The following is a 111,329-nucleotide window of genomic DNA, read 5'->3' on the forward strand; positions in this document are numbered from 1 at the left end:
TAGCGTCCTGGCTGAGAGATCTGCGGTTTTGACCACTTGGACGCCGTTCAGGGGCGCAAGGCTGGCAGCGCGCAGGCCTTGCTCAGTTTCATTCCCGGCATCAAACGGGATCAGCACCGCAGGCGTGCCGGCTTGCAGCAGGTCCAGAGCAGTGTTGTAGCCGCACATGCTGACCGAGGCCGCGGCATGGGAGAGCATTTGGCGGAAATCCTTGCGCGCTGGTTCCAGAAGGGCGGGGGAGCCTGCCTTGGCAAAATCCGCGATGCGCGCTGCAGCGTCTGATCCGCCAACCAGCAGCCGCCAAGGCGTGTCCGGCATCAGCTTTGCCGCGTCAAGTGCTGCCTGGTATAGCGGCGTGCCCACGCTGCCGCCGCCAGCACTGACCAGCACCTCGCCTGATCCTGCCTGTGACGGATGCGGGCCGGCAGCCGGAGGGGCAACGTAACCGGTATAGCGCAGCTTGCCCGCAAGCATTCGGGTGACCGGCCAGCTGGCCTCGAGCTTTGTTGCTGCGGGGTCGGAGTGGACCAGCACCGCGTCATAGAACCGGGCGATTACGGCATCGGCTTTGTCCGCTTTTTCGGGTTTGGAGGGCGGAGCGAGAATGTCACGAATAGAGGACAGGATCACCGGCCGCCGGGGCAACGCATGTGCGGCATCAAGCAGCGCCAGGAACTCCTTGCGCAGCGAGCGGCGGCCAAAGGGGTAAAGTTCGGTAATCAGCACATCAGGCTGCATGTCGTTCAGAGCGGCACAAAGAACGTCTTGGCGCCGGATCATGTAGGCCGCGTCCGTCAGCCTTCCGTCCTCTGCCAGCAAACGGGTGAAATCCACTCCATCGGAACGCAGCGGTGGCAGCTGGATCAGCCCGATCCCGTCCGTGTCGAGCTGCGGGGCAGGGAAGCCACCGGAAACCACCTGAACCTGATGGCTGGCAGCGGTGAAAGCGCGGGCCAATGTCAGTGCACGGGCCAGATGGCCGGTGCCAAGCAGATGGGTGACGGCGATCAGAACCTTCATGGCGCGGCCTTGCGGATCAGCCGGACCGGTTCGGGCCAAGGCATAAGGGCGGCGCCGCTGATTTCCACCACAAACAGCCGGTTGCGTTTGATGCGGAAGGGGGCGGGGCCATTGAAGTCCCAACCATGTGCACGTGCCAGGATCATCCGCATGATGCCGATGTGGCAGACCGCCACTGTATCCCGCGTCAGACCGCGCAGCCAGGGTTCAATGCGTGTCCATACCTCGGCAGGGGTTTCTCCGCCGGGCGGGCGGTAGTGCCAGCCCCAGTTCTCGATATCGCGGAAACCGCTGGCTGGGTCGGCCTTCAGGTCCTGCCCCTGCAACCCCTCCCAGTCGCCCCAGTTCATTTCGGTCAGTTCATGTGCAGTGCTGGGTGCGCGGCCTGTGATCAGTTCTGCGGTCTCCGCCGCGCGCATCAGCGGGCTGGACCATAGGTCTGCCAGCGGCCAGTCAGCGGGCAGGGCGTAGCCGCGCAGCTCTTCGCGGGCCTGATCATCCAGCGGGATGTCACTGCGGCCCTGGATGCGGCCGGCGCGGTTCCAGGCAGTGTGGCCATGACGCAAAAGGGCGAGGCGGATCATACGCGGGTCTCCATCAGCGGCAGAACGGTTGCCCAGAACTGCCGGGCAGCGGCGGGTGCAAGGTGGCGGGAAGAAATGAGGTCACGTGCATCCTTGCCAGCCTCAACGCGCAGTTCGGGCTTTGCAAGCAAGCCTGTGGTAAAACCTGCAAGAGCCTCGGCCCCCTGATCCGGAGCGGGATAGCCAGCGGGCAGCAGCACATCCCGCACGCCAGGCCGGTCCTGGGCTGCGATGGGCAGACCATGGGCCTGGGCTTCCAGATAAACCATGCCAAAAGCTTCGTTCACGCCCGGCCAAAGGAACAGGCTGGCGTTGCCATAGGCGGCTGCCAGCTCCTCGCGGGAAAGCAGGCCGAGGAAGCGCACTTTGTGTCCGTAAGGGGCCATCAGTGCTTCGACCTCGCTGCGGGCGGGGCCGTCGCCGGCAATGTCCAGCCGCCAATCGCCAGGCAGATGAGACAGCATTTCCGAGATGATTTGGTAAGAGGCCAGCTTGTCACCCTGACGCATCATGCCAGCCGTCAGCATCGGGCCGTCCAGCGACGAGGCTTCGGGCAGCTGATCCAGCGGCAGGAAGGGGGGCAGATGGGCCACAGCCTGTGCGCCGCAGCGGTCGCGGTTCAATGCGAAATGGTCCTGCTCGGTGAAGTAGAAGATCACCGCGGCAGCGTCGGCAGCGGCGTGAGCAGCTATGGCAAATCCGGCCCATCGCCCGGTCAGGCGTTTCTTGGCGCGGGTGGATTCGATCTGCACATAGGGAATGCCACGGGCGCGGGCGACGGCAGGGCCGATCAGATCTGGCGCCTTGTAATAGTTGTGATAGCTGACCCAGAGGTCCGCGTCGGGCATGCAACGGATCAGTCTTTCAGCCTCAGCCTCGGCCTGATTGCGCAGGCTGGACTGCAGCGCCGCGTCGCCGGTCTTGTCATAGATCCGCAAGTCTGAAACCAGCTGCACCGCCGCACCGCTGGCGGTGAGCAGCTCCATCAGGTTGCGGGCAATCTCGCGGTCGCCGGAGGGCACCGGGTGATGCGGCGGCTTCATCGGTGCGTAGAAGGCAACCCGCTTTCCGGCTCCCGGCTGCATGGCCGGTCAGCTTCCTTGCAGCATGGCACGCAACCGCCTGGACAGCTGGGCGATGCCGGGATCCATGCCGAAATCAGTGCGCAGGCGGGCCAGCGCTGCGCCGGCCATTTCTGCCAGCCGTTGCGGGTGCCGGGCAGCATACAGCAGGGTTTCGGCCAGCGCCTCGGGGCGGTCCTCGCTCAGCAGGCCATGGGTTCCCTGAGTGATGAACTCCGGGATCGCAGAAACCGGCGTCGACAGGATTGGCAGGGATTGCGAGGCGGCCTCCATCAGCACATTGGGCAGCCCGTCGCGGTCGCCGTCCGCAGCCACCCGGCTGGGCAGCACAAACAGATCCGAGCGGCGCATCGCCTCAATCACCTCGGGCTGGTCGCAGGCGCCGCGCCAGGTGATGCGGTTGGCAATGCCCGCATCCTCAGCCATGCCCTGCAGCAATTCGCCCAATCCGCCACCGCCGATATGGGTCCAGTGCCAGTCCAGCCCTGGGGGCAGCAGAGCCATGGCGGCGATCAGCCGGTCAAAGCCTTTTTTCTCGACCAGACGCCCCACTGACATGAACTGGATCGGATCCTGCGGCTGGCGCAGACTGCGTTCAGGGGGGGCGGGGAAGCGCGACAAATCCAGCCCGTGGTAAACCAGATCAATCCGGTCGGGCGTATCGGCCATCTGTTGCAGGTGTTTGGCGCCAAAGCCGGTGCAAGTGGCGCCGAAGGCCGCGCCGTGGTGGGTGGCGGAGAGCTTTTCCTTAAGCTCCCAATCGGGCGAGGTCCAAATGTCCTTGGCGTGGGCCGAAAAGCTCCAGGGCAGCCCGCGCATGATCGCGGCATAACGCGCAACGGAGGACGGCGTGTGCAGGAAGTGGGCGTAAAGCCCCAGCACTTCCGCGGGCATTTCTGCGGCCAGCACACAGGCCTGGCCAAAGCGGCGGATGCGGTTGGGTGTCAGATCACGGCGCAGATCGGCGCGCCAGATGCGGTAGGCCTCAGCATAGCCGGGCAGGTGTTGCGCCATCGTGCGCGCGCGCCAGACCCGCTCCGGCTCATCATGGAGGTATTCGGGAAGGTAGTTCACGCGCGCCTGCAGCTGCGCATGCAGCGGGTGCCGCTTGATGTCGGTGGGGTGGCGCAGCGACCAGATCTCAAACGCGTGGCCGGCGCCCTCCAGGGCAACCAGTTCCTGTGCAATGAAGGTTTCGGACAGCCGCGGCCAGCCCTTGACCACCACCGCAAGGGGCGGACGGGCAAGGGTCATTCAGCGGCCTCTTTCCGGGTGTCCTGCAGCAGCGCGGCAACCCGGCCGGTCACGTAGTCGAGCCCGTCCAGCAGCCCCTCAGACCCGGCGGCAGAGGGCGGCGGCTGGGTGGCCAGCGCGCGGATCGCCTTGGCCAGGGATGGGGGTGTCCAGCCGTCACGGGTTTCGTCCAGCATGGTGGTAAGGCCGATTTCCTCGGCCCGGCTGGCGCGGATCCATTGCTCCAGCCGCGGCGTGGTGCGGGGCACGATCACGGCGGGTTTGTCAAAGGACAAGACCTCGCAGAAGGTATTATAGCCGCCCATGCAGACCACCCCTTGGGCGCCGGCAAACAGGGTTTCGATCTGTGATTCAAAGCCAACTGCGGTAACCCTGCCATTCAGCCGGGCGACACGCTCCTCGAAGTCCTCGCGGGTTTCCCCGGACAGGAAAGGGCCATAGACAAGCACGGCGCGCGGGGAAAGCTCCGCGTCGGCTTCATAGGCCGACAGCACCAGGTCCACCATCATCTCGCCATCGCCGCCGCCGCCAGGGGTGACCAGCAGATAGGGCTGTTCGGGCGGCTCCCCCACCTGGCCAAGATCGCGGCGCAGGTAGCCGGTCCAATGCATCCGGGCCTGCATCTGCGGGGTGAAGGGCAGCCCCGCCGTCGGATCGTACACGGACCGCGGCCCGTAGACCCAAATTTCATCATAGAAATCGCGGGTGGCCTCAACCGCGTGCTTGCGCTCCCATTCGGCGGCCAGCACCTCGGGCTCGTCCAGCACATCGCGCAGGCCCAGCACCATCTTGCAGCGGCCCCGCGATTTCAGCAGGTCCAGCGCCGGCATCAGCTCACCGCGAAAGCCGGTGGGTTCCTTGTCGGCCACCAGCACATCAGGGTCGTATTGCTCCACTGTGGAGCGGATCAGCGCAGCGCGCAGATCAGCAGTTTCTTCGATGCTCATGCCCATGGTGCGCGAGGCATAAGAGCCGTCGGTACGCTTGATCACACCCGGCAGGCGGACATGATCGACCCGGGTCGGGAAGGAAAACCGCCCCGCAACCGGTGAACCCGTCAGGATCAGCGCCGAGGCGTCGGGGTTGGCAGAGGTGAGCGCACCTGCCAGCGCACGTGAACGGCGCAGATGCCCCAGTCCGAAAGTGTCGTGGCTGTAGAACATGATCCGCGGCCCGCGGGCGCCGGTGCCCGCCGCTGCCGGTGTGGTGCTTGCGGTCGTCATTGAATTGCCTGATCGGGTTGCCGGGCGGCGGATGGCTGAAATCCGGGACCGGCGGCGCAGAAACCAGGCCAGCCGGTTTTGCCGCTCGTCCCCGGGCGCGTGCTCGTGTGCTCCGCCATCTTCCGCCTCAGTTTGCGCGCCCCTGAAGCCGGTTGCGGCGGGGGCACGGTCAGTGTTTGCTTTTGCTGCCGCTCAAGCCCGGAGGGTGTTTGCCAGCCCAGGCTCTGCAGCAGTCCGCCCAAGGGGCGGGTATATGAATTGGTATAGCCCGGAGCCTGTGTGCATGCAATCATGCGCCTTTGATGCCTGCCGCACAGGAAATTGCGTCCGCGCCATTTGCGCAACGCTCTGCTGCGTGGTTAATTTGACGCAAGTTTCCAAAAGGATAGGCGGTCATGCTGCACGTTTTGTTCCGGGTTCTCATTTGCGGCCTGCTGAGTTTTGGCCTGGCCGCTCACGCCGGCGCGCAGGAAAGTGAAGCGAACGGAGCCGATACGTTGTCCCGTGCGATCGAACAGGCGGCGCAAAGCGGTGTCAGTGTGGTCGTGGTGGACAGCAGCGGCCAGTTGCTGAACGCGCCGCCGGACGAGGAGCAGGAAGCGGACCATCCTGCATCCGACACGATGGAGCAGCCCTCGGCGCTGATGAAAGCGCAATCCAGGGTTGCCGCCTTTCGGGCAGAGCTGAACAGCCGGCTTGAAGCGCTGCCCTATTCAATTTTTGAGATGCAGTACATTCTGCGCCAAACCAGCCCGGACGGCCGCATCATGACCTATGCCGAAGTGCTGGGCTGGAGCGTTTTGTTCCTGCTGATCGGGCGCTGGCTGTCGACAGAGATTTACGGCAAACGCATCGCCAAGCGTTTTGTGGTCGCCCGGATCCAGGCCAACCCGGAAGGCTATCAGGAAAAGATGCCATTCCTTGTGTACCGCTTCCTGATGGGAATCGGCGCCACTGTTTTTGCGATGGTTTTCGCGGCTCTTATTTCCTATCTGATCTTCGGCGCTTCGGGCGACCCTTCAATCGAATTTACGGCAACGGCTGTCTATACGGCGTTTTTCCTGGCCCGCACGGTGTCCGATCTGTGGCGGATGGTGCTGTCGCCGTTCCTGGCCCAGTACCGGATACCGGTGTTCTCAGACCGGGACGCAAAGCGGCTTTACATCTGGGCGTCCCTGCTGGCGACCTATGACATCTCCTCGACGCTGTTTGCCACCTGGGTCGGCGATTTCGGTCTGAACTATAATGTCTACGCGCTGGTTTACGGAGTTCTGGCGCTGGTGGGGATGCTGGGCAACCTGCTGATGGTGCTGGTCAACGGGCGTGCCATTTCCAACGCCATCCGCGCCGGCCGCGTGCCGGATAAATGTTCCTTGCTGGTGCGTGTTCTGGCAGTTGCCTGGGCGCCGGTTCTGATGGCTTACATGGCATTTGGCTGGCTTAAGCTGGCCTTTGACCTGGTGCTGGAAAAGGATATTTCGATCCCGTTGATGGCGGGCAGCTATTTTGTTCTGACCACGATCCTGATTGTCTATGGCGCGATCAACTACTTCATCGAACGCTATTTCAGCCGCACCCGGCGAATGCAGGCTGCTATGGCGGCAACCGGGCCGGAAGCAGCCGCCACGGAAGCGGAGGGTGTTTCTGAGCAACCGGGTGAAGAGGCTGTTCCGGATGAGGCGGAGACCGATGCGGAAGCCGCAGATGCACTGACTGCAAGACACCCGATTGGCACTTACCAGGATCTTGCCCGCAGAGTGGCAGGCATTCTGGCCTTTGTGGTCGGGGCCTATTCACTGGTGATCGTCTGGAACCCGGACGCCCAATGGACCGAAACCACTGCGGCTGAACGGGTGATCGATGTGACGGTGATCCTATTCATCGGCTATATCGTCTATCACCTGTTCCGGATCTGGATCGACAGCAAGATCGATGAGGAAACCGGCGATGTTTCGGAGGCTGAGCTGGGTGATGAAGGCGGTGCCGGGGGCGCCAGCCGTCTGGCCACTTTGCTGCCCTTGTTCCGGGGCACGATCCTGGCGGTTGTGCTGGTCTCGATCGTGCTGATCGTGCTGCTGGAACTGGGTATCAATGTCAGCCCGCTGTTCGCCGGTGCCGGTGTTGTCGGTCTTGCGGTTGGCTTTGGTTCGCAGACGCTGGTGCGGGATATTTTCTCTGGCGCCTTTTTCTTGATCGATGATGCCTTCCGCAAGGGCGAGTACATCGACATCGGCGACGTAAAGGGCACGGTCGAGAAGATCTCGGTGCGGTCTTTCCAGCTGCGCCATCACCTCGGTGCGCTGCACACGATTCCCTTTGGAGAGATCAAGGTTCTGACCAATTACTCGCGTGACTGGGTGATGATGAAGCTGCCGATGCGCGTCACCTATGACACTGACGTGGAGAAGGTTCGCAAGCTGATCAAGAAGCTTGGCCAGAAGCTGATGGATGACCCGGTCGTCGGACATACATTTATCCAGCCGCTGAAGTCCCAGGGTGTGATCGAGATGCAGGATTCAGCGATGATCATTCGCGTGAAATTCATGACCAAACCGGGGGATCAGTGGATTGTCCGCAAACGGGTGTACCAGGAGATCCGTGAATTGTTTGCCCGCGAGGGCATCAGATTTGCCCATCGTGAGGTCACTGTGCGGATGGCGCCGGACCAGGCCGAAGAGATGACGCCAAAACAGAAGGAGGCTGCCGCCGGGGCAGTGCAGGCGGCGATTGACGAAGATCTTCTGGACGAGATGGGCGGCCCGGGCGGCGATGACCGCTGAGCAGATACCTGACCGGCGGCCTCCCGCCCCCGCGCTGGACCGCTAGTGCGCTCCGCTTGGGGGTGGGCGTGGCGCCGCGCTGGCGCGCGCCGCTGCCTCCGGCGGGGATATTTCTCCCAGAAAGAAGCCGCCGCTGAGGGAACCGGTTTCGTTCTGGTTGAAAATATCCCGGGGTGAACTGGCTGCAAGCCAGAAGGGGCAGCGTCGCATTTTCATTGGCTATTCCGGCCAGCATGCCGGGGCGCTGCCGCAATGGGAGGCGGGCTGGCCCCAGCGCATTTTGCTGGTGTCCAGGGCAAGCGGCGCAGCAAGGCGGCGGCCCGGCCCCCAGCCGCTGTTTTCGATCTCCTGGGTGAAGTCGCTGTGAGCCGGTTTGGCGACATACGGTCCGTCGGCACATTTCTGCATTCCACCAAGCAGTTCTGCGGTGCGGGCAAGCGATAGATGCGCTGCGGGCACTGCCGCCCCTTGGGCAGCAGTTGCCAAGGCCGAGAGCACCGCTGCTGCCATCAAGTAGCCCGTGGCATGGTCCAGCGTTTGTACCGGTAAAGGCTGCGGATCGTCCGCCTTGGCCTGGACGCGGCCTGTATCGGCGATGCCTGCACTCATCTGCACGAGGCTGTCAAAACCGCGCCGCAGGGCCCAGGGGCCGGTCCAGCCATAGGCATCCAGAGAGGCTTCAACCGCATTGGGAGCGATCCGGCGGCGGGCGTCCGCGCCGTAGCCCAGACCATCCAGTGCACCGGGACGGTAGCCATGCACCAGCACATCGGCTTTGGACAGCAACGCCTCAAACCGCTGCCGGTCCGCCGTATTGCGCAGATCCAGGGAGGCCATGCGCTTACCCAGCGCAACATCGGTGATGACACCAGGCTCGTCCCAGCCGGGCGGGTCGATACGCAGCACATCTGCGCCAAATCCGGCCAGAGTGCGGGTGGAAACCGGACCGGCCAAAACCCGCGTGAGGTCCAGCACTCTCAGCCCGGCCAGCGGGCGTTCGGCCGTTGCCTTTGGCCGCTCACGCAGTTGGATAACACGGGGCGACCGCCATAGGATCAGCGGTTCCGCCGCCACAGAAAGACCTTGCGGATGCGACAGCCAAGCCGCTCGGCTGCGCATGGCGGCGGCCGCACCGCCTGCGTTTACGATTTCGTCTTCGAGATGGCTGGCCTGCCATTGTTTCATGGCAACTGCCACGGCTGCGCGGTCTCCCGCGCAGTCTAGTACTTTCAGGGCAGCTTGCCGGTGGTGCGGCAGGTTGGTGTGCAGGCGGATCCAGCCATCTGCGGTTTCATAATTGCCGGCCACCGGATCCCACAGGCTGGGAAGCTCCCAGCCCTCGGGGCGGAAACTGTAGCTGAACCAGAATGAAGCCAGGCGCTGGTCCACCGTGACGTCCGGTGCAACGGGCGCAAGGTTCAGCGCCTTTACCAGCCGCGCCAGTTCCAACCCAACGGCGGCGACTGAGGCATTGGCAAGTTCTGTCACCGCAAAGGCGCTGCGCCAGTGTCCTGTGCCGGTGAGGCGGTAGCTGCCTGGCGCCGGCAGGGCAGTGAGCAGGGTCATTGCTGGTAAGGATCCAGGCTGTCGCGCAACCCGTCACCGAGGAAATTGAATGCCAGAACAATAATCACAATCGGCAGCATCGGGATCGCGGTCCAGGGGTAGATTTCGATCGAGGCCAGGTTTTGCGCGTCATTCAGCATCACCCCCCAGCTGACCGCCGGCGCGCGCAGGCCAAGGCCGAGGAATGACAGCGCGGTCTCGCCCAGGATCATCGCCGGGATTGACAGGGTGGCCGAGGCGATCAGATGCGACATGAAGTTCGGCAGCAGATGTTTGCGGATGACGCGGCCGGAAGAGGCCCCCATCATTTCGGCAGCGCGCACGTATTCCTCTTCGCGCAGGGACAGGAATTTTGCCCTCACCGATCTTGCAAGCCCCGGCCAGTCGAGAATGCCAAGGATGATCGAGATGACAAAGAACACCGCAACCGGCGACCAGTTCGAGGGCACCGCGGCAGACAGCGCCAGCCACAAGGGCAGCTCGGGCAGGGACCGCAGGACTTCGATCACCCGGTTGATCAGCCAGTCGGTCTTGCCGCCGAAATACCCGGCCATTGAGCCAAAGAAGATGCCAAGGACGAAGGACACGGAAATGCCGATCAGCCCCACAGTAAGCGACAGCTGCGCGCCATAGGAAACACGGCTGAAGATGTCGCGGCCCAGCCGGTCGGACCCCAGGATAAAGATCGTCGCCTCTTCGGTTGCGCAGAACAGGTGGCGGTTGCTTTCGATGATACCGGCCAGTTTATAGGTTTGGCCCTCACAGAAGAATTCAAGCTTCAGCGGACGCGAGGTGTCGGGGCTGAACTCCCACTGGAAAGTTTCCAGGTTGGCCTCGGAGGTCATTGGATAAACGAAGGGTCCCACGAACGCGCCCTCGTGGAACAGCTTGATCGATTGCGGCGGGGAATACAGATGCTCTGAAAAGCGCTGGTTTGGTCCGTAGGGCGCAAGGAAGCCGGCGAACGGGATCATGAGGTAGGCGACCAATAGGAACAGGCCTGAAATCAGTCCCAGCTTGTGGGTCTTGAATTTGCGCCAGACCAGCAGCCAGTTCGGCGCGTCCAGGTCCTTGCGCTCCAGCTCCAGCAGCGAGGCCTGCGGGTCGAAAGGTTCATCATCGACATAACGTCCATCAGGCAGCCGGGTCATGCGCCGCGCCCCTCATACCGGATCCTCGGGTCAAGCAGCACCAGCAGAACATCTGAAACCATGGTGCCGATCAGCGTAAGCAAAGCAACGAACATCAGCACGAAGCCCGACAGGAACATGTCCTGGGTTTTAAGCGCCGTCAGCAGGGTCGGCCCGATGGTTTGCAATCCCAGCACCACCGACACCAGCACCGAGCCTGAGATCATTGCCGGCAGCAGGTTGCCGATGTCGGCGACAAAGGGGTTGAAGGCGACGCGCAGCGGATACTTGGCCAGCATCCGTGAGGGTTTCATGCCCTTGGCGATGGCAGTTTCCACATATGGCTTGCCAAGTTCGTCCAGCATGTTGGCGCGCAGGCGCTGCATCATCGCGGACGCTCCGGCAGTGCCGATCACGAAGGTTGGCACGATCAGGTGGACGAGAATGGACTTCACTTTGTCCCAGTTCATCGGCATGCCTTCGTATTCGGGGGCCATCAGCCCGCCGATCGGCAGGTCGAACCAGCGGTGGCCATAGTAGAACAGGATCAGTGCCAGCAGGAAGTTTGGCGTAGCGAGACCCAGGTAACCGATAAAGGCCGAGGTGTAATCAATCCAGGTGCGGGCCCGCGCGGCAGCCAGCACCCCCAGCGGCAGCGCCACTGCATAGACAAAAACCACGGCGGACAGGTTTACCAGAACTGTAAGCCACAGGCTGTCGCCGACGATATCGGCAACCGGGCTGTCGAACTCGAATGACCAGCCGAAATTTCCCTGGATCATGCCGGAGAACCCGTGCGGGCCGGGCATGAAGCCCATCCAGATCATGTATTGCTGCCACAGCGGTTTATCGAGCGCATATTCCTGCCGCAGGAATTCCGCCTTGGCGACGCCTGCGGACTGGCCGGTGGCCTGCAGCTCGGCAATCTGGTTGGACAGATAGTCGCCGGGCGGCAGGTTGATGATGGCAAAGACCAGCACCGACACCACCAGAAGCGTAAGCAGCATGGTGCCAAAGCGGTAAATGGCGTAACGCAGAATTTCCATCAGCCCTCGCCATCCTCAAAAAAGAACTCATCCGGACGGTAAAGGCCGAAATGGGCACCGGGGTCCCAGGCCCATATTGCCTGTTTGGGCACATTGCGCAGGCGGTTGCTGACCACGACGGGCTGCGGTGCGGCGGCCACAACCCCGATGGCATAAACCTGATCAGCGTGGATTTGCAGCATGGCGCGCCAGGCGGCGGCACGCTCGGCATCTGTGGTGGCCATGTTCCAGTCCTGCATCAGATCCATCAGCTGCTGTGCCGGAGCCATGTCTGGCGGCTCGCCTGCGTCGCCGCCGGTTTGATAGAACTGGCCCCACTTCGGCCAGGATAGGAACACCTGGTCTGTTGGCGCCAGATAGGCAGGCGAGGTGTAGACCTGCGGCAAGCCATTGTCCCAGCCGAACCAGGCAGAAGCCATGGTGCTGCCGGAAAACACCCGGTTGCGCAGGATGTCGCGATCCAGCGGGCGCATCACCAGTTTGACCCCGACATCACGCCAGTCGTCCGAGATTATCTGCAGTGCATTCTCGACTTCCTGACGCTCACCGGCTGTTTCCACGACCAGCTCCATCAGCCGCCCGTCGTCCAGATAGCGGATGCCATAGGCGTCTTTCTTTGTAAGGCCGGCCTCGTCCAGCAGGCGATTGGCCTGCTCCGGGTCGAAATCCGCCCAGGCAGCACGCAGGGCGGGGTCGAAAAACTCGCTCTGCTCCAGCACCGTCATGGCGCCGGACTTGGCCAGGTTGAAATAGAGCGCCCGGTTGATGGCCCGGCGGTTGATAGCCAAGGACAGCGCCCGGCGCACCCGGACATCGCGCAGCACCTCGCGCCAGACCGGATCCTTGGCATTCAGGTTCGGATAGATTGCAATCTGCGAGGCGGCACCGGAGCCCCAGAGATAAGTCTTGTAGTTTGCGCCGTCTTTCTCGCCTTTGCGCAGGATCGGAATATCCCGGAACCCCAATCCGCGGGCCTGCAGGTCGGCTTCCCCTGCGTTGGACTTGGCCGCTACCAGGCCGGCGGTCACGATTTCCATTTCCACGGTGTCGATATAGGGCAGCTGCACACCGCGGCTGTCGATCCGGTGGTAATAGGGGTTGCGCACAAACTGATGGCGGATCTTCTTGCCTGGCGAGGCGTTGATCCAGGGCTGCAGCGTCGGAAGTTCGTGGTTATCGAACTTGTACATGTTGTCGTATTTGTTGTGCAGCGCAGCCCAGCTTTTGACGCGGGCATAGTCGACTTCCTCTTCCAGCACTTCCGGGTCGGCGTAATCGGCGTGGAATTGTTTCAAGTATTCCGCCGGCCGGTAGATGAATGGCGGGCGCGCCTGGGCCAGCATGTGCAGGAAACTGGGGTTCGGGTCGTCCCATTCATAGATGATTGTGGTTTCGTCCGGGAAGCTTACGCGCGGCAGCTTGCCGTTCACACGCAGGAAATCCGGCGGACCGGCCGGGCTGAGCAGCTTATGGTTGGCGACATCTTCCCACCAGTAGCGGAAATCGGCAGAGGTGAAGGGATCGCCGCTGGACCAGCGGTGGCCGCGCCGCAGTTTCAGGGTGTAACGCCGGTTCCCTTCGTTCTCATAGCCCAGCAGAATGTCAGGCTGCAGCCGGTAGCGTTCGTCATAGCCCGCCAGGCGGGCGTAGCCGTATACCACCATCTGGCGGATATCCTTGGAACGGGTCACCATGGTGTTCAGCGTGCCGCCCTCGATGCCAAAGTCCCGGCCCTTGGCCGCCAAGTCGACCACAAGCGGCACCTCTGGCAGGCGTTTGGCCACTGGGGGCAGATAGCCCGCCTTGACTTCGGAACTCCAGAACTTGCTTTCCTGAACCTCGGGGCCGCACAGGGCAGAAAGCGGGGCAAGGCAGAAGGCAGCCGTCAAAAGGGGTTTCAGGACATCAAGCATGGCAGCGCACCTTATGGCCGGGTTCCAGGTGTTTCAGGTTTACCAGTCGCGGGGCATCAGATCCGTTAAAGCGGAATTCCTCGGGCCAGCAGTCCGGCGCGCCTGCGCCCTGGGCCACCAGTTTCAAGTCGATAGGCCGGTCAATATCGGGTTCCGGCTGGGCTGCGATCAGCGCCTTGGTGTAGGGGTGCTGAGGATTATAGAACAAGGTTTCCGGCGGTGCCTGCTCGACAATCAACCCGCGCCGCATCACGGCGACCTCATCTGCGATACGGGCGACCACGGCCAAATCATGGCTGATGAACAGATACGACAGGTTCTGCCGGTCGCGGATTTCCTCGAGCAGCAGCAGGATCTGTTCTTGCACTGAAACATCCAGCGCCGAGGTCGGTTCGTCGCAGACGATCAGCGCCGGCTCCAGCATCAGGGCGCGCGCGATCGACAGCCGCTGGCGCTGACCGCCGGAAAACGCGTGCGGGTAGCGTTTCAGCATGTCCGGGGACAGGCCAACCAGCCGCAGCATGTCCGCCGCCTTGTCCCGGCGTTCGGCGCGGGAACCGATCCGGTGGATTTCCAGCGGCTCCACCAAAGTGTCCTGAATGCGCATCCGGGGCGACAGCGAGGAGTAAGGATCCTGGAACACCATCTGGGCCTGCCGCTGAAAGGCGGTGCGCGCGGTGCGGTCCATGCTGTGCACGGTGACCGCCGGCTGGTCAGGATCAGGGCGGAACAGCACCTCGCCGCCAGGATCCGGCAGCTCTGCCCCCAAGGCAATTCGTGCCGCCGTGGTCTTGCCCGAGCCGCTTTCGCCGACAACTGCCAGGGTTTTTCCGCGGGCCAACCGCAAATCAACCTCGCGGCAGGCGTGGATCAGGGTCGGAGCTTGCCAGCCCTTGCCGGCTCTTAATGTGTAGGTCTTGGAAACCGACTTCATTTCCATGATCAGGTCATCGCGTGACGGCGGGATGGCGACGACCGCTTCATCCGGGATTTCCGGGGCAGCGTTGAACAGGGCCTTAGTGTAGGGGTGGGCAGGGGTGCGCAGCATCGGTTCCGCACGGCCGGATTCCATTACCCGGCCCTTGTGCATCACCACCACTTGCTCTGCCATATTGGCGACCACGCCCAGGTCATGCGTGACCAGGATCATCGCCATACCGGTTTCGCGCTGCAGCTCTTTCATCAGCCCCAGAACCTGGGCCTGTGTGGTCACGTCCAGCGCCGTGGTCGGCTCATCCGCGATCAGCAGGTCCGGTTTGGCCACCATGGCCATGGCGATCATCGCCCGCTGGCGCATCCCGCCGGACAGTTCGAAGGGATAAGATCTGTAGGTGCGTTCCGGATCGGAGAACCCGACCCGCTCAAAGCATTCAAGGACCTCCTTGCGTGCCTTGCGTTCGGACTTGCGGCCATGCAGCCACAGCACTTCGGACACCTGATTTCCGATCCGGTGCAGCGGGGAAAGCGAGCGCATCGGCTCCTGAAAAATCATCGCGACGGTATTGCCGCGCACGTCGCGCATCTTGCGTTCGTCAAGCGTCGCAAGGTCAAGCTCACTGCCACGGGTGTTCAGCAAAATGCGCCCGGAGCGCAGCTGCGCCACCTTTGGCAGGATACGCAGCACCGCCCGGCAAGAGACCGTTTTGCCCGAGCCGCTTTCCCCGACCAAGGCGAGTGTTTCGCCTGGCTGCACAGCAAAGCTCACGTCCTTCACGACGGAGTCGCCCTTGCCAAACCCAATGCTGAGATTTTCAACGGAAAGCAGCGGGCGCATTCAGAATTGTCCGCCCGGCTGGTTCAAGGCACTCATGAGATCGTGTTTTCCCCTGTTTTTTGGCTTCACCTTCGCGCGCTGAAGGCTGCTTAGTCAAACCCCATTTGCCCAGATGCCCGTTGTGCAAGGAAAAATTGATGGGTTTTCCGGTTGCACTGTGCGCGCCGCCCAGTGCCGTCAGCCCGCAATCGCCCTGGATATCCGGTGTTTTCGGTCCGGTGTCCCAAGGAGGAATAACAGTTTCTCACATTAGCGTGCAGGCACGTGTTTTATGGTGCAATGCAAAATCCCGCCCTCCGGAGGCTGCGGACATGCTGTGGCCCCGGCGCCACTCGGTCCTTGCCGCAAATGGCTGCAGACAGGATTGCCTTGTTGGCGCCAGCAGTCAGCCCGGCATAGGATGTCAGGGAACGCACGCATTCCGAAAGGCCGCACATGGCGCAAAAAACTGTTCTGCACCGGGACGATCCGGAAGCCGAGCCGCTGGTCGGCAACATTAAGGTCACCCGCAACGACTGGCTGAATGTCGCGATGGACGTGCTGATCTCGGACGGGGTGGAGCAGGTGAAAGTGCTGGCGCTGGCCGAGCGGATGCAGGTTTCGCGCTCGTCGTTCTACTGGTATTTCAAATCACGCCAGGACTTGCTGGATGCGCTGCTCAAGACCTGGGAGCAGACCAATACCGCCGGCATGGTCCGCCAGGCCGAGGCGCCGGCCAAGGCCATTACCGGGGCAGTGCTGAATGTGTTCCAGTGCATCGCCAACCCTGATCTGTTCAACACTGCGCTGGACTTTGCCGTGCGTGACTGGTCGCGCCGTTCCGGCAAGGTGCGCAGCCTGCTGGACCGCTCGGACCGGCGCCGGGTCGAGGCGCTGACGGCGATGTTTGCCCGCTACGGCTATGCGGACCGGGAAGCAGTGACCCGGGCCAAGGTGCTGTACTACATGCAGCTCGGCTATGAGATGGCGGATCCGAATGAAAGCCACGCGCACCGGCTGGAGGTGACGCCTGAGTACCTAAAGGTCTTTACCGGGCGCGAGCCGTTGTCCGAAGAGATGTCGGACTTTACCGAATTCACCAAACAGCACTGGGACGTCTGAGGCACCAGCCGCGGCCGCGGGCGTGTGGTATTACAGGCTGCGGAGAATATCCTCAGCCTGCGCGCGCGCCTCCTCAGCCGCTTTCAGCCGGACCGGGCCATAGCCGCGGATATCCATTGGCGCTTTCAGTACCTTCAGGCAGGCCTCATGCGCATCGGCACTGTAACGGCTGGCGATGGTCTTCAGCGCGGCCTCAAACCAGGTCAGCAGATCGCGGTGCAGGCGGGCTTCCTCGTGGTAGCCGAAGATGTTGAAGGCCGAACCGCGCAACGTTTTGCCCTTGGCCAGCAAGTGCATCGCCGGTCGCAGCCAGGCCCCAAAGGCCCGTTTTACCGGGCGTCCGCGGGTGTCCTTTTTCCAGTTCAGCAAAGGCGGTGCGAGGTGGTACTTGACACTGAAATCCCCTTCGAACTCATCCTCTAGCTGGTGCTGGAAGGCGTCGCTGGTCAGGAGCCGGGCAACTTCATATTCGTCTTTGTAAGCCATCAATTTGAACAGCGCCCGCGCCGCGGCTGCGGTCAATTCTTCCTGCGCCTTCGCAGGCAATGCGTCGCGGAACCGGTTCAGGGCAGCGGTGTAACGCCCCGCATAAGCCATGTTCTGATAGCCGGTGAGGAAAGTGGCGCGGCGTTCGATCAGCGCGTCCAGAGTTTCCGTCTTTGCGGGCGTCTCCTCAAAATGGCTGGCGACCAGTTTCGGGTCCTCCGCCATGGCGCGGCCGATGGCAAAGGCGAGGCGGTTTCTTTCAATGGCAACGCCGTTCAGCTCAATCGCCTGGTCCAGCGCCCCGGCACTGACCGGCACCAGCCCTTGCTGCCAGGCAAAACCCAGCATCATGACATTTGCCAGCACAGCGTCGCCCAGCATTGTCTCGGCGGCCTCATTGGCGTTGAAACCGGACAGGTTTTGCTCTCCGACGGCCTCGGCAATGGTTTTCTCGCGCAGGCCTGCCATCAAATCAGCATCGCGGCGCAGCACCAGATCGCCAGTGGGCATTTCCGCCCGGTTCAGCACCACCTTGGTGCCTGCGCGGTAATGGGCCGAGGCCTTGGGCGCCGAGCTGACCACCACGTCGCAGCCGATAACCGCATCCGCGCCGCCCTGTTCGATGCGCACCTGGTTTAAGGTGCCGGGTTCTTTGGACAGCCGGATGTAGCTGAGGACAGTTCCGAACTTCTGCGCAAAGCCGGTGAAATCCAGCACGCTTGATCCTTTGCCTTCCAGATGCGCCGCCATGGTGATCAGAGCGCCGACCGTGACAACACCGGTGCCGCCGACTCCGGTGACCAGCAGGTCGAACGGCGTCTTGAGAGCGGGCAGTTCCGGCGCCGGCAGCTTGGCGGTCAATGCGGCGGCGTCCAGACCAGCGGGCTTCTTCTTCTTCCGGGTGCCCCCTTCGACAGTGACAAAAGAGGGGCAGAAGCCGTTCAGGCAGGAGAAATCCTTGTTGCAAGTGGACAGGTTGATCTTGCGCTTGCGGCCAAAGGGCGTTTCCTTCGGCTCGACGCTCAGGCAGTTGGATTCAACCGAACAATCGCCGCACCCCTCACACACCAGGTCGTTGATGAAGGCAAAGCGTTTCGGGTCCTCCATCTTGCCCCGCTTTCGGCGGCGGCGTTTTTCAGTGGCGCAGGTTTGTTCGTAGATCAGAACAGTGACGCCGGAGATGTCCCGCAATTCCCGCTGTACCGTGTCCAGCGCGCTGCGGTCATGGAAGGTGGTGCCGGCGGGGAAGTCGCTGCGGACAAACTTGCCGATGTCGTCCGAGACCAATGCAATCCGTTCCACCCCCTCGGCGCGGCAGGTCTGGGCGATACCATGCACCGAGACCGGCCCGTCCACCGGCTGGCCTCCCGTCATCGCCACCGCATCATTATACAGGATCTTGTACGTGATATTGGTGCCGGCCGCGACTGCCTGGCGGATCGCCAGCGAGCCGGAATGATACCAGGTGCCTTCGCCCAGGTTCTGGAACACATGCTTGTTTCCATTGAACTGCGAGGCCACGGTCCAGGGCACGCCTTCGCCGCCCATCTGCGCATAGCCGGCTGTATCGCGGTCCATCCAACTGGCCATCACATGGCAGCCGATGCCGGAAAACGCCTTGGATCCTTCGGGCAGCTTGGTGGAGCTGTTGTGGGGGCAGCCGGAGCAAAAATAGGGCGTGCGGGTGGCGCCAGGCACGTTCAACAGCTTCGGCGGTTCCGCGGTCAGCGCTGCCGCCTTGGCAGGCAGGTTTTCTTCCGGGAAAAAACTATCGAGCCGCGCGGCAACAATGGGGGCAAGCAGCAGCGGGCTCAGCTCCCCGGTCCAGGGGATCAGAGGTTCCCCTTGGCTGTCGTATTTGCCGACCATCTTTTCGGGTTTGCTGCCGGGCCAGTCATAGAAGTTTTCCTTGAACTGGCTTTCAATGATGCCGCGCTTTTCTTCGACAACCAGTACTTCCTGCTTGCCTTTGACGAACTTCAGCGCGTCGGTGCGGTCCAGCGGCCAGACCATGCCGACTTTGTAAATGTCGATTTTCAGGCGGCGGCAGGCGGCCTCATCCAGCCCCAGAAGACGTAGCGCTTCCATCAGATCCAGATGCCCTTTGCCAGTGGAAACAAAGCCAAAACGCGCGTCCTTGATGTCGTAAATCCGCTTGTCGATCGGGTTGGCCTCGGCAAAGGCACGAACTGCATCCAGCTTGGCGTGGATACGGGTTTCGATCTCGGGGGAGGGCAGGTCGGCGCGGCGGATATGCAAGCCGCCCGGGTAATCCGCCAGCTCCGGGTAGATGAATTCGCGGTCCGGCTGCAGGTCCACCGAGCGGGCGCTTTCCACGGTTTCCGACACCGCCTTGAAGCCGACCCAAGTGCCGGAGTAGCGCGACAGGGCAAAGCCGTATTCGCCGAAAGCCAGATACTCCGATACATCTGCGGGGTTCAGCACCGGCATGAACCAGGACATGAATGCCACATCCGACTGATGCGGCATCGAGGAGCTGACACAGCCGTGGTCGTCGCCAGCTACCACCAGCACACCGCCCTTTGCGGAGGAGCCATAGGCGTTGCCATGCTTCAGCGCATCGCCGGAGCGGTCGACGCCCGGCCCCTTGCCGTACCACATGGAAAACACACCCTCGACCTCGCAATGCGGGTCCAGCACGGCCTGCTGCGCACCCAGGACCGCTGTTGCGCCAAGGTCCTCGTTCACCGCAGGCATGAACTTGATCCGGTTTGCCTGCATCCGGTCCTTGGCGCGCCAGAATTCCAAATCGACCGCGCCCAAAGGCGAGCCGCGGTAACCAGAGACAAAGCCCGCGGTATTCAAGCCGGCCTCCTGATCGCGGCGCGCCTGATCGAGCATAATCCGGGCCAAGGCCTGGGTGCCGGTCAGGAAAACCCGGCCCTGGGTCATTTCGTACCGGTCGTCCAGCTTGTAGCTGCGGAAATCGTGGCTCAGCTTGGTCATCTCGGGGAGTCCTTGCGCGGAAAAGGTGCTTTCCGGAAAAGTAATCCACAGTGTCTGAAAAGATTTGCCCGAGTTGCTGTTTTTGCGGGAATTTATGGTTTAATTGACCGGACGGCAGTTAGTTGGTGAAGAAAGTGACCGGAATATGAAACTTGACGACCGCGATTCCCGTATCCTCACCTTGCTGCAGGAAGACTCCCGCATCTCCAACGCCGATCTGGCTGAGGCCGTGGGCATGTCGCCGTCGGCCCTGTGGCGCCGGGTGCGGGCGTTGGAGGAGGCGGGCATTATCGAACGTTACGGTGCGGTGGTGAATGCACCGGCAATGGGGCTGGGGTTCCAGGCTATCGTGCATGTGCATTTAACCCGCCACGACCCGGACAAACTGGTGGAATTCATTCGCGCGGTGGAGAGCAGCCCGCTGGTTCAGGAATGTTACGCAACAACTGGGCAGTCCGACTATCACCTGCGGGTTCTGGCTCCGGATCTGGATGCCTATAACCGGTTTCTGGAGGATTTCCTGTTCCGCCTGCCAGCAGTTGCCAGCGCCCAGACCAATGTGGTGCTGCGCACGATCAAACGGGACAGGCCGGTCGTGCCTTAGAAAATTCGCTTGCGGCGGGTGTACTAGCGCAAAGTCGAAGGCGGGGCTGTCATCCAGCTTCTTCTTTGCAAAAATACTCCGGGGGTCTGGGGGCTGGCCCCCAGCTTGCGGGTGCGGTTACATCGCCGCGTATTTCACCCAGGCCCAGGCCATGGCGATATAAGTCAGCTGGTGCAGTGCCTGATCTGATCCCATGGCCTGCCAGAACATCGCTTGCTGGGGGTTCAGCTTTTTGCGCTCAGAAAACCGAGCCTTGCCGAAGTCGATGTGAAAATGCACGACCCATTCCAGCGCCGCCAGCACCAGGATGAACGGCACAGGGGCGCTGAACAACGCGTAGACAATGGCCGAGCCGATCACGTGGACACCCGCATGCTGGGCACGCCCCGCATGGACATAGGCGCAGCGGCCGGACAGCATCTTGGGGGTTTGCAGAAAGAAGTCGGCAAACAGGTGCTTGACCTGCAACGCGCAGAGCAGCAGCAGAACGGATCCGACATATTCCGGCAAACCTATTGACCTCCAGCATGGATACCTCGCTGGAACCTTACGGATTTTTCGCCGTCTGGCAAATGCCGCGCCGGCAGGGTGCCGCAACGGGACAAGGCGGTGTTCTGCCCATTGCCTGTTCCTGCCAAACCGCGCTACCCATAAGGCAGACCACATCCGAAGCCGCCATTTATGGAGCTTTCCCCATCGAACGCTCTTTGTTCCGTTTCATCTGGAAGTACTCGAAACGCGACCAGCTGGTGCTGCTGCTGGTCACGGCCTGCCTATTCCCGCTTCTTTACCTGACGCTGGAGCTGCCGAAACGGATCATCAATGATGCAATCGGTGCTGAGACCTCCACCATAACCCTGATGGGGCAAAGCTTTGATCAGCTGACCTTCCTGTGGATTCTGTGCGGCGGCTTTCTGTTGGCGGTGCTGTGCCACGGCCTGCTGAAAATGCGCATCAACACCATGAAGGGGGTGCTGGCCGAGCGGATGCTGCGCCGCTTCCGTTATCAGCTGATCGCCCGGGTGCTGCGCTTTCCGCAACCTTACTTTGAACGGGTCAGCCAGGGCGAGCTAGTGTCGATGGTCACCTCCGAATCCGAGCCGATGGGCGGGCTGATGGGGGATGCGGTCAGCCAGCCGGTGCTGCAAGCCGGGCAGATGCTGACCATCCTGTTTTTCCTGTTCCTGCAGAATTTCTGGTTCGGAATGGCAGCCATCGCGCTCATCCCGCTGCAAGGCTGGCTGATCCCGATGCTGCAACGGCAGATCAACCTGCTGAACAAAAAACGCATCAAACAGGTGCGGGCGCTGGCCACTGAGATCGGCGAAAGCGCCGCGGGCGCCGCGACGCTGCGGATCAATGGCGGCTGGCGGTACCGGATGGCGATCATCACGGCGCGGCTGGGGCGGCTGTATGACATCCGCTTCGAGATCTACCAGAAAAAATTCTTCATGAAGTTTCTCAACAACTTCATCACTCAGCTGACGCCGTTTTTCTTTTATGCCGTCGGCGGCTTTCTGGTGCTGCAGGGCAAGGTCTCATTGGGCGCATTGGTGGCGGCGCTGGCAGCCTACAAGGATCTGGCATCGCCCTGGAAAGAATTACTGACCTATTACAACCAGACCCAGGACATGGGATTGCGCTGGGAGGTGATCCTGGAGCGCTTTGCGCCGCAGGGCATGGTGGATGAAAAACTGCTGGCCGGCGAGCCGGAGGAGCTGGAGCGCCTGCGCGGCGATGTGGTCCTGGATACGGTCAATGTGCGTGACACGGATGGTAATCCGGTGCTGGAGGAGCTGAGCGCAACCTTCCCCGCAGGGCAGGTCATCGGTATTGCGGCCCCCTCCGAAGAAGACCGCCGGGCCCTGGCGGAACTGCTGACGCGGGAAATTCTGCCCGCAACAGGGACGGTGACGGTGGCCGGGCAGAACCTCAGCGGGATGCACCAGGCAACGGTGGCAGCGCGGATCGGCTATGCCACCTCGCGGCCGGTTCTGTTTCAGGGATCTTTTGGCGACAACGTGATGATGCCAATGCGGCTGCGCCCGTTGGGCGCGGCCCACAACTTGCAGCAGCTGGAAATAGCCAAACGCGCTGGCAACAGCCCGGATCCCTTTGATGCGCCCTGGCTTGATCCCAAACTGGCTGGTTTCTCCAGCGAGGCGGAACTGCGGAGCTGGTGGCTGCAGCTGGTTGAGGGGATCGGATCCGATACCGCCCTGTTCCGCCGGGGTATCGAACAGTGTTTCGAGGCACCTGCCCACCCGGATCTGGCAGAGCGGCTGGTCGGATTGCGCCCTTCGGTGCGCAAGGCGATTCTGGACGCCGGTCTGGGTGTGCACGTGCATTTTCTGGAACCAGAAGCATACAACCCGGCGCTGCCGGTTGCGGAAAACCTGCTGTTTGCAGCCTCGCAGCAAGCCATGACCGGCGAGGTCTTGCATGGGCATGCGGAATTTCTCGACCAGCTCAAGCAGCTGGGGCTGGACGAAGGGCTGGTGGCGCTGACCCGTGATGTGGTGGAGATGCTGCGGCAGATTTTTGGTATGGATGGCACTGGCCACCCGCTGTTCCGCAAGCTGGGCCTGGATGTGGGCGCCTATGAAACAGCGCTGTCGCTGGCCGACCGGCCCGGAACCGTCAATGCGGCGGCGCTCAGCCGCGAGGAGCTGGCGCAGCTGCTGATCGTGCCTTTCACCATTTCGGCGGAACAGATCGGCCCGGCCTTTGAGGAGGAAATGAAAGAGCGGATCCTAGGCTTCCGCCGCAGCCACGGGCAAAGCCTGCTAAAGGCTTTGGGCGCCGGCTTTGTGCCGTTTGCAGAAGAGGCCATCGCCCCCACGCTGACGGTTCTGGAGAACGCTCTGTTCGGCAAAATATCGGATGCTGCCGGGGCCAAGGGCGATGAGGTTCGTAAACTGGTCTCGGAACTGATGGTGCGCGAAGGCTTGCGCGACCAGGTGGTGGAGCTGATCTTTGACATGCCGATTGCGGTGGGCGGGCAGGGGCTGGCCGCCAGTTTTGCCGAACCGCTGGCCTTTTGCCGGGCCACAATCAAGAAACCGGATATCCTGATCCTCGATTCCGCAATGGCAAGCTATGATCTGGAAACCCGCGTCGCGGTGCATAAGAACCTGCGAAAACTTTTGCCCGGCACCACGCTGATCTATCTTGCCCCCAGCTTTCAGAGCCCGGATGTGTTTGACGTCTTCTTTGAACTGCGCCAGGGCCGACTGGTCAGCGACGAGGCGCAGGCCGCGGCAGCGGGCGACGGGGCGGCCAGCCAGGACCTGGCCCGCAAGCTGAGGGCACTGGAGCAGACTGAACTGTTCTCCGGATTGAACCGCCGCCAGCTTCGTCTTCTGGCCTTTGGCGCCCGCTGGTATGATGCCAAGGCGGGCGAGGTGGTGTTCCTTAAAGATGATGAAGCGTCGGACGGGGCATATATGATCCTTGAAGGCGAGGCAGAGCTTTACTTGCCGCAGCCGGGCGGCGAGGACCGGCTGATTACCACAGTCGGCCCCGGGCGGCTGGTGGGGGAATTGGGTCTGATCCGCCATGAAGCCCGGGCGCTGAGCATGATCGCGGCGACGGACCTCAGCTGCCTGCGGATCGGCGAGGAAGAATTTCTGGCAGTGGTTGAAAATGACGCCTCCACGGCATTCAAGCTATTGCAGGTGGTGGCGGGCTACGTCTCCAATTGATCCAGGAATTGAGACAGGGAACCAGAACATGAAACTGCTGCGGTACCGCGCGGGCGGCGAAGTACGGCCGGGTCTTCTGGACAGCAGAGGCGCAGTCCGGGATCTATCGGCGCATGTGCCGGACATCACCGGTGCGGTGCTGGGGGACGAAACCTTGGGCCGGCTGGCAGCGCTGGACCCGGCGGAACTGCCGCTGGCGAAAGGGCATCCGGAGCTGGCGCCTTGTGCCGGGCAGACGGGGAAGTTCCTTGGCATCGGCCTCAACTACACCGATCACGCCGAGGAGATGGGCATGGCGCTGCCAGAGCATCCGATCCTGTTCCTCAAGGCGACCTCTTCCATTTGCGGACCGGACGATGACGTGATCCTGCCGCGCGGCTCAGTGGCGGCGGATTGGGAAGTCGAGCTGGGCGTGGTGATCGGCACCGCAGCCAAATATGTCTCCGAAGACGACGCGTTGAACCATGTGGCAGGGTATTGCGTGGTCAACGATGTGTCCGAGCGCGACTATCAGACCAAGCTGACCGGCCAATGGACCAAGGGCAAGAGCTGTGACACCTTCGGGCCGATCGGCCCCTGGCTGGTGACGCGGGACGAGGTGCCGGACCCGCAGAACCTGTGGCTGACCTGTGATGTGAACGGCGCGCGGCGGCAGACTGGAACCACGGCCACGATGGTGTTCACCGTGGCACAGATCATCTCGCATCTAAGCCAGCTGATGACCTTGCATCCGGGCGATGTGATCGCCACCGGCACCCCGCCGGGCGTCGGCATGGGGTGCAAACCGCAACCGGTCTATCTGCAGCCCGGCGACGTGATGCGGCTGGAGATCGAAGGATTGGGAGTGCAGACCCAAACGGTCCGGTCTGACGTTTAACGGCCCGCAGGCGGGGTCTCCCGCCCGTTCCGGCGCATTCGCAGAATGCGCCTTCCCGGTTGGGCGTGGCGCTGCGCCATGCGCAGCGCGGGCCTGAATTCTGGGGCCCTAAAGCAGAACATGCCGAAGCTGCCTGGCTGCACGCGGCCGCGAGCGTTCACGCGCCGCTGCAAAACTGCTTGTACAGCAAGGCTATCAATTCTTGTGTGTTGCCGTCGGTCAGGGAATAGAAAACCGTCTTGCCTTCCCGCCGCGTGGCAACCAGATCATCTTCACGCAGCCGGGCGAGCATTTGGCTGACTGCGGCCTGGCGCATATTTAACAGGGCTTCCAGCTCACCCACGGATTTCTCGCCGGTGCCAAGATGGCATAGGATCATCAGCCGCCCTTCATGGGCAAGCGTTTTGAGGAAAGCAGCCGCTGCTGCGGCGCGTTCCTGCATGTCGACTGGCGTTTCCGGGTCGATGAGGTCGTTGTTCTGGGCAGGCAATATGCGGCATCCTGGCTGGTCGTCTGCCGCATATTGCCTCTATTCTCCGGGCCAAGTCACCCAGGAATTACGGCCTCAGTCCACGATCGGCGGAGAGCCACTGGCAAAGGCGTTGCCATTGGCGTAATCACAAGGCGCTTCTTGCATATTGAGGTGCAAGTCAGTTCCGGTGAACGGATGGGCACGGGCAAGGTCTTCGTCCACTTCGATGCCCAGGCCCGGTGCCTCCGGCGGGGTGATAAATCCGTTCTCTACCCGGATAGATCCCTTGATCAGCTGATCGTGAAAGGGGGTTTCGATGGTTTCCAGCAGCAGAATGTTCGGGATCGAGGCTGCCAGGTGGATGTTGGCCGCCCATTCCACCGGTCCGGCATAAAGATGCGGCGCCATTTGTGCGTTGAACACTTCGGCAATGGCCGCGACCTTTTTCATTTCCCAGATCCCGCCGGCGCGGCCCAGGGCGGGCTGCAGAATCTCGGCGGCACCAGCCCGCAGCACTGCAGCGAATTCTGCCTTTGTGGTCAGTCGTTCACCGGTGGCCACAGGAATGCGCAGATTGCGGGCAACGCGGGCCATGTCTTCGATATTGTCAGGCGGCGTCGGCTCCTCAAACCAGAGCGGGGAATAGGGTTCTATTGCCTGGCCCAGGCGGATGGCGCCGGCGGTGCTGAACTGGCCATGGGTGCCGAACAGCAAGTCTGCCTTATCGCCCACGGCATCGCGGATCGCCTTGCAGAACGCCACCGACATCGAGATGTCCGACATTGCAGGCATATGCCCGCCGCGCATTGTATACGGGCCTGCGGGGTCGAATTTCACCGCCGTGTAGCCTTCGCGCGTCTTTTGTGCCGCGGCCTCGGCGGCCATTTCAGGCGAGGTCCAGAACTCCGTGATGTCCTGATGCGGCAGCGGGTAGAGATAGGTATAGGCGCGGATACGGTCATTCATCCGCCCGCCAAGCAAAGCATGAACTGGCCGCCCGCGGTCTTTGCCCAGGATGTCCCAGCAGGCGATTTCCAGGCCCGAGAAGGCCCCCATCACTGTGAGGTCCGGACGCTGGGTGAAACCCGAGGAATAGGCGCGGCGGAACATCAGTTCGATGTTTTCCGGGTTTTCGCCCTCCATGTGGCGCGCGAATACGTCGCGGATCACATGGGTCATCGCATCGGGGCCCACTGATGACGCGTAGCATTCCCCCCAGCCGGTGATGCCGGTGTCCGTGGTGACTTTCACCAGAATCCAATAACGCCCGCCCCAGCCAGGGGCAGGCGGGGCGGTTACGATGATATCCAGATCTTGAAGTTTCATAGTTTAGGTCTCCGAAGCCTCGGCAAAGGCTGCTAATTCCTTGTCGATCTCATCAATTGCGGCCCCTGTGCTGAAAAACGCCAAGTCAGGGGCCTCTGCATCGTCCATAAAAACCTCGATCTCGATCTGCACCCGCGACCCGTCAAAGGCGCCGTCAATCCGCCAGCGGCGGGTTTCGTTCAACGCCATGTGCTGGATCGCGCCGGTAACGGAAGCGGTGAAATCCGCAGGCAGGCCGAAACGGGGATTATTGGCCAGCCGGGTCAGGAAAGGGCCGACACTGCCTGCATCAAAGTTCATCGATGCCTCAGACGTGATCGGCGGCGGCTTGGGGGCCTCGGGTTTGAAGAGGTCGGTCAAAAATTTCAGCACGCCCTGCGCTCCGCCTTGAAAGTGTCAGCCGAAGACAATCACATTGCGTTTGGCTGAACCAGTCTTGGTGTCGGCAATCGCCTCGTTTATCTGTTCCAAGGACCAGCGGCCCGAGATCAGCTCGTCCAGTTTCAACCTGCCCTGCTGGTAGAGATCCACCATCCAGGGGATATCGCGCTGGATCACCACATCGCCCATTTTGGAGCCGATCAGCCCCTGGCCCATGGCTGCCAGAACCACCGGCTCATAAGCAGCCTTGGCGCCTGAATGCGGCATCCCGATCAGCACCGCCTTGCCGCCGCGCGCCAGGTAGCGGGGGGCCTGGTCATAGGCCGGGATGGCGCCAACGGTGATCAGCACCGCATCAGCGCCGCGGCCGCCAAGCGCCTTGTATGCGGCTTTCCATGGCTTTTCTTCGGTGGCGAGCACCCCGTGGGTGGCGCCGAATTCCTTGGCGATCTCCAGTTTCCCGGGGCTCATGTCGACCGCTACAATGCGGCGGGCGCCGGCGATGCGGGCGCCCTGTATAGCGTTGAGGCCGACGCCGCCCGCGCCGATCACCACCACATCCTGGCCCGCACGCAGCTGCGCCGCATTGACCACCGCGCCCACACCGGTGATCACCCCGCAGGAAACCAGCGCCGCGGCATCCTTACCCATGTCTTCCGGGATTTTCACGATCTGGCGCTGGTCCACCACAACCTTCTCGGCAAAGGCGCCGCAAGCCATGGCCTGATCCAGCGGTTTGCCGTCCGCGGTTTTCAGCGGGCCGCGCACGGTATCATGCGGCGTTTCGCAGATCACCGGCCTGCCGCCAGCACAGGAGGGGCAGGAACCGCAGCTGCGGATCAAGGTGACAACCACGGATTCACCTTTGGCAAAACCTTGGACACCAGTGCCGACTGTGGTGACCACCCCGGCGGCCTCATGCCCGTAAACTGCGGGCAGATGCCCGCCCCAGGCGCCCTCGGCATAAGAAATGTCGCTGTGGCAGATGGCAACCGCGTCCAGCGTGACCTCAACCTCGCCCATTTCAGGCGGCGCCAGCTGCACCTCCTCGATCACCAGCGGAGCGCCGAATTCATGGCAGACGGCGGCTTTGATGGTTTGCATGTTCTTTCTCCCCGTTTTCAGGCAGCGTGGCGCGGTGGGCGCCCCGCAAGCAAGCTGGAATGCGGCAGCGGCGCCGCTGAGCGGCGCTTTTACGCGACGGAAGTCTTGCTGCGCAGGAACACTACGCAGCCGATCGCCATCATCATCAGCGCCAGCAGGAACGGCGCGCCAGGCAGGTAGAGGCCGGCGCCTTCACCGGTGAAGCGGGCAAATACCGCCGTCATCATCAGCGGTGACAGGATCATCGCCAGCGCATTGACGGCGGTCACTACGCCTTGCAGTTCACCCTGCTGATTGTCCTCAACTGCCTGTGCCATCATCCCTTGCAGCGCGGGCTGGACAACTGCTCCCAGGGCCGAGACCGGGATCAGCAGCAATGCAAGGGTGCCGCTGGAAATAAACGCGAGAATGCCAAAGGCGATAAAGTCAAACAGCTGCCCCCAGATCACCGTCCGCCGCTCGCCGAACCAGATCACTGTATAGCGCAGCAGCCAGCCCTGCACCAAAGCCATCGAGATACCGTAGACCGCCAGCGACAGGCCGATCACCTGCGGCTGCCAGCCGAAACGTTCCAGCGTGAAATAGGCCCAGATCGCAGGGTAGACATAGATCGCAACAGAATAGAGGAAATAGACCCACAACAGCGGCTTGATGCCCGGTATGCGCCCGACTGCGCGGAAGGCGCCAAACGGGTTGGCGCGGCGCCAATCAAAGGGACGGCGGTTCTTGTCCTGCACCGTTTCGCCCATCACAAACCAGCCGAAAGCGAAATTCACCAGCACCAGAACCGCGGCGGCATAAAACGGCGCCCGCGTGCCCAATTCGCCCAGCAGCCCGCCCATCAGCGGCCCCAGCACAAATCCGGCACCAAAGGCCGCACCCAGCAGGCCGAAATTGGCGGCCTTCTTTTCCGGCGGCGAAATGTCGGCGATATAGGCGCCCGCTGTCGAATGCGTCGCGGCGGTGATCCCGCCCAGAATGCGGCCCAGAAGCAGCAGCCACATAGTGCCGGCAAGGGCCATGATCAGATAGTCCAGCGCCATCACAAACAGCGACACCAGCAGCACCGGCCTGCGCCCCACCGCGTCGGACAGGCTGCCGAGGACCGGACTGAACAGGAACTGCATCACTGCAAAGACAGTGCTGAGCACACCGCCCCAAACTGCTGCCTGCGCCAGCGAGCCGCCCTGCACCCCGGTGATCAGGCCGGGCATTACCGGCATGATCAGCCCGATGCCCATGGCATCAATCATCACGGTCGCCAGGACAAAGACGAGGGATAGGCGGCTATGGCGTTCAGCCCTGCCGCCCTCGTCCGTTTTTGCCGGCAGCACAGGCAATTCTGCTCTCCTTAGCGGCTTCTATTCGCCGCCCAGTTCTTCTGTCTTCTTGGCAAATTGCAAGGCTTCCCACGGGGCCCGGCCCATCTGCTGTGCCGGATCAAACAGGGCTGCCGCGTCCAGATCCGGGTACGCCAGCGCCACCAGCTCCTGCAGCGGGGTTCGTGTGGACTGCGCTTCCTGGCACAGCATCTTGACCGCCGCCTGCGCATCTGGCCGCGGCATCTTTGCGGCGAGGGCAAAACTCAACGCCTCGGCGTGGATCATGCCCAGCCCGTCCGACAACGCGGATGCCATGGCCGCCGCATTCGGCGCGAGGCCGGCGCAGAGCGCCCTTCCGGTCTTTGCCGCGCTGGCTGCACCCAGTACAATCTGGGGCAGGCACATCCATTCGGTGAACCAGGCCGCCCCGTCACGCTGATGCTGCTGGATTGAAGCGCCCTGCAGGACGGAAAGCAGACCGCTGCCCTGCCGCGCCAGCGCCGCCAGAACCGAAGGCGCCACCGGGTTCTGTTTCTGCGGCATGGTTGAGGACGCGCCGGCACCACCCAGCGAAATCTCCCCGATACCGCTTTGCACCAGCGCGGTGCCGTCCTCTCCCAGCTTGCCGAATGCCAGCGTCACGCGCGCCAGCCAGTCCGCAATCCGCAGGACCGGGGTGCGGTTGGTATGCCAGCTGTGTCCGGGATCGCCCAGCCCCAGCCCATTGGCCATGGCCGCACGTACCTCATCTGCTTTCGGTCCCAATGCAGATGAGGTTCCCGCAGCGCCCGACAAGGACACCAGCAGGCAGGAGCGGCGCAAGCCAGGCAGTTCCTCCAGCAACCCCAGCAGCGGCGCACCCCAGCCCGCCGCCACCGCACCGAAGCTGGTCGGGGTGGCGTGCTGGCCGTAGGTGCGGGCGGCCATCGGCAGCTCTGCATGTGTTTTGGACAATGTGCCAAGCGTTTTTACTGCTGCGGTCAAATCCGTTTCTATCAGCGCCAGCACCTGGCGCAGCCGCAGCATCAGCGCGCTGTCCATGATGTCTTGCGAGGTGGCGCCCCAATGCACGTACTGCGCGTGCTCTGGCGCTTTCATTTCTTCCCGGAAGGCCGCGACCAGCCCTGGCACCGGTACGCCGTTCTGCCCTGTGGGCCGCTTCAAAACACCGGGATCAATGGCGATTTCCACCACGGCCCGGCTGATTGCGGCGGCGCTCTCCTGCGGGATAACCCCGGCCGCGCCCTGCGCCTTGGCCAGCGCGCCTTCTACCAGCAGCATGGCGCGCACTTCGGCACTGTCGGAGAACAGGCGGCCGGCATCGCCGCTGCCAAAGAGATCACCGTAAACCTGGCTGTCAAAGACGGAACCTGCCATCAGAAGTCCTTTGCGATGCGCCCGATCAGATCGGCGAGCCCGTCGGGGTCCGCAAAGAAGGGCGAATGGGATGTTTGCATGTCGTAGACTCGCTGCGGTGGCAGCTGCGCTGCCATTTGCGTCTGGTATTCCGGCGGGATCACCCGATCGCCTAAGCAGCGGATATAGGCCTTGGGCACGCCTTCGAACCGTTCAGACAGCTGGACCGCTGTGTCCTGCGGTGGGATCGGTTGCAAGCAGAGGTTCTTCAGAGCAAAGCGAACAGTTTCCACCGGGCAATCGTGATAGAATAGGTCCGGCGCGGTATCGGGCAGGAACTTGTAGCCTGTGCCGGCCGGGTTCTTGGCAGTTGCACCCAGCAGCGTCTGCCGGGGTCCAGCCTTGCGCATATCGATCAGGGACATGCCGCTGACAGGGATGTAGGCGCAAAGATAGATCAATCCGCGCAGGTTTTCAGGTGCTGCCTCAGCCGCGGCGGAAATGGGAAAACCGCCCCAGGAATGCCCCAGCACGAGGGTGTCCGGAGTGGAGGCTGATGCGATGGCTTCAGCCGTTTCTGCCAAAGTGACGCTTGCCGGATCCCGGCCGTCGCCATGGCCGGGCAGGGTGATCGCACGGGCGCTGTGGCCGGTCGCTTCCAGCGCCGGGATCACATCGCGCCAGCACCAGGCGCCATGGCAGGATCCATGGATCAGAAGAACCTCAGCCAATGTGCCCGGTCTCCTGCAGAAAAGCGGTCAGGCGCGCTGCGTAATCTTCAGGTTGCTCGACGCAAGGTATATGGCCGGCACGGCGGATCAGGTGGAACCGGCTGCCGGGGATCAGATCGACCGTCTCGCGCACCAAATCGGGCGGTGTGGCGCCGTCCTCCGATCCCGCGATGCCCAGGCAGGGAAGCCGCAGACCGCTGGTCGGCGTATAGAAATCAGTGCCCGCAATTGCCGCGCAGCAGCCGGCATAGCCATCGCGGGACTGTTGAACCAGCATGTTGTGCCAAAGCTGCAGTTGAGGCGACGCGCGATAGCCGCGGGAAAACCAGCGCTCCATCACGGCATCGGCCAGTGCCCCGATACCCCGCGCTTGCACCATCTGCACGCGGTTCTTCCACATCTCGGCGGTGCCGATCTTGGCCGCAGTGTTCGACAGCACCAGCGCCCGGATCTGGTCCAGCCGCTTCACTGCCAGCCCTTGTGCAATCATGCCGCCGATTGACAGCCCTACGAAAACACAATCGCGCACCTCCAGAAAATCCAGCAACCGCTCTGCATCGCGCACCAGCGCGCCCATCGAATAGGGGGCTGGCGGGCAGGACGACAGCCCGTGGCCGCGCTTGTCATAACGGATAACGCGCAGGCCCGCAGGCAGCAGGTCTACTACCGCATCCCAGACCCTGAGGTCCGTGCCCAGCGAATTGGCAAAGACGATGGGCGCGCCATCCGCGTCGCCGTCAATGCGGTAGTGAAGCTGGACATCGCCCAGGTCTGCGATCTGCATGAAATGCCTCATTGTTGTTCCGCCGCAATCTACCTGCGCCGGGGCGGTGAGGTAAACCAGCCGCCTGCCACAGGCGGTGGAATTTTCTTGAGGAAGAAAATTGGCCGGAAAAATCTGATTTTTCCGGTGCTCCTCAGCTGTGCAGCTCCATATGGGCCATGATCTGCCCATGGTCTGATGCCAGCTTGTTATAGGGCGCCTCCGGGTGGCTGCCGTCGGTCAGATGATCGTTGAAGACACTGTAGTACTGCATCTCCCCCAGCGCGCCGCTCCAGGCAGGGTCGAAATGGCGCGACATGTAGATCTGGTCGATGCTCTCATGCACGCCGCCAAAAGCGGTGGTGTAGACCACGTCACGCAAGCTCTTCTTCAGGAACATTTTCTCAGCCGATCGCAACCGCACCCGGTCGATGGCTTCGTGGATCTGCCTGTCTTCTTCTTCGCTGTAGCGGTCACCGCCGTGCCGGGCATCATGGCGCAGCATCCAGGCGTAGTTCTTGAATGGTGCCTCGCCCGAAATGATTTCACTGCTGACCGCGTGTTCGCCGTCATTGAAATCCCCCAGCACCATCACCGGGCGGCCCTGTTCCAACTCGTCCAGCACCGCACGGCGCAGCACCCAGGCTTCTCCCATCCGCCGTAATGCCGCACGCAAGGAGCCCAGGGCACGGCCCGCGGCGTCATATGCTGTCAGCACGGATTCCGGGGCGTAATCCGCCCCTTGCGGTGTGATGTATTCACCCAGCTTCGATTTCAGATGGCAGTTGAAGACGGTGATGACCAGATCGCCAACCGGCACGCGCACTTTCAGAATCGGGCGCGACAGGCGGCGCAGGGTATAGAACCCAGCGTCGTCATCTTCGCCCAGGCAAGCCATCGGAATGTCCAGCGGTTGCGCCAGCTCCTGGATCACCTCTGCGTCGCCTTCAAATCCGAACCGCGAAAGGACCGCAAGACCTGGGCGCCGCTTTCCAGGCTCGCCCGTGTCATTAACATTCGGAGCGAATGCCAGCGCAGCCTCAGCATAAGACCCATAGGCCAGCTTCTGAAAAATCGCCTTGCGGTGATAGCGCTTGGAGGGGTCGGGGATGCTGGCTGCATTCGCCTCGGCCCCGCGCCGGTCCGCTTCGGTAATCACCTGGCGCAGCGGTGCCTCTTCAAAGATCTCTTGAAACCCAACGATATCCGCATTCAGCGTCAGTAGCTGGTCGGCCATCCAATCTGCTTTCCAAGCGTATTCCTCGGGCGTGTAGCTTTGAAAACGGTAGTATTCCCGCTCCGGTCCGATCAGATTTTTGACATTGAACGAGGCGATGGTGAAACGTGTCATGAACGGCCCCCTTGGCTGCCGGACGGATTCCCGTGCGGTCAGAGTTCAAGCATAACGCGACAGCGCCTCCTGGAACAGCGCTGCATCCACATTGCCGCCAGTGGCGACTGCAATCACGGCTTCGCCGCCGATCTTGTCAGGGTGGAACAGGGCCGCCGCCAGCGATGCAGCCCCACCGGGTTCCAGAACGATTTTCAGCCGCAAAAAGGCCTGCGCCATCGCCCGCATCGCTTCCTCTTCGGTAATGACCAGGCCCGGCCCGCACAAGCGGCTGAGGATGGGAAAGGTGATCTCACCCGGCTGCGGTGTCAGGATTGCGTCGCAAATAGAACCGGACGGGCTGGGGTTCTGCCGGATTTCACCAGCGGCCAGCGAGCGGGTCACATCGTCGAACCCTTCCGGTTCCACCGGGCGCACCCGCAGGTCCGGTGCGCGCGCCTCAAGTGCCAGAGCGATCCCCGACGACAATCCGCCGCCGCCGCAGTTGACCAGAATCTCTGCCCTGGCGACGCCTTCGTCAGCGGCCTGTTCCGCAATCTCCAGCCCGCAGGTGCCCTGACCGGCAATCACCAGCGGTTCGTCATAGGGTTTTATCAGCGTCAGCCCGCGCTCCCCAGCTTGCCGGGCGCCAACGGCTTCGCGGCTTTCCCCGCCGGCGCGGTCGTACAAAACAACCTCGGCGCCCAGATCACGGGTGTTCTGGATCTTCAGCCGAGGCGCATCGGCGGGCATCACGATAACAGCAGGCGTTTTGTGCGCTTTGGCTGCTGCGGCCACGCCTTGCGCATGATTGCCGCTGGAATAGGCAAGCACACCCCGTGCGCGGGCCTCTTCCGGCAGCGCCGAGACCGCCGACCAGCCGCCACGGAACTTGAAGGATCCGGTGTGCTGCAGGCATTCGGCCTTCACAAACAGACGCCGTCCGGAGATTTCGTCCAAGAAGGGCGAAGACAGCAGTGGAGTGACGCGGGCATGGCCTTTCAGCCGCGCTGCCGCAGCTTCGATCATGGCGATTGAGGTCATTTGATCTGGTCCAATAGGGAATGGATGAGGGCAAGCGCCTCTGGCTCGTCCAGAAAGGGCACATGGCCGCGGTTTGGAACTTCCACGGCTTGCAGCGCGGGCAGGCGATGCTGCATTTCCGCATAGGTTCCGGCGCTCAAAATGTCCGAATTTGCGCCGCGGATGATCCCGCAGGGCAGGCCGTCCAGGGTCATAAAAAGAGGCCAGAGATCCGGGGGAGGCCCCGCCTCCGCTTGCGCCAGCAGCGCGTCCCGCAGGCGCGGATCATAACGCAGGCTGAGCCCGCCGGCGCCTTCGTCATAGAATGCTTCGGCCTCCTCGCGCCAGCGTGCAGCCGGGACACCGGGAAAGGCCGGCGCCATCAGTGCAGCAAGCGCTTCTGCAGCCTGTGCATGTGTCTTTGCAGCCGGGCGCCGGCCAACGTAGTCCATGATCCGGGCAATGCCATCTGCAGGGATCTCTGGGCCGACATCATTCAGGATCACCGCTGCAAGCCGGTCTTTGGCGATGGCGGCCAGTGTCATCGCCACCAATCCGCCGCGCGAGGTGCCCAGAATGGCAGCGCGGCCCAATTCCAAATGATCCAGCAGCTCCAGCACATCCTGCGCCTCGCGCAGAACATTGTAGGTCATAAAGTCCGGATCATGATCCGACTGCCCCCGTCCGCGGGCGTCCAGGGTGATCATCCGGCAGCCTGAGGCATGAGGCGCAAAATAGCGAAAATCGCGGCTGTCCCGGGTCAGGCCCGCCAAGCACAGCAGCGGCACACCCTCTCCGGCATCGGAGTAATGCAGCTGCAACCCGTCTGAGGTTTCAAAAAACGGCATGTGTGAACGATTATCCCTTGGCCAGATCGGGAATTGTGGTGAGGTTCGGCAGGATATGCGCCGGCTTCCAGGGCAGCCTGTCAACAGGCTCGCCCGCCCGGTTGACCCAGGCGGTGACAAACCCGTAGCCCGATGCCCCCGCCGCGTCCCAGCCGTTGGAGGAGACAAACAGCACCTCCTCGCGGGCGCAATTGAACCGGGCGCCAACCAGATCGTAGACGCGGGCGTCGGGCTTGAAGATGCCGACGCTCTCCACCGACAGCACATCATCCAGCACATCGCCCAGCCCCGCGGATTGCACCGCGCCGTCCAGCATGGCAGGGGATCCATTGGACAGGATTGCGGTGTTCATGCCGGCGGACTTCAGCGTGTTCAGCATTGCGGGCACTTCCGGATAGGCCTGCAGCTGCCAGTAAAGATCCAGCAGCCGCTGGCGCAACGCGGCATCTGCTGCCAGCCCGGCCGCCTCCATCGCCCAATCAAGGCCGTCCTGCGTTACATCCCAGAAATCGGCATGGGCATTGGTGATCGCCCGCAGCCAGGTGTATTGCAGCTGCTTCAGCCGCCAGTTGCTGGCCAGCTCTGCCCAGCTGTCCTGCAGATGCGGAAATTCCGGCTCGCTGGCGGCCTGCCGCGCCGCAGCGGCCACATCGAACAAGGTGCCGTAGGCGTCGAAGATACAAGTTGTAATTGGCATGGGGCGCTCCCTTTGCCGGAGCGTTGCACGAAGCCCCGGGCGGGCAAAGCGGGAAATTGTATCCATACGGGTTTACATCACATTCGCGGACGCTAGGCTGCGCCCCTTTATCAACCCGCAACCGATTGGAGGTCATATGACCGGGGTAAAGAACGGCGACACCGTGCGCATCCATTACACAGGCAAGCTGACGGATGGCACCGTTTTCGACAGTTCCGAGGGCCGTGATCCGCTGGAATTCACCGTCGGTGCGGGGCATGTGATCGCGGGCATGGATGCAGGGCTTGAAGGCATGTCCGTGGGAGAGAGCAAGACGCTGGATATCCCCTGCGCCGAAGGATACGGCCCGATCAATCCCGCCGCGCGCCAGGAGATCCCCCGCGAGGGCATCCCCGAGGATATCCCGCTGGAACTGGGTACTCAGCTGCAGATGCAAAGCCCGGACGGCCAAGTGCTGCCGGTGACCGTGGTCGAGGTCGGCGACGAGACAGTCACCCTGGATGCCAACCATTTCCTGGCGGGCAAAGATCTGGTTTTCGATATCGCGCTGGTCTCGGTATCCTGATGTTCGGTCTGCGGGCAGGCGGCACTCCCGCGCCCGCAGGTCTTCCGGCTGTGCCGGAAAACGCTTGGCGGCCTTGGGCGTGGCACTGCGCCAGGCGCAGTGCCACGCCCAACGGAAGCGGGCTTTGCCAAAAGCCCGGCGACGGGCGGGAGTGCGCCGGATAAGAGGCAGGCGAACGCACTGCAAAGCTTCGGCGTCCTGAAACCACTGCTGGATAAGAAAAAAGGCGCCTCCAGGGGCGCCTTTCCAGATGTCAGCGGTTTCTACCTGCTTACAGATAATCCTGCTGCGGCATTCCCAGCACGTGGAAACCGCCATCGACCCGGATGATTTCACCGGTCGTGCAAGAGCCTGCATCAGACGCAAGGTATACTGCGGTGCCGCCGACCGCCTCCAGCGTGGCGTTGTCGCGCATTGGCGCATTCTGGGCTGTATGCTTGAAGGTCTTGCGCGCGCCGCCTATGGCAGCACCGGCCAGTGTCTTCATCGGGCCGGGCGAAATTGCATTCACCCGGATGCCCTCGGGGCCCAGGTCGTTGGCCAAGTAGCGGGTCGCGGATTCCAGCGCTGCCTTAGCCACGCCCATTACATTGTAGTTCGGCACCACCTGGTTTGATCCCTGATAGGTCAGCGTCAGCAGGGTGCCGCCGTTTTCCTTCATCAGCGGATGCGCACGGCGTGCCACTTCGATGAAGGAATAGGCAGAGATATCCAGCGAGTTCTTAAAATTCGCCCGGCTGGTGTCCAAGAACCGTCCGGTCAGCTCGGATTTGTCCGAATAGGCAATTGCATGGACCACGAAATCAATCGACGGCCAGCGGCTGCCAAGCTGTTCGAACGCCGTATCAAGCGAGGCGTCGTCGGTCACATCCACGTCGACCATAAAGTCCGAGCCGACGCTCTGTGCCAGCGGCTCCAGCCGCTTGCCAAAGGCTTCGCCCTGATAGGTGAAGGCCAGCTCGGCACCGGCTTCGGCCATGGCCTTGGCAATGCCCCAGGCGATGGAGCGGTCATTGGCAACGCCCATAATCAGGCCGCGTTTGCCGGTCAGCAGTCCCGCCATCGTCACTTATCCCTTGTATTTGCTCAGAACCATCGAGCCATTGGTGCCGCCAAAGCCGAAGCTGTTGGTCATCACCGAATCGAGGCCGGCGTTTTCCACCAGTGCGGTGGCAATCTCGCCCGGCTGAATGCCTTCGGCGAGGGTATCAACATTGATCGACGGCGTGATGAAATCATTGTCCAGCATCAGCAGGCAGAAGATCGCCTCTAGCGCGCCGGCAGCGCCCTGGGCGTGGCCGGTCATCGACTTGGTCGAGGAAATCGGCGGCACCTCGCCTTCGCCGAATACACGGCGCGCGGCCTCGACTTCGCCGACGTCGCCGACCGGGGTCGAGGTGCCATGTGCGTTGATATAGTCCACCTTGCGGCCTTCAGGCAGGGTCGACAGCGCCAGCCGCATTGCCCGCTCGCCGCCTTCACCAGAGGGCGCCACCATGTCGTGGCCGTCGGAGGTGGCGGCAAAGCCGGTCACTTCGGCGTAAATTCTGGCACCGCGGGCCAGCGCGTGGTCGAGGTCTTCCAGCACAACAATGCCGCCGCCGCCGGAGATCACGAACCCGTCGCGGTCCTGGTCAAAGGCCCGGCTGGCCGCGGTGGGGTCGTCGTTCTTCTTCGAAGACATTGCGCCCATAGCGTCGAACAAGCAGCTAAGGGTCCAGTCCAGCTCCTCGCCGCCGCCGGCAAACATCACGTCCTGTTTGCCCATCATGATCTGTTCAGCCGCGTTGCCGATGCAATGCAGCGAGGTCGAGCAGGCCGAGGTGATCGAATAGTTGACGCCCTTGATCTTGAACGCCGTCGCCAGGTTGGCGGAAATGGTCGAGGACATGCACTTTGGCACGGCAAAAGGGCCGATGCGTTTGGTGGCGCCTGTTTTGGCGACCACCTGGTGCGCTGCCAGCATGGCCGAGGTCGACGGGCCGCCGGAGCCTGCCACCAGGCCGGTGCGCTCATTCACAACCTGATCTTCCGAGAGACCTGCATCAGCAATTGCCTGGCTCATCGCGATATGGGCGTAAGCCGCACCTGGCCCCATGAACCGCAGGGTGCGCTTGTCCACATGCTGGGCAGTGTCGATTTTCAGCGTGCCGGCCACCTGGCTGCGAAAGCCGTGCTCAGCCATTTCGGGGCTGGCTTCGATGCCGGATTTACCGGCTTTCAGCGCGGCGGTGACCTCTTCAGCATTGTTCCCGATGGAGGAGACAATCCCCAAACCGGTGACGACGACGCGACGCATAGGCGTACTCCTTGGATTCGATCAAACGGATAGAGGTCAGCTTTCGTCTGCCAGCCCGACCTTCATGTCCTTGACTTGATAGATTTCTTCACCATCCGCCAGTACACGGCCATTGGCAACGCCAAGCTTAAGCTTGCGGTCAATGACACGGGTGAAATCCACGAAATAGGTGAGCATTTTACGGTCGGGTTTGACCATGCCTTTCAGCTTGACCTCGCCGACGCCCATGGCCATGCCCTTGCCGGTCATGCCGCGCCAGCCCAGATTAAAGCCGGTCAGCTGCCACAGCCCGTCCAGGCCCAGGCAGCCGGGCATGATCGGGTTGCCTGGGAAATGGCAGTCGAAGAACCACAGGTCCGGGGTGATGTCGAATTCCGCAACAACATGGCCTTTGCCGAACTCGCCGCCATCCGCACTGATGTCTGTAATGCGGTCCATCATCAGCATCGGCGGTGCCGGCAGCTGGGCGTTGCCCGGCCCAAACAGCTCGCCCCGCGCGCATTTCAGCAATTCGTCCTTGTCAAAGCTGCTCGGGTAATCGGCCATTCGGGCGTATCTCCTGCCTAGGGTCTGGTCTATAAGTATATCTGGCTTCGTGTAACACCCGGCCAAAGGGTCCTGCAAGGGGACCCCGCGTCACTTCCTGCGCTGAATGTGCCACACGCACACAAGAAACACCTGCCTAGCTGCGAATGAATTTCATTTGAAAAACCCTGGGTGTTGCACCTATATATACGGTCAGCAACGCGATGCAGGATCTGCTCATGACGCCAAACAGCGAAGACACAGCCACCCGCTGGCTGACAGAGGCCGGGCTAAGACCCACCCGGCAGCGGGTGGCGCTTGCCGAATTGCTGGTCGGCGACGGCAAACACCGCCATATCACCGCCGAAAGCCTGTTCGAGTCGGCCAAGAAGAAAGGCGCCGCCGTATCGCTGGCCACCGTCTATAATACTCTGCGCGCCTTTTGCGACGCCGGCGTGCTGCAAGAGATCCCGCTGGACGGCTCCAAAAGCTATTTCGACACCAACACCCACGATCATCCGCATTTCTTCTGGGAGGATGAAGGCCGCGTCAGCGACGCGCCCGCACAGGAACTGGTGATTCACAAACTGCCGGAAGCCCCCGAGGGGATGGAGATCGCCTCAGTCGATGTGGTGATCCGCCTGCGCAAGGTCTGACCTGCCGGCACTGAGCTCTGACCTGCGGGCACTGAGCACTGTGCGCAGAATGTCACGCGCCTTAAAGGCCGGCGAAGCGTCCGGCAATTGCCTATGCGCCGCCAGAATCACCGGCTCCTCTGCGGCTTGGTCTGTGATCCGAACAGCGCACAATGGCTTGCCATCATAACTCATCCCGCCGGGCGGCAGGCTGTAGCTGATGCCGACACCTTCGCCATTGGCGGCCAGGCTGCGCAGCAATTCCAGCGAATCCGCCCGGTGGGCAATCCGCGGCACCAGTCCCTGCGACTTGAACAGTCCCAGCATGTGCTGCACAGATAAGCCTTCCTGTGACAGCACCAGCGGATGCAGCACCACCTCTGCCAGGGTAAGGCCGCTGCGCGTTGCCAGCGGATGTTCAGGCGGCACCAGCGCGTGGGGTGAAAACCGGTCCAGTTCCGCCCGGCTGAACCCGGCATCCAAACCCAGGTCATAGGTGATAGCCAGATCCGCTTCGCCTTCGGTCAGCGCATGGATCAAAGGGTCGAACCCGCAGGCACGGTGGCGGACATCCACCTCTGGCAGCGCTTGGCGCAGGGCCTTCAGCGCCGGTGCCAGCAGGAACGGCGCAAGGTCCGAGAAACAGGCCAGCATTAGCCCTCTTTGCCCGGCACCTGAGCCTTTCGGGTCTTCCAGCCGCCGGGCATGATCCAGCAGTTCCTGCGCATGTGCCGCGAAATCCCGGCCCTGCGGTGTCAATGCCAGCGCCGCCCCGCGGCGGCGCAGGAACAGAGAATAACCAAGGTGGTCTTCGATCCGGCTGAGGGCTGCAGACAGGGCAGGCTGGCTTACATGCACCGCCTCGGCCGCTGCGGACAGGCTGCCATGCTGCACCACGGCGCAGATGTATTCATAATGGCGCAACGTAAGGTATAACATGAAGTTAAGTGTATAATAGAAAGATATGATTTGAAACTAAGCCCTTTGACCGGCAGGAATGACGCATCAGAATTGCATCATTCAGCAGCGGAGGCCGCTATGGTCCACCCCCTTATCACCCCTGAACACATCGAACAGTTTCAGCGCGACGGCGTTGTCCTTATCCGCGGGTTGTTTGCCGAACAGGTTGAGCTGCTGCGCGCCGGGGTGGCCGCCAATATGGAAAACCCGGGTCCATATGCGTCGAATAACGAAAAGGCCGGCCAGACCGGACGCTTCTTTGACGACTACTGCAACTGGACCCGGATCCCCGAATTCCAGCAGGCGATCAAGCAATCCCCGGCTGCAGAAGTCGCCGCTGACCTGATGAAATCCACTTCGGTGCAAATGTTCCACGATCATGTTCTGGTCAAGGAACCGGGCACATCAATGCCGACCCCGTGGCATCAGGACGGGCCATACTATTTTGTCGAGGGGCAGCAGACCATCAGTTTCTGGTCGCCGCTGGATGAGGTGAAGGAAGCCGCATTGCGCTGTGTGGCAGGCTCCCACAAATGGGAAAAGGAAGTGCTGCCGACCCGTTGGGTCTCTGAGGAGGATTTCTTTGCGGACGAAGGGCAGTATATGGCTGTTCCTGATCCTGATGCCGAAGGTATGACCGTGGTGGAATACTCGATGCAGCCGGGTGATGCGATCGCCTTTAACTATAAGACGCTGCACGGATCCCGTGGCAACACCTCAACTGCGCGCCGCCGTGCGTTTTCGCTGCGGCTGGTGGGCGATGATACACGCTACGTCGAGCGCCCCGGCCCCACATCGCCGCCATTCCCGGGGCATGGAATGCAGCCCGGCCAGCGGCTGCGCGAGGATTGGTTTCCGGTCCTGCTGCAGCGGTAGCAGGGGAGGGGGCTTTGCCCCCTCAGGCCAGGCGGCCTTCACCCCCAGGGTACTTTAACCAGAAAGAAGCAGAAGCGGGCAGCCTTGGCCGCGCGCTTATTTTTTCAGATCACGGCGGATGCCCATGTTTTCGGCGTTGGAAAACGAACAGGTTTTGCAGATGCCGAACTGTTTGAGAAAACCGCGCTTGCGGGCGCGGGCGGCCTTATCCGAACGGTAGGCGGCAAGGAAGCCGTCCTGCTCGACATTGGGCAGCTGGATCACCTGGTCATAGTCGATACAGCACAGGCCCAGATCGCCGTTCCAGAACACCACCGACTGAAACAGCGGCACCGTGCACATCGCATGGCTGGTGTGGCGCGGGTGGCGGCGCAGCTCTTTCTGACGCGGCAGGAAATGCGCAAATTCGCGTTTCTGATCGTCAGAGGTGTAGGAGCCGATCGAGAATGTCTTGAACCGCACCCGGTCAAAACCGGCGTTGCGCGCCCAGGCTTCCATTTCGTCCATCTGCGGTTCGGAATAGCTGGTCAGCAGTGTCTGCAGCACTGTGACCGGGGTCTTGAAGCCCAGGTCCTTTTTGATGTTCAGGAATTCTTCAATGCTGGCCTTGACCTTATCGAAGTCGGAATTGACCCGGTAAGTTTCCTGCGCCTGCTTTGAAAAGCCGTCCATGCACAGATTTACGCGGGCAAGTCCCGAGCGGATCAGCCGTTCGCTCATGTCCGGAGTGAGGCGGGTGGCATTGGTCGACAGATAGGTGTCATGGCCGTTTTCATGGGCGTAGGCGATGAAATCGGGCAGGTCTTTGTGCAGGGTCGGCTCACCCGAGAAGCTGAAATAGATCGCGGGCTTTTCCCGCTGGTCCTTGAAATCGTCGATGATCTTGCGGAACACGTTCGGCTTCATCATGCCGCGTTTGCGCTGCATGGCAAAGGTGACCGGGCACACCGGGCAGCGCAGGTTGCAGCTGTTGGTGGCGTCGATGATGATGATCTTTGGCGGCCGCCGGAAATACGCCAGCGGCAGCAGCCGGGCCAGCATATGCAGAGCCCGTTCATGCAGTGCCGGCGGTTTGGCGGGCAGGTCCGGCTGCGCTGTTTCCGGCTTCAGGTCCGGAACGGGGGCTAGATCTTTCATGCGTTGGCCTCAATATGCTGCGTACGGGATCCACCTTAAGGGCCGGGAGAGGCGAGGCAAGCCTTTGCGGGGTCACATTGCGTGAGCATTATGTGAGCGGCCAAACAGCAAAGCTGCAACTGGCCTGTTCGGAGAAGAAGCCCGCAGACAGCCAGTAAAAGCTGCATTGTGTGTGGAAACGGAAATTCAAAACAGCGGTCACCGCCGGGTTTGGGCGGAATCGCTGCCTTCAATTGGTGTCAGCTGTGCGCCGCAAAGGGCAGCAATATGCTGAATGCCAAGCGACGACTGGCGGCTGCAGGCCCGGCAATGTGGCCATACCCCGGCAGAAGAGGCATCTGCGACCCGATCCAAGACAGCGTCCGGGAGCCGATCCCAGGGCCTGCCACGGACATCGTCCAGCCGCATCAGCGAAACAAGAAAAACGCGGCAGGCGCCTGCCACGAGGGTCTGCGCGCCGAAGGAAGGACAATGCCGCGCACAGCCCCCTGCCTGCGGCTGAATACGCTGATGCAGGATCCGGGCCCGGAAAGGCATCGGAGCCTGCGCCGGAACTTGCGGATTGATCTTGAGCCTCGGGATCTGGGCCTCCGGCGGGGTTGGCTGGAGCGGCAGCCTTCCGGCGGTTACTTCGAGAAACTCATAGGCAGGTTGAAGCTGATTTGATTGATCTGCAGCTTTTTCGGCGCCGATGGGAACTTGCCGGCCCGGGCGACGGCCTGCAGGGCCGCCTGATCAAAGGCTGCGACGCCCGATGACCTGGCAATCCGGTGGCTCAGCAGCTGGCCCGACCGGGAGACGGTAAGGCGCACCACAACCTGGCCTTTGCCGCTGGCGCCGGCGGGGTAGCGTTTGCGCCGTTCCACACGGGCGCGGATCTTGGCGCCCCAGATACTGCGCAGCTTGGCCCGCCGTCCGGACTCTGCTGTTGCCGCCTGTGCCCCGCCTGATTGCCCGGCCTGAGCGCCGCCGCCCGATCCGGCGGACCGCTGTTCGGCCTGGCCGGCCGAGGCCTGTTCGGATTTACGGGCCTGCTGCGGTTGCGGCTTGGGCGCGGGTTTTTGCTGCGGTTCCGGCTTTGGCTCTGGTTTCTGCGGCTTTGGCGGTGACGGTGGCGCAGTGTCGATTTGCAGATTATCCGCCCTTGCCGGCGCGGGTATTGCAATCTGTGCTGCGGCCCGCGGCGCCTGGTCAAGTGCCAGTTGCGGCAGGGAAGGGACGTTGGCCGGCGGCAACGGGTCAACAGTTTGGGCCGCGATCTGCGGGGAAGTCTGCGGCGGCTTCTCCCAGGCCTCGGCCATTTCCGCTACAGCTTCAGGCGCCGCCTGGATTGACACCATCGCCGTGCCGCCCGCGCCGTTGGATTGCGCACCGGAACCAGGCACGCGGGCAAACAGCGCCACATGGATCAACACGGCAATGCCTGCAAAAACGGTGAATTCAGCGGCACGTTTCATGGCTGGCGGACCACCAGTTCGGCCTGGCTGAAGCCTGCTGCCGCCAGCTGGCGCAGGAGGCGGGCCAGGGCTTTTGCCTCCAGCCGGGCGTCGGCGCGCAATTGCAGAACCGGGGTGCCGCCGCTGACCGCAGCCAGCCGCGTGAGGGCTTCGCCGCCTTCGGCCCCATCGAAATGCATCCGGCCTTCGGCATTGATGTACAGCACAGGCCCGGCTCCGGGGTCTGCCTCAATTGCTGCGTCCGGCGGCGCTACCTCAAACGGGTCAGGTTGCGCCAGGCGGGAGGTCATCAGGAAAAAGATCAGCAGCAGGAACACCACATTGATCATCGGTACGATGGATTCAGTCCGCGGACGGCGGGGCGCCTCTGTCAGGTCCATGCGCGGCTCCTTATTCAACCAGCACAAAATTGCTGTAGCCTGCCTGCCGCAGCAGCCCGGTCACATCGGTGATACGCTGCAAGTCGGCGCCGTCGCGGCCGCGCAGGATCAGCATATCGGTGGGTTTTTCCATCAGCGGTGCCAGTGCCTGGGTCAAGTTGCTGTCTGCCACCGGCACGCCATTCACATCCAGATTTCCCGCACCGATTCCGACCAGCCGCGGCGGCCCCGAGTAGCTGCCGCCCTGGGCCGCCAGCGGCAGCTGCAGCACCGCATCGGTGCCAAAGCGCGACGCCAGCATGAAGAACACCAGAAGCAGAAACACCACGTCGATCATGGGCGTCAGGCTTGGCTTGCGCCGCGGTTTCAGGGTTTCGGTGAACTCCATGGCTCTATTCGGCCGCCAGTTTCAGCGGCTGCGGATCATGGGCGATAAAGATACGGGCGGCACTGTCCTCAAGGTCGCGGCGGATGCGGGTGATCACCGCTTCAAACCAGGTCAGCGCGGCAGAGGCTGGGATCGCCACTGCCATGCCTGCGGCAGTGGTCAGCAACGCCTCCCAGATGCCGCCTGCCAGCAGCGCAGGATCAGCCTTGGAGCCGGCCGCTTGCAACGCCTGGAAGGCGGCAATCATGCCCAGAACGGTGCCCAGCAGGCCCAGAAGCGGGGCGATGGTGGCAATCAGCTCCAGCGCGCCAAGACCGGTGGCCGCGCTGGCGAGATGCAGTTTGGCCACCCTGGCGGTTTCCTCGCGGGCGCGGTCCTCGGGCAGGGCAGCGGCGGCGGTCAGCGCGGCGCTGACGACTTTGGAGCGCACCCCGATCCGGTTTTTGACGATCGCTTGGGCCGCGGTGCGGTCCCCGCGTTCAAAGGCTTGCACGGCCAGTCCTGCCTTGCCGCGCGACCAGGCGCCGATCAGCGCCAGGCGCCAGATCTTCCACAGAATCAGGGCCATTGTAATCACCGACAAGACGGCGATCGCCCAGATTGAAGGGCCGCCATCGCGCAGGAATTTCAAGGCCTTGGATGAAGCGTCATGTGCCACCTGTGCCAGTTCATCCTGGCTGGCGGGCGGGACTGACGGGGACACCGGGCCGGCCTCGGCTGCTGTCACCGGTTTCCCGCTTCCCTCCGGCACTTCAGGCCCCGGCGCGCTGGCTGGAAGTTGAGGCACAGAGGCCCCGGGCGCGTCCAATGCAATCTCCGGCACCGGCGCGGCAGGGGTTTCCTGGGCTGCCGCCCAGGCCGCGGTCAGCATCAAAAATGCCGCCAGCGCTGCAGGGATACGAATGGTCATGTCTGGCTCCAATATGCTGCGATGTAACTGGTTTTAGGATTTGTCTGCTCTGCCTTGAGCGCTGCGCGCAGGTGCTGGGCTTCGGCCTTATCACAGGCAAACCAAAGGGAATACCCAAGGTACCGCCCCCGCTCCGCCAGTGCGCGCTCCGCCAGCAGGACGCGGCCATTGGCGGCCTCGGGCACTTGGAACCCCAACGCCTCCAGCAAGGGGCTGCGGATGCCGCGGCTGGTATAGGCTGTGGTCTGGCCCGCCCAGCACAGGGGCGCGCTGGCGCCGTCCCATTCGGGATGTTCCTCGCGGATGGCGGATACCCGGCTCTCGATCCGGGTGATGGCGGTCTTGGTGCGTCCGGAGGTTCCTGTGGTGGCGCCAAGCGTGTGCAGCACCTCCTGCCAGGGCGTGCCATAGGAGCCGAACTCAGCCCGTGGGGCGATGGCCGGCGCAATGCGCGACAAAAATGCGTCGTCGCGCCAGGTCATATCGGACCACCGGCCAACGATGAGCTCCGGCTCCAGCGCCGTGATCTTCTCGAAATTGATTTCGCCTTGATACACCGCCGGGCGGGCGTCTTCCAGCGCATCATGGCCCCAAGGCCACACGCCGGAGCAGTCCTTGCCATGCCATTTGCGCAAGGCGATTGGGGGCTGGCCCAAGGCCAGCAGAAAATTATGCCCGAAAAAGCTGACAGAGACGATGCGTTCGGGTTTGGCAGGCACGGTGGCCAAGCTGGACTGGTGTTGTATTTCTACCGGAAACGTATCCGTTGCGGCGGGCAGAGCGGTGGCCAGCAGCATGGCCGCCGTTTGTACCGTCATTCCAATTGTCCGGTGCAGCAGGCCACAGCAAATCGGCTGCGCGGGATTGGCACCCGGAGGTTTCAGCCACAGCCTCAGCGTCACAACATCTCTCCAGCCGGCTGCCTCAGGAGGTTCTGAAGGCCATGTTCTTTGGGGGTGGCTGGACTGACGGCGGAAAAATAATCCGCCAGCGTCTTGCTGAACTTGCGCCCGTATGGCGCGCGGGAATCCATAAGAAACCCTAGTTGTTTTGTCAAGAATATTTCGCGTGCCAGCAGGCAGGGCACGGTTTCAAGCTGGTGTTCGAGGAATGCCAACACGGTTTTGCGATTGGCCTTATCCACCGGCTGTGCCGCCGCGACTTTGCTGGCACGGTCAATGGCTGCAAAGAGATGGAGCTTTCAGCCGCTTCGCAACCGTCTTCGGGGTGATGCCAAGCTTCCGGTTCAGCTCCGCGATCGAAGCCTGCGTATCTTGGGGCATTGCAGCGCAACACCCCGCCGGGTGACAGGGTGCGGCGCGGCCATCACGACGTCTGTCCCATAGTGTTTCCGTCCACTCCTACGCAAGGATCACACCATCAAACTGCGGGATCAAATGGCCGGGGCGCGCTGGGCGCCCCGGTTGCGGTTTTATTCGCCGGGTACGGCCTGAAGCTCCGGCTCATCATGGTGGTGATGCTCTTTGACCGGGCGCATCAGCAGGTTGGCAAAGAAGGCCACCGCCAGCAGCGCTGCCATGCAATACATGGTGGTATTGTAGAGGCCGGGGGTCGGATCCAGAGTGCCTGCCGGGGCGATCTCCATCAGTTTGGCGATGGTCACGGTTTTGGCCGCAACCAGCTGATCCAGCTGCGCCACGGGGGCGCCGAACTTGGCCGCAAAGGCAGCCGGGTCGACTTTGGCTGCCAGATCCTGAACCGCGCTGGTCACCGACATCTGCCGCAGCGAGGTGATGGCCAGCGGCCCAAGAACCCCTGCTGTCGACCAGGCTGTCAGCAGCCGGCCGTGGATGCCGCCCACATGCATGGTGCCGAACATATCGGCCAGATAGGCCGGGATAGTGGCAAAACCGCCGCCGTACATCGAGAAGATCAGCATTGTCGCCAGGTAGAAGCCCGCCAGATAGATCAGCGACGGATTGGCTGCAGCGGCAGAGGCGAAATAGGGGATCGACAGATACAGCGCGGTGCCCAGAATGAAAAAGCACATGTAGGTGGCTTTGCGCCCGATATAGTCTGACGCAGAGGCCCAGAAAAACCGCCCGACCATGTTGAACACGGAAATCATCAGCACATAGGTTGATGCAAAGGCGGCGGTTGCCACCAGCGGCATCACCGAACCGAAGATCTCGGACATCATGGTCTTGGCAACCCCGATCACGCCGATGCCGGCGGTCACGTTGAAGCACAGCATCACCCACAGTTGCCAGAATTGCGGTGTCTTCAGTGCCTGGTCGATATGCACGTCGTTCTGTGTCACCAGCCCCGAGGCGGCGGGTTTCGGTGTCCAGCCTTCCGGCGTCCAATCCTTGGCCGGAACCCGGTACTGGAAGGCGGCCAGGATCATCACCACAAAATAGACGATGCCAAGCGTCATGAAGGTCTGCGCAGCGCCGGTGCTGCCGGTGCCCACCGCATAGGCGCCGGCTTCGCCGCCAAAGGCAGCTGCCTGGGTAGCGCTGGCAAGCACCACCTCGACCTGGCCCTGGGCTGTCTGGGCAAACACCCGGCCGTTTTCGACCACAGTCTGCACGGCGTCCTGGGTGCCGAGATAGGTGGGGGCGGTCTGGTACAGGCTCAGCAGCCAGCCTTTGACCGGTGCGGCGATCATCGCGCCGCCGCCAAAGCCCATGATGGCCATGCCGGTGGCCATGCCGCGGCGGTCGGGGAACCAACGGATCAGCGTCGAGACCGGCGAGACATAGCCCAGACCAAGCCCGCAGCCGCCGAGCACGCCGTAGCCGAGATAGACCAGCCACAGCTGATGGCTGGAAATGCCGAAAGAGCCGACAATGAAACCGCCGCCCCAGAGCAGCGCGGCCACCACGCCGACCATGCGGGGGCCGACCTCTTCCAGCCATTTGCCGGCAAAGGCTGCGGCCAGGCCAAGGCAGACGATGGCCACCGAGAAGATCCAGACCACCGAAGCCAGGCTCCAGTCATCGGCGCTGGAGGCGATCACCCCCAGTTCGCGGGTCAGCGGCGGATTGAAGACCGACCAGGCATAGACCGAGCCGATGCAGAGGTGGATTGCGATGGATGCCGGCGGCACGCGCCAGCGGTTAAAGCCGGGTCCGGCAGTGATATGGGCCTTGTGCAGGATCCCCAGCCCGCCGGGTGATCGGTTGCTCATGTGTTGTCCTCCCTTGTGCTGTTCCGGCTGCTGCAACCTCCTATTGCGGCGGTCCGGAATGGCGTTCGGCAATGTGCCGTGGCTTGACAAGGGCGGAGGATTGCCACAGCTGTCAATTAAATAATTTAGCAATAACAGCGTCTTATCGTGACAGTTTGTCCGTCGGGGTCAGGGCCGCAGGGCGGTGCCGGGACATTCTGTCCGCACCTGTACGGCGGTTGCGCCGGGATTTGCGCCAAATTGTCCGGATCAGGCATCAGCCGGGCAGGGCAGAAAAATCTCGAAGCGGCTGCCCTGTCCGGGTCGCGACTGGACAGTGATCCGCCCGCCTGCGCGACTCACCAGCTGGTGGCTGATCGACAGGCCCAGCCCGGTGCCCTGCGCCTGTTTGGTGGTGAAGAACGGATCAAAGATGCGGTTCTGCAGCTCGGGCGGAATGCCGGTGCCGGTATCTGCGGCAGTCAGCAGCACGCCCTCCGGGGCATCTTCAGCGGTCAGAGTCAGGCGGCCGCCACCGGGCATGGCTTGCACTGCGTTGAGGATCAGATTGACCAGCACCTGCTGCAATTCGGTGCGCGACATCCGCACCTCGCGGGTGCTGGTCAGACGGGTCTCTGCCTCGACCGAACAGGCGTCGAGCTGATGACGGGTCAGCACCAGGCAGTCCGACAGCACCTCACCCGGGGAGATCAGTCCGGAGGCGCCGGAGTATTCTTCGGGGCGGGCGAATTGCAGCAGTTTTGAGACGATCACGCCGATCCGGTAAACCTGATCGTCGATGAGGCGGAATTCCTCCTCGACCGGGGCGGCATGTTCGCCCAGTACCGAGCGGGCGAGGTCGAGATTGCCCTGGATCACCGCCACCGGGTTGTTGATCTCATGCGCGACGGAGGCGGTGATTTCACCAACCGCGGCGAGCTTTTCAGAGACAATCAAACGTTCGGTGGTCTGTTCCAGCCGCCGGTTCGCCTCGCGCAGGTCAGCGGTGCGTTCCCCGACCTTGGCTTCAAGGCTTTCGCCCCAGTGCCGCAATTGCCGGTCGCGCTCCTGGACCTGGTCCAGAAGGCTGTCGAAATGGGCGGCCACGCGGGCAATCTCACCACTGGCAGCCTGGGGGCGGTTGCGCGCGGTGAAGTCGCCGTGTTCAACCCGGGCGATGGTCTGGTTCATGCCCTCGAGGGGGCGGAAAATACGTCCGGCCCACCGCAGGAAGATCGGCACCGACAAGGCGGCGATCAGCAGGAAAGCGCCCCCCAGCGCCAGCACCGAGCTGCGCTTGGCCTGGCGGAACGGGGTTTCCAGAAAGCCGACATAAAGCATCCCGGCCCGGCTGCCGCGGCTGTCGAGGATCGGTTCATAGGCGGAAATGTACCAGTCATTCACCACAAAGGCGCGGTCGAGCCAGATGTCGCCGCGCCCCAGAACCTGGCCGCGCACTTCGGCCGAGACCCGGGTGCCAAGCGCGCGCACGTTTTCGAACAGCCGCACGTTCGTGGAGATCCGCACGTCCTCAAGAAACAGCGTGGCGGTGCCCTGGCTGCCCTCCGGCAGGCTTTGCTCGCGGTAGACCAGCGCGTTGATGGTGTCGATGAAACCGAGATTGCGGTTCAGCAGCCGCCCGCCGGCCAGAAGCGCGGGACGGCCATCCGGCAGGGTGACCGGGGCGGCCGAGTGAATGATCATGCCGCGGGTTTCGGCGCTGCGGCTGGTGGGAACCGCAGCTTCGGTTGCGACCAGCGGGATGGCGGCGCGGGCGGCGAGGCCGGGGGCCAGCGTATCAAGCTGGGCGGCGTTCAGAATGTCGACGGCGCTTTGCCATTGCCCGGCCAGGGCACCGCTCAGAACCGGCCAGTCGGCGGGCGTAAACCCGGGCTGGCCGCCGGGGCCTGTAAGATACAGGAAATCAAGGCCGAGCCGGGCCTTTTCCTGCGCCAGGAAATCCGCCGTGCTGCCCGCCGTCAGCGCGCTGCGGAGGCGGACCGATTGCGCCACCGCGTCCAGCTGCTCGCCCGAGGTGGCGGTCAGCCGGGCCAGATACTGGTCGGCAATGGTCAGATCGCCGGTCACCTTGCTGATCAGCAACCCGTCGATTTTGTCCGACCAGCGCCAGGTGGTGAAACCCAGCAGCAGCGGCATCAGCACCAGCATCGGCATCAGGGCAATCACCAGCAACCGGACCCGGACCGATTGCAGCAGCGGGCGCAGGCGGTTCATGGGCTTACAGTCCCCAGGCCGCGCATTTGCGGTCGATTGTCTTGCGCGAGACGCCCAGCTGCCGCGCCGCTTCGCTGCGGTTGCCGCCAACGGCCTCCAGTGCCTGCAGGATCTCGCGGCGTTCGACCTCCTCCAGTGGCAGGATACTGGCCGCGGGCCGGGCGGGCGCCAGCGTGTCCAGGGAGAAGCTGCCGAAGATCAGGGAGCGTTCAATGAAGTTCCTGAGCTCGCGGATATTGCCGGGCCAGTCATGCCGCAGCAAAGCCGATTTGACGCCGGCGGGCAGCGCCAGCGGCGGCAGCTGCAGCTGGGCGGCGATTTCAGTCAGGAACAGTTCGGCAAGGTCAATTATGTCGGAGCCGCGTTCGCGCAGGGGCGGCATCGCAATGTCGATCACGTTGATGCGGAACAGCAGATCGGCGCGGAAACTTCCGGCGTCCACAGCCTCGGCCAAAGCGCGGCTGGAACTCATCACAAAGCGCAGATCAAGCTGCACCGTGCGTTCGGTGCCGATCGGGCGGATGCGCCCGTCCTCCAGCACCCGCAGCAGCGTGCTTTGCGCCGAAGGGCTGAGCTCGCCGATTTCGTCAAAGAACACGGTGCCGCCCTGCGCCGAGGCCAGCAGCCCTTCGCGGCCCGCCGGGGCGCCGGGAAAGGCGCCGGGGGCATGGCCGAACAGCTCGTATTCGATCACATCAGCCGGGATGGCGCCGCATTGCACCGGCACAAAGGGCGCCCCGGCGCGATTGGAGCGCATATGCAGGTGGCGGGCGGCGACCTCCTTGCCGGTGCCGGAGGCGCCGCTGATCAGCACCGGTGTTGAAACCTGTGCGACCCGGTCCAGGGTGCTGCAGGCCCGTGCAATTGCGGGGGAGGTTCCGACCAGTTCGCGGCGGCGGCGGCGGCCGGCGCCGGTGGTTTCCAGCTCGCGGCGCAGCAGCATGTTTTCCCGCTTTAGGCGGGCGGTTTCCAGACAGCGGCGCAGGGCATTCAGAATCTGGTTCGAGCGGAATGGCTTAAGGATAAAGTCCGACGCACCGGCGCGCAGGGCGTCGATCGCGGTTTGCAGATCGGCATAGGCGGTGATCAGTATGGTGTCGGTAAAGCCGCCGTCACGGCGTTGCTCCGCCAGCCATTCGAGGCCTTTCTGGCCAGGCATGATGTTGTCGAGAATCATCACGTCATATTGCCGGGTGTTGAGCAGGGCGGCGGCAGCTTCGGTGTTTTCGGCTTCATCCACCAGCCGGCACAGAGGGCGCAGGGTTTTTACCAGGAAATTACGCATGCCCGGCTCATCGTCCACAATGAGTATGCTTGCCAGTTCAAGCGGGTCGGTCAGCGCTGCCAAATCTGTAATTGTCATACCTGCCGCTTTTCGGTGGGGGCGGGGATGGACTATTGTCGCTTTCCAGCGGTTTGTCGAGAGAACAGATCCATCAGCCGGGGCTGGGCTGATTTGCGTAGCTGGAATGAAGCAAAGAAGTTGCCAATGTGTCTCCGCAATGAGCAGCGTGTTTGCAGCAAGTCGTCAAAATACCAATGCCTAGCGCGGCTAGATGCGTCAGGGCGCCGTTGCAGAAATTTGCGCCCGTAAGATTCACATTTAGAAACCATGCAATCAGACGGGTTTCATGACAAGGCCAACGCCTGCCCGCTACCGCACGGCAAACTGCCCGCAGCGATCCTCAACACGCCTCGTTGGCACGTTGGGCAGCATTTCCACTTCACTCCAAGATCAAGGACCCCGCAACATGGGCGCTGAAAATACCGATACCGCAGGTGTTGTTGTCGAGCGCTTGGACGCCGCCCTGCGCCTGACATTACCGGTGCCGCAAAAAAGAACGCGATAGGCAGTGGCACGTATCTCAAGATGGGTGAGGCGCTTGATGAAGCTGCGGCGGATGCCTCAATCCGGGCCGTTTGGATCAGAGGTGCGGGTGGCGCGTTTACAAGCGGGAATGACATAGACGACTGTTCGCAAACAGGTTGACGGTGACGATTGGCCGGCGGCCCGGGTTATCAACGCACTTGTCACGTTTCCCAAACCGATTGTCGCGCGGGTGGAGGGTCTGGCGATCGGCATCGGAACAACCATGCTCCTGCACTGCGGTCTGATTTGCGCGTCCAATGACACGCAGTTCCAACTTCCGTTTGTAAATCTCGGCCTGGTACCTGAAGTCGGCGCATCCTATCTGCTTCCACGGTTAACCGGGCAGGCAAAGGCGGCCGAGTTGATATTGCTGGGCGGTATGTTCGGTGCCGAAGAGGCGGTCACTCTCGGCCTGGTCAACAACGCTCTGCCTGCAGATGAAGTCGCACAGGCAGCGGAACCAGCTGTCATGGCTCTCGTCAAACAGCCACCCAACGCTGTCATCAATTGTCATTGCTGCCGGCAAAGTCAAGGAACGAACGTTGATGATTAAAAGCAAGAAGCAGAAGCCAATTTAGTTCGAAAGCATTGAAAGAACACGAAAGTCACTCTTGCGATGGGCGTTGTTGGGCAACTCGAGCCTGAGGGAACGAGCAGGTTCAGCGGCCCGTCGGCACGGCGATATGGGATTTGAATGGCAAGGGTCTTATACTGGCGGCACGGCGTTGAGTAATCGGGAACGGGCCAGTCCAGCCTCGCCAGAGGTCTGCAACAACACCGTGCAGGCCATGGTAATAGGGCGGGGCCCGGCGCGACCTCGGCCTGCGTTGGAAAACCCTCCCAAGGTGGACGCCGCACGGGCCTGGGATCAGTCTAGGGAAAAGCGCGCCGATGGCTGGAGGCGGGGCTTGCGCAGGCGCAATGGTCTGTTGGATGCGGGCTGCTCCCTCGGTGGTGCGCGCGGCATCGGTTTTTGACCGCGCCGGAAGATATCGATGATGCGCATCGGGCCGCTGCAGCACGGACAGGGTGCGCGAAGGGCGTTTTGGCGTGAGCGGCCCATTTGGTCTTTCGGAACGGCGCGAGCCAAGCGGCGAACACCTTTGCGTCTGCCAGCACCATGTAATCGCCGATGAAGGCCAGTTGGCCAGTGCGGTGCAACTCCATCAGCCCTTCAAGGAAAAGGCGCCTGAACAGTCTGGGCAGGACACGCAGATACAGAAGGAAACCCGGTTTGCAGGCCACCCGCCGGGTGCTGTCCGGCGACAGGCCTCTATCGGGGGTGATCATGCGGACGCGGGGATGATGCGCCAGCGCTGATCCCCAAGTGTGGAGCACGCTGGTCATGCCGGCGCGGGCGCCGGGGCGCTTGGGGTCTGCGGCGAGGGTCATGACTGTTCCGGCCGAGACGCGGAACAGCAGGCCGCAGACCACATGGAAGTACTGCCAAGGGCAGCAGGTCTTCGGCCCGCGCTGCCAACCAGCCGCGCGCCGCCGGCCCCTGGCACTTCGGGTAGTACCGGTTCTTGCAAGAGCTATAGGCGATGTGATGGTGGCCGCACTTGGCGCATCGGTGTTCACCTCCAGCAGTCGGGTGGCGGAACTGTGCCGCAAACTATGCAGCGTGGCGGGTTTGGAAACACTTGCCGTGTGTTTGGCCGGGTTGAATGCGCGGTTCAGTTGCCGCGATGAGATCGGGTTGACCTTCGGCTTGCCAGGAAACAGCCAACCCTCCGGTCGGGCCTCCCGCCAATTGTCGCGCAGCAGATCCAGCATTCCCGGTGACTGCATGACCTTGCGATCTTTGCCACCCTTGCCTTGGCCGGCATGGATCAGCAACCGGTCGGTTTCGAGCTCGTTCGATGAATCCGCTGCGCTGCGAATGAACGGCGGCTCTGATGAAATCGCCTGGGCAAAAAGCGTTTCGATGGATGAGGTCTACACGCTTTTTGCCCAGGCTTGCATGGTGTGATGTGTTGACTGAAACAACACGGTAGGTATCTGTCATGTCCAACTGGTAGGCACGCAAATCCTCGGGCGTGGCAGTGCCCGGTGATCGCTGTAGAAACTTCGCAAAATCCTTGGTCGCCCGGATATGTGACTTCTGCGCCTGGTCGCCCATCCCCCGGATGCGCATGTCTTCCATCATCCGCGCACGCAGCGGGGTCATCTTCTCCACTGCCATGGAAACCTCCTGTCAATTGACTGAGAAAGTCCCAATCGTCAGACCGGTTAGGAAGATCGCAAAATGCGTAGCATCCCGGGATGGTTCATTACACCAGCCACAAACGCCATTGCCGCGAAGCGGCTTTGTCCTTGATTTCGGAGCGGCCCCTTACCACAGTCGGCCTTTCGCATATTCCGCATAGCCTTCGTCATAGGCTTCGGCTTCGAACCCGGCCTCCTGCTCCTTTAGAAACTGGCCCGCGGTGGGAAGTTCCGGGCGTTCACGGTCCTGATCCCACAGGCGCGAACGCATAATCGCCTTGGCGCATTGAAAATACAGCTCGTCTATGGTGATCACGGCCACCGTGGCCGGGCGCCGCCCCTTGCGTTCAAAGGTGGTGCAGGCGGTTTCGTCGGCGGTCAGGTATGCGGTTCCGTTCACCCGCACCACATTGTTTTCGCCCGGAACCATGAACATCAGGCTGACACGGCTGTCGCGCACGATGTTGCGCAGCGAGTCGAGCCGGTTATTGCCGCGCCAGTCCGGCAGCCACAGGGTGCAGGCGTCCGCGATATGCACCACCGGGCCATCATCGCCGCGCGGGCTTGCGTCGGTGCCCTCAGGGCCGATGGTAGACAGCACCAGGAACCAGGAGGCCTCGATCCAGCGCTGGTACAGCGGTGTCAGACGAGTGGCGACTTTGCTCAGCGACCGCGGCACCGGGGTGCCGTAGATGTGCTCAAGTGTTTCGATGCCGGTGATTTTCTGCATGCTCTGGCCTCCTTTTGGGTGCAATGTAGCTTACCCTTTTACGTGTTGGGGCCATTTTTTGCTCAAATGGGCAAAAAAGAAAACATCCGGCGGCGGGGCTGGCCCCCCTCCAATGCGGTGCAGTTGCTGCCGCATGGCGGGCGTCGTTTCCGCGCCGCTATGAGGGTGGTTGATGCCGACGGCACCAGCTGGGCGGTGTCTGCGATCTCTGGTCTGATCGTGCCTGCGGCCATGCTGCATGAACACCGGATGGTGGGAGGGGGGCAGCTGTAATCGTTGTGTATTTATTCGGCGGAAACCGGCACTGGCGCGATGACGGCTTGCCGTGCCGCGGAGGGATTAAGGCAGAAGCCGCCAGTTGCATCTATACAGCTTTTGCGGGATATGGGCGCGAGCGGCCTTTCCTGTGTGTGAAGTTGTACAAGTCATCCGCATACTGTTTTTCCAGATTAGGATCAGGACCAAGGCCGTCGAGCACGAAATCCGAGGAGTTACATCATGAAGAAGATTTTCCTTTTGTTGCCCTTGCTGGCCTTGGCTGCATGCGGTGACGAATTCAGCTACCCTTCGCAGCTGGAAAAGCAGTCGCAGGCGGCAGCACAGGCCGCAGCCACCCCGGTTGACCAGATCACCCTCGAGCGCGGCGCAAGCATCAATGGCGGCAACTTCCAGGTGCTGGGCCCGGTGAAGACGTCCGTGGGCAAACTGACTGCCTTCCACCCGGCGCCGACTGTTGCGGACGCAGAGAAGAAACTGCGCATTGAAGCAGCAAAGCTCGGGGCGGATGCGGTCATTAATGCAGAGATCGGCAACGTCGGCGTCTGCCCGCTCAGCTGGGGCTGCCGGGCTGCCAGCGGTACCGCGGTCAAGCTGAGCTATTGACGCTCAAGGCGGCGGCATCCGGGTGATGCTGCGCTGGCTTGGATATTGGGGAACCGCTGCTTGGAGGGGAAGCGGTTTTCCCTATTGAATTCCCTAATCGCACTGCGGGCGGCATTGTGGCAGGTTGCGCCGGAATTGAGGTGAGTGAGGCAGCCATGAAGTTCATCCGCGATGTGATTGCGCAGTTGGAAACCCCGCGCGAGGCGCGGCCTTTGGGCAGCGGCTGGCTGTCGGGAACCATGGCGCTGCTGGCGGCGCTCACCGGGCTGCTGCTGGTGCTGCTGCGCTGGTACCCCGAGACGTTCTCGTATCCGCAGCTCGGCTTTATCCATTCCAGCGGCTATGTCACCGCCTTTCTGCGCTTTGTGCTGCTGGCGGGCTATGCGCTGTCGCTGCTGAGCCTGATCCTGAGCCGCCAGAAGGCGCTGGGCTGGGCTGCCCTGGGCTTGTCTGTTGTGGCTTCTTTGATGGCGACGGCGCAGCCGCAGCACGCAGGCGGCACTCCGCAGAGCCTGTATTTCGGGCTGGATTACTTCATCGTTAACGTTCTGCTGGTCGGCTTTTTGTTTGTGCCGCTGGAACGGTTCTTTGCAGCGCGGCGCGAGCAGACGGTTTTCCGCACCGAATGGCGCGAGGACATGTTCTATTATCTGGTCAGCTCAATGCTGGTGCAGGTGCTGACTTTCCTGACGCTGGCGCCGGCGAACTATGTCAATGCAAACGCCGATCTGGAGGGCATCCGCGCCCATATCACCAATCTGCCGTTTGCGGTGCAGGTGCTGATCGTGATGGCGGCAACGGATTTCGTGCAGTACTGGGTGCACCGCGCCTTTCATACGTTTCCGGCGCTATGGCATTTCCATGCCATTCACCATTCGGCCAAGAAAATGGATTGGCTGGCGGGCGCGCGGATGCATTTCATCGAAATCGCGGTGCTGCGCGGGCTGACGGCGGTGCCGATGTTCACGCTGGGCTTCAAGCCAGAGGCGATCCAAGCCTATCTGCTGATCATCTATTTCTATTCCAGCTTCATCCACGCCAATATCGGCTGGAAGCTGGGATTTCTGGAGCGGTTCCTGGTCACGCCGCGCTATCACCACTGGCATCACGGCAGTGAGCGGGCGGCGATCGACATCAACTATGCCTCGCATTTTCCACTCTATGACTGGCTGTTCGGCACCCATTACTTACCAGAGGAAGCCTGGCCCTCAAAATACGGTGTGGCGGGGGACACCGTGCCGAACGGTTACTGGCGGCAGTTCCTGTACCCGTTCAACCGGAAGCGCTGGAAGAAACGGCAGGACGGCGACGGGCAGGGCTGAGTTTCAGAGGCTCTTGCCATCGAAAATCTCCGACGGCAGGTGCAGCGTGTTCAATCCGTCGATACATCCTAAGTTGACGCGGAAGGTGCCGGGCGACAGTCGCGGCTCGACAAAGGTGTGGATGCCGCAGGTGCCGCAGAAATGGTGCTGTGCGGCCATTGTGCCGAACCTATAGGTCTTTAACGCATCGCCAGCCGCGGTGATTTCCATGTCACCTTGCGCCACCTTGGCGGGGGTCAGATAGGCGGTCTTGCGGATGCAGATGGAGCAGTCGCATTGCATGGCGCAGGTGATTTCCGGCGCCCGGAAGGAGAAACGGACAGCGCCGCAATGGCAGCTGCCGGAGTAGGTGTTCATGGCTTGCCTGTGTTTGTTGAGGGAACAGAGCAAGCTTGGCAGGGCAGCCGCGTCCTGTGCAAGCGGTTTTGTGCGCTTTTGACGTGATCTGCCTCAGGCTGCAACCCCGTGCGGGCCGTGGCGGATGATGGCCCATTGGCCGTACGTATCCTCCAGATCCAGCGGGATGGCGGCAGTGGATTTGCTGGAGCCGCTGCCCACTTCGGCCAGGGTGAACTCAATCCCGCCGGGGATGTCGATGCGGACCCGGTGCTCGCCGCCGCCGTGCGGGGCCTGGATCGGGCGGCCGGTGGCGTGCAGCAGGCCCTTGACGTCCACTTTTGCGGTGCGGTTTTCGATGTCGGCCTCGTAGTCGATCCGCTGAACCAGCGTGTCATGCACGGTGTCGCACATGGCGCGGAACACCCACCAATGGGTGGCTTCCTCATCCGTTTCACCGCCAAGCATCACGGTGGAAAGCGCCTCGCGCTGGGCGTCGCTGGCACGGTCGTCGACAATCAGCTGCAATGCGCCCTTGCCCTCGAAGATCGGGCCTGGCCAAGCGTAAAGAACGGCGGCGCGGGTGCCGGCGAGGTCTATTTCGCCGAAGTGGCCTTGGTCGATATGGATCACCTCAAACCCGGTGCAATTGCCATGGGTGGGCAGATCCTCGAACTGGCAGGGACAGCCATAGTTGCAGTTGCAGTTCCCGAAGCTGCGGCCCTCGATGTACCAATCCACATGCGCCATGATTGTCTCCTCCGGTTCTGCTGCTGAAAAGATGCAGGGAAACTATACCATAAAGCAGCCGCAAATTCAGGAGGGCGCAGCCCGGGGCCGCCGCGGGGCCCGGGCCGGCAGCTTCAGCCTGCAGTAATGGCGCTGGTGCTGAGCACCGTGGCATAGGCAAAGCCAAGCGCCGACATATAGGCCTTGTGAGCATCTTCGGGCACGGTGACGGCATAACCATAGTCCGCAGCGGCGCGGGCGGCAGCGTTCCCGTGCGGTCTGCCGAGACGGTGGCTGAGAAGATCGTTGCCAGCCGCGCGGGCTTCCTGATCCAGAATGCTACGGGGGCGGCGTGATGGACAAGCTGACCACTTATTCCGTCCTGTCCCGCATTCGCCGCTCTGGCGACGTCTATGAGCCGGACGGTGAGCGTACTGAAGTTGAGTTGTCTGAGAAGGAAGCGGCACCGCTGAAGCTGCTGGGCCGCATCGGTGAACCGCGCGGCCAAATCCCGCGCCTTTGCTGATGCGGTCACGGACCTCATCACACCGTCTGGTTCTATGGATTTGGGCTGGTTTGAACTGGATGATCTGGCGTAAAACGCCGCACAATCCGTTAGAAATTCAAATTTCGTGTCTCAAAGCTGGTACCGGTTTGTGCCAAAGGTGTCGCCGCGCCACAGCAGCGCGGTGACACACCCGCCGGGCTTACGCCCTGGCCCTCTTGCTTTCGCCGGCCCTTGTGGTAGCAGGGCACAAGCAGAATTCGAGGGGCCGTGATGGACGATCTTAAAGCCAAGTATCTGGGTCAGATTGCCGATGCCGCGGATGAATCCGCGCTGGAAGCGATCCGCCTTGCCGCCGTGGGCAAAAAGGGCGAAGTGGCGCTGAAGATGCGCGAGCTGGGCAAGATGACCCCGGAAGAGCGCCAGGTCGCAGGCCCGGCGCTGAACGCGCTGAAGGATGAGATCAACTCGGCCCTGGCGGCCAAGAAGGCGGGCCTGGAAGATGCCGCCCTGGATGAGCGTCTGCGCACCGAATGGCTGGACGTGACCCTGCCGACCCGCGCCCGCCGCGTGGGCAGCCTGCATCCGATCAGCCAAGTGCAGGAAGAGATCACCGCGATCTTTGCCGAACTCGGATTTTCCGTTGCCGAAGGGCCGCGGATCGACACCGACTGGTACAACTTCGATGCGCTGAACATCCCCGGCCACCATCCGGCGCGGGCGGAGATGGACACGTTTTACATGCACCGCGCGGAAGGCGACGACCGCCCGCCGCATGTGCTGCGCACCCACACCAGCCCGGTGCAAATTCGTTCGATGGAGAAGATGGGCGCGCCGCTGCGCATCATCTGTCCGGGCGGTGTTTACCGCGCCGATTACGACCAGACCCACACGCCGATGTTCCACCAGGTCGAAGGCCTGGCGCTGGACAAGGACATCTCGATGGCGAACTTGAAGTGGGTGCTGGAGGAGTTTGTCAAATCCTTCTTTGAGGTGGACGACGTCGAGCTGCGCTTCCGCGCCTCGCATTTCCCCTTCACCGAGCCGTCTGCCGAAGTCGACATCCGCTGCTCTTGGGATAACGGCCAGCTGAAGATCGGCGAGGGCGACGACTGGATGGAGATCCTTGGCTCCGGCATGGTGCACCCCAAGGTGATCGCGGCCGGCGGTATTGATCCGGAGATTTATCAGGGCTTTGCATTTGGCATCGGCATCGACCGTCTGGCGATGCTGAAATACGGCATCCCCGACCTGCGCGCCTTCTTCGACAGCGACCTGCGCTGGCTGCGGCACTACGGCTTCCAGAGCCTGGACATGCCGGCGCTGCATGGCGGTTTGTCACGGTAAATGCCGTTCTTAGGTTTCTCCGTGTCTGGCTGTATGGAATGGCTCAAGGATTGCTCAAACAGGCTGAAGCTTTGGCATGCAGTTGGTCTGTTCCTGTTAGGTTTCTTTGGCTGGGTACTCTTGATCGAATACGCACCTGATTGGGTGCATATGGCCTACTCATATGCTGTGATGCTTCCGTTGCAGGTTTTCCTACTTCTTGCGATGTGGGGTTGGATCAAACGCAGAAAGTCGGAAGACCAGAGACGCAACCTCCTTTGGGACACCAAAGCGAAGCTCAAGGACTTGAGGCGTTAGTCAGTTACTGTTCGGTGAGGCGCAGCCCCGCATCGCGCCCACCGTCGGGTCCGGCGCGATGCTTCGTGTACCATGGAAATGATAGCGCCAAGAGACTGTGGGGTTCGAACACAGGCCTAAGGCGCGGAACCAAGGCCGAGAGGCCGCCGCGCCATCGCCTGACCGCCCGCACGGGCAGGCGATTTGGTGCCGCAAGCGCACCAGTTCGGCGTCGAACGGGCTTGGCCGGCATAAATTGCCAAACACTACCGGTGGATCGCCTCCCCGCGGTCAGGCGATGGCGCGGCTTGGCAACCCACAAACTTGTGACGTGACACTTGCCCCCCCTTGGCTAGGCTCAGCCAAATGATCCGAACAGCCCTTTCCTTCTCCGCCGTCCTCCTATGGGCTTCCGCCGCTGCCGCCATGGGGCCGTCGAAACCCTCTGACTGTCATGGCGAGACGGCTTGCCAGCTCGGGGACCGTTCCTATCATGTGATGGAGCCAGAGGGCTGGGACGGGGTCACGCCGCTGCCGGTGCTGCTGCATTTCCACGGCTGGGCGCGGACCGGGGTCAATGCGCAGCGCAGCGACCGGATCGGCGCCTCAACCAAACGGCGCGGTGTGCTGCTGGTGACGCCGAACGGGCGGCGCAAGACCTGGGACTTCTGGTCGCCGGAGACCGGGGATGTCGGTTTCACCAACCAAGTGCTGCGGGACGTGGCCAAGCGCTATCCTGTTGATGCGGGGCGTATCTATGTCTCGGGTTATTCCTATGGTTCGGCGATGGCCTGGCGGTATGTGTGCGAGAGCGGCAATCATGTGGCCGCTTTGCTGGGGATTGCCGGGGCGTTTCCGTCGGGGGAGACCTGCCCCGAGGCCCCGCGCGAGGTGCGCCATGTGCACGGGGTGAGCGATACTGTGATGCCCTTTCCCGACGACGGTCCCGGCGGGCAGGCGGTGCCATTGGGGCTGTGGCGCGCCAGGATGGACTGCGGCGCCGGGCAGGCGGCGGGCGACTGGCAGGTGGTGGATTTCCTGAAACTCAGCCGCACCGAATGGCGGAACTGTGCGAGCGGGCAGGTGGTGCTGGATACCCATCCGGGCGGCCATTTCATCCCGCATGGCTGGATCGGGCGGCAATTGGACGAGCTTTTGGGGCGCACTCCCAGCTATCCGTGACTGCAAGGACGCTCGCGCCCTTGAACCTTGGCGCATTCTTTGTCATTGCCTCTGGCAAACTGCATGTCTGCCAAGGGGTCCCCGACCGATGAAATTCACGCTTTCCTGGCTGAAAGACCACCTCGACACCGATGCCTCGGTGGACGAGATCACCGAGACTCTAACCGATCTGGGTCTTGAGGTTGAAGGGGTCGTTAATCCAGCCGACGCGCTGAAGGACTTTAAACTTGGCTATGTGACACATGCCGAAAAGCACCCCGACGCCGACAAGCTGCGGGTCTGCAAGGTGGACACCGACGAGGGCGAGCTGCAGATCATCTGCGGCGCGCCGAATGCGCGGACCGGCATCACCGTGGTGGTCTGCAAGCCGGGCATGTATATTCCGGGGCTGGATATCACCATCGGCGTCGGCAAGATCCGCGGTATCGAAAGCTTCGGCATGATGGCGTCCGAGCGCGAGCTGGAGCTGTCGGAAGAGCATGACGGCATCATCGAGCTGCCAACGGGCGCGGTCGGCGACAAATTCGTGGACTGGCTGGCGGAGAATGATCCGGCCAAGGTCGATCCAGTCATTGAAATCGCGATCACCCCGAACCGCCCCGATGCGCTGGGCGTCTACGGCATTGCCCGCGACCTGGCGGCGCGTGGCCTCGGCACGCTGAAAACCCGTGCCTTTGAGGCGATCCCCGGCGATTTCGACAGCCCCATCAAGGTGACCATCGACGAAGATACCCTGGACGGCTGCCCGCTGTTTGCGGGCCGGGTAATCAAGGGCGTGAAGAACGGTCCCAGCCCGCAGTGGCTGCAGGACCGGCTGAAGGCGATTGGCCTGCGCCCGATTTCGGCGCTGGTGGATGTGACCAACTTCTTCACCTTCGACCAGAACCGCCCGCTGCATGTGTTTGATGCGGCCAAGGTTGCTGGCGGCCTGCGGGTGCACCGCGCGGCTGGCGGCGAGACGCTGAAGGCGCTCGATGAGAAGGAATACACCTTTGGCGCGGGCCAGATGGTGATCTCGGACGCCAATGGTCCCGAAAGCATCGGTGGCATCATGGGCGGCGAGGAAACCGGCTGCACCGAGGAAACCGTGGATGTGTTCCTGGAGAGCGCGTTCTGGGATCACGTGCAGATCGCCATGGCGGGCCGGGCGCTCAAGATCAACTCCGACGCGCGCTACCGCTTTGAGCGCGGCGTCGACCCGGAATACACCATCGAGGGTCTGCACCGGGCGACCCAGATGATCCTGGATATCTGCGGCGGTGAGCCGTCCGAGGTGGTGATCGCCGGCGACGTGCCGGATCACGCGCGCGCCTATAAACTGGATTCCGGCCGGGTGCAGTCACTGGTGGGGATGGAAATCCCGGAAAGCGATCAGCGCCAGACCCTGACCCGCCTGGGCTTCCGCCTGGAGGGCAACATGGCGCATGTGCCCAGCTGGCGCCCGGATGTGCAGGGCGAGGCCGATCTGGTGGAAGAGGTGGCGCGGATTGCCTCTCTGACCAAGCTGCAGGGCAAACCGCTGCCGCGGCTGACCGACGGTATCCCAAAGCCGGTGATGACACCGCAGCAGCGCCGCCAGCAAATGGCGCGCCGCACCTGCGCCAGCCTCGGCTATAACGAGGTGGTGAGCTACACCTTCATCGACAAACCCTCGGCGGCACTGTTCGGCGGCGGCGGCGATGCCACCATGCTGGCGAACCCGATCTCAACCGAGATGTCGCATATGCGCCCGGCGCTGCTGCCGGGCCTGCTGCAGGCGGCGGCGCGTAACCAAGCGCGCGGCTATATGGATCTGGCCTTGTTTGAGGCGGGTCCCGCCTTCCACGGCGGTGAGCCGGGCGAGCAGCACAACCTGATTTCCGGCCTGCTGGTCGGCCGCACCGGTCCGAAGGACGTGCATGGCGCCTCGCGCGCTGTCGATCTTTACGATGCCAAGGCTGACATCGAGGCGGTTCTGGCCGCCATCGGCGCGCCGGCCAAGGTGCAGATCCTGCGCGGGGCGCAGTCCTGGTGGCATCCGGGCCGTCATGGCCGCATCTGCCTGGGTCCGAAGAAGACGCTTGGCGTGTTTGGCGAACTGCATCCCAAGGTGCTGAAAGAGATGGGGATCAAAGGCGCGGCTGTTGCCTTTACCATCTGGCCGGATGAGATTCCGATGCCGCGTAAATCCGGTGCCAGCCGCCCGGCGCTGGATATCAGCGACCTGCAAGCGGTGGAGCGGGACTTTGCCTTTGTTGTTGATGCAGAGGTCGAGGCGCTGACCCTGGTCAATGCGGCAGCCGGGGCTGACAAGGCGCTGATCGCAGATGTGCGCGTTTTTGACGAATTCATCGGCGGTTCCTTGGGGGAGGGCAAGAAGTCGCTGGCGATCACCGTGCGGCTGCAGCCCAGCGACAAGACGCTGCAGGAAAAGGACATTGAAGCGGTGAGCGGCAAAATCATCGCCAAAGTGACTAAGGCCACCGGCGGCACCCTGCGGGGCTAAGGCGGGACCAAGACTTTTGAAGAAAAGTCTTGGCAAAAGTTTTCTGTAAAACTTTTGGGCAGCGCACCCGTTGGGGCGCTGCCCTTTCTATGCGTCACCTCGCGGAGAAGAACTCCGCCAGCAGGTCGAACACCAGCCGGATCCGGCGGCTGGTGTGCAGCTCGCGGTGGGTGGTGAGCCAGACCGGGAAAACAATCGGTTCCATGCCAGGCAGAAGCCGCTCCACCTCCGGCGCGGCGGCTGCGACGCTGTCCATCATCGGACAGATGCCAAACCCTTGTTTCACCAGCTCCCACGTGGCCAGCCCGCTGGTGGACTTGATACGGAAATTGTCAGGTGTCAGGGGAATACCCAGCGGCGCCATGAACGCGATGGAGCGCTCCACATCGGCAAAGCCCACGAAATCATGATCTGCCAGCTCTGCCGCTGATGCAGGGCGACCGCGCCGTTCCAGATAGCTGGCGGCGGCATAGAAGTGGGCGGTGGCTTCCTGCACCAGACGGGCGATCAGCTCGGGCTGTTCGGGGCGGACGTGGCGGATGGCGATATCGGCTTCGCGCCGCATCAGGTCGCGGATATCATTGGCGGCCACCACGTCGATGGTGAGCCGGGGCGCGCGCTGGCGCAGCTGGTGCAGCACCGGCGGCAGCACATGGGCGGACATCACATCCGAGGCGGTGATCCGCACCGTGCCGTCGATAGATTGCGCCTGGCCGGTGGCGGCCAGACACAAGCCATCGGCTGCCGCTCCCATCTTGCGGCTGTGGGAGTGCAGCTCGTGCCCCGCCTCGGTCAGGGCCAGGGTGCGGCCCAGGCGTTCGAACAGCAGCACGCCCAGCTCGCCTTCAAGGGCTGCAACCTGGCGCGACAACGTAGGCTGGGTGAGGCCGAGCCGACGTGCTGCCGCCGACAGCGAGCCGGTTTCAGCGGTGGCGAGGAAGGCGCGAATGTGGTTCCAGTCAGGGCTGTTCATGCAAATATGTATAACGAACTTGCGAATTTCGGCAATTTATCTGTGGTTCCTGCATGGGTAGGGTTCCGGCAACCAAGGAGATCCGCGATGACAGCCGACGCCCGATTTTGGAACAAGGTCGCCCCGAAATACGCCAAATCAGCGATCCGCGACGAAGATGCTTACCGCTATGCGCTGGAACGGACCCGGTCTTATTTGAAACCGGAGGACAGCGTGCTTGAACTGGGCTGCGGCACCGGTTCCACCGCGATTGAGCTGGCGCGCAACGTCTCCAAAATCACTGCAACCGATCTGTCGGAAGCAATGCTGGAGGTGGGCCGCGAGCGCGCGTGGGACGCTGGCGCCAGCAATGTGGAGTTTCAATGCAGCAGCGCTGGCGAGGCGCCGGAGGGCCCGTTTGATGCGGTGCTGGCGCATAACCTGCTGCATCTGCTGCCGGATCTGGAGGCTGTTCTGAATGGTGTGGCAGCGCGGTTGGCACCCGGCGGGCTGTTCATCTCCAAAACCCCCTGCCTGGGAGAGATGCGGGGCAGCTGGAAGTACCGGATGTTTCAGGTGGCGATTCCGCTGATGCGGCTTGTGGGTTATGCGCCCAGCTATGTGGATTTCATCGACATCCGCACCCTGGAGGCCGCAGTGCAGCGGGCCGGGTTCGACATCATTGAGACCGGCAACTACCCGGCGGACACGCCAGGCCGCTATTTGGTGGCGCGGCGGCGCTGATCCTTTGCCTTTCGCCTGCCAGCCCTAGGTTACAAGGCGGAGGCCTATATGTTCGAGGACCGGATATCCGCCGGGCTTCAGCTGGCCGGCCATTTGGCTGAACTGCCGGTGAAGGACCCTGTGGTGCTGGCGCTGCCGCGGGGCGGGGCGCCTGTTGCGCTGCCCATTGCGCAGGCCTTGCAGGCGCCGATGGACCTGCTTTTGGTGCGCAAAATCGGCATGCCGTCCAATCCGGAGCTGGCGGCCGGCGCGCTGGCGGAGGGCAGCAATCCCATTTTTAATAACGCATTGCTGCAGATTGCGGGCCTGAGGCCCGAGGATTTTGCAGCCCAGGTTGCGCAGGCGCGGGAGGAGAATGCCGCCCGCCGCGCCCGGTATCTGCGCGGGCGGGCGCCGGTGGAGCTGGCCGGGCGCACGGCGATCGTGGTGGATGACGGCATTGCCACCGGAGCGACCTTCATGGCGGCGCATATCTGGCTTATGGAACGCGGACCGGCCAGCGTTATTTTAGCCGTCCCTGTGGCGCCGCCGGAAGCGGTGGACGAATTGCGTCCGCTGGTGGATACTGTGATCTGCTTACTGAGTCCGGAGGAATTCCGGGCTGTCGGCGTGCACTACAGGGATTTTACGCAAACCAGCGACGCAGAGGTCATGGCTGCTTTGGCCGCGGCCCCGCAGGCTGGCGCAGGAAAGGACAGAACGTGGCATTGAAGGTTTATCTCTCAGGCGAGATTCACACCGACTGGCGGGAACAGATCATCGCAGGCGCAAAAGGGCTGGAGGTCAGTTTCAGCGCGCCGGTGACCGATCATGGTGCCAGCGATGATTGCGGTGTGGCGGTGCTGGGTGCCGAGGACAATAAATACTGGCATGACCACAAGGGTGCGATGGTCAACGCGATCCGTACCCGCAAAGGGATTGCCGACGCCGATGTGGTGGTTGTGCGCTTTGGCGACAAGTATAAACAGTGGAACGCGGCCTTTGATGCGGGCTATGCCGCAGCGCTTGGCAAGTCGGTCATTGTCCTTAGCCCGCCGGAGCATCAGCACGCATTGAAAGAGGTCCACGCAGCAGCGCTGGCGGTGGCTGAAGAACCGCGCCAGGTCGTTGAAATCCTCGCTTATGTGCTGACGGGCAAACTGCCTGCATGACACCCCCGGTTCTGGAGACGGACCGGCTGATCCTGCGCCCGCACCGGGTGCAGGATTTTGCCGATGTGGCTGCCCTGTGGGCAAACCCTGACACCGTACGCTTTATCCAGCCCGAAGCCGTGACCCCGGAGGGGGCCTGGGCCAAACTGATGTTTCATCACGGCCACTGGCAGGCGATGGGGTTTGGGGTCTGGGTGATCACAGAGCGCGGCAGCGGCCGGTATCTGGGCGAGACGGGGTTCTTCGTCACGCCGCGCCAGTGCGACCCGCTGTTGGGGGATGCGGTTGAGGCAAGCTGGGTGCTGGCGCCGGAAGCTCAGGGGCAGGGGATCGCGGCAGAGGCGGTGCTGCGGACCCATGCCTGGGCGGACACCGCAGGTCTTTGGCCGGAAACGGTTTGCCTGCTGGACCCGGAGAACACGGCGTCACAAAAACTGGCCGCGAAGACCGGGTATGAATTTCGCCAGAAGGTCCAGTACCGCGGCGGCATGTCGCTGGTGATGGCGCGCAAGACCGGGCAGCCTGGCACGGCAGCGTAAGGCTCCCGCCCCTGAAAGCGCTTCCAGAGGAAGCGCATTGCAGCGTTGGGCACGGCACCGCGCGTTGCGCGGTGCAGGCCGTGTGCCGCCGGTGTCAGTTCCCATTGCAGAATCCGGTGTAACCTTGCCGGGATTTTTTACGCCGATTTTGCGATTTACAGCGCCCCTCAACGGTTCATTAACGCCGAGTGGCCTAATTGGTCTCTTAACGCACGACGACTTTACGTAAAGTACTGCGCTCCAACGGGCGCGGGGCTTGGGAAGACTACATGACGAACCGCCGCAAACCTATTTTGCAAATTACTCCGCTGATTGAGGATGCGGGCCTGTTCAAGCGCGAGGTGCGCGATGTCCCGTTGGAGCTGGTGCCGGTGTTTAGCCGGAACAACCGCGGGGATCTGGTGGTGAAGGGGATTGTTCAGCCGGATGCGGAGATCGAGGTGATCTTTGCCGGGCGCCGGATGCGTGAAGCGGCAGGGCTGGTGACGCAAATGAAGAAGCTGCGGGTGCAGGGGGTGCGTACGGCGATGCATGGCCACGAGGCGATGAACAGTATCCGGCGGCTGCGGCTGCCAGTCCAGGTGCGCGGCACCTGGCGGCTGCGTTTTGATCGCGATGCCTCCGGCTGGGAGGTCAAGAGCTATCAGCTGCTGGCCGCGCAATGGGCCTTTGCCGATGCGGACGGGTATACTGTTCTGTGCGGCTGGCCGCCCGCCGAGCCGGAAGACAGATTGCAAGACCGCGCCCGCGCCGCGCGGGCCCAGCTGGCCGCGGCACGGGCCGCGCAAGCGGCGCGGACAGGCTAGGGCCCCGGGCGCCCAGCCGGGCTGCAGCGCACAAACGCCCCGCCAAAGGCGGGGTGCCAGGCCCAACGGGATGAGGCCCGCCGGGGCCGAAGACGGGCGGGAACGCCTCAGCCCTCCTTCTTGATTTCCACAGAATGCGGATAAGGAATAGAAATGCCCTTGGCGTCGAAAGCCTCTTTCACACCCTGTGTCAGAGCAAATTTCACTTCCCAGTAATCCGCCGCTTCACACCAGACACGGGCCGTCAGATCGACGGAACTGTCCCCCAGATTGGTCACCCGCACCCAAGGTTCAGGATCTTGCATCACCCGCGCGTCGGCGGCGGCCTGTTCGAGGATGATCGCCTTGGCAGCATCAGCGCTGTCGCCGTAGTCGATGCCGAACACCATGTCGACGCGGCGGGTGTCGTGATGCGAGAAATTGGTGATGACCGCGCCCCAGGCCTGGCCGTTCGGGACGATGATTTGCACATTGTCCGGCGTGGCCAGTTCTGTGATGAACAGATTCAGATCCTTCACCGTGCCGGAGGTGCCGCCGATATCGACATACTGGCCGATCTTGTAGGGGCGGAACAGGATCAGCATGAAACCGGCGGCCAGATCGCTGAGCGTGCCCTGCAGTGCCAGGCCGATCGCCAGGGTCGCCGCACCCAGCATGGCGACCAGGCTGGTGGCCTCGATGCCGAAGATGCCTAGGACGGCGACCAGCACCACAAGCAGCAGCACCCAGCGCACGACGCTGGCGGCGAAATTTCCCAATGTCGGGTCGATCTGCGGGGTCTTGTTGATGCGGCGGCGCACCGCGCCGCTGATCCAGCCGGCAGCGATCCAGCCGAGGATCAGCACCACCAGCGCTTTGGCGCCGCTCACCAACAGGGGCCAGTAGGCCCCCGCCTGTTCAATCATCTGTTCCATGTCCGCAGTCCCAACCGGTTTCCCTAACTGTGCCCGAATGTCGTGGATGAGGCGTGCTGAGGCAATAGGGTGCAGCGGGGAAAGATCGGGCGGCAAAGGCTCAACCTTTGGGGGAGGCAGGCCGCGAGCCGCAGGATGGTGCGGACGCGCGCCCGAGAACAGTCAGCCGGCACAGAGGAGGAGCTGGGGTTCAGCGCCCCCGCCTTGCCCTGGTTTCAGAAAACAAACAAATCAGCAGTCACATCGTCCGCGTCAAAGTTGCGAAGGGTGATAGAAACATCTGCAAACCTGATATCGACGTCTTTGCCGGTGTCGCTGATCTCCAGATCGGAGAATTTGGACGCACCGCGGTAAATCCTGATCAGGTCTTCGCTTGCGTCAAAGTTGCGGATCGTATCGTGGCCGTCGCCCCTCTTGAAGATAAACAGGTCGGCGCCGCCACCGCCATCGAGCGTGTCTTTGCCCTTGTTGCCGCGCAAGACATCCTTGCCGTTGTCGTTGTCGTTGTCGTTGTCGTTGTCGTTGTCGTTGTCGTTGCCGCTGGAGTTGGGAGCATTTCCCGCTATGCGGACGGCAGTATCTGCGCGGTGCCTGGCTCAGATGGTTTCGCTTCCGGTCACCGGAGAAACAGCGCTGCGCTGCAGGTCCCAGAGCTGATGCATGGTTGCCGCCCGGGTCCAGCAAGATGAGAAATTCCTTCCCGGGTATTGGAAAAGCCCCGCCAATCCGGCGGGGCTTTCCTCAAATCAGTGATCTGGAAACGCTTTGCTTACTGCTTCAGCGCCAGCTTCGGCGACAGCACATCCATGCCCAGAGCTTCGCCAACTGCGTAATAGGTCAGCTGGCCTGCATGAACGTTCAGGCCGTTCAGCAGGTGCGGGTCGTCCTCGCAGGCCTTGCGCCAGCCCTTGTTGGCCAGGTTCAGCATGAAGGGCAGGGTCGCGTTGCCCAGTGCCTGGGTCGAGGTGCGCGCCACGGCACCCGGCATGTTGGCCACGCAGTAGTGCATGATGCCGTCGACCTCATAGATCGGATCGGCGTGGGTGGTCGCCTTGGAGGTCTCAAAGCAGCCGCCCTGGTCGATGGCGACGTCCACCAGCACCGCACCCGGCTTCATTTCGCCAAGCTGGGCACGGGACACCAGTTTCGGCGCCGCAGCACCGGGGATCAGCACCGCACCGATCACCATGTCGGCGTCGCGCACCAGTTCGGCGGTGGCGCCGGCGGTGGAGTACTGGTTCTTGAAAGTGCGGCCGAACACGTCGTCCAGGTACTTCAGGCGGGTCAGCGAACGGTCCAGGATGGTGACATCCGCGCCCATGCCGGCTGCGATCTTGGCCGCGTGGGTTCCGACGACGCCGCCGCCGATCACCACAACCTTGGCCGGGGCCACGCCGGGCACGCCGCCCATCAGCACACCGCGGCCGCCGTTGGCCTTTTGCAGGGTGTAGGCGCCCACTTGCGGGGCCAGACGGCCGGCCACTTCGGACATCGGCGCCAGCAGCGGCAGGCCGCCGCGGTCGTCGGTCACGGTTTCATAGGCAATCGCGGTGCAACCGGATTCGAGCAGGTCGTGGGTCTGCTCCGGATCGGGGGCCAGGTGCAGGTAGGTGAACAGCAGCTGGCCTTCGCGCAGCATCTTGCGCTCAACCGCCTGGGGTTCCTTCACCTTGACGATCATGTCGGCGGTGGCAAAGATTTCCTCGGCGGTGTCGAGGATCACCGCACCGGCGGAGACATAGTCCTCGTCGGTGAAGCCGGCGCCCAGGCCGGCGCCTTTCTGGATCACAACGCCGTGGCCGTGGAACACCGCTTCGCGGGCAGCATCCGGGGTCATGCCAACACGGAATTCCTGGGGTTTAATCTCGGAGGGGCAGCCGATTTTCATGTGAGTATCTCCTCAAAACTCTCTACGGGCATTTTGCCGCAGTGTCTGCAAAATGTGCTTCTTTTTTGGGCGGAAGAAAAACATACCTTTCGAAGATTCTTCGCGTATAAAGGTGAAATAAAGCAAGGATCTTCGCAAAATGGCTCTGGACGAAACAGATCGTCGCATTCTCTCGGTGCTGCAAAAGCAGGGCCGCATCTCCAACGCCGACCTGTCGGAGCGGGTGAACCTGTCAGCCTCGGCCTGCCACCGGCGGGTGCAGCGGCTGGAGGCTGACGGGTATATCCGTGATTATGTTGCGCTGCTGGATGCGCGCAAGATGAACGTGCCGACCACGGTGTTTGTCGAGATCACCCTGTCCGGCCAAGCGGATGAGGTGCTGGACGCGTTTGAAAAAGCGGTGTCGCGGATACCGGATGTGCTGGAATGCCACCTGATGGCGGGTACGGCGGATTACATCCTTAAGGTTGTGGCGGAAAACACCGAGGACTTCGCCCGCATCCACCGCCAGCATCTGGCGCGGCTGCCGGGGGTGGCGCAGATGCAATCGAGTTTTGCGCTGCGCACGGTGTTCAAGACCACGGCGCTGCCGGTTTAATGCAGCTTTGATGCTGATGGCCGGGTCCGGGGCTTTTGCGCTTGAACCCCGGTGGAAATTCCGGTTGCCTTGGGGGAAGGCGCAGCCGGGGCCGCATGATTGCCGCCGGTGCTGCGGCGACTGCTGTCTGCTGCCGCCCCGGCCGCGTGACATCAAACAGTCGCATGCCGCCCGTATAAGGCGGCGTTTGCACGACCTGACAAGGAAGGAACCCTGCCCGTGACCCGCGAATTTGAAACCGCATCCCTGGACTGGCTGGAAGCGGAGCTGCAGGACACGCTGGACGAGGATATCGAGATTGAATTCTCGGAACCGATGCTGAGCCAGGAGATCCGCAAGATCTACCGCGAACAGCACCCGGAAATGCTCGACCGGCAAATCTATTTCCGCAACCTTTTGCGATTGCAGGCAGAGCTGATCAAGGTCCAGGACTGGGTGCAGAACTCGGGTGCCAAGGTTTGCATTCTGTTCGAAGGCCGCGACGCGGCGGGCAAAGGCGGGGTGATCAAGCGGATCACCCAGCGGCTGGACCCGCGGGTTGCGCGAGTAGTGGCGCTGCCGGCGCCGAACCGCCGCGAGCAAAGCCAATGGTATTTTCAGCGCTATGTGCCGCATCTGCCGGCGGGGGGCGAGATCGTTCTGTTCGACCGCTCCTGGTACAACCGGGCGGGCGTCGAGCGGGTGATGGGCTTTGCCAGCGACGACCAGGTTGATCAGTTCTTTCAGGACGTTCCGGAATTTGAACGGATGCTGGTGCGGTCGGGCATTATCCTGCTGAAATACTGGTTCTCGATCACTGACGAGGAACAGCAGCTGCGGTTCATGATGCGCATCCATGATCCGATGAAGCAGTGGAAACTGTCGCCGATGGATCTGGAAAGCCGGATCCGCTGGGAACAGTATACCAAGGCCAAGGAAGAGATGTTCAAGCGCACCAACATCCCTGAGGCACCCTGGTACATCGTTGAAGGTAATGACAAAAAACGTGAACGGCTGAATTGCATCGAACACCTTTTGACCAAGATCCCCTATGAGGAGGTGCCGCACGAAAAGGTGGACCTGCCAGACCGCAAGTACAATCCCGACTACGAGCGCCAGGTGCTGCCGGATGAATTGTATGTGCCCAAGATCTATTGAGGCCAGTTAAGGGCCTGGCTCCCGGCGTTGAAATTGCAAAAGGGCGCACCAAGGCGCGCCCTTTCCACGGTTGCCCGGCGAGGATCAGAACAGGAAGTCGCTGGCCTGAAGCTCCTGCTCTGTGATGCCGCTGAGCAGCAGGCTGTCGCCATCGCTGTCGCTGATCAGCAGGCCGGCATTGGTCTGGCTGGTGTGATTGGTCATCAGGTCGCTGAAGCCGGTGATACCTGTCGCCGCGCCCAGATCAATGCGCTCGCCGCTGGCATCCGGGTTGAAATCACTCACAGTGTCATCGCCGCCGCTGAAGATGAAGAGGTCGCCGCCGCCCTTGCCGGCCAGCTTGTCGTTGCCGCTGCCGCCGTCCAGGGTGTCTTTGCCGCGACCGCCGAACAGTTTGTCCTTGCCGCTGCCGCCGTTCAGCTCATCCGCGCCGTTGTTGCCGCGCAGCGTGTCGTTGCCTGAGCCGCCGTTCAATTCGTCGCCGCCGGCCTTGCCGTTCAGCTTATCCCGGCCTTCGCTGCCGTCGAGGCGGTCCTGGCCGCTGCTGCCGGTCAGCGTGTCATTGCCGCCGAGACCATCCAGGCTGCCGGCGCTGCCGAGGGTCAGGGCATCGTTTCCGGAGGTGGCGCCAGTGCCGGTATTGCCGCCGGAGCCTCCGCCATTGCCGCCGCCGGACCCGGAATCCAGCTGCAGGTCCGCGCTGGTGCGGGCGAAGTTCTGGGTGACCATCACCGCATCCCAGCCGTTGAAATTGCCCTGTTCGATGCCGATGCCGATCACCTCGACATTTGCGTTGAGGATGTTGGCGCGGTGACCGGGGCTGTTCATCAGCGATTCGTGCAGGTTGACGACATCGTCGGCCAGCCCGGCGGCGCCGCGTTCGCTTTGCCAGGCGATGTTCTCGGCCCAGGTCCAGCTGCCGGAGAACTGAAAGCCGGCATCTTTCATCCGGTCGCCGGCGCTGGAGCCGCCAGAGCCGGTGTGGGAGAAGACATCCTGCTGCAGCATCCATTCGCTGTGGTCTTCGGCCGAATCGTTCAGGCGCAGCTCCAGCTGGACCGGGTTGAGCCCGCGCGACGTGCGCTCGGCGTTGATCAGGTCGAGCATCTGGCGCTCGAGTTGGCTTGCCTGTGACATCTGTAACTGCTCCGTGAGTGTGCCGGCTGTGCGGCGGTGCTCTCTTCGGTTAACGGAAATTTAAGGCGCCGAAAGGGCCGGAAGGTGCAGCAGCGGAATTGCGGCAAAGCTCTGCCCGTCGCATGGGGGCGGATACGCGGATTCCTGCGCGCGCGGCGGCCGCGGGCAGCGCTGTGCAACTGCTGGCAGGGCATCGGCGCAATCCTGCTGCGGGGCAACGGGCCGGGCAGCGCAGGATTCGGGGGGCAGCTGCCGTCAGGAGACAGGTTTGTGCCGCAAAATCAGCCGAAGAAAGGGGGGGGCCGGGCACCGTCGGGGGGAAGCTGTCGGTGCCCGGCAATACTGAAAACCCGGAGAGGCAATGTCTTGTTTGCAGGGACCAAGACAGGCGCCGGTTCGTTTGGGGGGGGAGACGCGGCCTGCCCCGGGTTTCAATGAACCGGGTGTTCCAATCCCGGACGGCGGGGCAGTGTTTAGGGAAACGCATCAGATTTGCCCTGCCGTATACCCTGTATAGCAGAGAAAATTAACGAAATACACCCTAAAGATGTAATTCGGGCAAAATTGCGGTATTTCTGTGTATCCACTTAAGAAACGGCATTTTCTTAAGCGGCAGAAATGACAAACCCCCGAGGCAGAGCCGCGGGGGTCGTCTGAACTTAAGTTCCGGCTGGTCGCAAGACCGGCCCAGTGCTGTCCAAAGCCGGACGGCCTGCTGCTTAGAGCAAACCTTCGCGCTGGAGCTTCTTACGTGCCAGTTTCCGGGCACGGCGGATCGCTTCAGCTTTCTCGCGCGCTTTTTTCTCGGACGGCTTCTCGAAATGTTGCTTGAGCTTCATTTCGCGGAATACGCCTTCACGCTGCAGCTTTTTCTTCAGGGCACGAAGCGCCTGATCGACATTGTTGTCGCGAACACTAACCTGCATGTGGTTTTCACCACCTTTCTAAGTATGAGTTGCAAGGAAATTGCAGGAAGTGGCCGTATAGCAAAGGCCGGCTATTTTGTCTAGTAGGGTATCAGGACGCTGAAAGCGGGAGGGTGAAATGACCGACGACCAGGATCGCGCGCAGGACGATATCAAGGAAAAGCTGCTGGATGCGGCGTTGAATCATGTGCCGTTTGACGGCTGGTCCGAGGTGACATTCCGGGCCGCCTGCGAGGACGTGCAGGTGGCTGAAGTGCTGGCCCATGCGGTTTGCCCGCGCGGCGGGGTGGACCTGGCGCTGGCCTATCACGCCCGCGGCGATTCGCGGATGCTGGCGCGGCTGGACGCCGAGGACCTGTCCGGCCTGCGGTTCCGCGACAAAGTGGCGGCGGCGGTACGGTTCCGGCTGGAAGCCGTGGATGACAAGGAAGCGGTGCGCCGCGGCACAACGCTGCTGACACTGCCGCAATATGCCGGCGACGGGATCAAGGCGATCTGGGGCACTTGCGATCTGATCTGGGAGACGCTGGGCGACGGCTCGGATGATCTGAACTGGTATACCAAGCGCGCATCGCTGGCCGGGATCTATTCCGCCACAGTGCTGTTTTGGCTGGGCGATGACAGCCTGGGCCATCAGGCGACGTGGGAGTTTCTTGACCGCCGGATCGGCAATGTGATGGATTTTGAGAAGCTGAAGGCCGGGCTGCAGAAAAATCCGCTTTTGAAGCCGTTCCTGGTGGGGCCGAACTGGCTGGCCGAGCAGATCAAACCGCCCAAGGGCCGCGACGGCCTGCCGGGCTCTTTGAACCCGCGGCGGTGAGTGGCACAGTGAAAGCAAGGTTTTCGGCAGCCTGAAGCGCATTGCGCAAATGTGTCATGCTCCATGCTGCTCCCCCGGTGCAGTATTGATCATCTGCATTGGGAAACTGCATCTTTGCCGGGTGGCCGTGAACCGCCGGATCACCGTTCCATTAACCCCAATTAAATCGCTGCCGCACTATGCAGAAGTTGCTGCCGCAATGCGGATGCGGGTGCTGCTCAGCATGTGTGAAGGCTGTGCTCCGGCGGATGCCGGCCAGTTTTCGAATCTTGCAGCCGGAACCAGCAGCATCACGTGAATTCAGAAACCTAATCTGAGGGACTTATTCATGGGAAAAGTGAGCGTTAAAATCGGCGGGTTCGGACACAGCGACAAATGGGACCCGCTTGAGACCTCGGGCCTGGGCGACTGCATCTGTCTGGTGGCCTATGACAAGAACAAGCAGGTCGGCACGATGTACCACTTCGTGACGACGCCCTGCCGCAGCGGCCCTGCCGAGAATATTCAGATCGACGACAAGCCGCTGAAGGCGGCGAAGGGAAAGCTGGACAAGGCCTTTAAGGCAGGCCACCCGAAGGGGACCAAAATCACCGGATACCATGTCAAGCTTGGCAAAGAGTGGACCGCTAACAAGTACTTCAAAGGTGACCCGAACAAGGCCTTGACCGCGGCGTGCAAAAGTATCTTCAAGGCCGCTCCCAAGCTCTCAGGCGCAAAGGCCGCATTTGACTGCAGCACCGGCAAACTGACATGAACCGGGCATCCGCACTGGCGAAGCTCCTGTAAGCCTCATCGGCGTCCCGCTTGACGCGATCTCCTGCGGCGCCCCGTTTTTCTTGCGCAATTGGCAGCCTGTTGGGTTGCCAATTGCGCGTCTGTGCTTCTGCTTGCAATCTCCAAGCGGATTTCGGGACTCCGTCTGCAAAAGGCTGCTTTGGCCTGCGCGGTTGCCCGGAACCTGCCAAGGCCTTGGCCAGCTCTGTCTAAGAATTCCGGCTGCAGTCAGCGTGAGCTGCAGCGGCGACAATCAGGCAACGAGGAAACCGCGTGCAGGTTTCCGGTGCTATAGGGATTGCGGTTCAGGGCTGCATCGCTTGATCAGCAAACCGAACGGCTGCGTGACGCCAGGGAATGCAAATAAGCTGCGTTGTTCTGATAAGCAATCCCGGCGGTCCGGGCTGGCCGGGTGAAGACCACATAGAAGTATCCGGCCGGCAAAAGATCTTCCATGCGCGCCTGCATCCAATCCTGCGCCGCAGCGCCCTGGCGCTTTGGGCTTTACCGGTTGCGGCCCGGGAACGTCCAGCCTCTTGGCTGTGCCTCACGGTAGTCGCCGCGGAACAGGCCGGGCATTCCGCAAAGCAGCCTTAGCAGGGCGCCTTTGCTGTTTGCGCTCACCCGGGCGGGTGCTAGGCAAGGGGCAAGGATCAGGAGGACGAATTGCCATGACAGAGATGATGCGCGCGGTGGAGATCACCAAACCCGGCGGGCCGGAAGTGCTGCAGCCTTGCCAGCGCCCGGTGCCGCAACCGGGCCACGGCGAAGTAGTGATCAAGGTGGCCTATGCCGGGGTGAACCGGCCTGATGCGCTGCAGCGCGCGGGCGCCTATGATCCGCCCAAGGGTGCCAGCGACCTGCCGGGGCTGGAAGCCTCGGGCGAGGTGATGGCTGTGGGCGCAGGCGTCAGCGGCATCCGCGTGGGCGATCTGGTCTGCGCGCTGCTGCCCGGCGGCGGCTATGCGGAATATGTGGCTGCTCCAGCCGCCCATTGCCTGCCGGTGCCTGCCGGACTGGATCTGAAACAGGCGGCCTGCCTGCCGGAGACGTTTTTCACCGTCTGGTCCAATGTCTTCACCCGCGGCGGGCTGAAAGCGGGCGAGCGGTTCCTGGTGCATGGCGGCTCTTCCGGGATCGGCACCACGGCGATCCAGCTGGCCAAGGCCTTTGGTGCGCGGGTGTTTTCCACCGCCGGATCGGATGCGAAATGCCAGGCCTGCCTGGATCTCGGCGCCGAACGCGCAATCAACTACCGCGACGAGGATTTCGTCAAGGTTCTAAAGGGTGAAGGCGGCGCTGATCTGGTCCTCGACATGGTCGGCGGCGACTATATCCCGCGCAATGTGAAGGCAATGGCCGAAGACGGCCGCCTGGTGCAGATCGCCTTTCTGCAGGGGCCGAAGGTAGAGCTGAACTTTGCCCTGATGATGGTCAAGCGGCTGACCCTGACCGGCTCGACCCTGCGGCCGCAAAGCGACCTGGCCAAGGCGCAGATTGCCGGGGACCTGCGCGAAGCGGTCTGGCCCTTGATCGAAGCTGGCAAGGTGGCACCGGTGATGGACAGCGAATTTGCACTGGAGCAGGCCGCCGCTGCACACACGCGGATGGAAAGCTCCGGCCATATCGGCAAGATTGTTTTGAAAGTGGGCTGAAACTTCAGAGTGCCTGACACAGAAGGGCCGGCAGATCTGCCGGCCCATTTTGATATGCGGATGTCCTTACTGCACGGCGCGCCGGTACAAATGCCAGGTCGCGTGCCCCAGCACCGGCACGACAATGATCAGCCCGGCCAGGAAGGGAATTGCGCCAACCACCAGCGCGGTGCCAACGATGACACCCCAAGTCATGCAAATCACCGGGTTCTTGCGCAGCACCTTGATTGAGGTGGCCACGGCCACCGGCAGGCCCACATGGCGGTCCAGCAGCAGCGGAAAGGACACCAGGCTCATCGCCAAAGCGGCAAAGGCAAAGACCGCGCCCGTGATGCCGCCTGCAATGGCCATGATCCAGCCCTCGCGGGTGGTCACCACTTCCGCAGCAAAGCCCAGGATCGAGGCCGGCGGTTCCGGCCCCAGGGTGCGGCTGTAGATCATGTCAGCGGCCACCAGCCAAACAATGAACAGCACTGCCAGATACAGCCCAAGCACCAGAATGCCGCCAAACGCAGGCGAGCGAATGACGCCGAAGGCGTCCATCCAGCGCGGCTCGAACCCGGCTTCACGGCGCGAAGACATTTCATAAAGCCCAACCGCGGCCACCGGGCCAAGGATCGCAAAACCCATGATCATCGGCACGATCAGGGGCAGCAAATTCATCGACAGGCTCATTACGATCAGCGTGATGCCGATCAGCGGATAAAACAGCACCAGGAACATGGCATCGCTGCGGCAGGCGGCAAAGTCCTCCAGTCCGGCGGCCAGCGAATGTATGATGTCGTCCATGGTGAGGGTGCAGGCCTTGGGCAGTTCCTTGACACCGTCGCTGCCCATCTCTTCGACCGTCTGGCCGATATGCTGCCCCGTGGATTCTGCCCCCTGCAGAAGCCAGCTGAGCGGGTTCCCGATTGTCTTTGCCATGCGCTTCTTCCTCCTCGCTGACCATAACGGAAGTGCCGTTCAGGCAGGGCCGGGCGCGGCACGTTTCATTATACTAGCACAAAACCCCGGGAAGTGTGGATCACAGGCCATTTATTGCCGCGCGCGCAGCGGGGCAGGGGCACTCCCGGCAAAGGGGCCGGGGGGCGGCTGTGCGGATCACGCGGTCTGACAAAGGCGCGGGTTCTGCTTCTTTCTGGTCAAAAACACCCCAGGGTGAATTGGCCGTTAGGCCAAGAGGGGCAGCGCCCCTGTACCCGCCCTCAATCTTAGCGCACCGGCGCGAGGCGGGCGTTTTTCAACGTGCAGTCGCGGATTGCATCCCGCCCGCAAGGCACCGGCTGCAGTGTTTTCGACAGGCAGATGCGGGCTTCCTGGATGGCGCCGATGCGGCAGGTGATGGTCAGGCTGTCCGGCGCCAGACTTGGGTTTTCCTTGAGAAAAGCTTCCTCAACAACGGCGGCGGGCAGGGTCACGGGCTTGTCCAGCTTGCGAAAGACGGCGGGGCGGACCACGCGCCGGTAGGCTTCGCGCATCAGGGTGTAATAGGCCCTTGCGCTGAGGCCGGAACAGGTGCCGTGTTTCTTCCACTGATGCCAGGCCAGGCCGGGGCTGCCCATGATATCCGCCATCTCGCGGCTCATGCGGCGGCTCGGCGGCGCCTCTGCGGAACGGCAGTAACTGGGCCAGCCGCGATGGAATTGCGGCCATAGCCCGTGCAGGGTCCAGCCATAGTCATAGCGCGCCTTGCATTGCTCTGCGCGGCGTGCATCGCCTTCCTGCTCGCACCAGTTCGGCGACCAGCTGAGCGCCAGCACGTAATAGTCGAACTCCCCGGCCGGCTCGCCCTCTGCTGCGGCAAGGGTGGCAAAACCGGCCAAAACAGCCGCCAGCCCCAGCAATAACTTGCGCATTGGCCTCTTTCCTTATGCAATGAAGCCGACTATACAGGCCTGAAGTTCCCCGACAACGGAAACCAGACCCCGAAAGCGGGGCAGCCTTGATCCAGGCGGCGGGGAAGATGTGTTTTAAGGAGATGAGCGCATGGCAAAACCGTTGATGGCCAAGGCAACCGCCGTGTGGCTGGTGGACAATACCACGATCAGCTTCAAGCAGATCGCCGATTTCGTCGGCATGCACGAGCTGGAAATCCAGGGCATCGCCGATGGCGAAGTGGCCGCAGGCGTCAAAGGGTTCGACCCGATGGCCAACAACCAGCTGACCCAGGATGAGATCGACAGGGCGCAAGCCAACCCGCTGCACAAGCTGAAGCTCAAGTTCAACCCGGCTGCCGCCGGCGAGGAAAAACGCCGCGGCCCGCGCTATACCCCGCTGTCCAAGCGCCAGGACCGTCCGAACTCGATCCTGTGGCTGGTTAAATTCCACCCGGAACTCAGCGATGGCCAGATCGCCAAGCTGGTCGGAACCACCAAGCCGACCATCCAGTCGATCCGCGAGCGCACCCATTGGAACATCTCCAGCATGCAGCCGATCGACCCGGTGGCGCTGGGCCTGTGCCGCCAGTCCGAGCTGGATGCCGTCGTGCAGAAGGCGGCGGCCAAGAAAGCCGCCGAAGGCGGCGTGATGAGCGACGATGAGCGCCGCAAGCTGGTCTCTACCGAACAGTCGCTGGAGATGGACGCCGAGCCGAAGATCCCAAGCGCGATCGAGGGGCTGGAAACCTTTACCCTGGGCGGCGGTTTGAATGATGATGACCGGAAGAAGGAAGAGGAAATCCCCGACGCGGACAGCTTCTTCAACCTGCCCGCTGGCGGGGACGACGAGGAAGACGACGAAGATCCCCGCTTCTGATCCCATCCGTCCCGGCGGTGCCGGCTAAAGAAATTTATTAAAAAGCCGCAGATCCTTCACTCAGGATTTGCGGCTTTTTCTGATAGAATTGACTCTCTACGTTACAATATGTTGACTATGTACCCCTGTTTTGCGCAGCATGATGTTGCGGGGCAGTTGTGTTCCAGATTGCCCGCAAAGACCAGGGTGCGGGAAAGGCCTTTTGTTCCGGGGCATTTTCAAAAGTGTAAGGAACGGAGTGTTACTGAGTATTGCCAGCGGTCCGGCCTTGCAGGCCTGTCCGCAAAGGGATGGCAGGAGTACAAGCAATGGACGCAGCAGGGGCCGCGGCGCTTGGGGAAAGCAGCCGCTTGGATCTGGAGACACTGGCCTGTTTGAGCGGCCTGGAGTTCTGCCAGGAATTTGTGGATCAGCTGGCGCAGGCCTATGGGGCCGATCTGGTCACCGTGGGTGAGCTGAAGGTCATGGAGACCGAGCGCATCAAGGTGCTGGCCAGCTGGTTTGACGGGCTGCAGCTGGGGGATTTCGAATACGAGGCTTGCGTGACGCCGTGCCATGACGTGGTGCTGAGCGGCGATCCGCATGTCTTTCCCTGCCGGGTGCAGGAGCTGTATCCGGATGACGAGATGTTCATCGAGGAAGGCATCCAAAGCTATGTCGGGGTCGCCCTGAAAAACGCCGATGGCGAGGCGATCGGACTGGTCCAGGCCTCGTGGCGCTATGAAATCGACGGCGCGCTGGCGCAGCATATCGCATCTGTAATGCAGCAGTTCGCGCCCCGGCTAGGGGCCGAGACCGCCGGGCTGCAGACACTGGCCACGCTGTCAGTGCTGGCCGAAGGGCCAAGCGGCACGTCTCCGCGTGAGGCGTTCCGGCTGCTGGCCGCGCAGCTGCAGGGCGCGCTCAAGGTGCGCTCGGCCTTCATTGCGGAATGCCTGGGCGACAAGCCTGAGTGTTTCCGGGTGCTGGCGTGCTGCTTTGAAGGTCAGCAGATGGAAGGGGTGGAAGACACGGTTGTGCCTTTTGACGGCACCCCTTGTGCGTTTTTAAAGGGGCGGGAGAAATTCCTGGTGCCGGACGGGCTGCAGGAGGCGTTTCCAGAGCAGGCGCAGTTCCGCAGCCAGAACCTGCATTCCTACCTGGGCATCCCGCTGGCCGATGCGGATGGCACGGTGATCGGCCATTTTGCGCTGCAGCACGACCGGGAAATCAAGCAACGCAAGCTGGAGACCGACCTGATCGCGCTGTTTGCCGCGCGGATCGGGCTGGAGCTGCGCCGCCGCAAGGCCGAAAGGCGCCGCGCCCAGGCGGAAGAGGCGCTGCTGATCAAGCGCAAGACCGAGAGCCTGGGGTTGCTGGCGGGCACCATCGCGCATGATTTCAACAACCTTCTGGCCTCGATGCAGGGCCGGGCCGAACTGGCGCTGGCACATCTGGAGGCCGCGCATCCGGCGCAAGGGCATCTGCAAGTGGTCGAGCAGGGGCTGCAGGCCTCTGCCTTGCTGGTCCGGCAGTTGTTGAATTACGCAAAGGGCGGCGGCAGCCGGGAGCAGGGGCCGTGTGATCTGAACGGGATCGTGCAGGAGACCATGGCGCTGGTCCCGGTTGAGCGCAAGATGGGCAAACAAGTGGTGCTTGACATGGAAGAAGGGGCGCTGACGGCGCAGATGGATTCGTCTCAGGTGGGTCAGTTGTTGCTGAACCTGGTCTTCAATGCTGCCGAGGCGATCGGGCCGGCTGCGGGCACGGTCACGGTGAGCACCCGCAAGACCAGCCTGAGCGATGCAGAGCGGCGCAAGCTGCTGAAGGGGCGGAACATGCCGGCCGGCGCTTGCCTGCTGCTGGAGGTGCGCGATACCGGCAGCGGCATGGGCCGCGAGACCGTGACCCGGATTTTTGACCCGTTCTTTACCACCAAACCCGGCGGACGCGGCCTTGGCCTGGCCGCGGCGCTGGGGATCATCAGCCGCCATCGGGGCGGCCTGGCGGTTGAAAGCCGCGAAGGCGAGGGCAGTGCCTTCCGCTTTTACTTTCCTGCCTGCACCGCTGAGCCGGCGGCGGAAGCGTGCCCGGCAGGGCCGCCGGCGCAGCGGCGCGGTGCGGAGATCCGGCGGATCCTGGTGGTGGATGACGAGGAAACCGTGCGCCGGGCAGTGGCCGGGCTGTTGCAGCTGCGCGGCTGCGTCGTGCTGCAGGCTGATGGCTATGACGCGGCGCTGGCGCAGCTGCAGGCGGCAGGGCCGTTTGACGGCGCGGTGATCGACATGAGCATGCCGGGGCGCAGCGGCTGGGAGACTCTGGCGGGCCTGCGCAAGATCCAGCCCGGGCTGAAGGCGGTGATGATGAGCGGCTTTGCCATCAGCGCCGTGGCGGCGGGGTTTCCGGATCTGTCCCGGGTTCCGGTGCTGGACAAGCCGTTTACCAAGGAAAAGCTGTATAAGGCGGTTTTCACCTAAGGGCGGCTTTGGCGCTGGCGGAAGGCTCCCGCGCCCGCATGTGCCCCTGACGGGGCCCCTTGGCCGCCTTGGGCCCGGCGCCGCGCTGGTGCGCGGCGGGGAGCGCCCGGCAGAAATGTTGCATTTTGTTGCAGGTTATTGCGGGCAATGGCTGGTCAGCCTGCGCTAGGGCTGCTGGCGTTACGCAGCAGCCAGTCGCGGACCCGCTCGATCCGGCTGGTGCCCGTCTTGGCCTGGGGTGTCAGCAGATAATAGGCGCTGGCGGGTGTGCAGCGGTGCGGATGGGCCTGGATCAGGGTGCCCTCGGACAGCTCCCGGCGCACCAGCAGCTCCGGAAGAATGGCAACGCCATGGCCGTATTTCACCGCGTCGATCAGCATCTCGAACTGGCTGAACAACGGCCCGGTGGGACAGGCGGTAAGGCTCCCGGTCTGATCCTCGAACCAAATCTGCCAGCTAAGCGGCCGGGTGCTGTGCTGCAGGGCTGGAAATTCCAGAAGCCCGGCGGCGGATTGCAGCGGGCCATCCAGCAGATCCGGTGCTGCAACAGCAATCAGGGTCTCTGGCATCAGCAGATCCGCGCGAAAGCCCGGCCAGGGCGGATCGCCCTGCACGATGGCCAGATCCACCAGGCTGGGGTCCACCTGGCTATTGTCCAGATAGGTGATGGTATTGATTGTCAGCCGCGGCTGCGCCTGTGCCAGCGTTGCTAGGCGCGGCATCAGCCAGCGGCTGCCCAGTGTCGGGTAGGTGCCTATATTGAGCGCGCCATATGGGTTGTCGCGGGTGCGCAAGCGGTAAAAGGTGGCCTCCAGCGCTTCCAATTGCGGTGCCAGCTCCTCCTGCAGCATCCGTCCGGCACCGCTGAGCTGCACCCGCTGGCGTTCACGCTTGAACAGGGTTTGCCCGGTCAGCACCTCCAGGCTTTGGATCTGGCGGCTGAAGGCGCTTTGCGACAGGTTCATCTCCCGCGCTCCTCCGGCAAAGCTGCCGGCCCGGGCGGCAGCCTCGAAACACAGGAGGGCAGAGGTGGGCGGGATCTTGCGGCGCATGGCCCGCACTCTGCCATATGTTGCAATTTTTGCAATATGTATTGCAATAGCCCGGCTTTTTTCCGGCTTCTTGGCCTGCCAGTATCGCATTCAAAGCATCACCCCTTGCAATCAGCACAAAGAATGGGAGCGCGCGACATGAGTTTTGAACCGCAGATCAACGACGCCGATGTGCAGGCTGTCACCAGGGCCATGGGCGCCATGCCGGATTCTGCATCAGTGGCGGAGTTTGTGCCCGGACCGGGCATCCAGCGGCTGGAGCTGAAGTTTGACATCGAAAAGCTGCAGGAAGCGCTGGAGGAGTGCCTGAAGCGCGAGGCCTTTATGGGCGGCTTGCAGGACCAGGGCTTTGCCGCGCTGCCGCTGACCCAGCGGCCGGGCCAGACCGAATGGACCGCCAATGACCTGTCGGGCCGCTACTGGCTGCGCGCCGACACCCGCTATGTCGAAGAGCCGCGCGAGGATCTGGTGCCGGAAGTGGATTTTTCCGAATTCAATCCCAAATTCGCAGGCACCTATTTCGAGCATGTGCACGCAGAGCTGGCCAAGCGGTTTCCGATCGGGCGCACGCGGGTGCTGTCCAAGGGGCTGTACAATTGCAACTCCTGGCACCGCGACCCGGAGCCGCGGCTGCATATTCCGGTGGTCTCCAATCCCGGCTCATTGTTCATCGTGAATCATCACGTCACGCATCTGCCGGCCGATGGTTCGGTCTATTTCACCGATACCCGCGGCTATCACACTGCGCTGAACGGCGGCGAGACCCGGCGGGTGCATATCGTGGCGGCGCTGGCCTATGATCAGGTGACGGAATGAGCCAATACGCAGGATTGGCAGGTGCGGGCGCCAATGCGGCCCTTTGCGATCTGCGCAGCGATACGCTGACGCGGCCCGATACGGGCATGATGCGGGCGATCCAGGCGGCGGAGCTGGGCGATGACGTTTATGGTGAAGATCCCCAGGTGAACCGGCTGGAGGCCGTGCTGGCCGAGCGGCTTGGCAAGGAGGCGGCGCTGTTCCTGCCCTCCGGCACCATGAGCAACCTGGCCGGCCTCTTGGCCCATTGCCAGCGCGGCGAGGAGATCATCCTGGGCGCGGGTTATCACGTCTATGCCTATGAGGCCGCGGGGGCCTCGGTGCTGGGCGGGATATCGCTGTGCCCGGTGCCGGTGCGGGACGATGGCGCGCTGGACCCGGAGGTGATTGCCGGGGCGGTCAAGGCGGATGACAGCCATCTGGCCGTGAGCCGTCTGCTGTCGCTGGAGAACACCCATAATGGGCTTGCAGTGCCCCTGGCGGATATGGCGGCGGCGGCGGCGGCGGGCCGGACGGCGGGGCTGGCGGTGCATCTGGACGGCGCGCGGTTCTTTAATGCGACGGTGGCGCTGGGGTGTTCGGAAGCGGCGCTGGCCGGGCTGATGGATACGGTCTCCATCTGCCTTTCCAAAGGGCTGGGCACGCCGGCCGGGTCGGTTTTGGCGGGGCCTGCAGACCTGATTGCCAAGGCGCGGCGCTGGCGCAAGATGCTGGGCGGCGGCATGCGGCAGGCAGGCGTGCTGGCGGCGGCGGCGCTTTACGCGCTGGAGCACAACGTGGCGCGGCTGGCGCAGGACCATGACCGCGCGGCGGAACTGGCGGATGTGCTGCGCGGTTTGGGGGCGGGAGAGGTTTCCCTGGCCACCAACATGGTGTTCTTCACGCCAAAGGAAGGGCGCAATGATGCGTTGCGGATGCATTTGGCATCTGAGGGCGTTGTAATCGGTGGCGGCAGTTCCGGCGCCATCCGCATGGTGCTGCACAAAGATGTGGATAACGGCGCATTGGACCGCGCGGTGCAAGGGCTAAAGAGTTTCTACGGCTGAAATCAAAGGCGGGCGTGGCTCCGGAAAATTCGAATTTCCGGCCAAAATTCTTTGAAGAATTTTGCGCCCGGCTGCACCGTCAGATTTCCTTCCGCGCCCTGAGCGCTGCAGAGATCGTGCCGTCATCCAGATAGTCCAGCTCACCGCCGATCGGCACGCCCTGCGCCAGCGAGGTGAGCCTGACCTGCCCCTGCAGCTGGTCGGCGATGTAATGCGCCGTGGTCTGGCCGTCGATGGTGGCGTTCAGCGCCAGGATCACCTCGCTGATACCTTCGGTTGCAACCCGGTCCGCGAGCCGCGGGATACGCAGATCTTCCGGACCCACCGCGTCCAGCGCCGACAGGGTTCCGCCCAGCACGTGGTAGCGGCCCTTGAAGTCGCCTGAGCGCTCCATCGCCCAAAGGTCGGCCACATCCTCGACCACGCACAGCTCGCCATTGGCGCGTTCCGGGTCGGTGCAAAGCGGGCAGATCTCGCTGGTGCCGATATTGCCGCAGTTGAGGCATTCGCGCGCGGTGGCGGCGACCTCGGTCATCACATCGGCCAGGGGTGTCAGCAGCAGCGCCCGCTTGCGGATCAGATGCAGCACCGCACGGCGGGCGGACCGCGGGCCGAGCCCTGGCAGCTTGGCCATCAGGGCAATCAGGTCTTCGATATCGCTGGTGGAATTTCTGATCATGCCCCGGGCCTTTGTGTGCTTTGCCATATAGGCTGATTGCAGCAGGAAAGCGCAAGGGCAGGGCTGCAAAATGTTCGGGGTTTGTTTTGCCTCGGCACCTGCCAGGGTAAGGGCAATTGAGTTGGCGGGCGGCAGGGCGTATCTGTTGCAGCACATCTTGCGCAGGAAGGAAAAGGGGCGGCAATGGGACGGCAGGACAACACCCGACACCCGGTGCGTTTTGCCCGGCTGACCGGGATCGCGCCGCTGGAGATTGCCCGCCACATGTCAGATCCGCGGATGGCAGAGCATATGCCGCTGCTGACAGGCCCCTGGGACGAAGAAACTGCCAGAGCCTTTGTTGCCTCCAAGGAGAACTGCTGGCAAAGGGATGGCCTGGGTCATTGGGCGTTTGTGCAGCAGGGCCGGTATCTTGGCTGGGGCGGGTTTCAGAAAGAGGGCGAGGAATGGGATTTCGGGCTGGTATTGCGGCCCGGCTGTTTTGGGCTGGGCCCGGCCATTGCCCGGCAAGCGCTGGCGTTTGCCCGCCGCGATCCACGCATCCCTTATGTGACTTTCCTGCTGCCGCCGACGCGGCGCCATCTGCGGCCGCTGGCACGGCTGGGCGCGGTGCAGACCGATGAAGTGCTGCATGAGGGGCAGCGTTTTCTGAAATTCCGGTTGGAAACAGCTTGAACGAGGCAAAGAAAAAGGCGGCTCCTGACGGGCCGCCTTTAGGTCGGTAAAGCTGGCAGCGCTTAGAACGGCAGCTTGATGTCCTTGGGCAGACCCATGCTTTCGGTCAGCTTGGCCATCTCTTCCTGCGCTTTTTCCGCAGCCTTGGCCTGGGCGTCCTTGATCGCGGCCAGGATCAGGTCCTCGACCACTTCCTTGTCATCGCCATTGAAGATCGACGGGTCAATATCCAGGCCTTTGAGGTCACCCTTGGCGGAGGCCGTGGCCTTGACCAGACCGGCGCCGGCCTCGCCCGTCACCATCACATTGTGCAGCTCCTCCTGCATCTGGGCCATTTTGCCCTGCAGTTCCTGTGCCGATTTCATCATCTTGGCCATATCGCCAAGGCCGCCGAGGCCTTTGAGCATCTGTCATCTCCTGAGATTCCGGTTCGGGGCACAGATACGGGCCGCGAGGGCGTGAAACAAGGGGAGGATTGCCTTGGTGCCGGAGTTTAGCACCCTTCCGCCCGGACGGCAGGCCGGGCAGCGCCTGACCTTCCCCCTGGGATGGCGCTATCGCTCCCACCCAAGGTCAGGCGATGGCCTGGATTTCTTATGTCACCCGTCCTCGAACGGGTCCCATTCATCCTCCACCTCGGGCAGGGCCTCGGCGGCGACTTCAGCGGCCAGCTCCTGCGCGGTGCGGATGCGTTTGATCTTTGCCTTGGGGAAGCTTTCCAGCACCGCCTGCACCAGCGGATGGGCGGCGGCTTTCTCGCGCAGGGCGTTTTCAGCTGCGTCTCGGACTTCGGCAATGGTGGCCGCGTCGCCGTCGGGCGCGATGGAGACCACCCAGCGCGCACCGGTCCAGTTTTGCAGCGCCGTGCCAAGCCGCGCCGCCAAATCGCGCGGCGCCTGCGAGGACGGGGTGAATTCGATCCGTCCCGGCTGGTAGGAGACCAGGCGCACGCCGCCCTCGACCTCGACCAGCAGTTTCACATCGCGGTTGGTGCGGATCAGCTCGACCACATGTTCAAAGGACGGATAGCGCGCCAGTGCTGAGCTGACCTGCGGCGCCAGTGCCGCCATAGTGCCGCCGCCGCCATGCGCCACCGGCGCGCCGCCTGCGGGACCAGGTTGGCCGCCATAACCGGCGGGCGCGTTGCCGCCTCCGCCGCCCAGAGCCGGGCCGCCCATGCCCTGCATAGGCACTCCGCCGCCAGGGCCATTCGGCGGCGGCGGCGGGGTGTCCTGCAGCTTACGGATCAGTTCTTCGGGTGAGGGCAGGTCGGCCACATGGGTCAGCCGGATCACCGCCATCTCGGCGGCCATCATCGCATTGGGGGCTGCGGCGACTTCCTCCAGCGCCTTCAGCAGCATCTGCCACATGCGGGTGAGGACGCGCATCGCCAGCGCATCCGCCATCGCTCTGCCGCGGGCACGTTCATCCGGGCTGACGGTCGGGTCCTCGGCGGCATCCGGCGTGATCTTAACCACCGAGACCCAATGGGTGATCTCGGCCAGGTCGCGCAGCACCGCCAGCGGGTCGGCGCCTTCGGCATACTGGCCACTGAGTTCGGTCAATGCAGCCGCCGCATCGCCGCGCAGGATCATGTCCATCAGGTCCAGCACCCGGCCCCGGTCGGCCAGACCCAGCATAGCGCGCACCTGATCGGCAGAGGTTTCACCCGCGCCATGGGAAATCGCCTGATCCAGCAGCGAGGTAGCGTCGCGGGCGGAACCTTCGGCGGCGCGGGTGATCAGCGCCAGCGCGTCCTCGGCGATCCGGGCGTTTTCAGCGCCGGCAATCTTTTGCAGCAGCGCGATCATCACTTCGGGTTCAATGCGGCGCAAATCAAACCGCTGGCAGCGCGACAGCACCGTCACCGGCACCTTGCGGATCTCGGTGGTGGCAAAGATGAACTTCACATGCGCGGGCGGTTCCTCCAGCGTCTTCAGCAGCGCATTGAAGGCGCTGGTCGACAGCATGTGAACTTCGTCAATGATGTAGATCTTGTAGCGGGCCGAGGCGGCGCGGTACTGCACGCTGTCGATGATCTCGCGGATGTCGTTGACGCCGGTGCGCGACGCCGCGTCCATCTCCATCACGTCGACATGGCGGCCTTCCATGATCGCGGTGCAATGCTCGCACTGGCCGCACGGATCGGTGGTGGGGCCGCCCTGGCCGTCCGCACCAATGCAGTTCATGCCCTTGGCGATAATCCGCGCGGTGGTGGTTTTGCCGGTGCCGCGGATGCCGGTCATAATAAAGGCCTGGGCAATCCGGTCAGCGGCAAAGGCGTTTTTCAGCGTCCGCACCATGGCGTCCTGCCCCACCAGATCGGCAAAGGTTTCGGGCCGGTATTTGCGGGCCAGAACCTGATATTGGGATTGGCCGGATGCGCCGGAAGTGCCGCTGGGGGTATCGTTCATGATGTCTCGTGCCGGATTCGGGATGCGGGGTGTTTCGCGTTGCGCGCAGGGTATTGAAGCGCGGCCCGTTCGTCCACCGCCGATGGGGCTGGCACGGGGCCGCAAAAGAGCTTTGGGATTGCCCGCTTAACGCTTAGGCTGCGAAGGCAGGGGACTGCGGGGGAAATGCAGGAACGCAGCGGCTAAGGAGGCGGTATGCGATCTGAGGATATCCCGGAACCTGCGGCGCAGGACGGCGCGGCGCCGGCGGGCCTGACCATCCACGCGCTGTCAGCAGGCGGCGGCATTCTGGCGCTATGCCCGCTGCCCGGGGCGGGAGGCGATTACCGCAATGACCTGATCCAGATCTATCAGTGGAGGCCGGGGCTGGTCATCTCAATGACCACCGAGGCCGAGCACGCAGCCGCAGATGTGCCGCGGCTAGGGATTGATATTCAAAGCATGGCCTGCCGCTGGCTGCACCTGCCGGTGCCGGATTTCCAGGTGCCGCCGCCCGCTGTGGCGGCAAAATGGGCGGCGGCCAGCACGTCCGCACGGCAAGCACTGTCCGGCGGCGGCCGGGTGCTGGTGCATTGCAGGGGCGGCTGCGGGCGCTCCGGCATGGCGGTGCTGCGGCTGATGATCGAATGCGGCGAAGCCCCGGCGCAGGCGCTGACCCGGCTGCGCGCTGTACGGCCCTGCGCGGTCGAGACGGAGGAGCAGCTGGATTGGGCCTGTGCCGGTGCGCAGGCTGCCGGGCCGTGACCAGCGCCGCCACTGGGGCTAGTCGAAGCTCAGATCAAAACCTCTACCGATGATAAAAGGCGCCCGGAAGTTTTCGCCATGAAAATAGTAAAGCCCCTGCTCCGCATCTTTCACAATGGCATAGCAGCCCCATTCCGGTGTGTTCCATAATCCGGACCAGCTGGAGCAGTACTGGCCGTCTTCGATTTTATAACGTGCTTCCGAAGGGGCGGCGTCGCCTTGCTTGATCCAGAGCGTCAGTCCGGACTCCGAGAAATACTGGCGGGTATGGCTGTCGAAATGCAGCCCTTCAATCGTCTTCCCGGTCAGCAGGTCTATGATCTCCTCGGTGGACAGCGGCTGTTCGGCGGCGGCAAATGTTGCGTAGGCACTCATGACAGCGCAGGCCGGCAGAAAGGTCTTAAACATTGGCAATCCCCTTGCATTAAGTCTGAATACCGGGAATTGCCTAGAGCCGATCCGGCGGACGGGCCAGTCTGATGCCGAACACATTTGTGTCAGCCGGATATGTTTCGGGCCGCAGGGAACCGCGCCAGCCCGTTCGGGTTGCGGATCACAGTGCCATCATCCGTTCTGCTTCCCGCGCGTTCACCGTTTTCGGCAGCGCCTCCATCAGCGCGCAGGGACGGGTGTCCAGCTTTGACGCGGCAAAACCGGTTCCGTCGCGGCTGAGGATGGCATCGGCAAAGCGGTCCAGCCCCTCGCGCGGCGCCTCTTCACCCACACCGCAATACAGCCGGATCCGGTCATGGCCGGCGGCAAACTGCGCCGGGCAGCTGCGCGGGCAGCCGTCCAGTGCGGTGGTGCCGGTGATCTCGAAATCGTCTTGCGTCAGCGGTTTTGCCTTGGTCATCGCCTCGGCAAGTTTGGTGATCATCCGCTGTGCCGCGGGGCAGGGGCGCCCCAAATACTTGCAATCTGTTGCCGCATAGAAATGCGTCTGGTCGGTCCACATCATATCTGCGCCCTCCGCGCGTGGCACGGGGGTCATGGGGACAAGAGACCGGATGAAAGACGGATCACAGCCGCCGCAGCCATCAGACCCTGTCCGGACACCCCGCCCGGGTTCGAGTTACACGTCTGATGGCAGGTCTCCTGACTTGCGGGTCGATGCTTTCCCGATCCTTCCCGGCCTCGTTTCGAGGGCCAGTGGCTCTATCGGGGTCGCTCGCCGCTTACAGTTGCGGGGGCAGTCTCGGACTGGGCCAGCTTGCGCAGGCCGCACCGTGTTCCCTTTTCATCCCGGACACAAGATTCTGTGGCACGGGAACCATCAGCACAAGCGGTAGCGGTTAGGTGCCCGAGTCGTCAATTGTTTTTCTGCATCTGCAAATACAGTCCCCGGATCACATCCGAGTCGCGCCGCACCCGGGCCAGCTGCCAGCCGCCCTGCAGCAGGATGTAGAAATTCTCCGCCGCCGCGCGGGCCTCAGGTTCGGGCAGGCCCAGGCGGCGGGCGTGGCGGGTGGTTTCAGTAATCCAGCCCTCGAACAGATGCGCGGCGTGCTGGTGGAACGCCTCGTTCTCCGGCCCTTCGAACAGGGTAGCCGAAACCGGGCAGCCGCTCCATTTGCCTTGTTTGTCAAACAGCTTGGCCAGTTTGTAACAGACCGTCTTGGCCCCCTCCCGGAAGGTGGGCGCCGGGGCAAAGGACGCGTCAATCAGCAGCAGCATCTGCCCTGACGCCCAATCCGCTGCGGCCAGGGCCAGGTCGGATTTGCCACTGGGGAAATGGTGATAAAGCGAGCCCTTAGGCGCCCCCGCCTCAGCCAGCAGTTCCGCCAGCCCGGTGCCGCTGTAGCCCTTGTTGCGGAACAGGCCGGCAGCGGCGCGGATCAGCCGCTCGCGGGTTGGGGGCAGGCTGGTCCCACCTGCCTTGGCTGTCGTTACGTCATTCATGGCGGCAACTTGACAGCATTGGACCGATTGGTCCAGAGATGAATTAGACCAATCGGTCTAGATCAATCGGCTCAGGAGGCTGCCATGCTGGACAAAAGCGCAGAACATACCGCGGTTATCCGCGAGGAGGCCCTGCGGTTTGCATCTGGCACCCACATGCTGGCCGGGCGGCTGTACCACCCTGCGGGGCCGGTGCGGGCAGCAGTGGTGCTGAATGGCGCAACCGGGGTGCCGCAGCGCTATTACCGGCATTTCGCGCGCTGGCTGGCAGCAGAGCAGCAAATGGCCTGCCTGACCTATGACTACCGGGATTTCGGAGACTCGGCGCGGGGCCATCCGCGCCATTCCGACGTGACAATGGTTCAATGGGCGCTGGAGGATCAGCCAGCTGCCAGGGCCGAACTGCAACGGCACTATGCGGGCGTGCCGTTGTGGGTGATCGGCCATTCGCTGGGGGCAATGCTGATGCCCCTGCAGGATGGCCTGAAGGACGTCGCCCGCATGATCGTGGTTGCGGGCGGCTTGGTGCATCACCACGATCATCCCTGGCCCTACCGCGCGCTGGCGCTGGCTTTCTGGTTCGGCCATGTGCCGCCATTGGTCCGTGCCTTGGGCTATCTGCCCGGGCGCGCGGTGGGGTTCGGGGCCGATTTGCCTGCCGGGGTCTACTGGCAGTGGCGGCGCTGGTGCACCACGCCCGGCGGCTACTTGCCGGAAACCGGCTTGGCCTTGCCGCGGCCCAAATGGGCAGGCACCGGCGTGCCGGTGGATCTGTATGCGATGGCGGATGACGATGTTGTGCCGCCCGCGGCCGTTTGGCGGCTGGGGGACGTCTTTGGCGATGTGCCGCAGCGGCGGACGGTGCTGGTGCCGCAGGAGGCGGGCGTGCAGAAGATCGGCCACCTGGGCGCCTTTGCCCGCGCCAATGCTGCCCTGTGGCCGCGGCTGCTGCCGCCGCAATAGCACGGCGCCCCGCCAAACCTTGGGATCAGGCGGTGCGGTTCAGCCGTTCCTCGGTGATCCGGGCATAGTCGGCCAGCCGCAGCTTGAACCGGCGGGTGAGGTTGCTGCGGGCCAGTTTCAGCGATTGCACCAGCAGCCGGCCGGTCAGGGTGGTCGGCGCCAGTTTCAATTGCACCGACATCCGGGTCCGCCGCGGCGACAGCGCCAGCAGCTCAACCTCAAGCTGGCCGTCCAGGCCGCTGCCGCTGCCCGTCAGCGCCAGCCCGGTGACCGGGGTATAAGACGCCAGCGTCAGCCGGATATCGCGCTGCTTGCCGCGAAACCGAAAGCCGATATTCCAGGCCAGGCCGTTTTCCGGTTGGGCGGTGTCGCCGGTCCGCTGCACGTCGATGCCGCGCCGCAGGGCCGAGCGCTCCAGCAGTCCGAAATCGGAGACCGCGCCAAAGACGTCGGCAATCGGGGCTTCGATATCTTCTTTGCTTTGAAATTCCATGCGCGCCTGCTTTGGTTGCGCTGCCGTGCCGGCGCGCCGTTTTCGGCAATATGCTATTTAGTCCAGGGTGTCCGCAAGCCAGTTCTTGAGCAGAAAATGCGCAATTGCCCCCTGACGTGACGGCTTTAGAACCGGGTGTTCGCCGGCAAAGACCGTCATCATGTCCTGGCGGCTGACCCACAGCGCGTCTTCGATCTCAGCCGGGTCGATGGTGATTTCCGTGCTCAGCGCCTCGCCCGCGCAGCCGAACATCAGCGACATCGGAAAGGCCCAGGGCTGGCTCGACAGGTAGCTGACCGGCCCGACCTGCACGCCGGTTTCTTCAAATGTTTCGCGGCGCACGGCTGCTTCCAGCGTCTCACCCGGTTCGACAAAACCTGCCAGCAGCGAATACATCCCCTCCGGCCAGCCGGGCGAGCGGCCCATCAGCACAGCATCGCCATGGGTGATCAGCATGATCACCACCGGGTCGGTGCGCGGGAAATGCGGTGCCTTGCAGCTGGGGCAGATCCGCTGCCAGCCTGCCTGCGCCAAATCGCTGGGCGCGCCGCAAGCTGCGCAAAACCGGTGGCTGCGGTGCCAGGCCAGCAGCGCCTTGGCAGTGGCGGCCAGTTCCGCCTCCAGTGGTGTGAGGCAGGTCATCACCCGGCGCAGCTCGGCAAAGAATTGGGACGCGGGCAGATCAGGGTGCTGCTGCTCGCTGGCATCGGCAAAACTGCTGAGCGCTTCCTGATCCAGGTCTTCGGGCTGCCAGCCGCTGATATCGCAGGCAAAGCACGGCGCGCCGCCGGGTGCCAGGCCAAGAAACAATGCGGCATCCTTGCAGCCAGCGGCCAGCGGATGCGCCGGATCGGTCCAGCCCAGCCCACAAGGCAGATCCGCATCCGTTTCGCGCCGGGTCAGCGGCTTGCCGCGCCACATCAGCAGCACCTGGGCCTCCGCGCTGTTCCAGGCCGCTTCCAGCGCTGCGGTATCCGTACGCAGATGGGCCGCCCGCTCCAGCCCGCCGCCGCCGAATGTCACTTGTTCTGCGTGTTTCATTGCGGCTCTCCTTTGGCTGGCTGCGGTTTCTTTTGGGTGCCATGGATGAAATAGCGCCATCCATGGCAGCGTGCCGCAGGCGTTGCCAGCAATCGGCAGCGATCTGCGCTTGCCTGTCACTGCACCGCCACACCTGGCGGGCGGGAATTGCGGCTTTTCACTGCTGGGCAGGGCGCGCCGGCCCCTTTGAAGCCTCGGCAGCAGGAAAAAATCAAATGCAGCAAAAAGGGTTCTTTGCAAATCGTTAAAACGCTGATTCAAATAGCCGCAAAACAAGAACGGCACTAAATGGTGCGGGAAGGAGCAGCAGCAGGCAGTGTCAGCGGAATATCGGACATGACAAGCGGGGCGCGCACCTCGCAATCCCGGGCCACCACCGGGCTGCTGCACGTGCTGGCCACAACGGACCTGCACTGCAATCTGCTGAGCCATGATTATTATGCCGACCGCCCGGACGGGGCTATCGGCCTGTCCCGCGCTGCCACCTTGATCAACCGCGCGCGGGCTGAGGCTGACCGCCTGGGCGCGGCCTGCCTTCTGGTCGATAACGGCGACGGCTTCCAGGGGTCGCCGCTGGGGGACATCGTGCCGGGCGCCAAAGGCCTCCATCCTTTGGCACGCGCATTCCGGTTTTTGAAATATGATGCCGTTGGTCTTGGCAATCATGACTTTGATTTCGGCCTGGAGGCGCTGGCAGGCGTCCTGAAAGACGTGCCATGTCCGGTGCTGTGCTCAAGCCTGACGGCGCGGCAGCCGGATCTTCGGCTGCCATTTGTACCCTGGGCGGTGCTGGAGCGGGCGGTGCCTGGCTGCCCCGGTTTGCCACCGGTCCGGATCGGGCTGTTTTCGGTGCTGCCGCCGCAGACCCTGATCTGGTGCGGCAAGGCGTTGCAGCAGCAACTCGCCGCGGGCGGCATCGTTGAAACCGCCGCGGCCCAGGCCCGGCAGCTAAAGGCCCAGGGCTGCGATCTGGTGCTGGCGCTGGCGCATACGGGAATTGACAGTAACGCCGGGGCGGGCCGCGGCGAAAATGAACTGGAGCAGCTTGCCGCACTGACGGAAATTGATGCCGTTGTGGGCGGCCACACGCATCTGACGCTGCCGGATGCCGCGCATCCCTTTGCCAAACCCGTCGTGATGCCCGGAGCGCATGGCTCGCATCTGGGTATTCTGAAGCTGAAACTGGAGCATCACAGCGGGGCCTGGCGGCCTGCCGGCGGCTCGGCCAGCCTGCAGCCGGCGGGCCGCCACCGGGAAGCCGGGGCAGCCCAGCCGCTGGTGCCGGAGGACCCTGGTTTTACGGAGGCGCTGGCAGAAGACCACGCGCGCACTTTGCAACGTATGCGCCAGCCCGCGGGCTACAGCTCGGTTGCGATGCATTCCTATTTTACTTTCTTCGCGCCGGATCGCGGCCTGGCACTGGTGGGCAGCGCCCAGGCTGCTGCGGTGCGGCCGTTGCTTGAGAGTGCCGCCGGAAAAAGCCTGCCGCTGCTGTCGGCTGTTGCACCGTGCAAATTCGGTGGCCGCTCCGGGCCGCATTTTTATACCGACATTGCGGCCGGGGATCTCTGTGCCCGCAATATCGCTGATCTGCAGGTCTTCCCCAATGAGTTGCGGGTGGTCGAGGTCACCGGTGCTCAGCTGCTGGACTGGCTGGAAATGTCGGCAGGGCTGTTCAGCCGGATCACGCCGGGCAGCTCAGGGCAGCTGCTGGCCGACCCGCAGCGGGCAGGGCATAATTTCGATGTGATTTTCGGGCTGAGTTATCAGATAGACCCAGTCCAGCCGCCACGGTTCTCGGCAGCGGGCGTGCGGATCAATCCCAGCGCCCGGCGGATCCGGAACCTGTGCTGGAACGGCCGGCCGGTGGAGCCTGCCCAGCATTTTGCGGTTGCGGCCAACAGCTACCGGGTCAGCGGCGGCGGCAGCTTCAGCATGCTGCGCGAGGCCAAAGAACTGCCGCTGCCGCCGATGCGGATCCGCCAGGCAATCCGCGACTATATAGCCGGGCGGCTGCCCGCCGATCCGCTGGCAGAGGCACCCTATCCCTGGCAACTGGCGCCGGTGCCCGGCTCCCGCGCGGTTGCCGTTACCGGGCCGGGCGCCATCGGGTATCTGGAGGAACTGCCTGCCGGGCTGGCCGAACCGCTAGGGCACAGCAGTGGCGGCTTTCTGGAATTGCAGCTGCAGCTTTAAAACGCAGAAGGCAGGGCAGGCGGGGCACTTGCCATTCCCGGCGGCGGCGCTTATATCGGGATTCGAGAGGTTGGCGCGGGCAGGCGCCTCGCCAACCTGGTCAGATCCGGAAGGAAGCAGCCACAACGAGCCCCGCTTGGGTCGATGTCCAGCCTCTCACTTTATCCCGCACAGAAGAATTGCAAGGTGGTTCTCCCGCCCGCTCCGGCGCAATCAAAGATTGCTCCGCGGCCGTTGGGCCGGGCGCCGCGCTGACGCGCGGCGGGGTGCCGCTTCTTTCTGGTTTGAAATACCCCGGGGTGAATTGGCCGTAAGGCCAAGAGGGGCAGCGCCCCGCCCCGCCCCGTTTCGTGCCTCAGAATCTGCCGTTGTTCGCGGGATAGACGCCGAGGATTTCCACATTGGTGGTGAAATAGCTCAGCTCATCCATTGCCAGCTGCACATTGGGATCTTCCGGGTGGCCTTCGATGTCCGCATAAAACTGCGTCGCGGTGAAGGATCCATCGACCATATAGCTTTCCAGCTTGGTCATGTTGATGCCGTTGGTGGCAAATCCGCCCATCGCCTTGTAAAGCGCCGCCGGAATGTTGCGGACCTGGAATACAAAGCTGGTGATCATGCTGTGGGCGCCGCGGCGGCGGAAATCCGGCTCCGGCGACATGATCAGGAAACGGGTGGTGTTGTCGCCGTTGTCCTCGATATGGCGGGCCAGCACCTCCAGCCCGTAGATCTCGCCCGCCAATTCGCTGGCCAGCGCCGCCACATGCTTATCTCCGGCTTCCGCCACATCCCGCGCCGCGCGGGCGTTGTCGGGGCTGATCCGGCCGGTGATGCTGTGCTCGCGCAGAAAAGTCCCGCATTGCGGCAGCAGCACCAGATGTGATTTCGCCTCGCGGATGTCTTCCAGCCGGGCGCCCGGCACCCCCAGCACATTGATATGCACCCGCACAAAGGCCTCGTCGATAATGTGCAGCCCGCTGTGCGGCAGCAGCCGGTGAATATCGGCCACCCGGCCGTAGGTGGAATTCTCCACCGGCAGCATCGCCTGTTCGGCTTCGCCGCTTTTGACCGCTGCAATCACGTCTTCAAAGGTGCGGCAAGGCAGCACCTCCAGATCACGCCGGGCATTGCGGCAGGCTTCGTGGCTGTAGGAGCCGAGCTCCCCCTGAATGGCGATTTTGCGGCTCATGGGTGTGTTCCCCGTGCAAAACTTCAAGAATTGGGCGTTTCGTCGCGCTGTCTATACCTTGCCACTTTGAAGGGGAAGCCTTAGACAGCCACGCAGACAGCTAAATGGACCCGCGATTCATGTTTGACACAATGACCCTTACCAAAGCGACCGCAGGCGTCTGCGGCGCGTTCCTGGTTCTCCTGCTGGGCAAATGGGCCGCCAGCGGCCTGTATCACATGGACAGCCACGGTGAGGCCGCCTATGTGATCGAAGTCGCCTCGGCTGATGCCGCAGCCAGCGATGAGCCGGAAGTCAGCTTTGAAGAGCTGATGGCCTCTGCCGACGTTGCCAAAGGCGCCAAAGTTTTCAAGAAATGCTCTGCCTGCCACAAGCTGGAAGACGGCGCCAACTCGACCGGCCCGTATCTGTACGGCGTTGTCGGCCGCGACATCGCAGCGGCCCCGGGCTTTGGCTACTCGGGCGCCCTGACCGGCCTGGACGGCGACTGGACCGCCGAGGCACTGGACGCCTTCCTGGCCAAGCCGTCGGCCTATGCCGCGGGCACCACCATGTCGTTCTCCGGCCTGAAAAAGCAAAATGACCGGGTGAACCTCATCGCCTATCTGGACAGCCTCGACGGCTGATCCGGACTTCTGTCCAAGCTATCCAATTGAAAAAGCCGCTGCAGATTTGCAGCGGCTTTTTTGATGCGGGTATGAACCGGACCGCCTTAGGCCGGGTTGTTTTCCCGGTAATAGGCCAGCGCATCGCGCTCCTGGCCGTCTGGCAGGATGCAGACGCCGATAGTGCCCGCTTTGCCGCTGCGCAGCACATAACTGCCGCCGGTCTGCACGCAATACGCCTCTTCCGGGCTGCTGTAGACCACTTCCTCTTCCTGCTGGGCACAGGCGCTGAGCGCGGCAGCCCCGGCAACCGCAAGGGCGGCAAGTTTCATTGACTTCGGCATCGGCAAACTCCCTCGTTATATAACGCAATCGTGATGCGAGGCTGGCAGGCAATTTTATTGCGTGCAAGCGCCGCCTGGAAAAAGCGTGCCTTTCGGCTGCTTTGTGCCAAGAGAGCCGGGGATATCACTTAATCTCAACTTGAATGTTACCGCCCCCGGCCATTAGCTTGGCAGCAGAAATCCGGGCCGAAGTTCCGGGCAAAGGAGGTCATGGCAGATGAACACCGCTCGAGCCGCGGCGCGCGTGCGCGCAAAAGAAAGGGCGACTCCGCTGCAGGCTGCGGCGGCACTGGCTCCGCTACTGATACTGGGGCTTTTCCTGGCATTGGCTGCGGCGACGCTGGTCAGGGCGGAAGAGACTGTCATCAAGGCGCATGGTTTTGCCGAATTCGGCGAGTTGAAATACCCGCAAGGCTTTGCCCGTTTCGACTACGTGAACCCTGAGGCCCCCAAGGGCGGTGAATTGTCGATCTCTGCCGTTGGCACCTTTGACAGCATGAACCCCTATACCCGCAATGGCCGTGCCGGGGCATTGTCCTCGAACCAGTTCGAAAGCCTGCTGGTGGAATCCTATGATGAACCGGGTTCCTACTACGGGCTGATCGCCGAAAGCCTGGAATATCCTGAAAGCCAGGACTGGGTGATCTTCAACTTGCGTCCCGAAGCGACGTTTTCTGACGGCAGCCCGGTCACCGCTGATGACGTGGTGTTTTCCCACAATATCCTGTTGGACCAAGGGTTGAAATCTTATGCCGAGGCGGTGCGCAAACGCATCCCCAAGGCGGAAGCACTGGACCAGCACCGGATTAAATTTCATTTCTCCCCGGATTTTCCCCGCCGGGCGATGATCACCCAGGTCGGCGGCACGCCGGTGTTCTCCAAAGCCTGGTTCGAGGCCGACCCTGAAAACCGCCGCCTGGATGAGCCGCGGCTGGATCCGGGTATCGGCTCCGGCCCGTATGTGCTGGAAAGCGCCGAGGTGAACCAGCGCATCACCTACCGCCGCAACCCGGATTATTGGGGCGCAGGTCTGAACGTGAACATCGGCCGACACAACTATGACCGCATCCGGATCGAGTATTTCGGCGACGCGATCGCCGCGATGGAGGGCTTCAAGGCCGGCGTCTATACCCTGCGCCCTGAGAACAACTCGAAAAGCTGGGCAACATCTTATGACTTTGCGGCGGTGGACAAGGGCCAGGTGATCAAGGGCGAATTTCCCGACGGCAACGTGCCATCCGCCAATGGCTTTGTGATGAACCTGCTGCGCCCCAAGTTCCAGGACATACGCGTCCGCGAGGCGCTGCAGCTAGCGTTCAACTTTGAATGGACCAATGAAAGCCTGCAATACGGGCTGTTCCGCCACCGCTCTTCCTTCTGGCAGGATTCGCCGCTGCAGGCGGAAGGTCTGCCCGAGGGCCGTGAGAAAGAAGTTCTGGAGGCGCTTGGCGATCAGATCGACCCTGCGCTGCTGACGTCGGAACCGGTGATGGCGCACACATCCAAGGCGTCGCGTCCCGGCGACCGCAAGAACCTGCGCCGCGCCATGAAGCTGCTGGATGAGGCCGGCTGGGCCGTCGGCGATGACGGGTTGCGCCGCAATGCAGACGGCGACGTGCTCAAGCTGGAGTTTCTGGCCGACAGCCCGACCATTGAACGCATCGTGCAGCCCTATGCCACCAACCTGCGCACCATGGGGGTCGATGCGGTGGTGAACCGGGTCGATTACGCGCAATACACCAGCCGCCGCCGGGAAAAGGAGTTTGACATGATCTCCTCAGCCTACCGGATGTCGCTGGAGCCTTCGACCGGCCTTTACCAGTATTTCGGCTCCGAGGCGCATGAATATTCGGTGTTCAACCCGGCAGGGCTGGCGGACCCGGCGGTGGATGCGCTGATCGGCAATATCGTCAACGCCAAGACGCAAGATGACCTGCGCGCCAATGCCCGCGCGCTGGACCGGGTGCTGCGCGCCAAGCGGTTCATGGTGCCGGCCTGGTATCTGGATGACAGCTGGATCGCCTATTGGGACATGTACCGCCAGCCGGACAACTTGCCGCCCTATGACACCGGCATGCTGGACCTGTGGTGGATTGATGCGTCCCGCGAGGCCGAGCTCAAAGCCGCCGGCGCGCTGCGGTAAGACAGAGACATGGCAGCCTATATCTTCAGACGCCTGCTTTTGGTGATCCCGACGCTGTTCGGCATCCTGCTGGTGAACTTTGCCCTGGTGCAGTTTGTACCCGGCGGCCCGGTCGAGCAGATCATTGCCCAGCTGGAAGGCGGCGGCGACGTGTTCGAAGGCTTTGCCGGCGGTGGTGGCGACACCGGCACCGAGGCGATCAGCGCCAATGAAAACTACGCCGGCCGCCAGGGCCTGCCGCCCGAGCTGATCGAGGAACTGCAGCAGCAGTTCGGCCTTGATAAGCCGCCGCTGGAGCGCTTCCTGACGATGCTTGGCAACTACGCCCGGTTCGATTTCGGTGAAAGCTACTTCCGCAAGATCGACGTGACCGACCTGGTGCTGGAGAAAATGCCGGTCTCGATCTCGCTTGGTCTGTGGTCCACGCTGATCGCCTATATGATCTCAATCCCGATGGGCATCCGCAAGGCGCTGCGCGACGGCTCGCGCTTTGACACCTGGACCAGCGGTTTCATCATCGCGGCCTATGCGATCCCGTCGTTCCTGTTTGCCATCATGCTGCTGGTGCTGTTCGCCGGCGGCTCCTATTGGCAGATCTTCCCGCTCCGGGGCCTCACCTCGGACAACTGGGAACAGCTGAGCCTGATCGGTAAGATCGGCGATTATGCCTGGCACATCGCACTGCCGGTGCTGGCCTCAACCATCGGCGCCTTTGCCACGCTGACGCTTCTGACCAAGAATTCCTTCCTTGACGAGATCAAGAAGCAATACGTGATGACCGCCCGCGCCAAGGGCCTCAGCGAGAACCGGGTGCTTTATGGCCATGTGTTCCGCAACGCGATGCTGATCGTGATTGCCGGCTTTCCCTCGGTTTTCATCGGCGTGTTCTTCTCCGGCTCGCTGATCATCGAGACGATCTTCTCGCTTGATGGTCTGGGGCGGTTGGGGTTTGAGGCCGCGGTGGCGCGCGACTATCCGGTGATCTTCGGCACCCTGTTCATCTTCGGCCTGATGAGCCTGGTTGTCGGCATCGTTTCGGACCTGATGTATGTGCTGGTCGACCCGCGCATCGACTTTGACAAGCGGGAGGGCTGACCGATGGCGCTTTCCCCCCTGAACCAGCGCCGCTGGAGCAATTTCCGCAAGAACAAGCGCGCCTTCTGGTCGCTGATCCTGTTCACCGTGCTGTTCACATTGTCACTGTTCGCCGAGTTCATCGCCAACGACAAACCCATTCTGGCGAGTTACCGGGGCGAGCTTTATACGCCGGTGTTCAAGTTCTATCCGGAGACCAAATTCGGCGGTGATTTCCAGACCGAGGCGATCTACAGCGACCCCGAGGTGGAATGCCTGATCCGCTCCGGCGGGGTTGAGGATTGCTTTGACGAACCCGAAACCATCCTGGAGGAGATTGCAGCAGGCACCTATACTGCGGAGGGGTTCAAGGAGGGCTGGACCCTCTGGCCGCCGATCCCCTACAGTTTCAACACCACCGTTGACCGTCCCGGCGCCGCACCGCTGCCACCCAACGGGCAGAACCTTTTGGGCACCGATGACACCAAACGCGACGTGCTGGCCCGGGTGATCCACGGCTTCCGCTTGTCGATCCTGTTCACCCTGATCGTGACCGGCGCTGCCACCGTGCTGGGCATCCTGGCCGGTGCGGTGCAGGGCTTTTTCGGCGGCTGGCTGGACCTGGTGTTCCAGCGCATCATTGAAATTTGGAGCTCCACCCCGACGCTCTATGTGATCATCATCATGTTTGCGATTCTGGGGCGCGGTTTCTGGCTCTTGGTGTTCCTGATGATCCTGTTCGGCTGGACTGCGCTGGTCGGCGTGGTACGGGCTGAATTCCTGCGCGCCCGCAACCTGGAATACGTCCGCGCCGCCAAGGCGCTGGGGGTCGGCAACATGACCATCATGTTCCGCCACATGCTGCCCAACGCGATGGTGGCAACGCTGACCATGCTGCCCTTTATCGTGACCGGCACCATCTCGGCGCTGGCGGGGCTGGATTTCCTCGGCTTCGGCCTGCCGTCTTCGGCGCCGTCCCTGGGCGAGCTGACCTTGCAGGCCAAGCAAAACCTGGAGGCCCCCTGGCTGGCCTTCACCGCCTTTTTCACCTTTGCGATCATGCTGTCGCTCCTGGTCTTCATCTTTGAAGGCGTGCGCGATGCCTTCGACCCCAGAAAGACGTTTTCATGAGTGTGCGGAACATTAGGGGCGTGGCTGCCTGGGCGGGCGCAAACGCGCCTGCCGGGGGGCAGGCAGGCGCGGTCCGGGCTGCAAGCGACCCGGGCGGGAATTGTGTTGACGGAGACGCAGAATAAATGGGCAATTCAGATTCTTCCCCCCTCCTGAACGTCCAGAACCTCCGCGTCTCCTTCCGACAGGACGGCAAGGTGACCCAGGCCGTGCGCGGCGTCTCTTTCTCGGTGGGCCGCGGCGAGACCGTGGCGCTGGTGGGCGAGAGCGGCTCCGGTAAATCAGTCTCGGCTCTCTCCACGGTCTCGCTGCTGGGCGACAGCGCCATGGTGAGCGGCTCGGTTACCTACAACGGCGCTGAAATGGTCGGCGCCAGCGAAAAACACCTGATGGACGTGCGTGGCAATGACATCAGCTTCATCTTTCAGGAGCCGATGACCTCGCTCAACCCGCTGCACACCATCGAACGCCAGCTGGAGGAATCCATCGCCCTGCACCAGGGGCTGACGGGCCGTGCGGCGCGGGACCGCATTCTGGAGCTGATGAACAAGGTCGGCATCCGCGACGCGGAAAACCGACTCAGCGCTTATCCGCATCAGCTGTCCGGCGGCCAGCGGCAGCGGGTAATGATTGCCATGGCGCTGGCCAACAAGCCCGACATTCTGATCGCAGACGAACCCACAACGGCGCTGGACGTGACAATCCAGGCGCAGATCCTGGACCTTCTGGCGGATCTGAAGAAAAGCGAAGGCATGGGGCTGTTGTTCATCACCCATGACCTGGGCATCGTGCGCCGCATCGCCGACCGGGTCTGCGTGATGAAGGACGGTGAAATAGTCGAGGAAGGCCCGGCGACAGAGATCTTTGCCAATCCGCAGCACCCCTACACCCGGAAACTGCTGGCGGCGGAACCCTCCGGCACCCCGCCGCCGGTGCCGGAGGGCGCCCAAGAACTGGTGGCTGCACAGGACCTCAAGGTTTGGTTCCCGATTCAGCGCGGCCTCTTGAAACGCACTGTCGGCCATGTGAAGGCGGTGAACCCGATGTCTGTCTCCATCCGGGCCGGCGAAACCCTGGGCATTGTCGGCGAGAGCGGGTCGGGCAAAACCACCTTGGCACTTGCCATCATGCGGCTGATCGCGTCTGAGGGCGCGGTCACCTTCCAGGGCCAGGATCTGCGCAAATGGTCCACACGGGATCTGCGGCGCTTACGCAAAGACATGCAGATCGTGTTCCAGGATCCCTTCGGCTCGCTCAGCCCGAGAATGACCTGCGCTCAGATCATCTCCGAGGGGCTGGCGATCCACAAGGTCGACCAGCACCGCAAACCTCGCGATCTGGTGGCCGAGGTGATGCAGGAGGTCGGCCTGGACCCGGCGGCGATGGACCGCTACCCGCATGAATTTTCCGGTGGCCAGCGCCAGCGCATTGCCATTGCCCGCGCCATGGTGCTGCGCCCGAAACTGGTGGTGCTGGATGAGCCGACCTCGGCCTTGGACATGACGGTGCAGGTGCAAATTGTGGAACTGCTGCGCGACCTGCAGGCGCGTTACGGGCTGGCCTATCTGTTCATCAGCCACGATTTGAACGTGGTGCGGGCGATGTCGCACAAGGTGGTGGTGATGAACCAGGGCGACGTGGTGGAGACCGGTGCGGCCGAGGAGCTGTTCACAAACCCGCAGGCAGACTACACCCGCCGGCTGCTGGCGGCAGCGGGTTAACCCGCCCCTGGTTAACATTGTGGCAGGCTTTGCAGCATTTATGCGCGCGCTGCCGGCGCAACGCCCACAAGTTGCGGCAGCCCTTTTGACCAAATGTTTCGCGCGCGAAACATTGTGGCAGCGGTGCTGACCTATCTGCCCCCCCGAAACAGGCGGAAACCTCCCGCGCCCGCAGGCCCGCCCGGCTGATGCCGGACGTGCCTTGGCGGCCTTGGGCCAGGCTCAGCGCCGCTGGCGCTGAGCCTGGCCCAACGGAAGCGCTGTGCCATATGGCGCAGCGTCGACGGGCGGGAGAGACTGGCAATCCGGGAGAGATTTCAAACCACTGTACTGTGGGCAGCCGTGCTGAGATCATAGGCGTCAAAACTGCGGGCGATCATCCGGGTCAGCGGACGGGCCTCCTCGCGGATGGCAAGGCCTTGGGCGGACACCGACAGCATGCCAGGGAAGGCGGCGCCGGCCTCGGCGAACATCCTTTCCAATCTTGCGGCAGGCACGGCAAAGCGCGACAGGATTTCTTCCCGGCTGATCCTGAAGTCGCACATCAGCGCCTCGATCAGCCGCGCCCGCAAGAGGTCCTCGCCGCTGAACCCATGGCCGCGGGCAGTGGCGAATTGCCCGTCGCGGATGGCACGGATATAGGCCAATGTGCCCGGCGCATTCTGCGCATAGCCCTGAGGAAACCGTGAAATTGCCGAGGCGCCGATCCCGATCAGCACCTCCGCCGGGTCATTTGTATAGCCTTGGAAGCTACGCCGCAGCCGCCCGGTCCGCTGCGCCACCGCCAGCCCGTCACCGGGCCTTGCAAAGTGATCGATACCGACCTCCCGGTAGCCGTCCCACAGGAACAGCTGGCGGGCGGTCTCAAACAACTGCAGCCGGGCTTCGGGCGTTGGCAGAGTGTCCGAGCGGATCATGCTTTGCCGCCCGGCCATCCAGGGCACATGGGCATAGCCGTAAACCGCCACCCGGCCGGGGGTCAGCGAAACGAGCTTTTGCACGCTTTCGGTCATTCCTGCCGGTGTCTGATGCGGCAGCCCGTACAGGATATCGGCGTTCAGGCCGGCAATCCCATGGCTGCGCAGCTGTTCGATGGCCGTCCGGGTCGACTCGAAGCTTTGGATGCGGCCAATCGCTTGCTGAATGGTACTGTCGAAATCCTGAACTCCGACCGTGGCATGGGTCATGCCGGACCCGGCCAGCGCCTCCAGCCGCCGGCCCCCGATCTCATTCGGGTCGATTTCAACCGAGAACTCTGCCCGGGGCGCCAGGGGAATGGCCTCTGCGATGGTGCCGGCCAGATCGCGGATCAGCTCAGCGTTCAGGATCGTCGGAGTGCCGCCGCCCCAATGCAGGCGCGACAGCGTCACGCCCTCCGGCAGCTGCTGCTGCAGCAGTGCAATCTCGGCCTTTAATACCTGAACATAGGCCTCCACCGGTGCGTCCGATCGGGTGCCCTGGGTGCGGCAGGCACAGAACCAGCATAGCCTGCGGCAGAACGGCACATGCACGTACATGGAAATACTGCTGCCGGGGAAAATCTTTGAAACCCAATTGGAAAACCGGGCGGGATCCACTGCATTTCCGAAATGCGGCGCCGTCGGGTAACTTGTATAGCGCGGCACTTTGGCGTCGAATAATCCGAGTTCGGCCAATTGAGGTTTCTGATCCATTCCTTTAGTTTTAGGCACGCCCGACAGGCAAACCTTGACCCAGATCAACCGGGATCCCCTGATGCACGCTCCAGTATTGTCACAATCCAGATGCGGCGACTGCCCGATCCGCCACCGCGCCGTCTGCGCGCGCTGCAACGCGGATGAGCTGGAGGAGCTGGATGCGGTCAAATACTACCGCACCTATGAGGCCGGCCAGCCGATCATCTGGTCAGGCGATGTGATGACCTTTGTCGGCTCGGTTGTGTCGGGTATTGCCTCGCTGACCCAGACGATGGAGGACGGGCGCACCCAGATGGTGGGGCTGCTGCTGCCCAGCGATTTTGTCGGCCGGCCCGGACGTGAAGGGGCGGCCTATGATGTGGTGGCGACCACCGACGTCGTGATGTGCTGCTTCCGCAAGAAACCGTTTGAAGAGCTGATGGAGCGCACCCCGCATATCGCCCACCGGCTGCTGGAAATGACACTGGATGAGCTGGACGCCGCCCGCGAATGGATGCTGGTGCTGGGCCGCAAGACCGCGCGCGAAAAGATCGCCAGCCTCTTGTCGATCATTGCCCGCCGCGATGCCTCGCTGACACCGCGCGGCGCCACCAGCCGCATGGTGTTCGACCTGCCGCTGACCCGCGAGGCAATGGCGGATTACCTGGGCCTGACACTGGAAACCGTGAGCCGGCAGATTTCGGCTTTGAAGAGGGACGGTGTTATTGAGCTGGAAGGCAAGCGTCACGTCACAGTGCCCGACATGCGCCGCCTGATGGAAGAGGCCGGCGACGACAGCGACGGCGGCTTCCTGGGCTAAGGCCGCATTTCCCTGCAATCCTCTGGATGTTCTCAACCAGCCAGCCCGCCACCCGCGCCGCAGTGCTGCGCGGACCTGAGGCGCGCAGGCTCCACAGCCGCAGGTCCCGTGGCAGGCTGACCCGGATGTCAAAGGGCGCCCGCTGGTCGGCAGCGGCGCCTGAAAAGCCTGATGGCCGATGAATATCCCGGCGCCGTTGATGTCCGCCTCAACTGCTAACGCATACAGCGAATACTGCGGCCCTCGCAGGTGCAGGACCTGATCCGGGCAGGCGGATCGCAGACCGGAAAGATCACGTCCTGTTCGGTCACAGCGCCCTGTTCACCGCCGTGGAACAGGCACAGGTCATTGGGCGTGCGCTCAAGGTTCGGCGGCTCTTCGGTTGCGGTGATCGAATCCTCGGTGTCCGGCATCTCGGCGCGCAGGCGCGGTGACTGCCGGAATTGCGCAATCGCGGGCAGGGCGGCGATGTGGACGGTGCCAAGGTGGTTTTCGATGCCGCCCGCCAATGCGGCATGATCGCGGGCGGGTATTGGGACCCTTGAATTGGTGCGCCGCAGGGTGGAGCCAAAGCACGACCGCGCTTAGCGGAGCTGATGGCCGGTGGTCTGCTGGCAGAGGTCCCGGCGGCGCTGGCGGGGAAAACTGCAGAGTTCCGCGGGGCTTTTCAAGGGATGCACTACGTCCGCCAGGGCTAAGACCGGAAGAACAGGGGGGGGCTCCCGCGCCTGCGCGTGCCCGGCTGTGCCGGACCCGCTGGCAGCCTTGGGCGTGGCACCGCAAAGCGGTGCCACGCCCAACGGGAGGAGGCCCTTCAGCAAGAAGGGCGGACGACGGGCGGGAGTTGCGCCGCCTTGCTGCGCTTGCCGCGAGGTCCCTTGATGCCTGCAGGTGACCCGGTGCCGCGGCTGTGGTCTATTGGGTCAATCACAACAAACGGAGGCGGAAATGCAGTTTGGAAGCTTGATCGGGATGCTGATCATCGGGGCGCTGGCCGGCTGGCTGTCAGGCAAGATCATGCAAGGGCGCGGCTTTGGCATCCTTGGCAATATCATCGTCGGCGTGGTTGGCGCCTTTCTGGCCGGAACGATCTTTCCGGCACTGGGGTTTGCCGCGGGCGGCGGTTTCATCTGGTCGCTGATCCATGCCACCATCGGGGCGGTGATCCTGCTGTTCCTGATCGGCCTCATACGCAAGGCCGGGTAGGGCGCAGGCGACAATTGACGAAAAAGGCGCCCCCGCAGGGCGCCCTTTATTATTCGGCAAGATTGCTGACTGACAGGGCCGCTAATGCGCCATCAGCACCGGTACTTTGGCCTGTTCCAGCATGTTGCGGGTGGCACCGCCAAGGATCGCTTCGCGGAAGCGGGAATGGCCGTAGGCGCCCATCACAATCAGATCAGCGGCAGTGTCCGCCGCATGGCGGTTCAGCACATCGGATACCCGGGTCAGGGTCTTGCTGAGCACATCAATTTCGCAAGAAACACCGTGCCGGGACAGCATCTGCGCCAGCAAGCCGCCGGGGTCGGAGCGTTCCGGCCC

At 62.8% G+C, this 111,329-nt stretch carries 107 protein-coding genes, 1 other RNA gene, 3 pseudogenes and 1 riboswitch (2 of these 112 running past the window's edge); of the genes and pseudogenes, 43 read left to right on the plus strand and 68 right to left on the minus strand.

The window, feature by feature from the left end:
* The 5 genes in view from K3724_RS02410 to K3724_RS02430 are tightly spaced (at most 6 nt apart) and all read right to left on the minus strand, a layout consistent with a single transcriptional unit that may run on beyond the window.
* A protein-coding gene (locus K3724_RS02410; protein ID WP_259989739.1) for a glycosyltransferase family protein crosses the window boundary here: on the minus strand, positions 1–1,020 show its 5' portion. The gene continues 117 nt to the left of window position 1, outside the view; 1,020 of the gene's 1,137 nt are visible here — the first part of the coding sequence; its start codon is at positions 1,018–1,020; its stop codon lies off the left edge, out of view.
* The gene (locus tag K3724_RS02415; RefSeq protein WP_259989741.1) at positions 1,017–1,604 is read right to left on the minus strand and encodes a histidine phosphatase family protein; all 588 of its coding nucleotides are present in this window, start codon (positions 1,602–1,604) and stop codon (positions 1,017–1,019) included. Before K3724_RS02415 ends, K3724_RS02410 begins: the two co-directional genes overlap by 4 nt.
* Complete coding sequence (locus K3724_RS02420) at positions 1,601–2,689, minus strand: glycosyltransferase family 4 protein (protein ID WP_259989743.1); 1,089 nt, start codon at positions 2,687–2,689, stop codon at positions 1,601–1,603. Before K3724_RS02420 ends, K3724_RS02415 begins: the two co-directional genes overlap by 4 nt.
* Positions 2,690–2,695: 6 nt before the next feature.
* Positions 2,696–3,940, minus strand: coding sequence for a glycosyltransferase family 4 protein (locus K3724_RS02425; protein WP_259989745.1), 1,245 nt, complete (start codon positions 3,938–3,940; stop codon positions 2,696–2,698).
* On the minus strand, positions 3,937–5,163 hold the full coding sequence (locus tag K3724_RS02430; protein ID WP_259989747.1) for a glycosyltransferase family protein: 1,227 nt from the start codon (positions 5,161–5,163) through the stop codon (positions 3,937–3,939). Before K3724_RS02430 ends, K3724_RS02425 begins: the two co-directional genes overlap by 4 nt.
* A gap of 395 nt (positions 5,164–5,558) precedes the next feature.
* Here K3724_RS02430 and K3724_RS02435 point away from each other — a divergent pair, with 395 nt between their 5' ends.
* The gene (locus K3724_RS02435; protein ID WP_259989749.1) at positions 5,559–7,943 is read left to right on the plus strand and encodes a mechanosensitive ion channel family protein; all 2,385 of its coding nucleotides are present in this window, start codon (positions 5,559–5,561) and stop codon (positions 7,941–7,943) included.
* A gap of 219 nt (positions 7,944–8,162) precedes the next feature.
* On the opposite strand, the gene K3724_RS02440 is transcribed toward K3724_RS02435, so the two are convergent.
* Genes K3724_RS02440 through K3724_RS02460 form a run of 5 tightly spaced genes read right to left on the minus strand, consistent with a single transcriptional unit; the run spans position 8,163 to position 15,372 of the window.
* Positions 8,163–9,509, minus strand: a complete 1,347-nt coding sequence (locus K3724_RS02440; RefSeq protein WP_259989751.1) for a CoA transferase — start codon at positions 9,507–9,509, stop codon at positions 8,163–8,165.
* A complete protein-coding gene (locus tag K3724_RS02445; RefSeq protein WP_259989753.1) occupies positions 9,506–10,660 on the minus strand; it encodes an ABC transporter permease in 1,155 nt (384 codons plus the stop codon). Before K3724_RS02445 ends, K3724_RS02440 begins: the two co-directional genes overlap by 4 nt.
* Positions 10,657–11,685 carry an ABC transporter permease gene (locus tag K3724_RS02450; RefSeq protein ID WP_259989755.1) on the minus strand — a complete coding sequence of 343 codons (1,029 nt, stop codon included), beginning with the start codon at positions 11,683–11,685 and terminating at the stop codon, positions 10,657–10,659. The genes K3724_RS02445 and K3724_RS02450 overlap by 4 nt, the downstream gene beginning before the upstream one ends.
* A complete protein-coding gene (locus K3724_RS02455; RefSeq protein ID WP_259989757.1) occupies positions 11,685–13,598 on the minus strand; it encodes an ABC transporter substrate-binding protein in 1,914 nt (637 codons plus the stop codon). Before K3724_RS02455 ends, K3724_RS02450 begins: the two co-directional genes overlap by 1 nt.
* Positions 13,591–15,372 carry an ABC transporter ATP-binding protein gene (locus K3724_RS02460; protein WP_259989759.1) on the minus strand — a complete coding sequence of 594 codons (1,782 nt, stop codon included), beginning with the start codon at positions 15,370–15,372 and terminating at the stop codon, positions 13,591–13,593. The genes K3724_RS02455 and K3724_RS02460 overlap by 8 nt, the downstream gene beginning before the upstream one ends.
* A gap of 435 nt (positions 15,373–15,807) precedes the next feature.
* Between K3724_RS02460 and K3724_RS02465 the strand changes: the two genes are divergently transcribed.
* A complete protein-coding gene (locus K3724_RS02465; protein ID WP_259989761.1) occupies positions 15,808–16,473 on the plus strand; it encodes a TetR/AcrR family transcriptional regulator in 666 nt (221 codons plus the stop codon).
* A gap of 30 nt (positions 16,474–16,503) precedes the next feature.
* Here K3724_RS02465 and K3724_RS02470 read toward each other — a convergent pair whose 3' ends face one another.
* On the minus strand, positions 16,504–19,926 hold the full coding sequence (locus K3724_RS02470) for an indolepyruvate ferredoxin oxidoreductase family protein (protein WP_259989763.1): 3,423 nt from the start codon (positions 19,924–19,926) through the stop codon (positions 16,504–16,506).
* A gap of 145 nt (positions 19,927–20,071) precedes the next feature.
* Between K3724_RS02470 and K3724_RS02475 the strand changes: the two genes are divergently transcribed.
* Entirely contained in the window at positions 20,072–20,530 is a 459-nt protein-coding gene (locus K3724_RS02475; protein WP_027257545.1) for an Lrp/AsnC family transcriptional regulator, read from the plus strand.
* Positions 20,531–20,647: 117 nt separating this feature from the next.
* Here the strand turns inward: K3724_RS02475 and K3724_RS02480 are convergent, their stop codons facing one another.
* Entirely contained in the window at positions 20,648–21,040 is a 393-nt protein-coding gene (locus K3724_RS02480; RefSeq protein ID WP_259989765.1) for a DUF3307 domain-containing protein, read from the minus strand.
* Positions 21,041–21,276: 236 nt separating this feature from the next.
* On the opposite strand from K3724_RS02480, the gene K3724_RS02485 reads away from it, so the two are divergent.
* Positions 21,277–24,234 (plus strand): ABC transporter transmembrane domain-containing protein, encoded by a 2,958-nt coding sequence (locus K3724_RS02485; protein ID WP_259992543.1) that lies wholly within the window; start codon positions 21,277–21,279, stop codon positions 24,232–24,234.
* Between the two features lie 28 nt (positions 24,235–24,262).
* Positions 24,263–25,111, plus strand: coding sequence for a fumarylacetoacetate hydrolase family protein (locus K3724_RS02490; RefSeq protein WP_259989767.1), 849 nt, complete (start codon positions 24,263–24,265; stop codon positions 25,109–25,111).
* 157 nt (positions 25,112–25,268) lie between these two features.
* Here the strand turns inward: K3724_RS02490 and K3724_RS02495 are convergent, their stop codons facing one another.
* The 12 genes from K3724_RS02495 to K3724_RS02550 all read right to left on the minus strand — a co-directional run bounded on the left by K3724_RS02495 (position 25,269) and on the right by K3724_RS02550 (position 36,464).
* Positions 25,269–25,553 carry a helix-turn-helix transcriptional regulator gene (locus K3724_RS02495; RefSeq protein WP_129372959.1) on the minus strand — a complete coding sequence of 95 codons (285 nt, stop codon included), beginning with the start codon at positions 25,551–25,553 and terminating at the stop codon, positions 25,269–25,271.
* 123 nt (positions 25,554–25,676) lie between these two features.
* Positions 25,677–26,909: a mandelate racemase/muconate lactonizing enzyme family protein gene (locus tag K3724_RS02500; RefSeq protein ID WP_259989771.1), complete on the minus strand. Its 1,233-nt coding sequence runs from the start codon at positions 26,907–26,909 to the stop codon at positions 25,677–25,679.
* A gap of 3 nt (positions 26,910–26,912) precedes the next feature.
* Positions 26,913–27,281 (minus strand): hypothetical protein, encoded by a 369-nt coding sequence (locus K3724_RS02505; protein ID WP_259989773.1) that lies wholly within the window; start codon positions 27,279–27,281, stop codon positions 26,913–26,915.
* 24 nt (positions 27,282–27,305) lie between these two features.
* Positions 27,306–28,394 (minus strand): zinc-binding dehydrogenase, encoded by a 1,089-nt coding sequence (locus tag K3724_RS02510; protein ID WP_259989775.1) that lies wholly within the window; start codon positions 28,392–28,394, stop codon positions 27,306–27,308.
* An 89-nt stretch (positions 28,395–28,483) separates the two neighbouring features.
* Positions 28,484–29,647 (minus strand): TCR/Tet family MFS transporter, encoded by a 1,164-nt coding sequence (locus tag K3724_RS02515; protein ID WP_259992544.1) that lies wholly within the window; start codon positions 29,645–29,647, stop codon positions 28,484–28,486.
* Positions 29,648–29,755: 108 nt separating this feature from the next.
* Positions 29,756–31,093, minus strand: a complete 1,338-nt coding sequence (locus tag K3724_RS02520) for an adenylosuccinate lyase family protein (RefSeq protein WP_259989777.1) — start codon at positions 31,091–31,093, stop codon at positions 29,756–29,758.
* Entirely contained in the window at positions 31,093–31,803 is a 711-nt protein-coding gene (locus tag K3724_RS02525) for an alpha/beta fold hydrolase (RefSeq protein WP_259989779.1), read from the minus strand. The genes K3724_RS02520 and K3724_RS02525 overlap by 1 nt, the downstream gene beginning before the upstream one ends.
* Positions 31,796–32,587, minus strand: a complete 792-nt coding sequence (gene pcaD / locus K3724_RS02530) for a 3-oxoadipate enol-lactonase (RefSeq protein ID WP_259989781.1) — start codon at positions 32,585–32,587, stop codon at positions 31,796–31,798. The genes K3724_RS02525 and pcaD overlap by 8 nt, the downstream gene beginning before the upstream one ends.
* Positions 32,588–32,720: 133 nt before the next feature.
* A complete protein-coding gene (locus tag K3724_RS02535; protein ID WP_259989783.1) occupies positions 32,721–33,917 on the minus strand; it encodes an endonuclease/exonuclease/phosphatase family protein in 1,197 nt (398 codons plus the stop codon).
* Between the two features lie 45 nt (positions 33,918–33,962).
* Positions 33,963–34,940, minus strand: coding sequence for a threonine/serine dehydratase (locus K3724_RS02540; protein ID WP_259989785.1), 978 nt, complete (start codon positions 34,938–34,940; stop codon positions 33,963–33,965).
* Complete coding sequence (locus tag K3724_RS02545; RefSeq protein WP_259989787.1) at positions 34,937–35,767, minus strand: alpha/beta fold hydrolase; 831 nt, start codon at positions 35,765–35,767, stop codon at positions 34,937–34,939. Before K3724_RS02545 ends, K3724_RS02540 begins: the two co-directional genes overlap by 4 nt.
* 10 nt (positions 35,768–35,777) lie before the next feature.
* Entirely contained in the window at positions 35,778–36,464 is a 687-nt protein-coding gene (locus K3724_RS02550) for a haloacid dehalogenase type II (protein ID WP_259989789.1), read from the minus strand.
* Between the two features lie 136 nt (positions 36,465–36,600).
* Here K3724_RS02550 and K3724_RS02555 point away from each other — a divergent pair, with 136 nt between their 5' ends.
* The gene (locus K3724_RS02555; RefSeq protein ID WP_259989791.1) at positions 36,601–37,029 is read left to right on the plus strand and encodes a peptidylprolyl isomerase; all 429 of its coding nucleotides are present in this window, start codon (positions 36,601–36,603) and stop codon (positions 37,027–37,029) included.
* Between the two features lie 271 nt (positions 37,030–37,300).
* Here K3724_RS02555 and K3724_RS02560 read toward each other — a convergent pair whose 3' ends face one another.
* From K3724_RS02560 to fabA, 3 genes are read right to left on the minus strand one after another with little or no spacing between them, the layout of a single operon-like run.
* On the minus strand, positions 37,301–38,092 hold the full coding sequence (locus K3724_RS02560; protein ID WP_259989793.1) for an enoyl-ACP reductase: 792 nt from the start codon (positions 38,090–38,092) through the stop codon (positions 37,301–37,303).
* A gap of 6 nt (positions 38,093–38,098) precedes the next feature.
* Positions 38,099–39,328 carry a beta-ketoacyl-ACP synthase I gene (gene fabB, locus K3724_RS02565; protein ID WP_259989795.1) on the minus strand — a complete coding sequence of 410 codons (1,230 nt, stop codon included), beginning with the start codon at positions 39,326–39,328 and terminating at the stop codon, positions 38,099–38,101.
* Between the two features lie 36 nt (positions 39,329–39,364).
* Complete coding sequence (gene fabA / locus K3724_RS02570) at positions 39,365–39,874, minus strand: bifunctional 3-hydroxydecanoyl-ACP dehydratase/trans-2-decenoyl-ACP isomerase (RefSeq protein ID WP_129371999.1); 510 nt, start codon at positions 39,872–39,874, stop codon at positions 39,365–39,367.
* A gap of 218 nt (positions 39,875–40,092) precedes the next feature.
* Here fabA and irrA point away from each other — a divergent pair, with 218 nt between their 5' ends.
* A complete protein-coding gene (irrA, locus tag K3724_RS02575; protein WP_027257565.1) occupies positions 40,093–40,509 on the plus strand; it encodes an iron response transcriptional regulator IrrA in 417 nt (138 codons plus the stop codon).
* On the opposite strand, the gene K3724_RS02580 is transcribed toward irrA, so the two are convergent.
* The gene (locus tag K3724_RS02580) at positions 40,474–41,427 is read right to left on the minus strand and encodes a LysR family transcriptional regulator (protein WP_259989797.1); all 954 of its coding nucleotides are present in this window, start codon (positions 41,425–41,427) and stop codon (positions 40,474–40,476) included. The two genes, irrA and K3724_RS02580, sit on opposite strands and share 36 nt — an antisense overlap.
* Before the next feature lie 99 nt (positions 41,428–41,526).
* Here K3724_RS02580 and K3724_RS02585 point away from each other — a divergent pair, with 99 nt between their 5' ends.
* Positions 41,527–42,324, plus strand: coding sequence for a phytanoyl-CoA dioxygenase family protein (locus tag K3724_RS02585; protein WP_259989799.1), 798 nt, complete (start codon positions 41,527–41,529; stop codon positions 42,322–42,324).
* A 96-nt stretch (positions 42,325–42,420) separates the two neighbouring features.
* Here the strand turns inward: K3724_RS02585 and K3724_RS02590 are convergent, their stop codons facing one another.
* The 10 genes from K3724_RS02590 to K3724_RS02635 all read right to left on the minus strand — a co-directional run bounded on the left by K3724_RS02590 (position 42,421) and on the right by K3724_RS02635 (position 53,327).
* Positions 42,421–43,461: a radical SAM/SPASM domain-containing protein gene (locus tag K3724_RS02590; RefSeq protein ID WP_259989801.1), complete on the minus strand. Its 1,041-nt coding sequence runs from the start codon at positions 43,459–43,461 to the stop codon at positions 42,421–42,423.
* Positions 43,462–44,087: 626 nt separating this feature from the next.
* A complete protein-coding gene (locus K3724_RS02595; RefSeq protein ID WP_259989803.1) occupies positions 44,088–44,918 on the minus strand; it encodes an energy transducer TonB in 831 nt (276 codons plus the stop codon).
* The gene (locus tag K3724_RS02600) at positions 44,915–45,298 is read right to left on the minus strand and encodes a biopolymer transporter ExbD (RefSeq protein ID WP_259989805.1); all 384 of its coding nucleotides are present in this window, start codon (positions 45,296–45,298) and stop codon (positions 44,915–44,917) included. Before K3724_RS02600 ends, K3724_RS02595 begins: the two co-directional genes overlap by 4 nt.
* A 10-nt stretch (positions 45,299–45,308) precedes the next feature.
* Entirely contained in the window at positions 45,309–45,686 is a 378-nt protein-coding gene (locus K3724_RS02605; protein ID WP_259989807.1) for a biopolymer transporter ExbD, read from the minus strand.
* Between the two features lie 4 nt (positions 45,687–45,690).
* Positions 45,691–46,596, minus strand: a complete 906-nt coding sequence (locus tag K3724_RS02610; RefSeq protein WP_259989809.1) for a MotA/TolQ/ExbB proton channel family protein — start codon at positions 46,594–46,596, stop codon at positions 45,691–45,693.
* The gene (locus K3724_RS02615; RefSeq protein ID WP_259989811.1) at positions 46,593–47,414 is read right to left on the minus strand and encodes an ABC transporter substrate-binding protein; all 822 of its coding nucleotides are present in this window, start codon (positions 47,412–47,414) and stop codon (positions 46,593–46,595) included. Before K3724_RS02615 ends, K3724_RS02610 begins: the two co-directional genes overlap by 4 nt.
* A gap of 80 nt (positions 47,415–47,494) precedes the next feature.
* Positions 47,495–47,740, minus strand: a complete 246-nt coding sequence (locus tag K3724_RS02620; RefSeq protein ID WP_259989813.1) for a hypothetical protein — start codon at positions 47,738–47,740, stop codon at positions 47,495–47,497.
* Between the two features lie 288 nt (positions 47,741–48,028).
* Entirely contained in the window at positions 48,029–49,750 is a 1,722-nt protein-coding gene (locus tag K3724_RS02625; RefSeq protein WP_259989815.1) for an OFA family MFS transporter, read from the minus strand.
* A 249-nt stretch (positions 49,751–49,999) separates the two neighbouring features.
* Entirely contained in the window at positions 50,000–51,964 is a 1,965-nt protein-coding gene (locus tag K3724_RS02630; RefSeq protein WP_259989817.1) for an ATP-binding protein, read from the minus strand.
* Between the two features lie 4 nt (positions 51,965–51,968).
* Entirely contained in the window at positions 51,969–53,327 is a 1,359-nt protein-coding gene (locus K3724_RS02635; protein WP_259989819.1) for a sigma-54 dependent transcriptional regulator, read from the minus strand.
* Positions 53,328–54,024: 697 nt separating this feature from the next.
* On the opposite strand from K3724_RS02635, the gene K3724_RS02640 reads away from it, so the two are divergent.
* The gene (locus K3724_RS02640; protein ID WP_259989821.1) at positions 54,025–54,387 is read left to right on the plus strand and encodes an enoyl-CoA hydratase-related protein; all 363 of its coding nucleotides are present in this window, start codon (positions 54,025–54,027) and stop codon (positions 54,385–54,387) included.
* Positions 54,388–54,476: 89 nt separating this feature from the next.
* Here the strand turns inward: K3724_RS02640 and K3724_RS02645 are convergent.
* The 6 genes and pseudogenes from K3724_RS02645 to K3724_RS02670 form a co-directional block, all read right to left on the minus strand.
* Positions 54,477–54,596, minus strand: a pseudogene (locus K3724_RS02645) (transposase); the annotation flags it as partial.
* Between the two features lie 111 nt (positions 54,597–54,707).
* On the minus strand, positions 54,708–55,226 hold the full coding sequence (locus tag K3724_RS02650) for a transposase (RefSeq protein WP_259992546.1): 519 nt from the start codon (positions 55,224–55,226) through the stop codon (positions 54,708–54,710).
* Positions 55,108–55,380 (minus strand): transposase zinc-binding domain-containing protein, encoded by a 273-nt coding sequence (locus K3724_RS02655; RefSeq protein WP_259992548.1) that lies wholly within the window; start codon positions 55,378–55,380, stop codon positions 55,108–55,110. Before K3724_RS02655 ends, K3724_RS02650 begins: the two co-directional genes overlap by 119 nt.
* Positions 55,381–55,403: 23 nt before the next feature.
* A pseudogene (locus K3724_RS02660) lies at positions 55,404–55,679 on the minus strand (tyrosine-type recombinase/integrase); the annotation flags it as partial.
* Positions 55,680–55,833: 154 nt separating this feature from the next.
* Positions 55,834–56,019 (minus strand): annotated as a pseudogene (locus tag K3724_RS23790) (phage integrase N-terminal SAM-like domain-containing protein); the annotation flags it as partial.
* A gap of 150 nt (positions 56,020–56,169) precedes the next feature.
* Positions 56,170–56,772: a pyridoxamine 5'-phosphate oxidase family protein gene (locus K3724_RS02670; protein WP_259989822.1), complete on the minus strand. Its 603-nt coding sequence runs from the start codon at positions 56,770–56,772 to the stop codon at positions 56,170–56,172.
* Positions 56,773–56,838: 66 nt separating this feature from the next.
* Here K3724_RS02670 and K3724_RS02675 point away from each other — a divergent pair, with 66 nt between their 5' ends.
* From K3724_RS02675 to K3724_RS02685, 3 genes are all read left to right on the plus strand, one after another.
* Positions 56,839–57,045: a hypothetical protein gene (locus K3724_RS02675; protein WP_259989824.1), complete on the plus strand. Its 207-nt coding sequence runs from the start codon at positions 56,839–56,841 to the stop codon at positions 57,043–57,045.
* Between the two features lie 225 nt (positions 57,046–57,270).
* Positions 57,271–57,654 carry a hypothetical protein gene (locus K3724_RS02680; RefSeq protein ID WP_259989826.1) on the plus strand — a complete coding sequence of 128 codons (384 nt, stop codon included), beginning with the start codon at positions 57,271–57,273 and terminating at the stop codon, positions 57,652–57,654.
* A gap of 155 nt (positions 57,655–57,809) precedes the next feature.
* Positions 57,810–58,976, plus strand: a complete 1,167-nt coding sequence (locus K3724_RS02685) for a sterol desaturase family protein (protein ID WP_259989828.1) — start codon at positions 57,810–57,812, stop codon at positions 58,974–58,976.
* A gap of 3 nt (positions 58,977–58,979) precedes the next feature.
* On the opposite strand, the gene K3724_RS02690 is transcribed toward K3724_RS02685, so the two are convergent.
* Positions 58,980–59,333 carry a GFA family protein gene (locus K3724_RS02690; protein WP_259989830.1) on the minus strand — a complete coding sequence of 118 codons (354 nt, stop codon included), beginning with the start codon at positions 59,331–59,333 and terminating at the stop codon, positions 58,980–58,982.
* A gap of 93 nt (positions 59,334–59,426) precedes the next feature.
* Complete coding sequence (locus K3724_RS02695; RefSeq protein WP_259989832.1) at positions 59,427–60,062, minus strand: DUF1326 domain-containing protein; 636 nt, start codon at positions 60,060–60,062, stop codon at positions 59,427–59,429.
* 334 nt (positions 60,063–60,396) lie between these two features.
* Here K3724_RS02695 and K3724_RS02700 point away from each other — a divergent pair, with 334 nt between their 5' ends.
* From K3724_RS02700 to pheT, 4 genes are all read left to right on the plus strand, one after another.
* Complete coding sequence (locus tag K3724_RS02700) at positions 60,397–60,567, plus strand: hypothetical protein (protein ID WP_259989834.1); 171 nt, start codon at positions 60,397–60,399, stop codon at positions 60,565–60,567.
* Positions 60,568–60,819: 252 nt separating this feature from the next.
* Positions 60,820–61,893 carry a phenylalanine--tRNA ligase subunit alpha gene (gene pheS, locus K3724_RS02705; RefSeq protein ID WP_237456778.1) on the plus strand — a complete coding sequence of 358 codons (1,074 nt, stop codon included), beginning with the start codon at positions 60,820–60,822 and terminating at the stop codon, positions 61,891–61,893.
* A gap of 642 nt (positions 61,894–62,535) precedes the next feature.
* Entirely contained in the window at positions 62,536–63,351 is an 816-nt protein-coding gene (locus K3724_RS02710; protein ID WP_259989837.1) for a PHB depolymerase family esterase, read from the plus strand.
* An 88-nt stretch (positions 63,352–63,439) separates the two neighbouring features.
* Positions 63,440–65,836 (plus strand): phenylalanine--tRNA ligase subunit beta, encoded by a 2,397-nt coding sequence (gene pheT, locus K3724_RS02715; RefSeq protein ID WP_259989839.1) that lies wholly within the window; start codon positions 63,440–63,442, stop codon positions 65,834–65,836.
* 94 nt (positions 65,837–65,930) lie between these two features.
* Here the strand turns inward: pheT and K3724_RS02720 are convergent, their stop codons facing one another.
* Positions 65,931–66,809, minus strand: a complete 879-nt coding sequence (locus tag K3724_RS02720; protein WP_259989841.1) for a LysR family transcriptional regulator — start codon at positions 66,807–66,809, stop codon at positions 65,931–65,933.
* 87 nt (positions 66,810–66,896) lie between these two features.
* Between K3724_RS02720 and K3724_RS02725 the strand changes: the two genes are divergently transcribed.
* The 5 genes from K3724_RS02725 to K3724_RS02745 all read left to right on the plus strand — a co-directional run bounded on the left by K3724_RS02725 (position 66,897) and on the right by K3724_RS02745 (position 70,028).
* A complete protein-coding gene (locus tag K3724_RS02725; RefSeq protein ID WP_259989843.1) occupies positions 66,897–67,532 on the plus strand; it encodes a class I SAM-dependent methyltransferase in 636 nt (211 codons plus the stop codon).
* Positions 67,533–67,580: 48 nt separating this feature from the next.
* Positions 67,581–68,243, plus strand: coding sequence for a phosphoribosyltransferase (locus K3724_RS02730; RefSeq protein ID WP_259989844.1), 663 nt, complete (start codon positions 67,581–67,583; stop codon positions 68,241–68,243).
* On the plus strand, positions 68,234–68,683 hold the full coding sequence (locus K3724_RS02735; protein ID WP_259989846.1) for a YtoQ family protein: 450 nt from the start codon (positions 68,234–68,236) through the stop codon (positions 68,681–68,683). Before K3724_RS02730 ends, K3724_RS02735 begins: the two co-directional genes overlap by 10 nt.
* Positions 68,680–69,222, plus strand: coding sequence for a GNAT family N-acetyltransferase (locus tag K3724_RS02740; RefSeq protein WP_259989849.1), 543 nt, complete (start codon positions 68,680–68,682; stop codon positions 69,220–69,222). The genes K3724_RS02735 and K3724_RS02740 overlap by 4 nt, the downstream gene beginning before the upstream one ends.
* 269 nt (positions 69,223–69,491) lie before the next feature.
* Positions 69,492–70,028 (plus strand): hypothetical protein, encoded by a 537-nt coding sequence (locus tag K3724_RS02745; protein WP_259989850.1) that lies wholly within the window; start codon positions 69,492–69,494, stop codon positions 70,026–70,028.
* Between the two features lie 107 nt (positions 70,029–70,135).
* Here K3724_RS02745 and K3724_RS02750 read toward each other — a convergent pair whose 3' ends face one another.
* The 3 genes from K3724_RS02750 to ald all read right to left on the minus strand — a co-directional run bounded on the left by K3724_RS02750 (position 70,136) and on the right by ald (position 72,830).
* Positions 70,136–70,942, minus strand: a complete 807-nt coding sequence (locus tag K3724_RS02750; RefSeq protein ID WP_259989853.1) for a mechanosensitive ion channel family protein — start codon at positions 70,940–70,942, stop codon at positions 70,136–70,138.
* Positions 70,943–71,157: 215 nt separating this feature from the next.
* Positions 71,158–71,421, minus strand: coding sequence for a hypothetical protein (locus K3724_RS02755; RefSeq protein WP_259989854.1), 264 nt, complete (start codon positions 71,419–71,421; stop codon positions 71,158–71,160).
* Between the two features lie 290 nt (positions 71,422–71,711).
* Complete coding sequence (gene ald / locus K3724_RS02760) at positions 71,712–72,830, minus strand: alanine dehydrogenase (protein WP_259989856.1); 1,119 nt, start codon at positions 72,828–72,830, stop codon at positions 71,712–71,714.
* Between the two features lie 139 nt (positions 72,831–72,969).
* Here ald and K3724_RS02765 point away from each other — a divergent pair, with 139 nt between their 5' ends.
* Positions 72,970–73,428: an Lrp/AsnC family transcriptional regulator gene (locus tag K3724_RS02765; protein ID WP_259989858.1), complete on the plus strand. Its 459-nt coding sequence runs from the start codon at positions 72,970–72,972 to the stop codon at positions 73,426–73,428.
* A gap of 219 nt (positions 73,429–73,647) precedes the next feature.
* Positions 73,648–74,565: a polyphosphate kinase 2 gene (gene ppk2 / locus K3724_RS02770; protein ID WP_259989860.1), complete on the plus strand. Its 918-nt coding sequence runs from the start codon at positions 73,648–73,650 to the stop codon at positions 74,563–74,565.
* A gap of 84 nt (positions 74,566–74,649) precedes the next feature.
* Here ppk2 and K3724_RS02775 read toward each other — a convergent pair whose 3' ends face one another.
* Positions 74,650–75,702, minus strand: coding sequence for a CAP domain-containing protein (locus tag K3724_RS02775; protein ID WP_259989862.1), 1,053 nt, complete (start codon positions 75,700–75,702; stop codon positions 74,650–74,652).
* Between the two features lie 719 nt (positions 75,703–76,421).
* Positions 76,422–76,628, minus strand: a complete 207-nt coding sequence (gene rpsU / locus K3724_RS02780) for a 30S ribosomal protein S21 (RefSeq protein ID WP_024088814.1) — start codon at positions 76,626–76,628, stop codon at positions 76,422–76,424.
* A gap of 118 nt (positions 76,629–76,746) precedes the next feature.
* On the opposite strand from rpsU, the gene K3724_RS02785 reads away from it, so the two are divergent.
* From K3724_RS02785 to K3724_RS02800, 4 genes are all read left to right on the plus strand, one after another.
* Positions 76,747–77,448: a COQ9 family protein gene (locus K3724_RS02785; RefSeq protein ID WP_259989866.1), complete on the plus strand. Its 702-nt coding sequence runs from the start codon at positions 76,747–76,749 to the stop codon at positions 77,446–77,448.
* Positions 77,449–77,575: 127 nt separating this feature from the next.
* Positions 77,576–77,746: a hypothetical protein gene (locus K3724_RS02790; protein ID WP_259989868.1), complete on the plus strand. Its 171-nt coding sequence runs from the start codon at positions 77,576–77,578 to the stop codon at positions 77,744–77,746.
* Between the two features lie 30 nt (positions 77,747–77,776).
* Positions 77,777–78,202: a hypothetical protein gene (locus K3724_RS02795; RefSeq protein ID WP_259989870.1), complete on the plus strand. Its 426-nt coding sequence runs from the start codon at positions 77,777–77,779 to the stop codon at positions 78,200–78,202.
* A 691-nt stretch (positions 78,203–78,893) separates the two neighbouring features.
* Positions 78,894–79,877: an NAD(P)H-quinone oxidoreductase gene (locus K3724_RS02800; RefSeq protein ID WP_259989872.1), complete on the plus strand. Its 984-nt coding sequence runs from the start codon at positions 78,894–78,896 to the stop codon at positions 79,875–79,877.
* Between the two features lie 66 nt (positions 79,878–79,943).
* Here K3724_RS02800 and K3724_RS02805 read toward each other — a convergent pair whose 3' ends face one another.
* On the minus strand, positions 79,944–80,801 hold the full coding sequence (locus K3724_RS02805; protein WP_259989875.1) for a DUF2189 domain-containing protein: 858 nt from the start codon (positions 80,799–80,801) through the stop codon (positions 79,944–79,946).
* 287 nt (positions 80,802–81,088) lie between these two features.
* On the minus strand, positions 81,089–81,733 hold the full coding sequence (locus K3724_RS02810; protein ID WP_259989878.1) for a ribonuclease T2: 645 nt from the start codon (positions 81,731–81,733) through the stop codon (positions 81,089–81,091).
* Positions 81,734–81,863: 130 nt separating this feature from the next.
* Here K3724_RS02810 and K3724_RS02815 point away from each other — a divergent pair, with 130 nt between their 5' ends.
* Positions 81,864–82,631, plus strand: a complete 768-nt coding sequence (locus K3724_RS02815) for a DUF1013 domain-containing protein (RefSeq protein WP_259989880.1) — start codon at positions 81,864–81,866, stop codon at positions 82,629–82,631.
* Between the two features lie 308 nt (positions 82,632–82,939).
* A complete protein-coding gene (locus tag K3724_RS02820) occupies positions 82,940–85,087 on the plus strand; it encodes an ATP-binding protein (RefSeq protein WP_259989882.1) in 2,148 nt (715 codons plus the stop codon).
* A gap of 155 nt (positions 85,088–85,242) precedes the next feature.
* On the opposite strand, the gene K3724_RS02825 is transcribed toward K3724_RS02820, so the two are convergent.
* Positions 85,243–86,139 carry a LysR substrate-binding domain-containing protein gene (locus K3724_RS02825; RefSeq protein ID WP_259989884.1) on the minus strand — a complete coding sequence of 299 codons (897 nt, stop codon included), beginning with the start codon at positions 86,137–86,139 and terminating at the stop codon, positions 85,243–85,245.
* A gap of 138 nt (positions 86,140–86,277) precedes the next feature.
* On the opposite strand from K3724_RS02825, the gene K3724_RS02830 reads away from it, so the two are divergent.
* Together K3724_RS02830 and ltaE are read left to right on the plus strand one after the other, a co-directional pair.
* Positions 86,278–86,955, plus strand: a complete 678-nt coding sequence (locus K3724_RS02830; RefSeq protein ID WP_259989886.1) for a hypothetical protein — start codon at positions 86,278–86,280, stop codon at positions 86,953–86,955.
* A complete protein-coding gene (gene ltaE, locus K3724_RS02835; protein ID WP_259989888.1) occupies positions 86,952–88,001 on the plus strand; it encodes a low-specificity L-threonine aldolase in 1,050 nt (349 codons plus the stop codon). The genes K3724_RS02830 and ltaE overlap by 4 nt, the downstream gene beginning before the upstream one ends.
* Positions 88,002–88,080: 79 nt before the next feature.
* Here the strand turns inward: ltaE and recR are convergent, their stop codons facing one another.
* Complete coding sequence (gene recR, locus K3724_RS02840) at positions 88,081–88,680, minus strand: recombination mediator RecR (protein ID WP_129369737.1); 600 nt, start codon at positions 88,678–88,680, stop codon at positions 88,081–88,083.
* A 183-nt stretch (positions 88,681–88,863) separates the two neighbouring features.
* Here recR and K3724_RS02845 point away from each other — a divergent pair, with 183 nt between their 5' ends.
* A complete protein-coding gene (locus K3724_RS02845) occupies positions 88,864–89,355 on the plus strand; it encodes a GNAT family N-acetyltransferase (RefSeq protein ID WP_259989890.1) in 492 nt (163 codons plus the stop codon).
* Positions 89,356–89,417: 62 nt separating this feature from the next.
* On the opposite strand, the gene K3724_RS02850 is transcribed toward K3724_RS02845, so the two are convergent.
* Together K3724_RS02850 and K3724_RS02855 are read right to left on the minus strand one after the other, a co-directional pair.
* Positions 89,418–89,762 (minus strand): YbaB/EbfC family nucleoid-associated protein, encoded by a 345-nt coding sequence (locus K3724_RS02850; RefSeq protein ID WP_024088825.1) that lies wholly within the window; start codon positions 89,760–89,762, stop codon positions 89,418–89,420.
* Positions 89,763–89,954: 192 nt separating this feature from the next.
* On the minus strand, positions 89,955–91,769 hold the full coding sequence (locus tag K3724_RS02855) for a DNA polymerase III subunit gamma/tau (protein WP_259989893.1): 1,815 nt from the start codon (positions 91,767–91,769) through the stop codon (positions 89,955–89,957).
* Between the two features lie 195 nt (positions 91,770–91,964).
* On the opposite strand from K3724_RS02855, the gene K3724_RS02860 reads away from it, so the two are divergent.
* Positions 91,965–92,513, plus strand: coding sequence for a protein-tyrosine phosphatase family protein (locus K3724_RS02860; RefSeq protein WP_259989895.1), 549 nt, complete (start codon positions 91,965–91,967; stop codon positions 92,511–92,513).
* 18 nt (positions 92,514–92,531) lie between these two features.
* Here K3724_RS02860 and K3724_RS02865 read toward each other — a convergent pair whose 3' ends face one another.
* The 3 genes from K3724_RS02865 to K3724_RS02875 all read right to left on the minus strand — a co-directional run bounded on the left by K3724_RS02865 (position 92,532) and on the right by K3724_RS02875 (position 94,412).
* Positions 92,532–92,921: a hypothetical protein gene (locus tag K3724_RS02865; RefSeq protein WP_259989897.1), complete on the minus strand. Its 390-nt coding sequence runs from the start codon at positions 92,919–92,921 to the stop codon at positions 92,532–92,534.
* A gap of 145 nt (positions 92,922–93,066) precedes the next feature.
* Entirely contained in the window at positions 93,067–93,471 is a 405-nt protein-coding gene (locus K3724_RS02870; RefSeq protein ID WP_259989899.1) for a hypothetical protein, read from the minus strand.
* A gap of 109 nt (positions 93,472–93,580) precedes the next feature.
* A riboswitch (cobalamin riboswitch) is annotated at positions 93,581–93,803 on the minus strand.
* 18 nt (positions 93,804–93,821) lie between these two features.
* Positions 93,822–94,412: a TetR/AcrR family transcriptional regulator gene (locus K3724_RS02875; RefSeq protein ID WP_259989901.1), complete on the minus strand. Its 591-nt coding sequence runs from the start codon at positions 94,410–94,412 to the stop codon at positions 93,822–93,824.
* Between the two features lie 84 nt (positions 94,413–94,496).
* Here K3724_RS02875 and K3724_RS02880 point away from each other — a divergent pair, with 84 nt between their 5' ends.
* On the plus strand, positions 94,497–95,375 hold the full coding sequence (locus K3724_RS02880; protein ID WP_259989903.1) for a serine aminopeptidase domain-containing protein: 879 nt from the start codon (positions 94,497–94,499) through the stop codon (positions 95,373–95,375).
* A gap of 25 nt (positions 95,376–95,400) precedes the next feature.
* On the opposite strand, the gene K3724_RS02885 is transcribed toward K3724_RS02880, so the two are convergent.
* Both K3724_RS02885 and nudC read right to left on the minus strand, forming a co-directional pair.
* The gene (locus K3724_RS02885; RefSeq protein WP_259989905.1) at positions 95,401–95,868 is read right to left on the minus strand and encodes an SRPBCC family protein; all 468 of its coding nucleotides are present in this window, start codon (positions 95,866–95,868) and stop codon (positions 95,401–95,403) included.
* Between the two features lie 57 nt (positions 95,869–95,925).
* Positions 95,926–96,909, minus strand: a complete 984-nt coding sequence (gene nudC / locus K3724_RS02890) for an NAD(+) diphosphatase (protein ID WP_259989907.1) — start codon at positions 96,907–96,909, stop codon at positions 95,926–95,928.
* Positions 96,910–97,245: 336 nt separating this feature from the next.
* Here nudC and K3724_RS02895 point away from each other — a divergent pair, with 336 nt between their 5' ends.
* Both K3724_RS02895 and ffs read left to right on the plus strand, forming a co-directional pair.
* Positions 97,246–99,105, plus strand: coding sequence for a 5'-nucleotidase C-terminal domain-containing protein (locus tag K3724_RS02895; RefSeq protein WP_259989909.1), 1,860 nt, complete (start codon positions 97,246–97,248; stop codon positions 99,103–99,105).
* Between the two features lie 63 nt (positions 99,106–99,168).
* Positions 99,169–99,267: signal recognition particle sRNA small type (gene ffs / locus K3724_RS02900), an RNA gene on the plus strand.
* Positions 99,268–99,460: 193 nt separating this feature from the next.
* Here ffs and K3724_RS02905 read toward each other — a convergent pair.
* Positions 99,461–100,294: a prephenate dehydratase gene (locus K3724_RS02905; RefSeq protein ID WP_259989911.1), complete on the minus strand. Its 834-nt coding sequence runs from the start codon at positions 100,292–100,294 to the stop codon at positions 99,461–99,463.
* A 119-nt stretch (positions 100,295–100,413) separates the two neighbouring features.
* Between K3724_RS02905 and K3724_RS02910 the strand changes: the two genes are divergently transcribed.
* Positions 100,414–100,920, plus strand: a complete 507-nt coding sequence (locus K3724_RS02910; protein WP_259989913.1) for a cytochrome c family protein — start codon at positions 100,414–100,416, stop codon at positions 100,918–100,920.
* 86 nt (positions 100,921–101,006) lie between these two features.
* Here K3724_RS02910 and K3724_RS02915 read toward each other — a convergent pair whose 3' ends face one another.
* Complete coding sequence (locus tag K3724_RS02915) at positions 101,007–101,231, minus strand: DUF333 domain-containing protein (protein ID WP_247676989.1); 225 nt, start codon at positions 101,229–101,231, stop codon at positions 101,007–101,009.
* 229 nt (positions 101,232–101,460) lie between these two features.
* Between K3724_RS02915 and K3724_RS02920 the strand changes: the two genes are divergently transcribed.
* The 4 genes from K3724_RS02920 (at position 101,461) to K3724_RS02935 (ending at position 107,312) form a co-directional block, all read left to right on the plus strand.
* Positions 101,461–103,386 carry an extracellular solute-binding protein gene (locus K3724_RS02920; protein WP_259989918.1) on the plus strand — a complete coding sequence of 642 codons (1,926 nt, stop codon included), beginning with the start codon at positions 101,461–101,463 and terminating at the stop codon, positions 103,384–103,386.
* A 9-nt stretch (positions 103,387–103,395) separates the two neighbouring features.
* Positions 103,396–104,481: a microcin C ABC transporter permease YejB gene (locus K3724_RS02925; RefSeq protein WP_259989920.1), complete on the plus strand. Its 1,086-nt coding sequence runs from the start codon at positions 103,396–103,398 to the stop codon at positions 104,479–104,481.
* A 3-nt stretch (positions 104,482–104,484) separates the two neighbouring features.
* Positions 104,485–105,591 (plus strand): ABC transporter permease, encoded by a 1,107-nt coding sequence (locus K3724_RS02930; protein WP_259989922.1) that lies wholly within the window; start codon positions 104,485–104,487, stop codon positions 105,589–105,591.
* Positions 105,592–105,716: 125 nt separating this feature from the next.
* Positions 105,717–107,312 carry an ABC transporter ATP-binding protein gene (locus K3724_RS02935; protein ID WP_259989924.1) on the plus strand — a complete coding sequence of 532 codons (1,596 nt, stop codon included), beginning with the start codon at positions 105,717–105,719 and terminating at the stop codon, positions 107,310–107,312.
* 317 nt (positions 107,313–107,629) lie between these two features.
* Here the strand turns inward: K3724_RS02935 and hemN are convergent, their stop codons facing one another.
* Complete coding sequence (gene hemN / locus K3724_RS02940) at positions 107,630–108,985, minus strand: oxygen-independent coproporphyrinogen III oxidase (protein WP_259989927.1); 1,356 nt, start codon at positions 108,983–108,985, stop codon at positions 107,630–107,632.
* 61 nt (positions 108,986–109,046) lie between these two features.
* Between hemN and fnrL the strand changes: the two genes are divergently transcribed.
* Positions 109,047–109,787: a transcriptional regulator FnrL gene (gene fnrL / locus K3724_RS02945; protein ID WP_259989929.1), complete on the plus strand. Its 741-nt coding sequence runs from the start codon at positions 109,047–109,049 to the stop codon at positions 109,785–109,787.
* Between the two features lie 215 nt (positions 109,788–110,002).
* On the opposite strand, the gene K3724_RS02950 is transcribed toward fnrL, so the two are convergent.
* Entirely contained in the window at positions 110,003–110,296 is a 294-nt protein-coding gene (locus K3724_RS02950; RefSeq protein WP_259989932.1) for a hypothetical protein, read from the minus strand.
* Positions 110,297–110,735: 439 nt separating this feature from the next.
* Here K3724_RS02950 and K3724_RS02955 point away from each other — a divergent pair, with 439 nt between their 5' ends.
* The gene (locus tag K3724_RS02955; RefSeq protein WP_259989933.1) at positions 110,736–110,993 is read left to right on the plus strand and encodes a GlsB/YeaQ/YmgE family stress response membrane protein; all 258 of its coding nucleotides are present in this window, start codon (positions 110,736–110,738) and stop codon (positions 110,991–110,993) included.
* An 81-nt stretch (positions 110,994–111,074) separates the two neighbouring features.
* On the opposite strand, the gene K3724_RS02960 is transcribed toward K3724_RS02955, so the two are convergent.
* Positions 111,075–111,329: the final stretch of a universal stress protein gene (locus tag K3724_RS02960; RefSeq protein ID WP_259989935.1), read on the minus strand. 585 nt of this gene lie beyond the right edge of the window; the window shows 255 of its 840 coding nt (coding positions 586–840); its start codon lies off the right edge, out of view; it ends in the stop codon at positions 111,075–111,077.

It is taken from the genome of Leisingera sp. M658, from assembly GCF_025144145.1.
Lineage (GTDB): Bacteria > Pseudomonadota > Alphaproteobacteria > Rhodobacterales > Rhodobacteraceae > Leisingera.

Bases quoted from the DNA above. Each gene is read 5' to 3' on its own strand.
- irrA (WP_027257565.1), top strand. From the start codon at position 40,093: ATGACGCCAAACAGCGAAGACACAGCCACCCGCTGGCTGACAGAGGCC.
- K3724_RS02580 (WP_259989797.1), bottom strand. From the start codon at position 41,427: ATGTTATACCTTACGTTGCGCCATTATGAATACATCTGCGCCGTGGTG.
- pheS (WP_237456778.1), top strand. From the start codon at position 60,820: ATGGACGATCTTAAAGCCAAGTATCTGGGTCAGATTGCCGATGCCGCG.
- K3724_RS02805 (WP_259989875.1), bottom strand. From the start codon at position 80,801: ATGGCAAAGACAATCGGGAACCCGCTCAGCTGGCTTCTGCAGGGGGCA.
- K3724_RS02685 (WP_259989828.1), top strand. From the start codon at position 57,810: ATGAAGTTCATCCGCGATGTGATTGCGCAGTTGGAAACCCCGCGCGAG.
- K3724_RS02605 (WP_259989807.1), bottom strand. From the start codon at position 45,686: ATGGAGTTCACCGAAACCCTGAAACCGCGGCGCAAGCCAAGCCTGACG.
- K3724_RS02590 (WP_259989801.1), bottom strand. From the start codon at position 43,461: ATGAAAGATCTAGCCCCCGTTCCGGACCTGAAGCCGGAAACAGCGCAG.
- K3724_RS02860 (WP_259989895.1), top strand. From the start codon at position 91,965: ATGCGATCTGAGGATATCCCGGAACCTGCGGCGCAGGACGGCGCGGCG.
- K3724_RS02820 (WP_259989882.1), top strand. From the start codon at position 82,940: ATGGACGCAGCAGGGGCCGCGGCGCTTGGGGAAAGCAGCCGCTTGGAT.
- K3724_RS02595 (WP_259989803.1), bottom strand. From the start codon at position 44,918: ATGAAACGTGCCGCTGAATTCACCGTTTTTGCAGGCATTGCCGTGTTG.
- K3724_RS02535 (WP_259989783.1), bottom strand. From the start codon at position 33,917: ATGACACGTTTCACCATCGCCTCGTTCAATGTCAAAAATCTGATCGGA.
- K3724_RS02740 (WP_259989849.1), top strand. From the start codon at position 68,680: ATGACACCCCCGGTTCTGGAGACGGACCGGCTGATCCTGCGCCCGCAC.
- K3724_RS02855 (WP_259989893.1), bottom strand. From the start codon at position 91,769: ATGAACGATACCCCCAGCGGCACTTCCGGCGCATCCGGCCAATCCCAA.
- K3724_RS02425 (WP_259989745.1), bottom strand. From the start codon at position 3,940: ATGACCCTTGCCCGTCCGCCCCTTGCGGTGGTGGTCAAGGGCTGGCCG.
- pcaD (WP_259989781.1), bottom strand. From the start codon at position 32,587: ATGCAGATCGCAGACCTGGGCGATGTCCAGCTTCACTACCGCATTGAC.
- K3724_RS02765 (WP_259989858.1), top strand. From the start codon at position 72,970: ATGGCTCTGGACGAAACAGATCGTCGCATTCTCTCGGTGCTGCAAAAG.
- K3724_RS02815 (WP_259989880.1), top strand. From the start codon at position 81,864: ATGGCAAAACCGTTGATGGCCAAGGCAACCGCCGTGTGGCTGGTGGAC.
- K3724_RS02695 (WP_259989832.1), bottom strand. From the start codon at position 60,062: ATGGCGCATGTGGATTGGTACATCGAGGGCCGCAGCTTCGGGAACTGC.
- K3724_RS02435 (WP_259989749.1), top strand. From the start codon at position 5,559: ATGCTGCACGTTTTGTTCCGGGTTCTCATTTGCGGCCTGCTGAGTTTT.
- fabA (WP_129371999.1), bottom strand. From the start codon at position 39,874: ATGGCCGATTACCCGAGCAGCTTTGACAAGGACGAATTGCTGAAATGC.
- K3724_RS02635 (WP_259989819.1), bottom strand. From the start codon at position 53,327: ATGACAATTACAGATTTGGCAGCGCTGACCGACCCGCTTGAACTGGCA.
- nudC (WP_259989907.1), bottom strand. From the start codon at position 96,909: ATGAAACACGCAGAACAAGTGACATTCGGCGGCGGCGGGCTGGAGCGG.
- K3724_RS02670 (WP_259989822.1), bottom strand. From the start codon at position 56,772: ATGCAGAAAATCACCGGCATCGAAACACTTGAGCACATCTACGGCACC.
- K3724_RS02870 (WP_259989899.1), bottom strand. From the start codon at position 93,471: ATGATGTGGACCGACCAGACGCATTTCTATGCGGCAACAGATTGCAAG.
- K3724_RS02515 (WP_259992544.1), bottom strand. From the start codon at position 29,647: ATGATTGATGCCATGGGCATCGGGCTGATCATGCCGGTAATGCCCGGC.
- K3724_RS02470 (WP_259989763.1), bottom strand. From the start codon at position 19,926: ATGACCAAGCTGAGCCACGATTTCCGCAGCTACAAGCTGGACGACCGG.
- K3724_RS02560 (WP_259989793.1), bottom strand. From the start codon at position 38,092: ATGGCGGGACTGCTGACCGGCAAACGCGGCCTGATTATGGGCGTTGCC.
- ald (WP_259989856.1), bottom strand. From the start codon at position 72,830: ATGAAAATCGGCTGCCCCTCCGAGATTAAACCCCAGGAATTCCGTGTT.
- K3724_RS02905 (WP_259989911.1), bottom strand. From the start codon at position 100,294: ATGAGCCGCAAAATCGCCATTCAGGGGGAGCTCGGCTCCTACAGCCAC.
- K3724_RS02690 (WP_259989830.1), bottom strand. From the start codon at position 59,333: ATGAACACCTACTCCGGCAGCTGCCATTGCGGCGCTGTCCGTTTCTCC.
- K3724_RS02415 (WP_259989741.1), bottom strand. From the start codon at position 1,604: ATGATCCGCCTCGCCCTTTTGCGTCATGGCCACACTGCCTGGAACCGC.
- K3724_RS02500 (WP_259989771.1), bottom strand. From the start codon at position 26,909: ATGAAACTTCAAGATCTGGATATCATCGTAACCGCCCCGCCTGCCCCT.
- K3724_RS02865 (WP_259989897.1), bottom strand. From the start codon at position 92,921: ATGTTTAAGACCTTTCTGCCGGCCTGCGCTGTCATGAGTGCCTACGCA.
- K3724_RS02880 (WP_259989903.1), top strand. From the start codon at position 94,497: ATGCTGGACAAAAGCGCAGAACATACCGCGGTTATCCGCGAGGAGGCC.
- K3724_RS02775 (WP_259989862.1), bottom strand. From the start codon at position 75,702: ATGTCACAGGCAAGCCAACTCGAGCGCCAGATGCTCGACCTGATCAAC.
- K3724_RS02465 (WP_259989761.1), top strand. From the start codon at position 15,808: ATGGCGCAAAAAACTGTTCTGCACCGGGACGATCCGGAAGCCGAGCCG.
- K3724_RS02460 (WP_259989759.1), bottom strand. From the start codon at position 15,372: ATGCGCCCGCTGCTTTCCGTTGAAAATCTCAGCATTGGGTTTGGCAAG.
- K3724_RS02675 (WP_259989824.1), top strand. From the start codon at position 56,839: ATGGGCAAAAAAGAAAACATCCGGCGGCGGGGCTGGCCCCCCTCCAAT.
- K3724_RS02710 (WP_259989837.1), top strand. From the start codon at position 62,536: ATGATCCGAACAGCCCTTTCCTTCTCCGCCGTCCTCCTATGGGCTTCC.
- K3724_RS02680 (WP_259989826.1), top strand. From the start codon at position 57,271: ATGAAGAAGATTTTCCTTTTGTTGCCCTTGCTGGCCTTGGCTGCATGC.
- K3724_RS02930 (WP_259989922.1), top strand. From the start codon at position 104,485: ATGGCGCTTTCCCCCCTGAACCAGCGCCGCTGGAGCAATTTCCGCAAG.
- K3724_RS02585 (WP_259989799.1), top strand. From the start codon at position 41,527: ATGGTCCACCCCCTTATCACCCCTGAACACATCGAACAGTTTCAGCGC.
- K3724_RS02745 (WP_259989850.1), top strand. From the start codon at position 69,492: ATGACGAACCGCCGCAAACCTATTTTGCAAATTACTCCGCTGATTGAG.
- K3724_RS02440 (WP_259989751.1), bottom strand. From the start codon at position 9,509: ATGACCCTGCTCACTGCCCTGCCGGCGCCAGGCAGCTACCGCCTCACC.
- K3724_RS02750 (WP_259989853.1), bottom strand. From the start codon at position 70,942: ATGGAACAGATGATTGAACAGGCGGGGGCCTACTGGCCCCTGTTGGTG.
- K3724_RS02795 (WP_259989870.1), top strand. From the start codon at position 77,777: ATGGGAAAAGTGAGCGTTAAAATCGGCGGGTTCGGACACAGCGACAAA.
- K3724_RS02830 (WP_259989886.1), top strand. From the start codon at position 86,278: ATGAGTTTTGAACCGCAGATCAACGACGCCGATGTGCAGGCTGTCACC.
- K3724_RS02915 (WP_247676989.1), bottom strand. From the start codon at position 101,231: ATGAAACTTGCCGCCCTTGCGGTTGCCGGGGCTGCCGCGCTCAGCGCC.
- K3724_RS02885 (WP_259989905.1), bottom strand. From the start codon at position 95,868: ATGGAATTTCAAAGCAAAGAAGATATCGAAGCCCCGATTGCCGACGTC.
- pheT (WP_259989839.1), top strand. From the start codon at position 63,440: ATGAAATTCACGCTTTCCTGGCTGAAAGACCACCTCGACACCGATGCC.
- K3724_RS02845 (WP_259989890.1), top strand. From the start codon at position 88,864: ATGGGACGGCAGGACAACACCCGACACCCGGTGCGTTTTGCCCGGCTG.
- K3724_RS02895 (WP_259989909.1), top strand. From the start codon at position 97,246: ATGACAAGCGGGGCGCGCACCTCGCAATCCCGGGCCACCACCGGGCTG.
- K3724_RS02420 (WP_259989743.1), bottom strand. From the start codon at position 2,689: ATGCAGCCGGGAGCCGGAAAGCGGGTTGCCTTCTACGCACCGATGAAG.
- K3724_RS02495 (WP_129372959.1), bottom strand. From the start codon at position 25,553: ATGCAGGAACGCGCCGCAGCAGCGGCTGCTTTCCTCAAAACGCTTGCC.
- K3724_RS02625 (WP_259989815.1), bottom strand. From the start codon at position 49,750: ATGAGCAACCGATCACCCGGCGGGCTGGGGATCCTGCACAAGGCCCAT.
- K3724_RS02600 (WP_259989805.1), bottom strand. From the start codon at position 45,298: ATGGACCTGACAGAGGCGCCCCGCCGTCCGCGGACTGAATCCATCGTA.
- K3724_RS02450 (WP_259989755.1), bottom strand. From the start codon at position 11,685: ATGGAAATTCTGCGTTACGCCATTTACCGCTTTGGCACCATGCTGCTT.
- hemN (WP_259989927.1), bottom strand. From the start codon at position 108,985: ATGGATCAGAAACCTCAATTGGCCGAACTCGGATTATTCGACGCCAAA.
- K3724_RS02445 (WP_259989753.1), bottom strand. From the start codon at position 10,660: ATGACCCGGCTGCCTGATGGACGTTATGTCGATGATGAACCTTTCGAC.
- K3724_RS02700 (WP_259989834.1), top strand. From the start codon at position 60,397: ATGGACAAGCTGACCACTTATTCCGTCCTGTCCCGCATTCGCCGCTCT.
- K3724_RS02730 (WP_259989844.1), top strand. From the start codon at position 67,581: ATGTTCGAGGACCGGATATCCGCCGGGCTTCAGCTGGCCGGCCATTTG.
- K3724_RS02825 (WP_259989884.1), bottom strand. From the start codon at position 86,139: ATGCGCCGCAAGATCCCGCCCACCTCTGCCCTCCTGTGTTTCGAGGCT.
- K3724_RS02850 (WP_024088825.1), bottom strand. From the start codon at position 89,762: ATGCTCAAAGGCCTCGGCGGCCTTGGCGATATGGCCAAGATGATGAAA.
- K3724_RS02800 (WP_259989872.1), top strand. From the start codon at position 78,894: ATGACAGAGATGATGCGCGCGGTGGAGATCACCAAACCCGGCGGGCCG.
- K3724_RS02920 (WP_259989918.1), top strand. From the start codon at position 101,461: ATGAACACCGCTCGAGCCGCGGCGCGCGTGCGCGCAAAAGAAAGGGCG.
- K3724_RS02615 (WP_259989811.1), bottom strand. From the start codon at position 47,414: ATGACGGTACAAACGGCGGCCATGCTGCTGGCCACCGCTCTGCCCGCC.
- K3724_RS02550 (WP_259989789.1), bottom strand. From the start codon at position 36,464: ATGCCAATTACAACTTGTATCTTCGACGCCTACGGCACCTTGTTCGAT.
- K3724_RS02725 (WP_259989843.1), top strand. From the start codon at position 66,897: ATGACAGCCGACGCCCGATTTTGGAACAAGGTCGCCCCGAAATACGCC.
- K3724_RS02720 (WP_259989841.1), bottom strand. From the start codon at position 66,809: ATGAACAGCCCTGACTGGAACCACATTCGCGCCTTCCTCGCCACCGCT.
- recR (WP_129369737.1), bottom strand. From the start codon at position 88,680: ATGATCAGAAATTCCACCAGCGATATCGAAGACCTGATTGCCCTGATG.
- fabB (WP_259989795.1), bottom strand. From the start codon at position 39,328: ATGCGTCGCGTCGTCGTCACCGGTTTGGGGATTGTCTCCTCCATCGGG.
- K3724_RS02455 (WP_259989757.1), bottom strand. From the start codon at position 13,598: ATGCTTGATGTCCTGAAACCCCTTTTGACGGCTGCCTTCTGCCTTGCC.
- K3724_RS02630 (WP_259989817.1), bottom strand. From the start codon at position 51,964: ATGAACCGCCTGCGCCCGCTGCTGCAATCGGTCCGGGTCCGGTTGCTG.
- K3724_RS02955 (WP_259989933.1), top strand. From the start codon at position 110,736: ATGCAGTTTGGAAGCTTGATCGGGATGCTGATCATCGGGGCGCTGGCC.
- K3724_RS02935 (WP_259989924.1), top strand. From the start codon at position 105,717: ATGGGCAATTCAGATTCTTCCCCCCTCCTGAACGTCCAGAACCTCCGC.
- rpsU (WP_024088814.1), bottom strand. From the start codon at position 76,628: ATGCAGGTTAGTGTTCGCGACAACAATGTCGATCAGGCGCTTCGTGCC.
- fnrL (WP_259989929.1), top strand. From the start codon at position 109,047: ATGCACGCTCCAGTATTGTCACAATCCAGATGCGGCGACTGCCCGATC.
- K3724_RS02785 (WP_259989866.1), top strand. From the start codon at position 76,747: ATGACCGACGACCAGGATCGCGCGCAGGACGATATCAAGGAAAAGCTG.
- K3724_RS02555 (WP_259989791.1), top strand. From the start codon at position 36,601: ATGACCGGGGTAAAGAACGGCGACACCGTGCGCATCCATTACACAGGC.
- K3724_RS02610 (WP_259989809.1), bottom strand. From the start codon at position 46,596: ATGACCATTCGTATCCCTGCAGCGCTGGCGGCATTTTTGATGCTGACC.
- K3724_RS02540 (WP_259989785.1), bottom strand. From the start codon at position 34,940: ATGACCTCAATCGCCATGATCGAAGCTGCGGCAGCGCGGCTGAAAGGC.
- K3724_RS02810 (WP_259989878.1), bottom strand. From the start codon at position 81,733: ATGCGCAAGTTATTGCTGGGGCTGGCGGCTGTTTTGGCCGGTTTTGCC.
- K3724_RS02545 (WP_259989787.1), bottom strand. From the start codon at position 35,767: ATGCCGTTTTTTGAAACCTCAGACGGGTTGCAGCTGCATTACTCCGAT.
- K3724_RS02520 (WP_259989777.1), bottom strand. From the start codon at position 31,093: ATGGCAGGTTCCGTCTTTGACAGCCAGGTTTACGGTGATCTCTTTGGC.
- K3724_RS02650 (WP_259992546.1), bottom strand. From the start codon at position 55,226: ATGACCCTCGCCGCAGACCCCAAGCGCCCCGGCGCCCGCGCCGGCATG.
- K3724_RS02910 (WP_259989913.1), top strand. From the start codon at position 100,414: ATGTTTGACACAATGACCCTTACCAAAGCGACCGCAGGCGTCTGCGGC.
- K3724_RS02875 (WP_259989901.1), bottom strand. From the start codon at position 94,412: ATGAATGACGTAACGACAGCCAAGGCAGGTGGGACCAGCCTGCCCCCA.
- ltaE (WP_259989888.1), top strand. From the start codon at position 86,952: ATGAGCCAATACGCAGGATTGGCAGGTGCGGGCGCCAATGCGGCCCTT.
- K3724_RS02490 (WP_259989767.1), top strand. From the start codon at position 24,263: ATGAAACTGCTGCGGTACCGCGCGGGCGGCGAAGTACGGCCGGGTCTT.
- K3724_RS02510 (WP_259989775.1), bottom strand. From the start codon at position 28,394: ATGCAAACCATCAAAGCCGCCGTCTGCCATGAATTCGGCGCTCCGCTG.
- K3724_RS02925 (WP_259989920.1), top strand. From the start codon at position 103,396: ATGGCAGCCTATATCTTCAGACGCCTGCTTTTGGTGATCCCGACGCTG.
- K3724_RS02430 (WP_259989747.1), bottom strand. From the start codon at position 5,163: ATGACGACCGCAAGCACCACACCGGCAGCGGCGGGCACCGGCGCCCGC.
- K3724_RS02475 (WP_027257545.1), top strand. From the start codon at position 20,072: ATGAAACTTGACGACCGCGATTCCCGTATCCTCACCTTGCTGCAGGAA.